Annotated in this window: 91 protein-coding genes, 1 rRNA gene and 2 pseudogenes; 29 read left to right on the plus strand and 65 right to left on the minus strand. The window is 71.0% G+C overall.

Features of this window, described 5'->3' with window-relative positions; translation table 11 throughout:
- Positions 1-83: 83 nt before the first annotated feature.
- Positions 84-1,493: pseudogene (locus ACFY1L_RS19240) on the minus strand (xylan 1,4-beta-xylosidase); the annotation flags it as partial.
- 211 nt (positions 1,494-1,704) lie between these two features.
- Here ACFY1L_RS19240 and ACFY1L_RS19245 point away from each other — a divergent pair.
- Positions 1,705-2,799, plus strand: coding sequence for a DUF5925 domain-containing protein (locus tag ACFY1L_RS19245; protein WP_388825122.1), 1,095 nt, complete (start codon positions 1,705-1,707; stop codon positions 2,797-2,799).
- 15 nt (positions 2,800-2,814) lie between these two features.
- Complete coding sequence (locus tag ACFY1L_RS19250; protein ID WP_388825125.1) at positions 2,815-3,591, plus strand: DUF72 domain-containing protein; 777 nt, start codon at positions 2,815-2,817, stop codon at positions 3,589-3,591.
- Here the strand turns inward: ACFY1L_RS19250 and ACFY1L_RS19255 are convergent.
- Positions 3,576-3,947, minus strand: coding sequence for a GntR family transcriptional regulator (locus tag ACFY1L_RS19255; RefSeq protein ID WP_388825128.1), 372 nt, complete (start codon positions 3,945-3,947; stop codon positions 3,576-3,578). The genes ACFY1L_RS19250 and ACFY1L_RS19255 overlap by 16 nt on opposite strands.
- Positions 3,948-4,019: 72 nt before the next feature.
- Between ACFY1L_RS19255 and ACFY1L_RS19260 the strand changes: the two genes are divergently transcribed.
- Together ACFY1L_RS19260 and ACFY1L_RS19265 are read left to right on the plus strand one after the other, a co-directional pair.
- Positions 4,020-4,952 carry a GNAT family N-acetyltransferase gene (locus ACFY1L_RS19260; protein WP_388825130.1) on the plus strand — a complete coding sequence of 311 codons (933 nt, stop codon included), beginning with the start codon at positions 4,020-4,022 and terminating at the stop codon, positions 4,950-4,952.
- Positions 4,933-5,439, plus strand: coding sequence for a DUF402 domain-containing protein (locus ACFY1L_RS19265; RefSeq protein WP_388825133.1), 507 nt, complete (start codon positions 4,933-4,935; stop codon positions 5,437-5,439). Before ACFY1L_RS19260 ends, ACFY1L_RS19265 begins: the two co-directional genes overlap by 20 nt.
- A gap of 17 nt (positions 5,440-5,456) precedes the next feature.
- On the opposite strand, the gene ACFY1L_RS19270 is transcribed toward ACFY1L_RS19265, so the two are convergent.
- Positions 5,457-6,083 carry a class I SAM-dependent methyltransferase gene (locus ACFY1L_RS19270; protein WP_388825135.1) on the minus strand — a complete coding sequence of 209 codons (627 nt, stop codon included), beginning with the start codon at positions 6,081-6,083 and terminating at the stop codon, positions 5,457-5,459.
- Positions 6,084-6,221: 138 nt separating this feature from the next.
- Between ACFY1L_RS19270 and ACFY1L_RS19275 the strand changes: the two genes are divergently transcribed.
- Positions 6,222-6,356: a hypothetical protein gene (locus tag ACFY1L_RS19275; protein WP_361277042.1), complete on the plus strand. Its 135-nt coding sequence runs from the start codon at positions 6,222-6,224 to the stop codon at positions 6,354-6,356.
- Between the two features lie 10 nt (positions 6,357-6,366).
- Here ACFY1L_RS19275 and ACFY1L_RS19280 read toward each other — a convergent pair whose 3' ends face one another.
- Positions 6,367-6,816, minus strand: coding sequence for a GNAT family N-acetyltransferase (locus tag ACFY1L_RS19280; protein ID WP_388825138.1), 450 nt, complete (start codon positions 6,814-6,816; stop codon positions 6,367-6,369).
- A gap of 188 nt (positions 6,817-7,004) precedes the next feature.
- On the opposite strand from ACFY1L_RS19280, the gene ACFY1L_RS19285 reads away from it, so the two are divergent.
- Positions 7,005-7,988: a lytic polysaccharide monooxygenase gene (locus ACFY1L_RS19285; protein ID WP_388825140.1), complete on the plus strand. Its 984-nt coding sequence runs from the start codon at positions 7,005-7,007 to the stop codon at positions 7,986-7,988.
- Positions 7,989-8,059: 71 nt separating this feature from the next.
- Here ACFY1L_RS19285 and ACFY1L_RS19290 read toward each other — a convergent pair whose 3' ends face one another.
- Complete coding sequence (locus tag ACFY1L_RS19290; protein ID WP_388825143.1) at positions 8,060-8,920, minus strand: esterase/lipase family protein; 861 nt, start codon at positions 8,918-8,920, stop codon at positions 8,060-8,062.
- 172 nt (positions 8,921-9,092) lie between these two features.
- The gene (locus tag ACFY1L_RS19295) at positions 9,093-9,539 is read right to left on the minus strand and encodes a MarR family winged helix-turn-helix transcriptional regulator (protein ID WP_388825146.1); all 447 of its coding nucleotides are present in this window, start codon (positions 9,537-9,539) and stop codon (positions 9,093-9,095) included.
- A 105-nt stretch (positions 9,540-9,644) separates the two neighbouring features.
- Here ACFY1L_RS19295 and ACFY1L_RS19300 point away from each other — a divergent pair, with 105 nt between their 5' ends.
- On the plus strand, positions 9,645-10,019 hold the full coding sequence (locus ACFY1L_RS19300; protein WP_388825149.1) for a cupin domain-containing protein: 375 nt from the start codon (positions 9,645-9,647) through the stop codon (positions 10,017-10,019).
- A gap of 195 nt (positions 10,020-10,214) precedes the next feature.
- On the opposite strand, the gene ACFY1L_RS19305 is transcribed toward ACFY1L_RS19300, so the two are convergent.
- Both ACFY1L_RS19305 and ACFY1L_RS19310 read right to left on the minus strand, forming a co-directional pair.
- A complete protein-coding gene (locus ACFY1L_RS19305; protein WP_388825152.1) occupies positions 10,215-11,189 on the minus strand; it encodes a hypothetical protein in 975 nt (324 codons plus the stop codon).
- The gene (locus ACFY1L_RS19310) at positions 11,186-14,614 is read right to left on the minus strand and encodes a DNA polymerase III subunit alpha (protein WP_388825155.1); all 3,429 of its coding nucleotides are present in this window, start codon (positions 14,612-14,614) and stop codon (positions 11,186-11,188) included. Before ACFY1L_RS19310 ends, ACFY1L_RS19305 begins: the two co-directional genes overlap by 4 nt.
- A 134-nt stretch (positions 14,615-14,748) precedes the next feature.
- On the opposite strand from ACFY1L_RS19310, the gene ACFY1L_RS19315 reads away from it, so the two are divergent.
- Positions 14,749-15,783 carry a DUF3533 domain-containing protein gene (locus ACFY1L_RS19315; protein ID WP_388825158.1) on the plus strand — a complete coding sequence of 345 codons (1,035 nt, stop codon included), beginning with the start codon at positions 14,749-14,751 and terminating at the stop codon, positions 15,781-15,783.
- Positions 15,784-16,112: 329 nt separating this feature from the next.
- On the opposite strand, the gene ACFY1L_RS19320 is transcribed toward ACFY1L_RS19315, so the two are convergent.
- From ACFY1L_RS19320 to ACFY1L_RS19360, 9 genes are all read right to left on the minus strand, one after another.
- Positions 16,113-17,192 carry a S1 family peptidase gene (locus tag ACFY1L_RS19320; protein ID WP_388825161.1) on the minus strand — a complete coding sequence of 360 codons (1,080 nt, stop codon included), beginning with the start codon at positions 17,190-17,192 and terminating at the stop codon, positions 16,113-16,115.
- Between the two features lie 232 nt (positions 17,193-17,424).
- Positions 17,425-18,330 (minus strand): slipin family protein, encoded by a 906-nt coding sequence (locus ACFY1L_RS19325; RefSeq protein ID WP_388825164.1) that lies wholly within the window; start codon positions 18,328-18,330, stop codon positions 17,425-17,427.
- A 174-nt stretch (positions 18,331-18,504) separates the two neighbouring features.
- Positions 18,505-19,404 (minus strand): S1 family peptidase, encoded by a 900-nt coding sequence (locus ACFY1L_RS19330; RefSeq protein ID WP_388825167.1) that lies wholly within the window; start codon positions 19,402-19,404, stop codon positions 18,505-18,507.
- Between the two features lie 211 nt (positions 19,405-19,615).
- Positions 19,616-20,395, minus strand: coding sequence for a DUF1684 domain-containing protein (locus ACFY1L_RS19335; protein ID WP_388825170.1), 780 nt, complete (start codon positions 20,393-20,395; stop codon positions 19,616-19,618).
- A gap of 4 nt (positions 20,396-20,399) precedes the next feature.
- The gene (locus ACFY1L_RS19340; RefSeq protein WP_388825173.1) at positions 20,400-21,731 is read right to left on the minus strand and encodes an NtaA/DmoA family FMN-dependent monooxygenase; all 1,332 of its coding nucleotides are present in this window, start codon (positions 21,729-21,731) and stop codon (positions 20,400-20,402) included.
- Entirely contained in the window at positions 21,728-22,783 is a 1,056-nt protein-coding gene (locus tag ACFY1L_RS19345) for an LLM class flavin-dependent oxidoreductase (RefSeq protein WP_388825176.1), read from the minus strand. The genes ACFY1L_RS19340 and ACFY1L_RS19345 overlap by 4 nt, the downstream gene beginning before the upstream one ends.
- Entirely contained in the window at positions 22,783-23,544 is a 762-nt protein-coding gene (locus ACFY1L_RS19350) for an amino acid ABC transporter ATP-binding protein (protein ID WP_388825179.1), read from the minus strand. The genes ACFY1L_RS19345 and ACFY1L_RS19350 overlap by 1 nt, the downstream gene beginning before the upstream one ends.
- 26 nt (positions 23,545-23,570) lie before the next feature.
- On the minus strand, positions 23,571-25,349 hold the full coding sequence (locus tag ACFY1L_RS19355) for an FAD/NAD(P)-binding protein (RefSeq protein ID WP_388825182.1): 1,779 nt from the start codon (positions 25,347-25,349) through the stop codon (positions 23,571-23,573).
- On the minus strand, positions 25,346-26,203 hold the full coding sequence (locus ACFY1L_RS19360; RefSeq protein ID WP_388825184.1) for an amino acid ABC transporter permease: 858 nt from the start codon (positions 26,201-26,203) through the stop codon (positions 25,346-25,348). The genes ACFY1L_RS19355 and ACFY1L_RS19360 overlap by 4 nt, the downstream gene beginning before the upstream one ends.
- Positions 26,204-26,594: 391 nt before the next feature.
- On the opposite strand from ACFY1L_RS19360, the gene ACFY1L_RS19365 reads away from it, so the two are divergent.
- Positions 26,595-27,545: an ABC transporter substrate-binding protein gene (locus ACFY1L_RS19365; protein WP_388825187.1), complete on the plus strand. Its 951-nt coding sequence runs from the start codon at positions 26,595-26,597 to the stop codon at positions 27,543-27,545.
- Between the two features lie 98 nt (positions 27,546-27,643).
- On the opposite strand, the gene ACFY1L_RS19370 is transcribed toward ACFY1L_RS19365, so the two are convergent.
- The 5 genes from ACFY1L_RS19370 to ACFY1L_RS19390 all read right to left on the minus strand — a co-directional run bounded on the left by ACFY1L_RS19370 (position 27,644) and on the right by ACFY1L_RS19390 (position 32,673).
- Positions 27,644-28,240, minus strand: coding sequence for an ATP/GTP-binding protein (locus ACFY1L_RS19370; RefSeq protein ID WP_388825190.1), 597 nt, complete (start codon positions 28,238-28,240; stop codon positions 27,644-27,646).
- Positions 28,224-28,580: a DUF742 domain-containing protein gene (locus ACFY1L_RS19375; RefSeq protein ID WP_388825192.1), complete on the minus strand. Its 357-nt coding sequence runs from the start codon at positions 28,578-28,580 to the stop codon at positions 28,224-28,226. The genes ACFY1L_RS19370 and ACFY1L_RS19375 overlap by 17 nt, the downstream gene beginning before the upstream one ends.
- On the minus strand, positions 28,577-29,005 hold the full coding sequence (locus ACFY1L_RS19380) for a roadblock/LC7 domain-containing protein (RefSeq protein WP_388825195.1): 429 nt from the start codon (positions 29,003-29,005) through the stop codon (positions 28,577-28,579). Before ACFY1L_RS19380 ends, ACFY1L_RS19375 begins: the two co-directional genes overlap by 4 nt.
- Positions 29,002-31,323, minus strand: a complete 2,322-nt coding sequence (locus ACFY1L_RS19385) for a nitrate- and nitrite sensing domain-containing protein (RefSeq protein WP_388825197.1) — start codon at positions 31,321-31,323, stop codon at positions 29,002-29,004. Before ACFY1L_RS19385 ends, ACFY1L_RS19380 begins: the two co-directional genes overlap by 4 nt.
- A gap of 189 nt (positions 31,324-31,512) precedes the next feature.
- Positions 31,513-32,673 carry a DUF5685 family protein gene (locus ACFY1L_RS19390; protein WP_388825200.1) on the minus strand — a complete coding sequence of 387 codons (1,161 nt, stop codon included), beginning with the start codon at positions 32,671-32,673 and terminating at the stop codon, positions 31,513-31,515.
- A gap of 311 nt (positions 32,674-32,984) precedes the next feature.
- Here ACFY1L_RS19390 and ACFY1L_RS19395 point away from each other — a divergent pair, with 311 nt between their 5' ends.
- The gene (locus ACFY1L_RS19395) at positions 32,985-33,425 is read left to right on the plus strand and encodes a cell division protein SepF (protein ID WP_388825203.1); all 441 of its coding nucleotides are present in this window, start codon (positions 32,985-32,987) and stop codon (positions 33,423-33,425) included.
- 36 nt (positions 33,426-33,461) lie between these two features.
- Here the strand turns inward: ACFY1L_RS19395 and ACFY1L_RS19400 are convergent, their stop codons facing one another.
- Together ACFY1L_RS19400 and ACFY1L_RS19405 are read right to left on the minus strand one after the other, a co-directional pair.
- Entirely contained in the window at positions 33,462-34,652 is a 1,191-nt protein-coding gene (locus ACFY1L_RS19400; RefSeq protein WP_388825206.1) for an acyl-CoA dehydrogenase family protein, read from the minus strand.
- Between the two features lie 118 nt (positions 34,653-34,770).
- A complete protein-coding gene (locus ACFY1L_RS19405; protein ID WP_388825208.1) occupies positions 34,771-36,372 on the minus strand; it encodes an MFS transporter in 1,602 nt (533 codons plus the stop codon).
- A gap of 261 nt (positions 36,373-36,633) precedes the next feature.
- Here ACFY1L_RS19405 and ACFY1L_RS19410 point away from each other — a divergent pair, with 261 nt between their 5' ends.
- Both ACFY1L_RS19410 and ACFY1L_RS19415 read left to right on the plus strand, forming a co-directional pair.
- Positions 36,634-37,779 (plus strand): hypothetical protein, encoded by a 1,146-nt coding sequence (locus ACFY1L_RS19410; RefSeq protein ID WP_388825211.1) that lies wholly within the window; start codon positions 36,634-36,636, stop codon positions 37,777-37,779.
- A gap of 237 nt (positions 37,780-38,016) precedes the next feature.
- The gene (locus tag ACFY1L_RS19415) at positions 38,017-39,039 is read left to right on the plus strand and encodes a phosphatase PAP2 family protein (protein ID WP_388825214.1); all 1,023 of its coding nucleotides are present in this window, start codon (positions 38,017-38,019) and stop codon (positions 39,037-39,039) included.
- Between the two features lie 92 nt (positions 39,040-39,131).
- Here the strand turns inward: ACFY1L_RS19415 and ACFY1L_RS19420 are convergent, their stop codons facing one another.
- A complete protein-coding gene (locus ACFY1L_RS19420) occupies positions 39,132-39,347 on the minus strand; it encodes an I78 family peptidase inhibitor (RefSeq protein ID WP_388825218.1) in 216 nt (71 codons plus the stop codon).
- Positions 39,348-39,808: 461 nt separating this feature from the next.
- On the opposite strand from ACFY1L_RS19420, the pseudogene ctaD reads away from it, so the two are divergent.
- Positions 39,809-41,494: pseudogene (gene ctaD / locus ACFY1L_RS19425) on the plus strand (cytochrome c oxidase subunit I); the annotation flags it as partial.
- Here the strand turns inward: ctaD and ACFY1L_RS19430 are convergent.
- A complete protein-coding gene (locus ACFY1L_RS19430; protein ID WP_388825221.1) occupies positions 41,379-42,422 on the minus strand; it encodes a helix-turn-helix transcriptional regulator in 1,044 nt (347 codons plus the stop codon). The pseudogene ctaD and the gene ACFY1L_RS19430 overlap by 116 nt on opposite strands.
- 62 nt (positions 42,423-42,484) lie before the next feature.
- On the opposite strand from ACFY1L_RS19430, the gene ACFY1L_RS19435 reads away from it, so the two are divergent.
- A complete protein-coding gene (locus ACFY1L_RS19435) occupies positions 42,485-43,618 on the plus strand; it encodes an epoxide hydrolase family protein (RefSeq protein ID WP_388825224.1) in 1,134 nt (377 codons plus the stop codon).
- Here ACFY1L_RS19435 and ACFY1L_RS19440 read toward each other — a convergent pair.
- The 3 genes from ACFY1L_RS19440 to ACFY1L_RS19450 all read right to left on the minus strand — a co-directional run bounded on the left by ACFY1L_RS19440 (position 43,590) and on the right by ACFY1L_RS19450 (position 46,327).
- Positions 43,590-44,402 carry a hypothetical protein gene (locus tag ACFY1L_RS19440; protein WP_388825227.1) on the minus strand — a complete coding sequence of 271 codons (813 nt, stop codon included), beginning with the start codon at positions 44,400-44,402 and terminating at the stop codon, positions 43,590-43,592. The genes ACFY1L_RS19435 and ACFY1L_RS19440 overlap by 29 nt on opposite strands.
- A gap of 82 nt (positions 44,403-44,484) precedes the next feature.
- A complete protein-coding gene (locus ACFY1L_RS19445; protein ID WP_388825230.1) occupies positions 44,485-45,780 on the minus strand; it encodes an ABC transporter substrate-binding protein in 1,296 nt (431 codons plus the stop codon).
- Positions 45,749-46,327 carry a hypothetical protein gene (locus tag ACFY1L_RS19450; RefSeq protein ID WP_388825233.1) on the minus strand — a complete coding sequence of 193 codons (579 nt, stop codon included), beginning with the start codon at positions 46,325-46,327 and terminating at the stop codon, positions 45,749-45,751. Before ACFY1L_RS19450 ends, ACFY1L_RS19445 begins: the two co-directional genes overlap by 32 nt.
- 134 nt (positions 46,328-46,461) lie before the next feature.
- On the opposite strand from ACFY1L_RS19450, the gene ACFY1L_RS19455 reads away from it, so the two are divergent.
- From ACFY1L_RS19455 to ACFY1L_RS19465, 3 genes are read left to right on the plus strand one after another with little or no spacing between them, the layout of a single operon-like run.
- On the plus strand, positions 46,462-46,938 hold the full coding sequence (locus ACFY1L_RS19455) for a hypothetical protein (RefSeq protein ID WP_388825235.1): 477 nt from the start codon (positions 46,462-46,464) through the stop codon (positions 46,936-46,938).
- Positions 46,938-49,661 (plus strand): ATP-binding cassette domain-containing protein, encoded by a 2,724-nt coding sequence (locus ACFY1L_RS19460; protein ID WP_388825238.1) that lies wholly within the window; start codon positions 46,938-46,940, stop codon positions 49,659-49,661. Before ACFY1L_RS19455 ends, ACFY1L_RS19460 begins: the two co-directional genes overlap by 1 nt.
- Positions 49,658-50,371 (plus strand): ATP-binding cassette domain-containing protein, encoded by a 714-nt coding sequence (locus ACFY1L_RS19465; RefSeq protein WP_388825241.1) that lies wholly within the window; start codon positions 49,658-49,660, stop codon positions 50,369-50,371. Before ACFY1L_RS19460 ends, ACFY1L_RS19465 begins: the two co-directional genes overlap by 4 nt.
- Here the strand turns inward: ACFY1L_RS19465 and ACFY1L_RS19470 are convergent.
- Together ACFY1L_RS19470 and ACFY1L_RS19475 are read right to left on the minus strand one after the other, a co-directional pair.
- A complete protein-coding gene (locus ACFY1L_RS19470) occupies positions 50,271-50,915 on the minus strand; it encodes a transglycosylase family protein (RefSeq protein ID WP_388825244.1) in 645 nt (214 codons plus the stop codon). The genes ACFY1L_RS19465 and ACFY1L_RS19470 overlap by 101 nt on opposite strands.
- 117 nt (positions 50,916-51,032) lie before the next feature.
- Complete coding sequence (locus tag ACFY1L_RS19475) at positions 51,033-51,686, minus strand: transglycosylase family protein (protein ID WP_388825247.1); 654 nt, start codon at positions 51,684-51,686, stop codon at positions 51,033-51,035.
- Positions 51,687-52,223: 537 nt separating this feature from the next.
- Here ACFY1L_RS19475 and ACFY1L_RS19480 point away from each other — a divergent pair.
- Together ACFY1L_RS19480 and ACFY1L_RS19485 are read left to right on the plus strand one after the other, a co-directional pair.
- The gene (locus ACFY1L_RS19480) at positions 52,224-53,006 is read left to right on the plus strand and encodes a hypothetical protein (RefSeq protein WP_388825250.1); all 783 of its coding nucleotides are present in this window, start codon (positions 52,224-52,226) and stop codon (positions 53,004-53,006) included.
- A gap of 61 nt (positions 53,007-53,067) precedes the next feature.
- Positions 53,068-53,463, plus strand: coding sequence for a hypothetical protein (locus ACFY1L_RS19485; protein WP_388825252.1), 396 nt, complete (start codon positions 53,068-53,070; stop codon positions 53,461-53,463).
- A 59-nt stretch (positions 53,464-53,522) separates the two neighbouring features.
- Here ACFY1L_RS19485 and der read toward each other — a convergent pair whose 3' ends face one another.
- The 5 genes from der to aroH form a co-directional block, all read right to left on the minus strand.
- Positions 53,523-55,004: a ribosome biogenesis GTPase Der gene (der, locus tag ACFY1L_RS19490; protein ID WP_388825254.1), complete on the minus strand. Its 1,482-nt coding sequence runs from the start codon at positions 55,002-55,004 to the stop codon at positions 53,523-53,525.
- Between the two features lie 79 nt (positions 55,005-55,083).
- Positions 55,084-55,785 carry a lysophospholipid acyltransferase family protein gene (locus ACFY1L_RS19495; protein WP_388825257.1) on the minus strand — a complete coding sequence of 234 codons (702 nt, stop codon included), beginning with the start codon at positions 55,783-55,785 and terminating at the stop codon, positions 55,084-55,086.
- On the minus strand, positions 55,743-56,429 hold the full coding sequence (cmk, locus tag ACFY1L_RS19500) for a (d)CMP kinase (RefSeq protein ID WP_388825260.1): 687 nt from the start codon (positions 56,427-56,429) through the stop codon (positions 55,743-55,745). Before cmk ends, ACFY1L_RS19495 begins: the two co-directional genes overlap by 43 nt.
- A 109-nt stretch (positions 56,430-56,538) precedes the next feature.
- Entirely contained in the window at positions 56,539-57,624 is a 1,086-nt protein-coding gene (locus ACFY1L_RS19505) for a prephenate dehydrogenase (protein ID WP_388825263.1), read from the minus strand.
- On the minus strand, positions 57,621-57,983 hold the full coding sequence (aroH, locus tag ACFY1L_RS19510) for a chorismate mutase (protein WP_388825266.1): 363 nt from the start codon (positions 57,981-57,983) through the stop codon (positions 57,621-57,623). The genes ACFY1L_RS19505 and aroH overlap by 4 nt, the downstream gene beginning before the upstream one ends.
- Positions 57,984-58,210: 227 nt before the next feature.
- Between aroH and ACFY1L_RS19515 the strand changes: the two genes are divergently transcribed.
- From ACFY1L_RS19515 to ACFY1L_RS19530, 4 genes are read left to right on the plus strand one after another with little or no spacing between them, the layout of a single operon-like run.
- The gene (locus ACFY1L_RS19515) at positions 58,211-58,870 is read left to right on the plus strand and encodes a hypothetical protein (protein ID WP_388825269.1); all 660 of its coding nucleotides are present in this window, start codon (positions 58,211-58,213) and stop codon (positions 58,868-58,870) included.
- A 28-nt stretch (positions 58,871-58,898) separates the two neighbouring features.
- Entirely contained in the window at positions 58,899-59,483 is a 585-nt protein-coding gene (locus ACFY1L_RS19520) for a DUF6529 family protein (protein WP_388825272.1), read from the plus strand.
- Entirely contained in the window at positions 59,480-59,893 is a 414-nt protein-coding gene (locus ACFY1L_RS19525; RefSeq protein WP_388825275.1) for a Rieske (2Fe-2S) protein, read from the plus strand. The genes ACFY1L_RS19520 and ACFY1L_RS19525 overlap by 4 nt, the downstream gene beginning before the upstream one ends.
- A 23-nt stretch (positions 59,894-59,916) precedes the next feature.
- Positions 59,917-60,654, plus strand: coding sequence for a DNA polymerase beta superfamily protein (locus ACFY1L_RS19530; protein WP_388825278.1), 738 nt, complete (start codon positions 59,917-59,919; stop codon positions 60,652-60,654).
- On the opposite strand, the gene ACFY1L_RS19535 is transcribed toward ACFY1L_RS19530, so the two are convergent.
- From ACFY1L_RS19535 to ACFY1L_RS19545, 3 genes are read right to left on the minus strand one after another with little or no spacing between them, the layout of a single operon-like run.
- Complete coding sequence (locus ACFY1L_RS19535) at positions 60,586-61,335, minus strand: DNA polymerase beta superfamily protein (protein WP_388825281.1); 750 nt, start codon at positions 61,333-61,335, stop codon at positions 60,586-60,588. The genes ACFY1L_RS19530 and ACFY1L_RS19535 overlap by 69 nt on opposite strands.
- 3 nt (positions 61,336-61,338) lie before the next feature.
- Positions 61,339-62,361, minus strand: a complete 1,023-nt coding sequence (locus ACFY1L_RS19540; RefSeq protein WP_388825284.1) for an ADP-ribosylglycohydrolase family protein — start codon at positions 62,359-62,361, stop codon at positions 61,339-61,341.
- Positions 62,358-63,074, minus strand: coding sequence for an NUDIX domain-containing protein (locus tag ACFY1L_RS19545; protein ID WP_388825287.1), 717 nt, complete (start codon positions 63,072-63,074; stop codon positions 62,358-62,360). The genes ACFY1L_RS19540 and ACFY1L_RS19545 overlap by 4 nt, the downstream gene beginning before the upstream one ends.
- A 79-nt stretch (positions 63,075-63,153) precedes the next feature.
- Here ACFY1L_RS19545 and ACFY1L_RS19550 point away from each other — a divergent pair, with 79 nt between their 5' ends.
- Positions 63,154-64,125: a DUF72 domain-containing protein gene (locus ACFY1L_RS19550; RefSeq protein WP_388825290.1), complete on the plus strand. Its 972-nt coding sequence runs from the start codon at positions 63,154-63,156 to the stop codon at positions 64,123-64,125.
- Here ACFY1L_RS19550 and ACFY1L_RS19555 read toward each other — a convergent pair.
- The 12 genes from ACFY1L_RS19555 to ACFY1L_RS19610 form a co-directional block, all read right to left on the minus strand.
- Entirely contained in the window at positions 64,008-65,426 is a 1,419-nt protein-coding gene (locus tag ACFY1L_RS19555) for a DHA2 family efflux MFS transporter permease subunit (RefSeq protein ID WP_388825293.1), read from the minus strand. The genes ACFY1L_RS19550 and ACFY1L_RS19555 overlap by 118 nt on opposite strands.
- A 54-nt stretch (positions 65,427-65,480) precedes the next feature.
- Entirely contained in the window at positions 65,481-66,038 is a 558-nt protein-coding gene (locus ACFY1L_RS19560; RefSeq protein ID WP_388825296.1) for a TIGR03086 family metal-binding protein, read from the minus strand.
- On the minus strand, positions 66,035-66,994 hold the full coding sequence (locus ACFY1L_RS19565; RefSeq protein WP_388825299.1) for a sigma-70 family RNA polymerase sigma factor: 960 nt from the start codon (positions 66,992-66,994) through the stop codon (positions 66,035-66,037). The genes ACFY1L_RS19560 and ACFY1L_RS19565 overlap by 4 nt, the downstream gene beginning before the upstream one ends.
- 95 nt (positions 66,995-67,089) lie before the next feature.
- Positions 67,090-68,163: a pseudouridine synthase gene (locus ACFY1L_RS19570; protein ID WP_388825302.1), complete on the minus strand. Its 1,074-nt coding sequence runs from the start codon at positions 68,161-68,163 to the stop codon at positions 67,090-67,092.
- Complete coding sequence (gene scpB, locus ACFY1L_RS19575) at positions 68,163-68,837, minus strand: SMC-Scp complex subunit ScpB (protein ID WP_388825305.1); 675 nt, start codon at positions 68,835-68,837, stop codon at positions 68,163-68,165. The genes ACFY1L_RS19570 and scpB overlap by 1 nt, the downstream gene beginning before the upstream one ends.
- A complete protein-coding gene (locus ACFY1L_RS19580; protein WP_388825308.1) occupies positions 68,834-69,913 on the minus strand; it encodes a segregation and condensation protein A in 1,080 nt (359 codons plus the stop codon). The genes scpB and ACFY1L_RS19580 overlap by 4 nt, the downstream gene beginning before the upstream one ends.
- Positions 69,914-69,932: 19 nt before the next feature.
- On the minus strand, positions 69,933-70,523 hold the full coding sequence (locus ACFY1L_RS19585; protein ID WP_388825311.1) for a hypothetical protein: 591 nt from the start codon (positions 70,521-70,523) through the stop codon (positions 69,933-69,935).
- Positions 70,508-71,683, minus strand: coding sequence for a ParA family protein (locus ACFY1L_RS19590; protein ID WP_388825314.1), 1,176 nt, complete (start codon positions 71,681-71,683; stop codon positions 70,508-70,510). Before ACFY1L_RS19590 ends, ACFY1L_RS19585 begins: the two co-directional genes overlap by 16 nt.
- A 369-nt stretch (positions 71,684-72,052) precedes the next feature.
- Positions 72,053-73,168, minus strand: a complete 1,116-nt coding sequence (ald, locus tag ACFY1L_RS19595) for an alanine dehydrogenase (protein WP_388825396.1) — start codon at positions 73,166-73,168, stop codon at positions 72,053-72,055.
- Between the two features lie 144 nt (positions 73,169-73,312).
- Positions 73,313-75,400: a tetratricopeptide repeat protein gene (locus ACFY1L_RS19600; RefSeq protein ID WP_388825317.1), complete on the minus strand. Its 2,088-nt coding sequence runs from the start codon at positions 75,398-75,400 to the stop codon at positions 73,313-73,315.
- A 159-nt stretch (positions 75,401-75,559) separates the two neighbouring features.
- On the minus strand, positions 75,560-76,186 hold the full coding sequence (locus ACFY1L_RS19605) for an NUDIX domain-containing protein (protein WP_388825320.1): 627 nt from the start codon (positions 76,184-76,186) through the stop codon (positions 75,560-75,562).
- 97 nt (positions 76,187-76,283) lie between these two features.
- A complete protein-coding gene (locus tag ACFY1L_RS19610; RefSeq protein ID WP_388825323.1) occupies positions 76,284-77,933 on the minus strand; it encodes a CTP synthase in 1,650 nt (549 codons plus the stop codon).
- Between the two features lie 507 nt (positions 77,934-78,440).
- Here ACFY1L_RS19610 and ACFY1L_RS19615 point away from each other — a divergent pair.
- Positions 78,441-80,243 (plus strand): glycoside hydrolase family 15 protein, encoded by a 1,803-nt coding sequence (locus ACFY1L_RS19615; protein WP_388825399.1) that lies wholly within the window; start codon positions 78,441-78,443, stop codon positions 80,241-80,243.
- Between the two features lie 100 nt (positions 80,244-80,343).
- Positions 80,344-81,726, plus strand: coding sequence for an FAD-binding protein (locus ACFY1L_RS19620; protein WP_388825326.1), 1,383 nt, complete (start codon positions 80,344-80,346; stop codon positions 81,724-81,726).
- Here ACFY1L_RS19620 and ACFY1L_RS19625 read toward each other — a convergent pair.
- A complete protein-coding gene (locus tag ACFY1L_RS19625) occupies positions 81,713-82,669 on the minus strand; it encodes an LLM class F420-dependent oxidoreductase (protein WP_388825329.1) in 957 nt (318 codons plus the stop codon). The genes ACFY1L_RS19620 and ACFY1L_RS19625 overlap by 14 nt on opposite strands.
- 82 nt (positions 82,670-82,751) lie before the next feature.
- Here ACFY1L_RS19625 and ACFY1L_RS19630 point away from each other — a divergent pair, with 82 nt between their 5' ends.
- The gene (locus tag ACFY1L_RS19630; protein ID WP_388825332.1) at positions 82,752-84,407 is read left to right on the plus strand and encodes a PucR family transcriptional regulator; all 1,656 of its coding nucleotides are present in this window, start codon (positions 82,752-82,754) and stop codon (positions 84,405-84,407) included.
- Between the two features lie 14 nt (positions 84,408-84,421).
- Here ACFY1L_RS19630 and ACFY1L_RS19635 read toward each other — a convergent pair whose 3' ends face one another.
- The 6 genes from ACFY1L_RS19635 to ACFY1L_RS19660 form a co-directional block, all read right to left on the minus strand.
- The gene (locus tag ACFY1L_RS19635; RefSeq protein ID WP_388825335.1) at positions 84,422-85,558 is read right to left on the minus strand and encodes a glycosyltransferase family 4 protein; all 1,137 of its coding nucleotides are present in this window, start codon (positions 85,556-85,558) and stop codon (positions 84,422-84,424) included.
- 401 nt (positions 85,559-85,959) lie between these two features.
- On the minus strand, positions 85,960-86,739 hold the full coding sequence (locus tag ACFY1L_RS19640; RefSeq protein WP_388825338.1) for a hypothetical protein: 780 nt from the start codon (positions 86,737-86,739) through the stop codon (positions 85,960-85,962).
- 29 nt (positions 86,740-86,768) lie between these two features.
- The gene (recN, locus tag ACFY1L_RS19645; RefSeq protein WP_388825402.1) at positions 86,769-88,487 is read right to left on the minus strand and encodes a DNA repair protein RecN; all 1,719 of its coding nucleotides are present in this window, start codon (positions 88,485-88,487) and stop codon (positions 86,769-86,771) included.
- A 210-nt stretch (positions 88,488-88,697) separates the two neighbouring features.
- The gene (locus tag ACFY1L_RS19650) at positions 88,698-89,603 is read right to left on the minus strand and encodes an NAD kinase (protein WP_388825341.1); all 906 of its coding nucleotides are present in this window, start codon (positions 89,601-89,603) and stop codon (positions 88,698-88,700) included.
- A complete protein-coding gene (locus ACFY1L_RS19655) occupies positions 89,600-90,415 on the minus strand; it encodes a hemolysin (RefSeq protein WP_388825344.1) in 816 nt (271 codons plus the stop codon). Before ACFY1L_RS19655 ends, ACFY1L_RS19650 begins: the two co-directional genes overlap by 4 nt.
- 7 nt (positions 90,416-90,422) lie before the next feature.
- Positions 90,423-90,752: a hypothetical protein gene (locus tag ACFY1L_RS19660; RefSeq protein WP_388825347.1), complete on the minus strand. Its 330-nt coding sequence runs from the start codon at positions 90,750-90,752 to the stop codon at positions 90,423-90,425.
- A 42-nt stretch (positions 90,753-90,794) separates the two neighbouring features.
- Here ACFY1L_RS19660 and ACFY1L_RS19665 point away from each other — a divergent pair, with 42 nt between their 5' ends.
- The gene (locus tag ACFY1L_RS19665) at positions 90,795-91,142 is read left to right on the plus strand and encodes a sterol-binding protein (protein WP_388825350.1); all 348 of its coding nucleotides are present in this window, start codon (positions 90,795-90,797) and stop codon (positions 91,140-91,142) included.
- On the opposite strand, the gene ACFY1L_RS19670 is transcribed toward ACFY1L_RS19665, so the two are convergent.
- The 4 genes from ACFY1L_RS19670 to ACFY1L_RS19685 are packed head-to-tail and all read right to left on the minus strand — an operon-like array spanning position 91,126 to position 95,159.
- Positions 91,126-92,010, minus strand: coding sequence for an ABC transporter ATP-binding protein (locus ACFY1L_RS19670; protein WP_388825353.1), 885 nt, complete (start codon positions 92,008-92,010; stop codon positions 91,126-91,128). The two genes, ACFY1L_RS19665 and ACFY1L_RS19670, sit on opposite strands and share 17 nt — an antisense overlap.
- Positions 92,007-93,044 carry a FecCD family ABC transporter permease gene (locus ACFY1L_RS19675; RefSeq protein WP_388825356.1) on the minus strand — a complete coding sequence of 346 codons (1,038 nt, stop codon included), beginning with the start codon at positions 93,042-93,044 and terminating at the stop codon, positions 92,007-92,009. Before ACFY1L_RS19675 ends, ACFY1L_RS19670 begins: the two co-directional genes overlap by 4 nt.
- Complete coding sequence (locus ACFY1L_RS19680; protein WP_388825359.1) at positions 93,041-94,084, minus strand: FecCD family ABC transporter permease; 1,044 nt, start codon at positions 94,082-94,084, stop codon at positions 93,041-93,043. The genes ACFY1L_RS19675 and ACFY1L_RS19680 overlap by 4 nt, the downstream gene beginning before the upstream one ends.
- A 46-nt stretch (positions 94,085-94,130) precedes the next feature.
- The gene (locus ACFY1L_RS19685) at positions 94,131-95,159 is read right to left on the minus strand and encodes an HAD hydrolase-like protein (RefSeq protein ID WP_388825362.1); all 1,029 of its coding nucleotides are present in this window, start codon (positions 95,157-95,159) and stop codon (positions 94,131-94,133) included.
- A gap of 72 nt (positions 95,160-95,231) precedes the next feature.
- Between ACFY1L_RS19685 and ACFY1L_RS19690 the strand changes: the two genes are divergently transcribed.
- Positions 95,232-96,524 (plus strand): DUF1015 domain-containing protein, encoded by a 1,293-nt coding sequence (locus tag ACFY1L_RS19690; RefSeq protein ID WP_388825365.1) that lies wholly within the window; start codon positions 95,232-95,234, stop codon positions 96,522-96,524.
- Between the two features lie 52 nt (positions 96,525-96,576).
- Here the strand turns inward: ACFY1L_RS19690 and ACFY1L_RS19695 are convergent, their stop codons facing one another.
- The 3 genes from ACFY1L_RS19695 to rrf all read right to left on the minus strand — a co-directional run.
- Complete coding sequence (locus ACFY1L_RS19695) at positions 96,577-97,329, minus strand: hypothetical protein (RefSeq protein ID WP_388825405.1); 753 nt, start codon at positions 97,327-97,329, stop codon at positions 96,577-96,579.
- On the minus strand, positions 97,221-98,384 hold the full coding sequence (locus ACFY1L_RS19700; protein WP_388825408.1) for a hypothetical protein: 1,164 nt from the start codon (positions 98,382-98,384) through the stop codon (positions 97,221-97,223). The genes ACFY1L_RS19695 and ACFY1L_RS19700 overlap by 109 nt, the downstream gene beginning before the upstream one ends.
- Positions 98,385-98,554: 170 nt before the next feature.
- Positions 98,555-98,646: ribosomal RNA gene (gene rrf, locus ACFY1L_RS19705) — 5S ribosomal RNA — on the minus strand; the annotation flags it as partial.

Genomic DNA, 98,646 nt, shown 5'->3' on the forward strand with positions numbered 1-98,646 from the left:
GGGGGGGGGGGGGGGGGGGGGGGGCGGGGGGGGGGGGGGTGGGGGGGGGGGGGGCGGGGGCGGGGCCCCCCCCCCCCCCCCCCCCACTTCACTTCGTACGCCTGCATCGTGAACCGCTTGCCGTCGATCTTCGCGTCGATGGACCGGTCGAGGATGTTGACCACCAGGACGGTCCTGTCGGTGGCGAGGACGCGGACGTTGGGCACGTCGTCCGCGGCGACCGGGACCGTCCTGTACGTCGTCCCGGGCGGGAACTCCTTGTGGAAGCGGGAGACCAGGTCGAACATGGGCAGCTTCTTGCCGCCGGACGAGCTGTTCGTCGGCGTCCACAGACAGCCGGAGCAGTCGCCCCCCTTCTCGTCCTCCGGGTTCCAGTAGAAGCCGGAGGAGGCGCCGCCCTTGACCATGGCGATCATCCCGGCGGCCTGGACGGCGACCCGGCGGGTCTCGGACCAGCCCTTGCGCTCGTCGTTGCCGTCGGCGGGCTCGACGTAGTACTCGGCCCACCACAGCGGCAGATCGTCCGTCTGCTTCCGCACCCACTTGCCGACGGCGGTGAACTTGTCGGTGGCCGCGAACTCGTTGGGCAGCATCTCGTCGTCGTTGGTGTAGCTGGAGCCGTCCACGACGACGAAGTCGGCACCGGCCTTGTTCTTGTTCCAGTAGTCGAAGGCATCGAGGATGCGCTGGTCCATGGCGCCCCACGGGCCCTTGAAGGTCTTCGAGGCCTCGTCCGCGCGTGGGTCGACACTGTCCATGACCAGGTACGGTCCGCCGACCATGATGTCCTTGTCGACCTTCTTCAGGGCCTTGTACACGAGGTTGTAGAGCTTGGTGTAACCCTCGTAGTCCCAGCGGCCCTTGGCGTCGTTCCAGAAGCCCTTGAACTCGTTCCAGACGATGAAGTGGCGTACGTCCGGATAGCGCTTGGCGACGGTCGCGGCGAGCGCGGCGAAGTCCGCGTAGTGCTCGGGCTGCGGGGCGGTCTCCAGCGCGGACTGGCTCCAGTTGGTGTTGTCGACGCCGGCCTTGCCGCCCTTCATCCAGTCCGGGGAGCAGCAGAGGGTGACGACCGGGGTGCCGCCGGACTTGCGGATGAAGTCGATCCGGCGGTCCATTGCGTCGAAGTCGTAACGCCCCTTCACCGGCTCGGGGTTGTCCGCGCCCCAGCCCATGATCGCCTGGTCCTGCGGCATCCCCCCGGCGTCCGAGATCAGCCCCTCGACCCGCTCGGTGGCGGCGGAGCTGCCCTCGTCGGCGCTGTACTGGGTGTGCGTGAAGCCCCAGCCGACCTCGGGCCTGTCCTGGTCGGGCGGGGTCACCGGAGTGCCGTGCACCGTGTCGCCGTTGCGCGAGGTGCCCTTGGTGCTGTTGCCGCTGTCCGGAAGGGTGTTGATCAGCGTCACGATCAGTGCCAGTGCGGCCATGCCCACGCCGAGCAGCGCGGTGAGCCGCCACCGCCGTGCCCCCGAAGTCCACTCATGACGTCCCATCGAGGGCAACAGTAACCGCGGGAATGCCAGGTATGGCAGATGTTGTGAATGCACAGCTCTGTAACAGGACGGAGGGGATACAGGGAGCATGGAACAGGTGCACAGAGGCTGACATACCGGAAGCGAAGAAACCGGACGGGCACGGCCGACACAACCGGCGCACGGCGGAAACCGGGTGCACACCGCGCCCTCGTGCCGGATCATGGACGCCATGTCTGCGAACCCACACGACGCTCTGCCGATCCGGCTCAACGTCGACGACAGCGACTCGCCGTCCGACGTCGTCGACGCGCTGTTCCTCGGCCGCTTCGCGACGGGCGAGCAGCCGTACTCGCACGCTCAGAACATCGACCGCGTACGGTCCGGTGCGACGTTGCTGCCGTCGGGTGCCCGGGTGCTGCGCGTGGCCCGCGACGACGACCGCAGCGCGACGCTGGCGGAGGGCGACGGCTGGACCCTGCTGATCTCCCGCTGGAACAGGGGCGCGGACGTCACGGTCACGGCGACCACCGCCGAGCTGGCGAAGAAGGTCCTGGACCAGGCCACGGACGGCGCGGCGGACGAGCCCGAACCCCAGCCGGAGAATGTGACGATGGGCTTCTGGTACGTCTCTCCCAGGCGCGGCCCGCACCGCACGACCCGGCAGATCTCGGCCGGCACGTGGGACGACGTACGGGAGAACTACACCGCACCGGTGGCGGACGCGATGGACCGCCTGATGAAGACGACCCCGGAGGACATCGCGGGCCGTCTCCTGCTGCTGCACGGCCCGCCGGGCACGGGCAAGACCTCGGCCCTGCGCACCCTCGCCCGCTCCTGGCGGGACTGGTGCCAGGTGGACTGCGTGCTCGACCCGGAGCGTCTCTTCTCCGACGTCGGTTATCTGATGGACATCGCGATCGGCGAGGAGGACGGCGCGGGCAAGGGCCGCTGGCGGCTGCTGCTCCTGGAGGACTGCGACGAGCTGATCCGCGGCGAGGCCAAGCACACGGCGGGCCAGGCGCTGTCGCGGCTGCTCAACCTGACGGACGGACTGCTGGGCCAGGGCCGCAACGTACTGGTGGGCGTGACGACGAACGAGGACCTGGAGCGCCTGCACCCGGCCGTGGTCCGCCCGGGCCGCTGCCTCGCCCGCATCGAGGTGGGCGCGCTGACCCGCCGTGAAGCGGTGAACTGGCTCGGCACCGAGGAGGGCGTGGGCCGCGAGGGGGCGACGCTGGCGGAGCTGTACGCACTGCGCCGGGGCACATCGCCGACGACGCTGCCGGAGCCGCGGGACGGGGCTGACGCGGGGCTGTATCTGTAGTGCTTTGATTGACGTATGACCCTGTTCGTCGGGACGTCGGGGTGGCAGTACAAGGACTGGCGGGGTGTGCTCTACCCCGCCGGATGTCCTACGCGGCTGTGGCTGGAGGAGTACGCGGAGCGCTTCGCCACGGTGGAGATCAACAACGCGTTCTACCGCCTCCCGACGCGGGAGAACTTCGAGAGCTGGCGGGAGCGGGTGCCGCGGGATTTCGTGGTCACGGTCAAGGCCAGCCGCTATCTGACGCACATCAAGCGTCTGAAGGATCCCGAGGAGCCGGTGAACCGCCTGATGACGCACGCGGCCGGCCTGGGCGACCGGCTGGGCCCGGTGCTGCTGCAGCTGCCGCCGACGCTGAAGGCCGACGCGGAACTGCTGGACGCGTGCCTCGCGTGCTTCCCGTCCGGCACGCGGCTGGCGGTCGAGCCGCGGCACGACTCCTGGTGGACGCCGGAGGTCCGCAGGGTCCTTCAGGCCCGCGGCGCGGCCCTGTGCTGGGCCGACGTCCAGGCCCACCCGACGACCCCGCTGTGGCGCACCACCGACTGGGGCTACGTCCGCTTCCACGAGGGCCGTGCGAAGGCGTGGCCGCACTACGGGCGACGGGCGCTGGAGACTTGGGTGGGCCGGATCGCGGACACCTGGGCGCAGGACGAGGACGTGTACGCGTACTTCAACAACGACCCGACGGGGGCGGCTGTGGAGGACGCGATGACGTTCGCGGGGGTGGCAAGGGCGGCGGGCCTGGACGTGACCCGCACACCGGAGCGTTTGGCTCAGTCCTCCCCGTAAGCCGCCCGCAGGGCATCCCGCACGGCGGCCAGCGCCGCGTCCTCGTCCAGCCCGAGCCGCCGGGCCCGCTCCACGTAGGCCTGCGCAGCCGCCGCCAACTCCCGTTCCGCCGCCGAGCCCGCCGCAGCGACGAAGGTGCCGTTGCGCCCCCGCGTCTCGATCACCCCGTCGCTCTCGAGCGCCCGGTACGCCTTGGCCACCGTGTTCGCCGCCAGCCCCAGCGACTCGGCGAGCCCGCGCACGGTCGGCAGCCGGTATCCCACCGGCAGTACACCGGCCCGAGCCTGCTCGGAGATCTGCACCCGCACCTGCTCGTAGGGCGGCGCACTGTCATCGATGTGGATCTTCAAGGTCACAGAGCCGATTCTTCCGCACCCACCGGAAAATGAGGGGCGCCCGTGCGTGTCCCCCACGTAGCGTGCGCGCTCATGACTGTGAACGTGCGCGACCTCCGTCCCGACGACCGGGCCGACGTCGAGGCCTTCGCCCGGGTACGGCACCTCGCCCTCCCGTACATCCTGTGGACCCCGGACGCCATCACCCACCGCCTCGCCCACACCCACCCCGACGCACGCTTCGTGTCCCTCGTCGCGGAGGAGGACGGCGAGGTCATCGGCACGGCACAGGTGCAACTGGCGCACGACAGCCCGGAGCCGGGCCAGGGGATGCTCAACATCTACGTACGCCCCGACCGGACCCGCCGCGGCGCCGGCGACCTCCTGGTCCGTGCCGCCGAGAAGCACCTGACCGAGCACGACGCGACGAAGCTGTACGCCTGGGTCCTGGACGAGCCGGCCAACCGCGCCTTCGCCGAACGGCGCGGCTACGGCGCGAGCCGCTCCGCCCACTTCCTCCGCCTGGATCTGACCGCCGGCACACTCCCGCCGCTCCAACCCCTGCCGCCCGGAGTCGAGTTGCGCACCGCGGCCGACCTCGCGGACGATCCGCGCCCGATGTTCGAGCTGGACGCGGCGACGACCCAGGACGAACCGAGCGACGTGGACACCGAGTTCGCGGACTACGAGAACTGGATCGAGGAGTACTGGAAGCACCCGCTGCTCAACCGGGAGCTGACCACGGTCGCGTTCGTCGAGGGCCGCCCCGCCGCCTTCAGCGTGGCCTGGACGGATGCCGCCACCGGCCGCTACGCCACCGCCATGACCGGCACCGCCCGCGCCTTCCGCGGCCGCGGCCTGGCGAAGCTCGCCAAGAACGACTCCCTGCACCGGGCCCGCGCTGCCGGATACGCCCAGGCCTTCACGGGCAACGACACCGGTAACGGGCCGATGCTGGCGATCAACAAGTGGTTCGGGTACGAGATCTGCGCGTCGGAGGTGCGCTATGTCCGCGAACTCGGCTGAGCAGGCACGGCTGTTGAACGTCGTCCTCGTCAAGGCGGGCCGCACGAAGATCAGTTACGAGGCCGAGCTGCTCGACGACGACGGCACCCGCATCGCCGTACGCGCCCCCTGGGCGGGCGACGGGGTCCGCGACTTCGGCTTCGTCCGCTTCGAGGAGGGCGACGTCTTCACCGAGTACTACTGGCGCAACCGCTGGTATGCGGTGAAGGAGGTCCGCGACGCCGAGGGCGGGCTGAAGGGCTGGTACTGCGACATCACCCGCCCGGCCACGCTCTCCGGCTCCGGCTCGGAACTGATCGTCGAGGACCTCGACCTGGACCTGTGGCGCTCCGCCGACGGCACGGACGTACGCCGACTGGACGAGGACGAGTTCGAGGACAGCGGTCTGCCGGAGGCGGATCCGCAGGCCGCGGCGGCCGCCGTGGCCGCCCTGGACGAACTGGAGACGCTGGCCCGCGAGGGCGGCTTCGACGCGCTACTGGCCTGACGCGGCCCCCGGGGCCCTCATACCACCGCCACCACCGCGTACCGCTCGTCCGCGACCTCCTTCCCCCACAGCACCGCGTCCCCCGACAACCGCTCGACCCGCACCTCCGCGGCGAGCGGTGCCAGCAGGCCGGTGAGCACGTCGGCCGGGATACCCGCCGGGGTCACCGTCCCCCACACCCCCTCGACCAGCACGAGCCGCCCTCCCGGCCGCAGCAGTCCCCGCCAGTGCCGCAGGGCGCGGCCGGGGTCGGGCAGGGCCCACAGCACATGCCGTACGAGAACGACGTCGAAGCGCTGCTCCCCCACCGGCGGCGCCGCCGCGTCGCCGACGAGGAACGCCGCGTCACGGCCGGCCAGCTTGGCTCTCGCGAGGTCGATCATGGGCGCTGAGCTGTCCACGCCGGTGACGCGGTGTCCCTGTTCGGCCGCGAGGAGCGACAGACTGCCCGTGCCGCAGCCGAGGTCGAGGACGTCGGCTGCTCGCTCCGGGAGCCAGGAGGCGAGCCGGGCGGCCCACGCCCGCCGGATCTCCGGGTCGCGCAGCCCGTGGTCCGGCTCGTCGTCGAAGGAGGCGGCCTGTGCGTCCCAGTCCACGTCCGCGCCGGTCAGCGCCTCGCTGCGATCATCGATGTCATCCGTCATGAGCCCAAGAGTGACACCCGCCACTGACAGTCGATTCGTGACAGCCACCACAGACAGACCCGCACCGATGAGTCACTCTCCCGAAAAGGGTCTACCTCCGTGAGAACGCGGAACCCGGTACCCCTGAAGGAGGCAGCCATGCGCCGGACCACTGTGCACAAGCCCCTGAAGAAGTCGGACTCGCGCAGGGTCCGCGAGGAGGCCGACGCGCGTCCTGCCGGACGCCCCGAGGTGCGCAAGGACATCGCACGAACGTGGTGGCCCGACGGCTGACCGGCCCCGGTCAGTCCAGCCGCTTCCGGTAGTGCATGCGGTCGTAGGGACCGTCCACACGCCGTTCCACGAGCTCGTACCCGTACTTCGGATAGATCTTCTGGTTCTCCCACATCATCGCGTTGGTGTAGAGCCTGACCTCGGGCAGCCCGAGCGCACGCGCGCGTGCGTCCACGAACTGCAGCAGCCGTCGCCCCACGCCCCGGCCGTGTGCGTCGGGGTGGACGGCGATGCTGTCGAGGAACAGATGGTCGTCGTGCTCCTCGAGCACCACGAGCCCGATGACGGGGTCCCCCGTCACGAACACCTTCCCCGCGGCCACGTTCGCCGCGTGGTCCGCCTCCATGGGCACCGGCACCACCCCGATCCGCTCGATGTACGGGTGGTACGCGGCGTCGGTCACGGCCTTCACGGCCGCCACGTCGCCGACGACGGCCGGCCGGATCTCGTGCTCTCCCATGCCGGGAACGGTACCTACCTGATCCCAGTCTCAGCACTCCCTTAAGACCACCATAAGGATCTCCATCACCCGCCCTCAGCAGGCGATTTCACGGTTTCTTGGGGCTAGCTTCTGATCGCACCCCACGGGATCCGTCCCTCCCGGGATTCACCCCACGCATCAGACGAGCCGTTCCGAGGAGATTCCGCATGCCCGCACGCCGCCGCAAGGTCGCCACCTTCGCCGCCCTCGGCGCGGCCCCGCTCGCCCTGACCGCCCTCGCCGCCGCCCCGGCGTCGGCGCACGGCACGATGGGCGACCCGGTCAGCAGGGTCGCGCAGTGCTACGCGGAGGGTCCGGAGAGCCCGAAGTCGGACGCGTGCAGGGCGGCGGTCGCGGCCGGCGGCACGCAGGCGCTCTACGACTGGAACGGCATCCGCATCGGCGACGCAAACGGGCAGCACCAGGCACTGATCCCGGACGGCAAGCTGTGCAGCGCGAACAGCGAGGAGTTCAAGGGGCTCGACCTGCCGCGCGCCGACTGGCCCGCGACGAGCGTGAGCAGCGGCTCGTACACCTTCAAGTACCGCGTGACCGCCCCGCACAAGGGCACCTTCAAGGTCTACGTCACCAAGGCCGGCTACGACCCGACGCAGCCGCTGGCCTGGTCCGACCTGGATCTGGAGCACCCGGTGGCGACGGCCACCGACCCGGTCGCCTCGGGCGGCTTCTACACCTTCTCCGGCACCCTCCCCGAGCGCTCCGGCAAGCAGCTCCTGTACGCGATCTGGCAGCGCTCGGACAGCCCGGAGGCGTTCTACTCCTGCTCGGACGTCACTTTCGGCGGCAACAGCAACAGCGAGGGTTCTGGTACGACGAGCAGCGCGTCCCCGGCCCCGACGGCCTCCGCCCCCTCCGACGAGCAGATCGAGGAAGGTGCCGACAAGTCGACGGTCGAGCACCACGGTCACGGTGACGCCGACGCGAGCACGTCGGCGGACCCGACGCCCGTCGCCGCGGCCAACGAGCCCGAGGCGGCTGGGAGTTCGGAGAACCTCGCCGAGACGGGCGCCGACGGCACCACCCCGTACCTCGCCATGGGCGGCGCGGCCGCCCTGGCCCTGGGCGCGGCGACGCTGTTCGCCTCGGTCCGCCGCCGCTCGACCGGCAGCGGCGGACGACACGGCCGCTAGTACGGCCACGGGGGGCGGGGCCTGTCCGGCGGCTCAGGTCGGACAGGCCCCGAGGTGTGCGTCGGCGTGTGTCAGCTCAGCACCGACGCGCAGCTGGTCGTGGTGGCGTGCGCCGGGTCGAGCGCGTTGGCCACCTCGTGGAAGGCGATACGGTCGGTCAGCCCGAGCAGGGCGTGCTCGGAGAGGTCGAGCGAGCACAGGTTCTGGATCAGGACGTTGTGCACGTCGGAACCGCTCAGGAACTGACTGCGGTACGGCGTGACCACCTCGTCGTACTTGGTGGCGATCACCGTGTAGTGGACGCCGGGGACGGTGTCGCCGCCGGCGTTGAGCTTGGTCAGGAAGGCGGATCCGACGACCTGGTCGGCCAGCGCGGGTGTCGAGGTGGAGAGCAGGTCCCCGATGCCCGGGAAGTACGGCAGCAGGCTGGTGAACCCGTCCAGGTCGGTGCCGTGGTTGCTGGGCGCGATGCCCACCAGGGCGTTCACCTTGGCGGCCCCGCCGAGGAACTTGAGGTAGTAGCGGGGCATCATGCCGCCCTGCGAGTGGCCGACGAGGTCGGCCTTGGCGGCGCCGGTCGCGGCGAGCACCTTGTCGACGTAGACGGACAGTTGCTGCGCCGACTTGTCGATGGGACCGAGGCCGTAGACGAGGGGCACGCCGGACAGCTGGCCGTAGTCCAGGGAGAAGACGCAGTAGCCACGGTCCTCGAGGTAGGGCGCGAGGGCCAGCCAGTTGTCGACGGAGTTGGCGAAGGTCCCGTGAACCAGGACTACGGGACGGGGATGGGCGGCGGACGGCTTGCAGGAGTAGTCGTTCCAACCACGGCTGGAAGCGTCGGCCGCATGGGCGGCGGTGGCGGGGACGATGGCGACCGCGGCGGTCAGCAGCAGGGCAGCCAGGGGTCTGAGCAGTCGTTTCCAGGGCAGCATCGTGTGATCTCCTTGCGGCTCAAGGGAGTTGCGATGGCCTTACGCCCTGTGATCCGGATCACGAAGGATGCTGTTCACTCGTCAAGTTACGAGCGAGTAGTGCAAGTGTGAAGTTACGCGTCAGTAAAAACTTCCAGTGATAACTGACTCGCCAGTAGATCCTGATGAACCATCACCAGGCGGGCTTGATGGGCCCATTGGGCGCAACGCGCCACAACTGCCCATGCAGCGCCTGCACTTGACGCTCCCCCAGCACATCGACCCACCCCTGCACGACCTCGGCGGCAGCCTCCTCCGCGGCCCGCGTACAGGCCCACCCCCGCTCGGTCAGCACGACCAACCGAGCCCGCGCATCGACCGGATGCGGCCGCCGCTCGGCATACCCCTTCCGCACGATCTCGTCGACGAGCTGACTCGCGGCCTGCTTGGTCACCCCGAGGTGGACGGCGAGCTCGGTGACCGTCGCACCGTCCGGAGCGAGCCGGGCGAAGGCGAACCCGTGCGCGGGCCTCATCCCCTCGAATCCGCGGGCGACGACACCCTCATTGATGCGTTGTGTGAGCTCACCCGCGACGGCGAGCAGGGCGGCGGACAGGGCCATGGCCTCGGAGTTCTGCACGAAGGCATTGAAACACCCTTGACGAATTGGTCAAGCAGCTTGACCATGGACTCATATAGTCAAGCAACTTGACCATCCCAAACGGTCCATCACCGGAGGCAGCCCATGCCCGTCATCCGCACGTCCGAGGCCGTCACCCACGAGATCCACGGCGCCCGCTTCGTCTCGTACGCCACCCCGCTCACCGGCAGCAAGGAGCTCTGCGCCTGGCGAGGCGAGATCCCGCCCGGTACCAGGGCCCCCGTCCACACCGTCACCCGCGAGGAGATCTTCCACCTCCTCATCGGCGAACTGCTCATCACCCTCGACGGCCGCACCGACCGCATCACCGCGGGCGACACGGTGATCGTCAACCCCGGCGCGACCCTGGGCGTCGAGAACCCGACCGATCAGACGGCGATCTCCTGGGTCACCACGTCGATCGGCCTGGAGGCGGAGCTGGAGGACGGGTCGAGGATCACTCCGCCGTGGGCCAACTGACGCTTTCGGCGAGGAGTCACGCGCGGACCGGCTCCAACAGGCGGCCGCTCCAGTTGCGGCCGCCGGTGTACCTGATCCTCGCGTCACTGGTGCCAGGAAGTCGTTGCGCAGGACGGACAGGCCGGCGGCCGCCGGGCGGCCGTCCTGCCGTCGTCGGGTCCTCGGCGTGCAGGAGTTCGGGCACCCTGTGCCACCTCACGCCGCAAGCGCCCCCGGCATCACGACCCCCGCCCCGAACCGCGCCCGTAGCCGGTCCGCGGCCTCCTCGATGCGGCGGAGTTTCTCGTCGGTCGGGTCGAAGGTGAGCTGGTGGGAGGAGTGTTCGGCGGGGGTGAGGGACTCGGCGCGGAGGGCGAGGGCGCGGACTCGGGCGCGTTGGAGGCCGAGCGCCTCGTACATGTCGTACGCCGTCCGGGTCAGGGCGGCCGAGTGGGCCGTGGGTTCCTTGAGGGTGCGGGTGCGGGTCGTGGAGGTGCGGTCGGCGTAGCGCGCGGTGAGGGTGAGCGTGCCGCAGACCTTGTCCAGGGCGCGCAGCCGGGCGCCCAGCTCCTCGGCCGCCGAGAGCAGGGCGCGACGGTGGCGGTCATCGTCCAACTCGTCGCGCTCGAAGGGGCGTTCCGTGGCCAGAGAGCGGGAGACCGCGTTCGGGACGACCCGGCCGCGGTCGACACCGTTCGCCTTCTCGTGCAGTTCGCGGGCCGCCTTCGCACCGATCAGGCGCTGGAGTGTGGAGAGGGGTGCGGCGGCGACCCGGCCCAGGGTGTCCAGGCCGTACTCGCACAGGGTGCGGGCCGTTGCCGTACCGACGCCGGGGAGCGCGGAGACCGGACGGTCCGCCAGGAACTCCGCGATGCCGTCCGGATCACCGGGGACCTCGCACGTCAGCCCCGGCCGGGCATCCCGCAGCGCCACCCGGGCCAGCATCGGCCCAGGCCCCGCGCCGATCACGCAGTCGACGCCGTGCAGGGCGAGGGCGCGCACCCGGATCACCGACGCCAGCTCGACGGCACCGCGCCCGAAGTACCGTTCGGCGCCACGCAGATCGGCCAGCGCCCCGTCCGGCGGCAGCGCCTCCACGACCGGGGTGAAGTCCTCCAGCAGCCCGAGCAGCCCCGGCAGGGCGGCCTCGCACTCCGGAGGCAGCTGGAAACGTACGCACACGATGGTCATCCCGCACTCCCCGGACTGTGGTGCCACAACTTCCGTACCTGCGAAGGCTCCTGACCTGCCGGACGCAGATCGGCCCACGGGTTCATTTCGTATCCGGTGGGCATTTGGATTCGCCGTCCGCGGGACGGATCGCCGCCGCTCTCCGGCAACGGCTCCGCCAGCCGCTTCGCCACCTCGTCCAGCCCGCCCTCGGCACGCAGTTCGACCAGCTCGGCGAGGTTCCAGGCGGCGGCGCCCACCACGCTGAGGCTGCGCGGACCGCGCCGCTGCACCACCCCGCGCACCAGCAGCAGCCAGGAGTGGAAGACGGTGTGCGCGCAGGCGTCGTGGGAGTCGTCGAAGAAGGCGAGGTCGACCAGGCCCGTGCCGTCGTCCAGGGTGGAGAAGATGACCCGCTTGCCGGACCGGATCGGCGGCGTCTGGGTGGCCGCCTTGGCCCCCGCCACCAGCACCGTCTCGCCGTGCCGCGTCTCGCGCAGCCGACGCGCCGACACCACGCCCAGCTCCTTCAGGAACTCCCGGTGGTCGTCCATCAGATTGCGCGAGGCATCCATCGACAGCACTCCCAGCTCGGCACTGAGCTTCTCGGTCTCCGACAGATCCGGCAGCCCGGCCGACGCAGTCTTCCGCCCACCCGCCAGCGGCAGTTGACCACCGCCCGCACCGCGCGCTCCCCGGTGCAGCTCGGTCAAGTGCAGTTGCAGATCACGCCGGTTGGCACCGAAGGCATCCAACGCACCTACCTGGGCGAGCCGTTGAGCCAGTGGCCTGCTCGGCCGCGCCCGCTCCCAGAAGTCCAGCAGCGAGGCGTACGGCTGCCCCTCCGCGATCCGCGCCGCCTCGGCCTCATTGATGCCGTGCACGTCGGAGAGCGCCAACCGCAGCCCCCACACCCCAGAATCAGACACCAGTTCGATATGGTGTGCGACTCCCGACTCGTTCACATCCAACGGCAGCACCGGCACCCCGCGCCGCCGCGCGTCCGCCAGCAGCAGCCGCTTCGGATACATCCCGGGATCGTGTGTGAGCAGCCCCGCATAGAAGGCGGCCGGGTGATGGGCCTTCAGCCACGCGGACTGATACGTCGGCACGGCGAAAGCAACGGCATGCGCCTTGCAGAAGCCGTACGAACCGAAGGCCTCGACGATCTCCCAGGTCCGCTGAATTGTTTCCGCGCTGTACCCGTTCGCCGCCGCGTGCTGCGCGAACCAGAACCGGATCCGCCCCTGCGACTCCGGATCGGACAGCCCGCGCCGCACCTGGTCCGCCACCCCGCGCCCGCAGCCGGTCATGATGTCGACGATGTCGATGATCTGCTCATGGAAGACGACGACCCCGTACGTCTCCTTCAGCGGCCCCTCGAGATCCGGGTGCGGGTACTTGACGGGCGCCCGCCCGTGCCGCGCCTCGATGAACGGCCGCACCATGTCGGCGGCGACCGGCCCGGGCCGGAAGAGCGAGATGTCGACGACGAGATCGTGAAAGGTGGCCGGCTGCAACCGCCCCACCAGATCCCGCTGCCCGGGCGACTCGATCTGGAAGCACCCCAACGTCTCGGTGGACCGGATGAGTTGATAGGTCGCCGGGTCGCCGCTCCGCAGTGCGTCCAGGTCGATCCGCTCCCCCGTGACCCGCTCCACCTCGGCGACCGCATGCGCCATGGCCGACTGCATCCGCACGCCGAGCACATCGAGCTTGAGCAGCCCGAGATCCTCCACGTCGTCCTTGTCGAACTGCGACATGGGAAACCCTTCGCCACTGGTCGGCATCACCGGCGTACGGGCAAGGAGGGAGTTGTCCGAGAGCAGGACCCCGCAGGGGTGCATGGCGACCCCACGCGGGAGGGCGTCGAGAGCCTCGACCAGTTCCCAGAGTCGCCCGTACCGCTCCTTCTCCCCTGCCAGAGCCTTGAGTTCGGGCAGTTCCTCCAGTGCCGCGCGGGCGTCGCGAGCACGGATGTGCGGGAAGGACTTGGCGATGCGGTCGATCTCGGCGGGGTCCATGGACAGGGCCGCCCCCACATCCCGGATCGCATGCCGCACCCGGTACGTCTCCGGCATCGCGACCGTCGCAACCCGCTCCTCGCCGAACCGGCCGATGATCGCGCGGTAGACCTCCAGCCGACGCGCGGACTCCACATCAATGTCAATGTCGGGCAGCGCGACCCGCTCCTTGGACAGGAAGCGCTCCATCAGCAGCCCGTGCTCGATCGGATCGGCATGGGCGATACCGAGCAGATGGTTCACCAACGACCCCGCACCGGAACCACGCGCGGCAACCCTGACACCCATCTCCCTTACGTCATCCACTACTTGAGCGACCGTCAGAAAGTACGAGGCGAAGCCGTGGTGGGCGATGATGTCCAGCTCCCGGTGCATCCGCTCCCAGTAGACGCGCTTGCCGGAGTGGCCGTGCAGCACCATCCCGGCCGCCGCCCGGGAGGCCAGCGCCCGCTGGGCGGTACGGCGGCCCGCGCCGACGAGGTGCGGCTCGGGGAAGTGGACGGTGCCGATGCCGAGGTCGTCCTCGGGGTCGACCAGGCACTCGGCGGCCGTCGCCTCCGTCTGCTCCAGCAGACGGTGGGCGGCGTCGCGCCGGTAACCCGCGGCCTCGACGATCCGCTCGGCGGCGTGCACCATGGCGCCCGCGTCCTTGAGCCAGGCCTCCCCGGAGTCCAGTTCCTTCCTCGGGTCGACGGGGACCAGACGGCGGGCCGCGTCCAGGACGTCGGCAACCGGGCCGAGGCCGGGGTCGGCGTAACGGACGGCATTACTGAGCACCGGGCGAATCCGCTGCTCGGCGGCGAAGCCGACGGTGCGGGCGGCCAGCCGCAAGGAGCCGGGGCCGGTACCCGTGCGGTCGTGCCAGACGGCCTCGAGACGCAGGGCGTCGCCGTAGATCTCACGCCAAGGGACGAGCAGCTTGGCCGCACGGTCCGGACGCCCGGCGGCCAGCGCGCGGCCGACGTCGGAGGCGGGACCGAGCAGGACGGTCAGACCGTCGGCATGGTTGTCGGACCAGGGCAGCAGAGGCGGACCCTCGCCGGCATGCCCCGCCGTGACCAGACGACACAGCCCGGCCCAGCCGCGGGCACCGTCCCGGGCGAGGAAGGTGACGCGGGGTGTCGACTCGTCGATGAAGGCACCACCGCGCACGGGAGTGCGGCGCCTGTCCCGTCGTACGGGATCGCCCTCCTGCACCCGGGCGGGCAGCTCCACCCCCAGCTCCACGCCGAACAGCGGCCGCACCCCCGCCTTGGCACAGGCCTTGGCGAAACGGACCGCGCCCGCGAGGGTGTCGCGATCGGTGAGGGCGAGGGCGTCCATGCCCCGCTCGGAGGCACGCTCGGCCAGCCGCTCCGGGTGCGAGGCCCCGTATCGAAGCGAGAACCCGGAGGCGGTGTGCAGATGAGTGAAGCCAGGCATCCGCACCTCCCGATATCGAACATCAGTTCCCGACTGCCCCACCCCCACCATAGACCAAAAATCAAACGTCTGTGCGACAACCGTTCGGCCCTTCCCTACCTGCGGAAACATCCACCGCCTCGGACTGTGAGGACATGACACAGAGGACCCTTCTCGCCGAGGTGAAGGACGCCGTCACCCCGCGGGCCACGCTGCTGGTGATCGGTGTGGTCGCCCTCGCTCTGCTCTTCATCGCCTCCTACGTGGGGGCGCTGCACGACCCGAAGCCCAAGGACGTGCCGTTCGGGGTCGTCGCACCCCCCGCCGCCGCCCAGCAGGCGGTGGCCCGCCTGGAGAAGCTGCCCGGCGACCCCCTCGACCCGCGTGCGGTGACCGACGCGGCGACGGCCCGTAACCAGATCCTGAACCGGGACATCGACGGGGCACTGATCATCGACCCGTCCGGCACCACCGACACACTGCTGGTCGCCACCGGCGGCGGCAGAGTCCTGGCCACCACCCTCACGACCCTGATCACCACCCTGGACAAGTCCGAGCGACGCACGCTGCGCACCCTCGACGTGGCCCCGGCCGACACCCAGGACGCCAACGGCCTCTCCTCCTTCTACGTGACCGTCGGCTGGTGCGTGGGCGGCTACCTCTGCGCGTCGATCATGACGATCAGCGCGGGCTCCGGCCACAACAACCCACGCCGGGCGGTGATCCGCCTGACCGCCATGGCCGCGGTCGGCATCGCCGGCGGCCTCGGCGGTGCGCTGATCGTGGGGCCGATCCTGGGCGCCCTGCCCGGCAGTTTCATGTCCTTCTGGGGACTCGGTGCCCTGATCATCTTCGCGGTCGGCGCCGCCACGCTCGCGTTCCAGGGCGTCTTCGGCCTGGCCGGCATCGGCCTGGTCATCCTGCTCGTCGTAATCCTCGGCAACCCGAGCGCGGGCGGCGCCCTGCCTCCACCACTGCTCCCCCCGTTCTGGAGAGCCATCGGCCCCGCACTGCCACCGGGCGCAGGCACCTGGGTGGCCCGCTCGATCGCGTACTTCAAGGGCAACGCCACAACAGGACCACTGCTGGTGCTGTCGGCATGGGCAGCCGCAGGCATCGCGGTGACGCTGGCGGCGGCAGTACTGCGGGAACGGCACACAGAAGCGAGGCAGCCGGCCGAGGCGTCGTAGGACATACGCATGTGGAGTCCCGCACTCGCCCACGGCGGAAAGGTGAACGGACACCCGCACCCGCCCACGACGGAAAGGGGACGTGCCGGGGGGTGTCCGCCCGCAGCGGCGGGCGTCCACTACCGGGCACAGCCGCACAAGACGGCATCCGCCCGACCGAGGACGGACACCCCCCGGCGCGGCCCCGACCCCAGACGCATGGGCAGGCGCTACACGCACCCCCACCGAACCCGCAGATGCGCCGCAGGCCTACACAACGCACCCGCACCCGCACACGAAAGTCCCGCCCCTCGCGCGCGGGGCGGGACTTCACGCAGTAACTGCAACCGTCAGCCGATCTCGGCACCCTCGGCCGACAGCGCCTCGGTGACCGGCTGGAAGAAGGTCTCCCCGCCGGAGGTGCAGTCACCGCTGCCACCGGAGGTGAGACCGATCGCCGACTCGCCGTCGAAGAGCGAGCCACCGCTGTCGCCGGGCTCGGCGCAGACGTCGGTCTGGATGAGACCGCTGACCGTGCCCTCCGAGTAGTTCACGGTGGCGTTCAGACCGGTGACCGTACCGTCGTGCACCTGGGTGGTCGAACCGCTGCGGGTCACCTTCTCGCCGACCGTGGCCTCGGCAGCCTTGGTGATCTTCTGGGTGGAGCCGTTGTAGAGGTCGACCTCGCTCGGGTGGTCCACATCGGCGGTGTACTTGACCAGGCCGAAGTCATTGCCCGGGAACTGGGAGTCGGCGTTCTCGCCGATCTGGTTGCCGCTGGAGTCCGACCAGGTCTTGATCGCGTCGGTGCAGTGACCGGCGGTGAGGAAGTACGGCTCGCCGCCCTTGGTCACGTTGAAGCCGAGCGAGCAGCGCCCGCCCGAGCCGGAGATGGCGTCGCCGCCCGCGATGAAGGGCTTGAACTCCCCCTTCGAGCGCTTGAGTTCGGCCTTGGCACCGAGCCCGTCGACGACCTCGGACAGCTTGGCCAACTCGGTCTTGGAGACGGTCTTGTCGGCGGTGACGACGACCTTGTTGCTCACCGGGTCCGTCGACCACGACGTACCGGGGATGGTGGCGTCCTTCGTCAGCGTCGTACGGGCGCCGTCCAGTTCGGCCAGCGAGTTCTCGACGATTCTGGCCTTGGCGCCGGCCGCCTCGACCGTCTCGGCGGCGGCCTTGTCGAGCACGTTCACGACAAGGCTCTTGGCCTTCGCGTCGTAGTACGTTCCCGCCGCGTCGGCGCCCAGGTCCTTGCCGAGCGTCGAGGCAAGCTTTCCGGCCGCCAGGGCCGACAGGGTCTGGGGCGCGGAGTCCTTCGCGGGCTCACTGGCGTTCGCAGTCTGGAAGGTAACTCCCGCGGCCACGAGTGCGGCGATGCCCGCACCGGCCAGGGCTGCCCGCCGCTTGGGTATGCGTCGGTGTTTCAACTCAGGTCCTCCTGTGGGGGGTTCGGCCCGGGAGGTTGTGGGGACCCCGCCGGACCGGAAGGCGTTGAACAGCGCCTACTATCCCGAGGCCAACAGGGAGCACACAAGGGCGTCTTCAGGACGCGCGTAGAACGCGCTTCGCACGCCCCCACACTTTTGACAGTCCACGGTCACCCCACGTCTTCGCTCTGCAAACACTACGAGCGAGTAGCCTGTGCGCACTCTGTGAGGTCTAGTCCTGTCTTGAATTCGACCCATCGGGATCCGAATCCAAGCGAGGCGCCAGAGGCGGAAGTTGCTCCTGCACCGGTTGCTGAGGAATCTGCGACGCAACCTGCCGAGGCGCTTGCTGAGGAGCCTGCTGGGGCACAGGACCCCCCTGCTGGGCCTTCTCCAGGAACCGCAGCAGCTCCACCGGGAACGGCAGGACGAGCGTGGAGTTCTTCTCGGCGGCGACCGCCACCACCGTCTGCAGCAGCCGCAGTTGCAGCGCGGCGGGCTGCTCGGACATCTCCCTGGCGGCCTCGGCGAGCTTCTTCGACGCCTGCAGTTCGGCGTCGGCGTTGATGACCCGCGCCCGCCGCTCGCGGTCCGCCTCGGCCTGCCGGGCCATGGAGCGCTTCATGGTCTCGGGCAGGGAGACGTCCTTGATCTCCACACGGTCGATGGTGACGCCCCACTCCACGGCCGGGCTGTCGATCATCAACTCCAGCCCCTGGTTGAGCTTTTCGCGGTTGGAGAGCAGATCGTCCAGCTCGCTCTTGCCGATGATGGACCTCAGCGAGGTCTGCGCCATCTGCGCGACCGCGAACCGGTAGTCCTCGACCCGGACGACCGCCTCGGCCGGCGAGGTCACCTTGAAGTAGACGACGGCGTCCACCCGCACCGTGACGTTGTCCCGGGTGATGCCCTCCTGCCCGGGCACGGGCATCGTCACGATCTGCATGTTCACTTTGCGGAGCTTGTCCACGAACGGGACGATCATCGTGAACCCCGGCTCGCGCACCTCGGAGCGGAGCTTCCCGAGCCGGAACACGACACCGCGTTCGTACTGTTTGACGACCCGCGCCGCCGCCATCACGTACACCGCACCAGCGGACGCGAGGGTCACTCCCGCCACCACCAGCTCCTCGACCATGCCGGCCCCCCAGGGTCCGAAGTGGGCGTATGGGCGTATTACAGAGGAGTTATTACAGAGACGTACTTCCTGTACCTCGAAGGTAACTCCGGGGCACGGACAAGGGCGAGCCCCCGCACGCCAGTTGCGTACGGGGGCTCGCCTACTGCTGGCTGCGCGTGTCGAACCGGCTCGTCAGCCGACGCTCACGCCGTAGTAGCTCAGGGCCTCGGTGACCGGCTGGAAGAAGGTCGTGCCGCCGGAGGTGCAGTTGCCGCTGCCGCCGGAGGTCAGACCGTAGGCCACGGTGCCGCCGTAGAGCGGACCGCCGCTGTCGCCGCCCTCGGCGCAGACCGTGGTCTGGATCATGCCGTAGACGACGTCGCCGCCGCCGTAGTTGACGGTGGCGTTCAGCGCGGTGACCCGGCCGCTGTGGGTGCCGGTGGTGGAGCCACGGCGGTAGACCGTGGTGCCGACACTCGGAGTGGCCGCGCTGGTGATGGTCTGGCTGCCGACCGAGCTCGGGTGCGCGATCGAGGAGTTGGTGTAGCGCACCAGCGCGAAGTCGTTGGTCGGGAAGCTGTAGCTCACGTTGGTACCCAGCGTCGTGGTGTGGCCGGAGTTGGAGTACCAGGTGGAGGCGACCTCACCGCAGTGGCCGGCGGTCAGGAAGTAGTAGGTGCTGCCGCTGTGCACGTTGAAGCCGAGCGAACAGCGGTACGAGCCGCCGTAGATGGCGTCGCCGCCGGTGATCAGCGGCTTGAACTGCCCCGCGGTGCGCTTGATGGTCAGGGCACCGGAGTTGCTGCCGGCCTGCCGCTTGATCTTCGCGATCTCGGCCTTGGAGACCGTGCTGTCGACGGTGACGACAACGCGGTTGGTCTTGCTGTCGACGGCCCAGGCGGTGCCCGGGACGTCCGCCTTGAGCACAGAGGCGTTGGCGCTCTTCAGCTGGGCCGTGCTGAAGGGGGTGGCCGTGGACGCGTTCGCGCTGGGGACCGCGATCGCTGCGGCGGCCACGAGTCCGGTGGTGACGGCGATCAGCCGGGTCCGTCTCGTAATGCCGCTGCGGGGGGTTGTGCGCTTGATCCTCACGTTCGTTCCTCCCAAGGGGAAGTCGGTGGGCCCGCGTGGGGTCGGGGCCCGTGAGGCGCAGCCAGGGGCCCGATCGTCCGGATTCCGGACACGCCGTGCCCCTGACAAGCGCTTGCGGGGAGTATTCGGCCGAACGACCGGTAGACGCAAGAGTGCCTTTCGGCCGTCAACCTTTGAACGGACTATGCTTTTTGGCCACCCGTGCCCTGGTTCAGACCAGGTTGTGCTCACCCGCCTCCACCGCGACCCCCAGCGTGTTCCCGGGCGGCGGAAAAGGGCAGATGAAGTGGTCCGCGAAGGCACACGGCGGCAGCACGGCGCGGTTGAGGTCGACCGTCGTACGGCCCTCGGCGTCGGGGGCCGCCGGGTGGAGGAAACGGAAGCGGTAACTTCCGTCCCCGCTGGTCGTGTCGGCGAAGACCGCCCACAGCACGTCGCCCTGGACCGCGACCTGGAGGGTGAGGTCCTGTCCGTCGAGCGTGAAGGCCAGTTCGCCGGCGAGTCCGAGCCCGCGTTCGCGCCCGTCCGCGTTCGCCACGCGCACGGTGCGGTCCTCGCCGTACGGAGTGAAGCGCCCCGGCACCGACCAGCGCGGATCGTAGGGCGTGGCGTCGATACCGCGGAACGTGCGCCGCGCCTGCGACGCCGGGTCGAAGTCCCGCACGCCCCACACGCCTTCACGCACCAGCACGACCAGCCGCCGCTCGCCGTACGCCACCCGGGCCGCGTCCGCCGGTCCCGGGTCGGCCGCGAGCCGGACCGCACCGTCGAGGGGCTGCCCGTCCACCGTCAGACCGTCGGCCGCGACGGCGGTCAGCTCCACGCCCTCGCCGTCGGCCGCCCAGACCCCCGGGATGTCCGGAAGTCGCCCGTCCGGATGGTCCTCGAGCCAGTACGTGCCGGTCAGCGCGAGCGGCCCGTAGCGCGCCGACACCGTCTCGACGCGGTGCTCGTGCCACTGCTTCCACTCGTCAGCAGCATCTGTCGTCATGTGATCAGCCTTTCCATACCGGGTCGGGCAACCCGAGGTGTGAGCGCAGCGTGGTCCCCCGGTATTCCGTGCGGAACGCGCCCCGCTCCTGGAGCAGCGGCACCACACGGTCCACGAACTCGTCGAGCCCGCGCGGGGTGATCAGCGGCTGGACGATGAACCCGTCGGCGGCGTCCTTCTGCACGAACTCGTCGAGCTCGGCGGCCACGGCCTCCGGGGTGCCGATGAAGGACTGCCGTCCGCCCGCCTCGATCACGGTCTGCCGGATGGACAGTCCCTTCTCCTTCGACAGCGCCCGCCACTTCTCGGCGATCGCGACGGTGTCGCCGCGCCGGGTCCGCCCCTGGGTGATCCCGGACTCCGCCACCGGGTCGATCTCGGGAAGCGGCCCGTCGGGGTCGTACGACGACAGATCGACGCCCCAGACCTGTTCCAGGGCGAGGATCGCGTTCTGCGGGGAGACCTGCTGCCGCCGGATCTCGGTGGCCCTCTCCTGCGCCTCGGCGGCGGTGTCGCCGAGGACGACGGTGACGCCGGGCATGATCTTCAAGTCCCCCGGTTCACGGCCGTACTTGGCCAGCCGCCGTTTCACATCGGCGTAGAAGGAGCGTCCCGCCTCCAGCGTGCCGTGCCGGGTGAAGATGATGTCGGCCGTGGAGGCGGCGAACTCCCGCCCCTCGTCCGAGTCACCGGCCTGGATGACGACCGGGTGCCCCTGCGGCGAGCGCGGCACGGTGAACTCGCCCGCGATGTCGAAGTGTTCGCCGCGGTGCGCGAAGGGCCGAGGGACGCCGTCGGGGGTCCACGAGTCCCACAACTGCCTTGCCGTGGCGACGAATTCGGCGGCCCGCGTGTACCGGTCGGCCCGGTCCAGGAAGCCGCCCCGCCGGAAGTTCTCGCCGGTGAAGGCATCGGAGGACGTCACCACGTTCCAGGCCGCCCGGCCACCGCTGAGGTGGTCCAACGTGGCCAGCCTGCGGGCGAGTTCGTACGGCTCGTTGAAGGTCGCGTTGACGGTGGCGGCGAGCCCGAGGTGTTCGGTGACGCCGGCGAGCGCGTTCAGGACGGTGAGCGACTCGGGCCGCCCCACCACGTCCAAGTCGTGGATGCGGCCCTTGTGTTCACGCAGCCGCAGCCCCTCGGCGAGGAAGAAGAAGTCGAACAGCCCGCGCTCGGCGGTACGGGCGAGATGCTCGAACGACGAGAAGTCGATCTGCGACTTGGACCGCGGATCGGCCCATACGGTGGTGTTGTTGACGCCGGGGAAGTGCGCCGCCAGGTGGCAGTGCTTCTTGGGCGGCCTCCGGCCGCGGGGCCCACGAGGTCGTACGGTCATGACGTTCCCCCTGTCACGGCGTACTGGTTGGCGGGCCTGGCGAGGCCCAGGTGCTCCCTGAGCGTGCTGCCCGGGTAGAAGGTCCGGAACAGACCGCGGTGCTGCAGCAGCGCCACCGTGCCGTTGACGAGCCGCTCCAGGTCACGGCGCGGCTCGGTGGGCGTGAGGTGGAAGCCGTCGACGATGCCGTCGGTGTGCCAGGTGGCGATCAGCTCGGCGAGGTCCACCGGGCCGCCCCGGTACAGCGGGCCCTGCGCGGTCTGCCGGGGCCCGCCACCGCCGTGTCCCGGCTCGGCCGCATGCTCGCCGTCGCCGAGGTCGACGAGGAGGCTCGCGAGGACGCGCAGGGCGCGGGGGTCGCGCCCGAACTCCGCTGCGGCCGACCGCAGTTCGTCGCGTACGGCGGCCGCCTGGGCGGGACTCGCGGCCCGTACGAGCGCCACGTCGGCGTACCGGGCGGCGGTGCGCCGGGCGTGCCCCTCGGTGGCGTCGACCACGCGGACGGGGTGGCCCTGCGGCGGGCGCGGCACGATCGAGGGGCCCTTCACCGAGAAGCCGGCGCCGGTGAAGTCGACGTAGTGCAGCTTGTCCCGGTCGATGAAGCGGCCGGTGGCCACGTCCCGTATCTCGGCGTCGTCCTCCCAGCTGTCCCACAACCTGGCGGCGACGTCGGCGACTTCGCCGGCCTCCCGCCACAGTTCGTCGGCGGGTGCCGCGTGCCGGCGCCCGAAGAGACGGGCCTCGCCCTCGGTGGTCGACACGTCGATGCGCCAGCCGGCCCGCCCGCGGCTGACCCAGTCGAGGGTGGCGACGGCGGCCTGGACGTGGAAGGGCTCGGTGTGCGTGGTCGTGACGGTGGGCACCAGGCCGATACGGCCGGTGGCGGGCGCAACCCGGGAAAGGACGGCGAGCGCGTCGGGCCCTGGGCGGCCGAAGGTGTCTCCGAGCGTCACGAAGTCCAGCCCGCCGCGCTCGGCGAGCCGCGCCAGCTCGACGTGGGAGCCGGCGTCGTAGGCGGAGGGTTGGTCGACAGCAGCAGAGAGATGCAGCATCACAGCACCTTCGAGAGAAACGTCCGCGTGCGCTCCTGCCGCGGGTTGTCCAGTACGTCCGCCGGTGTGCCCTGCTCGACGATCCGTCCGCCGTCCATGAAGACAACGGTGTCGGCGACCTCGCGGGCGAAGCCGATCTCGTGCGTGACGACGATCATCGTGGTGCCCTGGTGGGCCAAATCCTTGATGACGTCGAGGACTTCACCGACCAGTTCGGGGTCGAGCGCGGAGGTCGGTTCGTCGAAGAGCAGCAGCTTCGGCTCCAGCGCGAGCGCCCGCGCGATGGCGACGCGCTGCTGCTGTCCGCCGGACAGCTGCCGGGGGTAGGCGTCGGTCTTGTCGGCGAGGCCCACCCGGTCGAGCAGCCGGCGCGCCGTCTCGACGGCCTCCTTGCGCGGCCGCTTCAGCGCGGACACGGGCGCCTCGATGACGTTCTCCACCACGGTGAGGTGCGGGAACAGGTTGAAGTTCTGGAAGACGAAGCCGATCCGTGTGCGCTGCTTGAGCACCTCGCGCTCGGGCAGTTCGTGCAGCTTGTCGCCGGAGCGCCGGTAGCCGACCAGCTCGCCGTCCACGCTGATCGCCCCGTGGTCCACCTTCTCCAGGTGGTTGATGGTGCGCAGCAGCGTCGACTTGCCGGAGCCGGAGGGGCCGAGGACGACGGTGACCTGGCCGGTGCGCACCTGCAGATCGATGCCCTTGAGGACCTCGAGCGAGCCGAAGCTCTTGTGGACGGACCTGATGTCGACCATGACGCTCATCGTGGGATTCCTTGCAGTAGGGGGTGTCATGCGGCCGTTCGGGAGGAGAGCTCGGCCAGGAACCGCAGCGCGGCCCGCGCGGTGGCGTCGTTCTGCCGGAACGCCGGCCCGCCGGTGCGCGGCCGGGTGAAGGCGCCGGGCGTACGTCCGTCGGTGTAGGGCCCGAGCGCGAACCGCCGGGGATGCGGCCGGCCGGCCCGGTCGAGGATCCGCCCGTCGCCGGGGTCCACGCGGAGCAGTCCGTCGGGCGTCTCGGCGGCCCCGTCGGCGTGCAGCTCGCGCAGCAGCGTGTCGCGGGCCCGCCCGACCGTCGGCTCGGGCAGCCGGGCCTCGACCAGCGCCCGCGCCTCGACGAAGGAGCCCGGCACGGTGGCAGTGGCCGCCCGGAACACCCCGTCCTCGGCGGTGACGGTCATGTCGGCGCCCAGGAACTTCAGGACCCCGGCACGCGACAGCGCGAGCATCTGCCGCAGTCGCGGTCCGGGCGGCCCGGAGGCCAGATAGCTGAAGAAGCCGTGCCACCACGGCCCGATGCCGCCGAGCCGCACCAGCTGACCGTAGACGGACAGCAGCCCGAGGAAGACCGCCAGGTCCGGGCTGTACTCGGGGTCATGACGCCTGCTCAGATCCCGTTCGACATACGTGCGCAGCCCGTCCTGGAACTCCTCGAACGACCCGTACCGCACCCCGTCCAGCGGACGGTCGAGCGCGGCCAGGTCCAGCCGGTCCGCGGGGTCGGGCACGGCGGCCGTCACCAGGGCCTGGATGTCCGCGCCGCTCCCGGCCGCGTACTTCTCCTCGAAGTCGGCCCAGGACATGAGGGTCCGCTCCGGATGCACGGTGAACAGCCGGTGGTAGTGCGCGAACCCCAACTCCTTCTCCACCAGCGGCCACACGTCCCGCCGGCTGTATCCGACAGCGGCTCCGCCGCGGGCGAAGCCGTCCGGCCGGGCGAGCAGTGCGTCCACCTCGGCCGGCCCGAAGAACCGCGGCAGCGGCGGCCGTTCACCGCTCCAGTCGTAGCCGATCTTCGAGTGGTACGGCACTCCGCGCCGCGAGCCGACGTACAGCACCGGCTCCTGCCCGGACGGCACATAGGTCTCGCCCTCGTACCGTCCGCCGCGCCCCTCGGTCAGCAGCACCATCAGATCCACGAAGGCGAGCCCGAACCCGCGCACAAGGACGGGTTCCCCGGCCTTCAGCGAGCTCAGGTCGCTGTCGGCCGTGAAGTCGGGAGGGAGGTGGACAAGACCGTGGGCGCGTGCGTACGAGGCCAACTCGCGCTGCTGGTCGTCGAGTTCGGCGTCGAGATGGCCGAGAGTCAGCACGACGAGGTCGGCGAGAAGCGGTCTGGGCCGTCCCTCCAGCCACACCTGCTGGCGGCCCTCGCGAGGGCCGTCGACCCGCAGGGCGCGCCGCGGATGGTGGTGGACGGCGACGGAAGGGGGGAGCGCCGCCACCGCCTGCTCGTGCACCCAGCGCAGATACGCCCCCTGCAACTGTCGGTCCGCGAAGACGCGGCCGTCGACGCCGGCCCACTCGTGCAGCGTCGGGCCCTGGCGCACCGGGCCCTCCATGGCCACCGTCTCGTCGGTGAACATGGTGACGTCCTCGGCGTGCGAGTTCATCCACAGCAGCGGGGACTGCGCGGCGCGCCAGATGCGTCCGGCGCCCGGCGGATGCGGGTCGACGAGATGGATGTCGAGGCCCGAACCGCCGTACAGCTCGGGCGCGTTGGCGGCGATCCGCTCGATCAGACCGGTCCCCCGCGGACCGGCCCCCACGATCACCAGGGAGTGCCTCATCGCGCGCGCTCCGAACCGCGCGCGTAGTGCTTCTCCACGTAGTACTGGCCGACGCCGAGCACCGAGGTGACGACGGTGTACCAGACGGTGGCCACCATCAGCAGCGGGATGACCTGGTAGGTGCGGTGGTAGACGAGCTGCACCGAGAAGAGCAGGTCGCTCACCGCGATGACGCTGACGATGGAGGTGCCCTTCAGGGTGCCGATCAGCATGTTCCCGGCGGGCGGCACGATGGAGCGCATGGCCTGCGGCAGTACGATCCGCCGCCAGCGCCGCCATCGGCTCAGCCCGAGCGCCTGCGCGGCCTCGATCTGCCCGCGGTCGACGGAGAGGATCCCGCCGCGCACGACCTCGGCGGCGTAGGCGGCCTCGTGCAGCGTCAGCCCGACGATGGCGACCTCGACCGGCCCGAGCAGATTGACGGTCTTCACCCCGAACAGCTCGGGATACAGGGCCCCGATGTTGAACCAGAGCAGCAGCTGCACCAGGATCGGAATCGACCGGAAGAGCCAGACGTACCCCCAACTCACCGCCCGCAGCACGGGGTTGGCGGACAGCCGGAACGCGGCGAGCAAGGTGCCCAGCGCGAACCCGAGCACCATCACCACGGCGGTCAGCCACAGCGTGAGCCACAGCCCGCGCAGCACCGAGTCCGAGGTGAAGTAGTCGGCGACGACGTCCCACTGGAACGCCTTGTTGCGCAGTACGGAGTTGACGGCGAGACCGAGCAGGGCGAGCACGAGGACGGCTGCGATCCACTGACCGAACCGCCGCTGCGGAACGATCCGCAGGGCATCGGCCTGCTCGGGTATGTCCGGTGCCGCCGGGACTTTGGCGAGAGTGTCGGAAGACATGCGAAGGCTCCGTGACGCGTAGGTCGAACACGGTGATGCCTTCACACAGGCGCGTTGTGGGGCGCGCTACGGCCGAGCCCCTCAGCAGGGCCGTCCATCGACTGTACGGGGCCGTTTCCCCTCACTGTCAAGGCTGTCCAGGATGTGAGCGGCACGTCTCAGGTCAGTTGACGCAGAACCGGATGCCTGTTCCACTTGGCCCATGCATCCACAGCAGTGGCTGGTCACGCGCTCCCACATCGACTTCGGTCGAGTGTGGTCCTGTTCCTGTTGAGCCGACCCACTGCGCGCCCGACCGGGCGCCTTTAGCGTTCTCTCCTTTCGCCTTCACACGCGCACCCCTCCCCTCGCGTTCTTTCACTCCTTTTCTGCTTCCAGGAGACCGCACACGATGCGCACGCCCACGCGTACCCGAAATGGCCTTCTCGCGTCTTTTGCCCTGATTTCTTCGGCCGCACTGTTCCTCACCGCATGCGGCTCGGGTTCGGACGGCTCGACCGACGCCGTGGGCGCGGCGGCCAAGTCCGACAAGGTCCCCACCACGGACGTCGTCTCCGCCGTCCACAAGGACGCGGCATCCGCCAAGTTGCTGCCGTCGGGCGTCAAGAGCCTGACGGTCGCCGTCGCCGTCGGCGGCACTCCGCCCGGCACGACCTACCTGGACGACGGCAAGACCCTGACCGGCCAGGACGTCGACTTCGCGAACGCCGTGGCCAAGGTGCTCGGTATCAGGCTCAAGACGGAACAGGCCGGCTTCGAGGCGATCCTGCCGGCCCTCGACAGCGGCAAGTACGACTTCGGCGCAAGCAACTTCGGCGTCACCGACGAACGCCGCAAGACGATCGACTTCGTCACCTACATCAACGACGGCCAGGGCTTCGCCACCCGCAAGGACAGCAAGCTGTCCAAGGTCACCGACCTCAAGCAGCTGTGCGGCCTGAACGTCGCCACGGGCGCGGGCACGACCTTCGAGGCCACGCTGGAGGAGAACAAGAAGGTCTGCACGGCGGCCGGCAAGAAGGCCTACAAGGTGCAGACGTACAACGAGTCGGGCGCCATCTGGTCCTCGCTCCAGCAGGGCCGCAGCGACGTCGTGATGTCCACGATCAACGGCCTGCGTTACGCGGTGGCCCACCAGGAGGGCGTGAAGTTCCTCAACGAGTTCCACCGCCTGGACGTCGGCTTCGCCTTCAAGAAGGGCACGAACCTGGCCCCCGCCTTCCAGTCGGCGGTGAACAAGCTGATAGCGGACGGGACTTACCAGAAGATCCTCAAGAAGTGGGGTACGACGGGCTCGGCGATCGAGAAGTCCCAGATCTCACCGCCGGAGCTGAAGAGCTAGGGGGTACGCCCCGCGCCCCTGGTTTTTCAGGGGCGCGGGCTGTGTCGATATGCGGCTCCGCCGCGTGGGCGCGAGCAACCACAAACAAGCCGCACCCGCTAACGCACCATCGCAGCCCGCTTCTTGGGTGCGGCCCGAACACCGATCACCCGGTCCATCAGCGCCCCCAGAACATCCCGCACCGACGACCGCTCCCGCGCGTCACACTCGACGACCGGCACATCGTCACGAAGCCCCAACGCCTCCCGAACTTCCTCGAGTTCGAAACGCTCAGCGCCTTCGAACCGGTTCACCGCGAGGACGAACGGTGCCCCCTGAGACTCGAAATAATCGACCGCCGGAAAACACTCCTCGATCCGCCGAGTGTCCGCGAGGACAACCGTCCCCAGCGCCCCCTCCACCAGGTCGTCCCACAGGAACGAGAACCGGTCCTGCCCGGGTGTCCCGAACAGATACAGCGCGATCGTCGGATCAAGAGTGATCCGCCCGAAATCCAACGCAACGGTGGTCGTGGTCTTCGACTCGACGCCGTCGAGCGAATCGACGCCGACCGAGACCTGCGTGATCGCAGCCTCCGTGTCCAGCGGTTCGATCTCCGAAATCGCCCCGATGAACGTGGTCTTGCCGACCCCGAGTCCCCCGCTCACCACGATCTTCACGGCAAGCGGCACGATCCTGTCAGAGCGCCCGGACATGATCCCTGATCCTTTCGAGCATCTGGAGCGGCAGCTCCTCGGGTTGCCGGCAAGCGAGCCGACCGGCGACGACGAGGTCGGACACGAGCACCTTCGCGACTCCGAGAGGGACACCGACCTGCGATGCCACCTCCGCAACCGTCGTCGGCTGCTCGCACACCGCGACGATGTGCCGCCGTTCGAACGTCAGCGTCTCGTCGGGCGGGCCGACGGCGACAACCAGCGTCTCCAGCCGCAGGTCCGCCTGGAGCGGCTCGGCCCGGCCGCCGGTGATGATGAACGGCCGGACGAACGTCTCGTCCTCAACTGGTTCTACGTCCACGGGGTGTTCGCCGTTCACCGGGGCAACGCCTGCCGCAGATCGGCGATGAGCGCCGGCGTGAGCAGATCACCCGCCCGCTCCGCGAGCACCGCCATCTCGTAACCGACCAGGCCCAGTTCACCGCTGCTGTCGGCGAGCACGCCGAGACAACTGCCGTCCCGGACAGCGGAGACGAGCAGGAAGCCGCGGCCCATCTCGATCATGATGAGTTTGACCCCGTCGAAGCCGTACCGCTTGGACGCACTGCGCGCCAGGCTGCTGAGCCCCGACACGATCGCGGCGAGATGATCGGCCTCGGTCCGCCCGAGCCCGTCGGACACGGCGATCAACAGCCCGTCGGAGGAGACGGCGACCGCGTCCCGTACGCCGTCGGTGTTCTTGACGAAGTTGGCGAGCAGCCAGTTGAAGGTCTGCGAGTCGTTGTGCGAGTCGACGGCGGTCACTGTGCATCACCCTCGCTCTTGTCCTTGCTGTTCCCCTTCCCCTTTCCCCTCTCCTTCTCCTTCTCCGCGCTGATCGCGCCCCGCATATGGGCACTGCGCAGGGTGGAGAGCATCCCGGAGATCTCCTCGGGGGTGCGGTCGGGCGTGGTCTCGGCGGGAGCAGGGCGCCCCGGCCGGTCGGTCTCACTCACGGCATCCGAAATGGCGCTGCGCTGCGGCCGTTTGACCAGCCCGTTGCGGGTACGGGCGGCGGAGGTGCCCTTCCCGCCGGCGCTCTTGCTGTCGCTCACCTTCGCGTCCCCCTTCGCCTCGGCCGCGACCGTGACGAGCTCCACGGCGGGCGCCGCCTTCTCCTCGCGGGGTGCGGGAAGCACCGGCGCCGCCTTGTCCTCGGCCTTGCCCTTCGAGTCCGCCGCCTTGCCCTGGGGAGCCTCCTTCAGCAGCGACACGGGGATCAGCACCCGCGCGACCACACCGGCCGCCGGCGCCTCCCCGAGCCGTACCTCGATGCCGCACTTGCGGGCGAGGGCGCCGACCACGAAGTGGCCGAGGAACCGGGCGGGTTCGGCCATGAAGCTGGCGGTCCCGGACAGCCGTACGTTCGCCTCCGCGATCGCCTGGGCGTCCATGCCTAGCCCGTGGTCGACGATCGCGACCAGGTATCCGGCGCTGGTACGCCGGCCCTCGATCTCCACGTCGGAGTCCGGCGGTGAGAAGCTCAGCGCGTTCTCGATCAACTCGGCGAGCAGATGGGCGACTTCGGCAACGACCGATCCGCTGATGTGCGCGGGATCGATGCGGCGCAGGGTGACCCGGGGGTACTCCTCGACCTCGGAGAGCGCGGCCCGCAGCACGTCGGTCACGGCCAGCGGGGTGGCCCAGGGCCGGGGACTGGACTCCCCGGCGAGCACGAGCAGGCTCTCGGCGTTGCGGCGCATACGGGTGGCCAGGTGGTCCAGCTCGAAGAGGTTGGCCAGGGTGGCCGGCTCGGCGTCCTCGTGCTCCAGCTTGTTGATGAAGCTGATCTGACGGCGTACCAGGTTCTGGTTGCGGCGGCCGAGACTGACCAGCGAGTCGGTGGCGTTGCGGCGCAGTACGGCCTGCTCGGTGGCGAGGTCGAAGGCGGCGCGCTGGACGCGGTCGAACGCCTCGGCGACGTCGCGGACTTCGGCCCCCGCCCGCGGAGGCAGGGCGAGGGCGGCGGGCGCTTCGGGCCTCTCACCGGAGGCGGCGTCCTGTACCGCGGCCACGGCTCGCGGCAGGCGCTCCCCGGCCATCTCCCGTGCCTGCTGGGCGAGTTCGGCGAGTGGCGTGGAGACGGACCGTACGCAGTCCAGTGCGAGTGTGCCGAGCGCGGCGACGGTGCCGAGGGCGAGCAGCAGGAACAGCAGCAGGTCGCGCTGGGCGGCGCTCTCCAGCCCGGCGGCGCGGTTCTCGACGTCGGCGCCGAGCGAGACCTGCACGTCCCGCAGCCCGTTGATGGTCGAGGTCGTCGAGTCCCACCAGGCCATCGGCGGAATGTCGTGCGAGCTCAGCCGGCCCGCTCCGCGCACCGCGACCCTCTCGTACGCCAGCATGCGCTCCGCGTCCGGCGTGGTCATCGCCGCGTCCAGTCGGCGCTCCTGAGCCGCGCCGGCGGTGCGCGGGAAGGCGGCGAGGGCGGCCAGGCGGGCGGCGCGGATCTGCATGAACCGGCTGTAGTCGTCGCCGCGGAACCTGCCTCCGGAGGCGCGCACCGAGCCGAGCACGATGGCGCGCTCCTCTCCGGTGAACTCCTTGGCGTTGCCGAGGACCTGGAGGGCCTGATAGGCGTCGCGCAGGGTGCCGTCGCGCACTTCGTCGAGGCCGAGGTCGAGCCGGTCGAGGACGGTGATCGTGGTGGTGAAGTAGTCGAAGGTGTCCCTCACCACGCCGGTGTGGTCGTCGGCGTGGCCGCGGATGCCGGCGAGTCCGCCGAGCCGCCCGAGCGACTCGCGCACGGAGTCGGCGGCGCCGTCCTCGCGGCCCTGAAGCGCCTTGTCGAGCTCGGCGCGCGCGGTGTCGGTGGCCCTGCGCTGGGCGGGCAGTTTGGCCTTGAACTGCTCGACGCCGCCGACGTATCCGGTGGTGAGCCCGCGCTCCTTCTGCAGCTCGTGGACGAGGCCCTGGAGCGTGACCTCCAGCCGTGCGTTGTCCTCGGTGGCGGATGCGTTGCGATAGGCCGAGATCTGCTCGGCGGCCGCCAGGCCGAGCAGCGCCAGCAGGACCGCGAGGGCGAGGACCAGGATCCTCAGCAGCCTGGTGCGGATGCTGGTGGTCGCTTTCGTTGTGTCGTCCACAGAAGTGCCTTATATGAGGGGCGAGTTGGGACAGAGGCAGAAATGGTTCCGCTCCCCGGCCAACGACCCTCACAGCACCCGGTCACCCGATCATGTTTTTGTTTTACGTCAAAGAAACAGGATCTCCGGGATGCGCCAGGTGGCGGTGGAACCCGGCGCATTCCGTATACGACATCGTCGGTACTGGGATCAGCAGTCGCAGCCGCAGTCGCAGCAGTCACAACCGTCGCAGCAATCACAGCAGTTGAAGCAATCACAGCAGTCACCGCAGTCGGCGTCCTTGCACAGGCCGTCCTTCCGCTCACGGCTCCACGGATCGTCGTACTCGCCGCAGCACAACTGGCACGTACAGGCCAGCCCCGCCCACACCGCACAACCCGCCAGCAGACCGCGGCGGTCGCGCCGAGGCGGCTCAGGAGGCAGCTGCGGCCCACCCGGACCGCCGGGCGGCGCATACGGCCCCGCCAGCGAAGGCGCCGCCCTGTGCGCACAGGACGCCGTACCGAAGGTCCGATCGACGGACGCGGGCAGTTCGTGCACGAGCAACCGGTGCGCCAGCCTGCCTTCCACGAACTCGACCTCGCGCAGAGCGAGCCGTATCCCGTGCAGGGCGTCGTCCGCGAGCCGCCGCGCCTCGGTGAGTGAGGTCCCGGTCGCGGTGAGCGGGTTCCACGCACCCGACGCGGCGTCAGTTTCCCGGTCCTCCACGGCATCCAGCAGATGTGCGAGCCGTCCGAAGAGGCGTCCGGCCTCGGCGAGCGGCTCGGCATTGCCCGGCCGCCCGGCCAGCACCGCGGTGTGCGCGAAGGCCGCGGCGGTGGCGGTCTCGGTCGGCTCGGTGACCGTCAGGACGGGCGTCCCGGGCCCGGCGAGCGCCTCGATGCCGACCTGCCGGTCCACGGCGTCGACGAGTACGGCGGTGTCGAACCCGACGTCGGATCCCGTACGGGCACCGGCGGCACCCCAACTCGCGGCCACCCGGCGCGCGGCGAGCGCCACCGGCCTGCGCGCCAGCAGCCCGTCCCCGTCGGCGACATGGTCGCGCACCTTGGCCGAGGCGAGCACCAGCGAGACGGCGGCCGCGAGCCGCGCCCCCTCGCCCTGCGCGACGGATGCCGTACGCATCCCGCGCAACGGACAAGGCCCCGCCGTACGCCGCCAACCAGTCGCCTTCTCGGCCTGAGCCTCCGTCAGAACCGATATGAGCAGCCCGTCATAGTTGGTCACGACCCGCGCGAACTGCCCGTGATCCTTGCGCAACGCGAGACACAGCCCGCACAAGTGCGCCATCCACTGGGACTTGAGATTTTCACCGAGCCGATGGCTGCAGGGCCTGACGATTCCGAACACGACGATCCCCCGTGACGCGTGTGACATCCGGTGCTGTTGTTATGGCGTTGAGCTGCCGCATCGTATCGACCACCCCGTTCACCCGTACGCACGGCCCGTCACCCATACGCCACCAACAATCATATTTCACTCCCAGTCAGCAGCTGTGTACGGCAAGACCCTTGGGAAACGCGGGCTCTCGACGGATTCGCTGTGCACCAGTACCGTCACAAACCCCCCGCGCGGCGTCTATCCACTTGGCGCGACGTCCGCATCATGGATGACCATAGGGATGCGGAAAGTAAAAGAGACCGCTGTGAGAGGAGGCGTCCATGGGATCGGTGCGCAAGGCAAGTGCTTGGCTTGGCCTCGTCGACGACAACGATGACGAGCGTTACTACGACGACGACTACTCCGAGGGGACCGAGCAGCCCGGGGATGCCTGGGTCACCGACCCGCGGGTCAAGGTGGCCTCGGACACCGCCGAGGAGAAGGGCCGCCGCATCGGCACGGTGACCCCGGACAGCTTCCGGGACGCCCGCGCCATCGGCGAGCTGTTCCGTGAGGGCGTGCCGGTCATCGTGAACCTGACGGCCATGGAGCCGGCCGACGCCAAGCGCGTCGTCGACTTCGCGGCGGGCCTGACCTTCGGTCTGCGCGGCACCATCGAGCGCGTCGCGAACCGCGTGTTCCTGCTGACCCCCTCCAACACGGAGATCGTCAGCGGGGACAGGGCGGAGCACCGTTCGGACGGTTTCTTCAACCAGAGCTGAGGCAGGGCCGCTCACCGGCCCTGCCCCATGCAGGGTTTACCGGAAGGCGTCGAGCCCGGTGAGCGCCTTGCCCAGCACCAGCTGGTGCATCTCGACGGTGCCTTCGTACGTCAGCACCGACTCGAGGTTGGTCGCGTGCCGCATGACGGGGTATTCGAGCGAGATCCCGTTGGCGCCGAGGATCGTCCGCGCCGTACGGCAGATCTCGATGGCCTCTCGTACGTTGTTGAGCTTGCCGAAGCTGACCTGCTCGGGACGCAGGCGGCCGGCATCCATCCGCCGCCCCAGGTGATGGGCGAGCAGGATCCCCTTGTGCAGTTCGACCGCCATGTCGGCGAGTTTGGCCTGGGTGAGCTGGAAGCCCCCGATGGGCCGCCCGAACTGCTCGCGCGTCTTGGCGTATTCGACGGCGGCCTCGAAACAGGACCGCGCGGCCCCCATCGCACCCCACACGATCCCGTAACGGGCGTGGGAGAGACAGCTGAGCGGCCCCTTCAGCCCGACGACCTCCGGCAGTACGGCATCGGCGGGCAACCGCACGTCGTCGAGAACGAGCTCGCTCGTCACACTCGCCCGCAGCGACCACTTGTGCTTGATCTCGGGCGCGGAGAACCCGGGACTGTCGGTCGGCACGACGAATCCCCGGATCCCGTCGTCGGTCTGGGCCCACACGACGGCGACGCCGGCCACCGACCCGTTGGTGATCCACATCTTCCGCCCGCCCAGAACCCAGTCGCCGCCGTCGCGCTTGGCGTACGTCCGCATCGAGGCGGGGTCGGACCCGTGATCCGGTTCGGTCAGCCCGAAGCACCCGATGACCTCGCCGGCGGCCATGCGCGGCAGCCACTGCTGCTTCTGCTCCTCGCTCCCGAACCGGTGGATGGCGTACATGGCGAGCGAGCCCTGCACGGACACGAGGGACCGGATCCCGGAGTCGGCGGCCTCGAGCTCCAGACAGGCGAGCCCGTACTGCACGGCACTCGCCCCCGCACACCCGTATCCGCTGAGCGACATACCCAGCGCCCCGATCCCACCGAGCTCACGGGCGAGCTCCCGGATGCCGGGCAGCTCCCCCTTCTCGTACCAGTCGGCGACGTGGGGCAGAACCCGGTCGGCCGCCCAGGCCCGCACGGTGTCCCGGATCGCGAGATCCTCCGGTTCCAGCAGGTCGTCGATGCCGAGGGGGTCGGCGGGGTCGAACGGGGGCAGCTTCGAGGACGCGGACATGGAACACCCTCCGGCACACATCAAAACTAGCAGTGCTAGTTACGACTTCGGGTCCGACGTTACGTGGCAGTGTCCCGCACGTCCAGTGCGCCACCCACCCGTGCGGGGAGGGTGAAGGTCAGGCCGAGACGCGGGAGTCCGCGACTTCCCGGGGTGCCGGCAGCTCCACCGGCGCCGCGGCCTCCCCGCAGTGCATGATCCGCGGCAACCGCAGCGCCATCACCGCCCCCAGCAGCAACAGCCCCGCGCTCACCAGCAGCGTCACATGCAGTCCGTGCACGAAGGAGTCCCGGGCCGCCCGACGCAGGGCCACACCGACGGGCCCGCCCAGCTGCGCGGCGACGTCATACGCCTCGCCCAGCGAGTGCGCCGCCGAGTCCGACGCCGATGCCGGAACCCCGGGCACCGACGCCAGCCCGGGCGCATACGCCGCGTTCATCACGGTGCCCAGCAGCGCGATCCCGATGCCCGCCCCCAGCTGGTACGAGGTCTCCCCGATCGCGGCCGCCCCGCCCGCCTGCTCCGGCGGCGCCTCGCTCAGCATCGACTCGTACGCCCCGAAGAGCGTCGTCTCCAGACCGAAGCCCAGCAGCATGAACCCGGACACCATCAGCCCGGCGTTGTCCGAGCCGCCCATCACGGTCAGCAGCACCACGGCCCCGGCCGTCAGACAGAACCCGAAGCACACCATCCGCCGCGGCCCGAAGCGCCGCAGCATCCGCGCCCCCGCCAGCCCCGCCGCCATCGCCGCGAACGTCAGCGGCAGCAGCCGTAGGCCCGTCTCCAGCGGCGACAGCTCCAGCACCAGCTGCAGATACTGCGCCGCGATCAGCTCCAGCCCCACCAGCGCGAGCATCGCCAGCACGATGCAGCCCACGGCCGTACTGAACGCCGGACGGGCGAACATCCCCAGGTCCACCAGCGGATGCGTACGGCGCCGCTGCCGTCGTACGAAAAGAAACAGCAGCAGCGCGCCCACGACCAGCGGCGCCACGGTGAACACACCGAGCTCGCCACCGCCCAGCTGCTTCACGCCCAGGACGACACCGAACAGCCCGGCGGCCGCCGTCAGGGCACCGACCACGTCCCAGGGGCCGTCGCCCGCGCCCCGCGACTCGGGCAGCAGCAGCCGGCCCACCGGCAGGCTGACCAGCATCAGCGGGATGTTGACGAGGAAGACCGAACCCCACCAGAAGTGCTCGAGCAGGAACCCGCCGAGCAGCGGCCCGACCGCCGCGCCGACCGCGGCCACCGCGCTCCAGACGCCGATCGCGAGCGCCCGCTCACGCCGGTCGGGAAAGACCTGGCGGAGGATCGAGAGCGTCGCGGGCATGATCATCGCGCCGCCGACGCCGAGCAGCGCCCGCGCGAGGATCAGGACCTGCGGGTCGTGGGCGAGGGCCGCGAGACCGGAGGCGACGCCGAAGAGGCCGTAGCCCAGAAGGAGGACGCGTCTGCGGCCGACCCGGTCGCCGAGCGTGCCGAAGAGGATCAGCAGCGAGGCGCAGACGAGGGGGTAGACGTCGACGATCCAGAGCAGCTCTATCGCGCCGGGTTTGAGGTCCTCGGTGACGGCGGGGACGGCCACATGCAGGACGGTCGCGTCGACCGCGACCAGCAGCAGGCTGACGCACAGGACGACGAGGACGACCCAGCGGTTGGCACCGGCCCCGGCCGCCCGACGGCGCAGCGCAGCGGCAGCCGTGGTCGTCCCGGACATGTACGTACCTCCCAGATGTTCCCTCGCGGTCGGCGGGCACACGGGGTGGGGACTCCCCGTGATCTCGGCCGGAGAGGAGCGGTGGTCTCCGGCCCGCGCAACGAAGGCGAGTGACACGTCAGCGTACGCGAGTTCGCGCCACGGTCACGTGGCGGACCTCTCAGACTTCGCACGGACTCGTGTGGCGTACGCCACTCCCCCTCCCCTTCTGCCACGCCCCGCCCGGCCGCCCGGTTCCGCCGACCGTCGATAATCGGGCCCGTGACCGATCTTGCGACCCGCCTCGAGCCGACCCGCGGCACGGCCCTGCGCCGCGCGGCCCCGGCCCTCCTCGGGTACGCGGCCGTGCGCGCCCTGGGCCTGCTCGTGCTGGCCCTGTGGAGCGCGGGCCGCGGCAAGAGCGCGTACACGCTGCTGACGGCCCGCTGGGACGCCCTGTGGTACACGAGGGTCGCCGAGCTGGGGTACGGCTACCAGGTGCGCCTGCCGAACGGCGACGTGCACTCGAATCTGGCCTTCTTCCCGCTGCTGCCCTGGCTGGAGCGGGGTCTCGCGGCGGTGACCCCGCTGTCGTACGCCGACGCGGGCTTCGTCGTCAGCCTGCTCGCCTCGCTCGCGGCGGCCTGGGGGATCTTCGCGGTCGCGGACCATGTGTACGGCCGTCGGGCCGGGGTGTGTGCCGTCCTGCTGTGGGCCGTGCTGCCCGTCGGGATCGTGCAGTCGATGGCGTACAGCGAGTCGCTGTTCACCGCGCTCGCGGCCTGGTCGCTGTACGCGGTCCTGACCGGCCGCTGGCTGACGGCGGGCACGCTGGCCGCACTGGCGGGTCTGACCCGTCCGGTCGGGCTCGCGGTCGTCGCGGCCGTGTGGACCGCCGGGATCGCCTCCCTCGTACGGGAGGGCGCATCACCCGTACGGCGCGTCCTGGCCATGGCCCTCGCCCCGCTCGGCGCCGCCGGCTACGTCCTGTGGGTCGGCCACCGCACCGGCAAGGGCCCGCTCGGCTATCTCGACGTCCAGGCGGGCTGGCGCAACGGCTTCGACGGCGGCGCCGCCTTCGCCCGCTTCGTCGCCGACAAATTCACGTCGGTCCCGGGCGCCCTCGCCGGCATCGGACTGATCGTCGGCGTCGGACTCGTGGTCTGGCTGTACGTCGTCTGCGTACGGCAGCGCCAGCCGCTCCCGCTGCTGGTGTACGCGGGTGTGGTCACCGCGCTCGCCCTGTGCGCGTCGAGCTACTTCGGCTCGAAACCGCGCCTGCTGCTGCCCGCCTTCCCGCTGCTGCTGCCCCTCGCCCTGGCCCTGGCCCGGCTGCGCACCTCCAGGTCGGCGCTGGTGCTGGGCGGCGTCGCGGTGGCGTCGGCCGTGTACGGAGCGTTCTGGCTGAACGGCTCCGGACCGCCGTGATCGACCCGCGGGACCGATGAGCACACGGAGAAATCCACCCCAGCATTCGGTGAACGAATTCAAAAGTCCCAAAAAACTGATTCGCGGAATGATCAAAGGAATTGAAGGGAGCGGCAGCCCGACATTGCGGATTCCTTGGAAATAAACCTCCTCCTGAGAGGAATCCCACATCACATCGTCATCACAAAGCAGCTGATTCGACGGAGAACTGAGCTCACTCGCTGTAACGTCGATTGGGTGCGTACCGAACGAAACCTCACCCGTCTGGACCGGGTGTTCGCCAGGCTGGACAGGGAGCCGGAACGACCGGCCCACATTGATGTGCCGAGGATGAGCAGGCACAGGGTCGCGTTGCTGACGGGGACCCTGGCCTTCTACCTGGCCATCGTGTGGGCCGTGGTGACCACCTCGTGGCTGGTCCGCTTCGACTGGCAGGTCATGTTCTTCCGGCCCTACCAGCAGTGGCAGGGCATCCACTGGTTCGTCGACTACTACGTGGTGCTCGGCCAGCGCGGCCCCACCGCGGTGATGGTCGCTGCCTGGCTCGGCTGGCGTTCCTGGCGGCAGCACACGCTGCGCCCGCTGCTGACGCTGGGCGTCTCACTGCTGCTGCTGAACATCACCGTCGGCGCCGCCAAGATCGGCATGGGCCGCCTCGGCCCGCACTACGCGACCACCATCGGCTCGAACGAGATGGGCCTGGGCGGCGATATATTCCCCAGCGGCCACACCGCCAACGCGGTCGTGACCTGGGGAATCCTGGCCTATCTGGCCTCCACTCCGCGGGCCCGCCGCTGGCTGTCCGCCCTCTCCGCGGTGACCGCGCTCGGCGTCGGCCTCGCCACCGTCTACCTCGGTACGCACTGGCTGAGCGACGTGCTCCTCGGCTGGGCCGCGGGCCTGCTGATCCTGCTCGCCCTCCCGTGGTGCGAGCCGTTCATCGCGAGCGCCGAGGTCTGGCTCTTCGACCTGCGCGACCGCTGGCGTGCCCGCAAGGGCGCCACGGCACCGGCGACGCCCGTCGGCTCCCCCGTCCTGCTCAAGCCGCGGGCCACGGCGCAGGACGAGGCCGCCGCGCGCGAGACGGTCGGCTCCGCGGCCCGCTCCGCCCGGGCGCCGGTCTACCTCGCCCCGGGCCCGCACACGGCCCGCTCGGAGCGCACACCGGTGACCCCGGTCGGCAGCCGCAGACCGCCGCACTCGGACCGTGTCCCGCGCGGCGCGGGGGCCTCGACGGCCCGCCCCCTCACGGGCGGCTGACGGCCACAGAGACAGCGGGGTCGGTACGCACAACCACTCCCGCACGACGAAGGCCCCGGTTCCAGGACAGGAACCGGGGCCTTCGTCCCGTGTCAGCCCTTCCAGGCCCGCACCACCCGGCCGTCCTTCACCTCGAAGTTCAGCCGGCCCGTGCGGTACTCCATCGTGATGATCGCCCCCGGTGGCAGCGAGCGCACCGTGGACCATCCGCGCTCACGCGCGCGCCGCTCGGCGCCGGCCGCATCGAGGCCGACATACGTGTCCGGACTGTCCTGGGGCTCCGCCTGCGGAGTGGGAATCGGTGGCATGCCGCCACGCTAGGCCCTGCCCGGCGGCCAGGGAAGCCGGGCTTGCCCCAAGGGCCTCGTATCCCTCTCCGGTCACGCTTCTGTCACAGGATCACGACACACGTTTCCGCTGCGGGGACATCAACTGCTGCGCAGTGGGGCGTCACACGTACGAGCGGTTCCGTACGCCTTCCGCAGGCAATCGAACGTAATTCCCGCGTGTCGCGAGGGCTCTTGGAAAAGCCCGTCGGAAAGTGCCGTGAGAACTGCCCGCGGGCACCCCCCGGAGTTCTTTCCCGGTCGATTCGGGGCGGACCCTCGGGAGCTGACACAGCGTAGGAAATGCACGGTTCCAGCACAGAACCCCCGCACGCCCCCTGTCGGAGCGCGCGGCAGCGCGAGCATCATGGCGTGAGCTCGCGGGCACGCGTGGCGCGGGCTTCGGCGGGCCCGGGCGCGACGAGCGAAGGGGCGAGCGAGCGATGGGGACCCAGACCGCGCAGGCGGCGGCGCAACCCGTGCGGACCAAGGAGCACGGCCGACTGATCGTCGACTGGCTGACCACCACCGACCACAAGAAGATCGGGCATCTGTACCTGATCACCTCGTTCGCCTTCTTCCTGGTCGGCGGGGTGATGGCGCTGCTGATGCGCGCCGAACTCGCCCGGCCGGGGCTGCAGATCATGGACAACAACCAGTTCAACCAGCTGTTCACGATGCACGGCACGATCATGCTGCTGCTGTTCGCGACCCCCATGTTCGCGGGCTTCGCCAACGAGCTGATGCCCCTGCAGATCGGCTCCCCCGACGTCGCGTTCCCGCGTCTGAACATGCTGTCGTACTGGTTCTTCCTGTTCGGCGGGCTGATCGTGCTCGGCTCGCTGATCGTGCCCGGCGGTCCCGCCGCCTTCGGCTGGTTCGCCTACGCGCCGCTCAACAGCGCGGTGCGCTCGCCCGGTGTCGGACCCGACCTGTGGATCATGGGGCTGGCGCTGGCCGGCTTCGGCACGATCCTCGGCGCGGTCAACTTCATCACCACCATCATCGGGATGCGCTGCCCCGGCATGACGATGTTCCGGATGCCGATCTTCGTGTGGAACACGCTCTTCACGTCGATCCTGATCCTGATGGCGTTCCCGGTGCTCGCGGCGGCGCTGCTGTGTCTGGAGGCGGACCGGCGCTTCGGCGCGCAGGTCTTCGACGCGGCCAACGGCGGGGCGCTGCTGTGGCAGCACCTGTTCTGGTTCTTCGGCCATCCCGAGGTGTACATCATCGCGCTGCCGTTCTTCGGCATCATCACGGAGATCCTCCCGGTCTTCAGCCGCAAGCCGCTCTTCGGCTGTCTGACGCTGATCGGCGCGACGATGGCGATCACCGGCCTGTCGGTGGTGGTGTGGGCGCACCACATGTTCGTCACCGGCGCGGTGCTGCTGCCGTTCTTCTCCTTCATGACCTTCCTCATCGCCGTGCCCACCGGCGTGAAGTTCTTCAACTGGATCGGCACCATGATCAAGGGCTCGCTGTCCTTCGAGACGCCGATGCTGTGGGCGTGCGGCTTCCTGGTGACGTTCCTGTTCGGCGGTCTGACCGGGGTGATCCTCGCGTCGCCGCCAATGGACTTCCACGTCTCGGACACCTATTTCGTGGTGGCGCACTTCCACTACGTCGTGTTCGGCACGGTCGTGTTCGCGATCTTCGGCGGCTTCTACTTCTGGTGGCCGAAGTTCACCGGGAAGATGCTCGACGAGCGGCTGGGGAAGATCCAGTTCTGGACGCTGTTCGTCGGCTTCCACACCACGTTCCTGGTGCAGCACTGGCTGGGCGCGGAGGGCATGCCGCGCCGGTACGCCGACTACCTGGCCGCGGACGGCTTCACCGCGCTCAACACGGTGTCGACGATCGGCGCGTTCCTGCTCGGCATGTCGACGCTGCCGTTCCTCTACAACGTCTGGAAGACCGCGAAGTACGGCGAGAAGGTCGAGGTCGACGACCCCTGGGGCTACGGCCGCTCCCTGGAGTGGGCGACCTCCTGTCCGCCGCCGCGGCACAACTTCAGGACGCTGCCGAAGATCCGCTCCGAGTCCCCGGCGTTCGATCTGCACCATCCCGAGTTCGCGGCGATTCCTGAGGAGCCGCACGGAGCAGCGCCCGAGACAGCCGGTCCCGAGCGGTCCTGATCGCCTCCGTGAGCTCGGCGGGCTCCAGCACCTCGAACTCGAAGCCCATCAGCATCACGTGAATCACCATCACATCCAGGCTCGCGGCTCCCGTGCGCAGGATGCAGCTGCCCGGGCCCTCCGCCTCCAGCTGCCCTGCAGAGGGCGAGATGCGCTCGGCGGCCTCCTCCAGGGGCACGAGCAGGCGGACGACGGCGTGCGAGGCGTACGCGCGCGTGGAGACGCCCTTCGAGACGTACGCGGCGAGGTCCTCGGCGGGCGGGGTGCGCGGCGCGAAGCGCGGGCCGTGCGGCGGCTTGGGGGTGATGCGGTCGACGCGGAACGTCCGCCAGTCGTCGCGGTCGAGGTCCCAGGCGACCAGGTACCAGCGGCGCTCGGTGCACACCAGGCGGTGCGGTTCGACGGTACGGCGGGTGGGGGCGCCGTCATGGCTGCGGTACTCGAAGCGCAGGCGCTCGGCGTCCCGGCAGAGGTTGGCCAGCTCGGTCAGGACGGCCGGGTCGACCGCGGAGGGCCGGGGGCCGCGCAGCATCGGCACGGTGAAGGCGCTCAGGGCGCCCACCCGGCGGCGCAGCCGGTTCGGCAGCACCTGCTCCAGCTTGGCCAGGGCCCGCACGGAGGTCTCGCCGATGCCCTCGATGCCCTGCCCGGCGGCCGTGCGCAGGCCGACGGCCACGGCGACCGCCTCGTCGTCGTCCAGCAGCAGCGGCGGCAGCTCGGCGCCCGCGCCCAGCTGGTAGCCGCCGCCGGTGCCGGGACTGGCGTTGACGGGGTAGCCCAGCTCGCGCAGCCGGTCGACGTCCCGGCGGACGGTGCGCGGAGTGACGCCGAGGCGTTCGGCGAGGTCGGCGCCGGACCATTCGCGGTGCGCCTGGAGGAGCGAGAGCAGACGCAGGAGTCGTGCCGAGGTCTCCAACATGGATCCGAGTCTGCCAGTCATTGCGGACAGTGGCTGTCCGCAAGGCTTCCTACCTTGGTCTCATGGCAGACAACAGCGTGCACAGCTTCCGGATCGACATCCCGCAGGCGCAGCTCGACGACCTGCACACCCGCCTCGACCTGACCCGCTGGCCGGACGAACTCCCGGGCGCGGGCTGGGAGTACGGCGCCTCGCTGCCGTACCTCCGCGATCTCGCGGCGTACTGGCGCGGCGCCTACGACTGGCGCAAGCACGAGGCCGCCCTCAACGAGATCCCCCAGTACGTCACGGAGATCGACGGCGCCCGAGTGCACTTCCTGCACGTCGGCTCCTCGAAGCCGGACGCGTTGCCGTTGATCCTGACGCACGGCTGGCCGGGCTCGGTCGTGGAGTTCCTCGGCCTGATCGGCCCGCTGAGCGAGGACTTCCACCTCGTGATCCCGTCCATCCCGGGCTTCGGCTTCTCCGGGCCGACGCGCGAGAAGGGCTGGAACGTCTCGCGCACGGCACGTGCGTGGGCCGAGCTGATGCGCAGGCTCGGTTATGAGCGCTACGGCGCCCAGGGCGGCGACATGGGCGCGCTGATCTCCCCCGCGCTCGCCCGGATCGCCCCCGAGTGCGTGGTCGGCGTCCATGTGAACGCCGCGTCGGTGGGCTTCATCCCGCTGGGCCCGGTCGACGAGAAGGCCCGGGAGGGGCTCGACGACCGCGAGCGGCAGAGCCTCGCCAAGATCGCCGAGTTCACCACCGACGGCTTCGGCTACAACGTCCTGCAGTCGACCCGCCCGCAGACCCTCTCCTACGCCCTGACCGACTCGCCCGTCGGCCAGCTCGCCTGGATCATGGAGAAGTTCCAGGCGTGGACGCACGGTTCGGCCGAGCTGCCCGAGGACGCGATCGACCGCGACACACTCCTGACGAACGTGATGCTGTACTGGCTGACCGGCACGGCGGGCTCGGCGGCCCGGATGTACTACGAGAACAGCCATGTCACGGACTGGTTCCCGACGGCGCCCTCCGGTGTGCCGACCGCGGTGGCGAACTTCGCCGAGGACGTCGCGATCCGCCGCTGGGCCGAGCAGACCAACACCGTCGTCCGCTGGACGGAGTTCGACCGCGGCGGCCACTTCGCCGCCCTGGAGGTCCCCGACCTGCTGACGGCCGACGTCAGGGAATTCTTCCGGTCACCGCGGTGACCGACACGGACAGGTCGTTGTCCCGCGTGTAGTACGGCCCGGCCTCCACCGGGCCGAACGATGCGTCCACGCGCACCCGTGGATAGGTGAACACCGGCTTCTTGTCGGCCACGTCGTCGAGCAGCCGCGCGATCCGCACCGCCGGCCCGGCCTCCCCCGCGGGCCGCAGCCACAGGTCCCACACGCCCGGCTCCAGGGCTCCGTAGACCACCTTGAAGCGGAACTCGGTGCGGTCGGCGAGGACTTCGGTGCGGCGCTCGGGGACGGGCGCATGCCGGCCGCGGAGCTCGGCGTACGCCTGCGGGCCGAGCCCGGTTCCGTACACGCGGCCCTGGACGGTCAACACGCCCTGCTTGATGCGCAGTTCGCCCGCCTCGGCGTGCGGGGCGCGCAGCCAGCTGCGGACGGTGAGGTTGCCCTGCCGGGTCGCGTACGGGATGCGGACGGCGACGTGGCCGCGGGAGCCGCTGGGCGTGCGGGCGGCGAGCGAGCGCAGGTCGGTGACGCCGGGCACGAGGCGGCGCGGCTCACCGGCGTCCACGCGCGCGTAGGCGTCCCAACGGCCCTCGGGGAGGGCGACGATGCTGGGCAGCGCGGCGCGCAGCCGGCCGTCGGCGGCCGGGGTGAGCGGCAGATACACCTCCTCGTGGCCGTCGCGGCGGCGCAGCACGAGCAGGGCCGTGGCCGTCTCCCCGACCGCGAGGACGTCGAACGTCAGGCCGCCCGCGGAGTCGGCGATGCAGTCGGCGCGCAGCGGTGTGGACTGCGGAGCCAACGTCGTCATGCGGTACGGATCCCCCCTCGGGTCTGTGCTGTTCGGTTAGACCGGCGACCTGGCCCTATGGTTGCGTTCCGTGCCCGAGGATCTACGGCTCGTAGGCCAGCTGCGGTACGTCGAAGCAGGTGCTGTTCATGTCGCCCTGGGAGACCCAGCCCTTGCCGTCCTGCCAACGGGCCACCGACAGACAGGTCTTGCGGGTCTTCGGCGGCTCGGCCAGCCGCTCGAACACGACGGGGACGAGGAGGCCGTCGGCGGTGTAGTTCTCACTGCGGTTCATGAAGGCGTCGACGCACGCGCGCGTGATGCCCGTGTTCGCACAGGACTTGGCGGCGTCCGTGAACCACATCGCCGCCGCCCAGCCCTCCAACTGCCACTGGGAATGCGTCTTCAGGCCCTTGGTGGCGTCCCGGAACTCCCGGACGGCCGCGTTGCCCGTGTCCTCGTAGTTGCGGCTGGAGCCGGTCGCCCAGAGGGCGTTGCGGCAGCGCGGGGAGTCCTTGTAGTCGTCGGCGACGGTGGACGTCCAGTTCTGGACGTTCGTCACCTTGGCGATGACCTTCGCGCCGACCTCGTCCATCGCCTTGCACAGCTGGGCGTTGCCGTGCGTGTCGATCGCGTCGAAGACCAGGTCGACGCCCTGCTCCTTCAAGTCGGCCGCCGCGGCACGGAAGTTGGGCAGCGCGAAGTCGACCTGCTCGGTGACCACCTTGTAGCCCTCGGCCTCCAGACCCCGCTGGACCAGCCGCGCGTAGGCGGCTGAGGACGACTGGTTGTAGGACACCACGGCTGCCGTACGGGCGCCCTTCTCGCGCTTGAAGTAGCGGTAGACCTCCGTGCCGCCGTACAGCTTGCCGTCCCAGCCGGGGGTGCCGTTCCTGGGCGCGAGGCTGCCGTACATGCCGTACAGGTGCGGCCAGGTGTCGTAGGCGGCGCCGATGGGCTGGCCGCCGATGTCGGGCACGCGCGCGTGGGAGACGCGGGAGGCGCCCGCGTAGTCCAGGGCGGTCGTCGCGACCAGGGCGACCACCTTGTCCTCTTCGAGCAGCCGGTGCACGCACGTGTTGTTGCCGACGCCGCTGCCGCCGTCGTCGCACTCGCGCACCTCGACCCGGTGGCCGTCGATGCCCCCGCGCGCGTTGAGGCGGTCGAAGTACGCCTTGGCGCCGTCGCGCGGGCCGGTGAAGGTGTCGCCGCCGACCGGGCTGGTGGCGCTGGTGACGATGCCGACGCGCAGGGGTGTGCTGTCTTTCTGCGTGGGCGCGCGCGTGTCGTGCTCGAAGTCGCTCTCCGGCAGGCGGCTGCCGCAGGCCGTGCCCACCAGGAGCAGCAGAGCCGCGGCAGCCGCGTGCTCAGCAGCCCGGGGCCGGCGAACCGGACGCATCGCCGCTCAGCTGGACCAGCGCGCACAGGGTGTTGACGGACACCTTCCAGGTGCCGTCCTGCTCGACCGAGGTCCCGGAGGCCTTCGGCAGGGCGGTGGCGCCGTTCAGGGTCAGCGCGTACGTCACGGTCGCCTCGTTCGCCTTGGTGAACTCGATCGTCTGGACCTTCGCCTGCACCTGCCCGCCGCGCTTGTCACCGCTGAAGGCCTTCAGGACCGGCGCCATCTGCTCGCCGTTCTCGAGGACCTTCTGCTTCTCCGCCAGGGAGGTCTTGGGGTCGAAGAACTTCTGCCAGTTCTTCGAGATCTCCTGCTTGGCCGCCGCCGGGTCCGCGGGCGCGGTGGCCGGCGGCGCGCTCGTCGTCTTCTCCACGGACGGAGTGGGCGGTGTGCTCTCGCTCCCACCACCGCTGTCGTCACTGCAGGCCGCAAGGACCGGGGCGAAGATGAGAACAAGGGCGGCCGCCAGCGCCGTGCCCCGTCCCGCCGCCCTTGGGCCGCGCCCCCTCGTTGCTTTCCCCCGCCTGAGGTCGCTCCCGAGAACCATCTGGCTCACCACCGGGTGTCGGTCCGGGCAAGGTGCGCCCGGTGCTTTCAGGGTCAGCTTCCAGAAGGCATAGTGCAAGCCATTGGCTGACATGGACAGACACACGACGTGTGTGAACGGACGAGGAGCAGGCGATGCGGACAGCCCGACTGCGGACCGTGCACCCCGTCCTGTGGGCCGGCTGGGCCGCGCTCGCCGCGGGCGCGGTGCTGTGCGTCATCGGCTGGTACGGCATCTCCGGCGAGCGCTACGCCGAGCGTCAGCTGCCCTACCTCGCCTCCTGCACGGTCCCCGGCGCCGCCCTGATCGTCGCCGGTTCGGTCCTGCTCACCCACGGCCGGGGCGTGGTCGCCGCCGCGCGCGTGGAGGAGCTCTACGGCCTGCTCGTCGCCGCCGAGACCGCGGACGGCGTGGACTCGGCGCAGGCGGCCGCCCTGCCCCTCGCGGTCAGCGGGGACCTGCTGATGGTGCCGGGCGGCACGCTGTGGCACCGCGCGGACTGCCCGCTGGTCGCGGGCAAGGTGGAGGCGGTCCCGGTGGACGCCAAGCTCCTGACCAGCGGCGAGCTGGGCCCCTGCCCCATCTGCGAGCCGTCCGAAGAATCCGACTGATGTCCTCCCTGACGTACGACCTCACGCTCGCCGGCCTCTCCGTGGGCAGCGCGGCCGCGCTCACCGGAATCGGCCTGGTCGTGACGTACCGCGCGACCGGCGTGCTCAACTTCGCGCACGGCGCGATCGCGATGGTGTGCGCGTATGTGCTGCGGCAGTGCGTGGTCGAGTGGGGCTGGCCGCTGTGGCTGGCTGCGACGGTGACGCTCGTCTTTCTCGCGCCGGCGCTCGGGGTGGCGCTGGAACGGTTCGTCTTCCGGCCGCTCGCCGTCCTGGGCGGCGATCCGGCGCAGACGCTCGTCGCGTCCATCGGGGTCTTCGTACTGCTGGTCGGCGGGGCGGCGCTGGTGTGGGGCCAGGGAGCCCGGGACGACGCGCCGGAGCTGGTGTCGGAGGACCCCTGGGGGCAGCTGGCGGTCGTCCTGGTGCTGGCCGTCGGAGTCGGCTCGGTGATCCGCTGGACGCGCTTCGGGCGGGAGCTGCGGGCCGTGGTCGACGACCGGCGGCTCGCGGTGCTCGGCGGGATCGACGCGGACCGGGTGGCCGCGGCCGGCTGGGCCTTCGGGGCGTTCACGGCGGGTCTGACGGGCGCGCTGCTGGCGCCGTACGTGCGCCTGGACCCGTACGGCCTGCCGCTGCTGGTCATGGAGGTCGTGGCGGTCGCGGTGGCGGCACGGATGCGGAACCTGCCGGTTGCGGTGCTGGTCGCGCTGGGCATCGGGGTCGCGCAGAGCCAGCTGACGCGGCTGCATCCGTCGGGCTGGGGCGAACCCCTGCTGCAGGCGGTGGGCGCGAACCTGTTCGTGGTGGCGCTGCTGGTGGCGGCCCTGGTGCTCCCCCGCATCGGCACGCGCGACGGCCTGCCCCGCACGGCCACCGCGCGCGTGCCGACACCGCCGGGCGCATGGATCGTGGCGGTGGTCCTGTTCCTGCTGCCCCTCGGCTTCGCGGGCTCGGACCTGCACACGTCGGTCCAGGTGCCGGCGCTGGGCGTGGTCCTGCTCTCCCTGGTGGTGGTCACCGGCCGCGGCGGCCAGATCTCCCTCGGCCAGGCGGCGTACGCGGGCCTGGGCGCCCTGTTCACGGCTCTGCTCGCGGCCGGCCGCTTCCCGGGCCTGCCCCGCCTCCCGGAACTGGCCGCGCTGGCGCTGGCGGTGGTCCTGGTGGCCCCCCTGGGCCTCCTGACCGGCTGGCCGGCGATCAGCCGCCAGGGCCTCGCGCTCGCCCTGGCGACCTTCGCGGTGGGCGTCGGGGTGAGCCGCTTCGTCTTCGCCCAGCCGTACGCGACATCCGGCCTCGCCCTGGACCGCCCGGCGGGCTTCGACGGCGACCGCGCGTACTACGTCCTCGAACTCGCCCTGCTGGCAGGCGCCTTGGTCGCCACGCGTGCCCTGCGCAGAGGCCGTACGGGCCGCGCCCTCGCGGCCATGCGGGACCACGAGTCGGGCGCCTCGGCGGCAGGCGTCCAGGTCCCCTCCCTGAAACTCCTGGCCTTCGTCTCGGGCGCCGCCCTGGCCGCACTCGGCGGCGGCATGCTCGGCATGGGCCTGCGCGCCTTCGACCCCGGCGCCTACGACCCCGTACGCGGCCTGCTCTGGTTCGCCGCGGTGGTGGTACTGGGCGCCGACAGCACCCTGGGCGCCCTGCTCGCGGCCGCGCTCCTGGTGGGCCTCGACTCGGGCGCGCGGGGCGGGGTGGCGGCGGCACTGATCGGGGTGTTGGCGGTGCTGGTGGGGCGCTTCCCCGGGGGCCCGTACGAGGCGCTGCGGACGGCGGCGGGACGCCTGCGGCTGCGACGGAGGGCGAGCCTGACGACGGTGGGCGAACGGGCGCGGGCGCACCTACGGCCGACGGAGCAACGGGCCGCGCTGCGGCCGGCGTTGGCGGGGGTGACGGCGACGGCCGGCCGCGAGCCGAACGCGAGGACGGCATCCCAAGAGCCACGACCCGCACTCGCCGCCGCCGAGCCACGACCCGCACCCGGCCACGAAGGTGACGCGGGGGGTGCGGGTGGGAACACAGACCCGGCCGAAGGCCCGGTGCCCACCCTCAAGGCCCACGCCCTACAGGCCCGTTATGGCAACTTCACCGCCCTGGACGACGTCGACCTCACCATCCGCCCCGGCCAGGTCACCGCCATCGTCGGCCCCAACGGCGCCGGAAAGAGCACCCTGTTCCACTGCCTGGCAGGCACGCTCAGCCCCAGCCACGGACAGGTCCGCTTCGGCAACCGCGACATCACGCGCCGGCCCGCACACGCCCGCACCCGCCTCGGCATCGCCCGCACCTTCCAACAACTCGCCGTCTTCCCGTCATTGACCGTTGCCGAAAACGTCCGCGTGGGCGCCGAACAGGGCCGCGTACACGACCCGGCAGCCGTGGAACGCACTCTCCGCCTCCTCGCCCTCGACGGCCCGGTACGCACACTTCCCGCCGCCGGTCTCCCCACCGGCACACTGCGCCGCGTAGAACTGGCCAGAGCCCTCGCAGGCAACCCCCGCGTGCTGCTCCTCGACGAACCCGCGGCCGGCCTGGACAGCGCCGAGGTCGCGGCCATGGCCCGCATCCTGAAGGCACTGGCCGCCGACGGCACCGCCCTGCTCGTCGTGGAACACGATCTCGACCTGGTCGCCGACCTCGCCGACGTCGTGCATGTCATGACCGCGGGCCGCATCATCGCTTCCGGCCCACCGGACCACGTACTGGACGAGGTCGGCACATGAGCGGCGTCTCCCTGCGCCACGCGCGCGTGCGCTACGGCCCCCTGGAGGCCCTGCACGGCGTCACCCTCGCCGCCCCCGGCCCCGGCCTCACCGTCCTGCTGGGCCGCAACGGCTCCGGTCGTACGACCGCCCTGCGCGCGCTGGCCGGAACCGTACCGCTGTCCGGGGGCGCCGTGGTGTGGGACGGCACCGACGTGAGCCGGATGCCGGCGCACGAGCGGGCCCGTCGCGGACTGTGCCTGGTCCCCGAGCGGCAGGCCGTCTTCGGCTCCCTGACCGTGCACGAGAACCTCGAACTGGCCGCAAGGGACTACGACTTCGCCCTCGACGCCTACTCGCAGCTGCGGCCTCTGCTGCAGCGACGTGCCGGCACCCTCTCCGGCGGCGAGCAGCGCATGCTCGCCCTGTCCCGCGCCCTGCTGGCACGCGCGCGCGTGGTGCTCGTCGACGAACCCGCGCAGGGCATGTCGCCCACGGTGGCGGCCCGCACGTACGAGCTGCTGGCCGCGTCGGACGCGTGCGTGGTCGTCGCAGAGCAGCGGCTGCCGCCCGGGCTGCAGGGCCGGGCGACGGTCCTGGTGTACGAACTGCGGCGCGGCGCCGTCGAGTTCAGCGGAGAGGCGGGCGAGTGGGAGCGACGTGCAGGGGCGGGCCGAACAGCGCGGGGGCCCGGTGGGGCTCATCGGCGCGGGTCGAGCCCTTCGGGATGACCAGCAGTGTGCCGACGTTCAGCCGGTCCGGACGTCGGCCGACCATGTCCTTGTTGGCCTTGTAGAGCGCTCGCCAGCCGCCCTTGACGCCGTACCTGGCGGCGATCGCCACGAGCGAGTCGCCGGGCCGCACCGTGTGCATGCGCCCTCGGAGGTGGTACCGCTCGGCGCACACCGGCCAGGCCTGCCAGCCCTGCGCGGCCAGCACCTCCTTGGCGACGGCGATCTGCTCCTCGCGGGTGGCGAGATCCGGGCGCGTGGCGTACTTCAGCCCGCCGTATGCCTTCCAGGTGGGCAGACCGAACTGCAGGCCTCCGTAGAAGCCGTTCCCGGTGTTGGCGTCCCAGCGCCCGCCGCTCTCGCACTCCGCCATGCAGCCCCAGGGCCAGTCGTCCTTGGCGCAGTCGTAGGAGATGCTCACGGGAAGCGCTCCCGGCATCGGCGGTGGCGGTGCCGCGTGGGCGGCGACGGGGGCCAGGGCGCCGAGCAGGGCGGCGGCGACGGTGAGGGCCAGGGCGAGGGAAGTGCGGTGCGTGCGGATCATCGGCCCACGCTAAGCAGTGCGTGGCGTGCGGCCGCCCCGGCGCGTCCGGTGCGCCGAGGGGCCCCACCCGGTCGGACGACCGGACGGGGCCCCGTGCCCGGGTCAGGGGGGAGCGACTCAGAGTTCGAGCTGCTGCCCGGGCACGATCAGGTCGGGATCACCGCCGATGACGGCCTTGTTGACGGCATAGATGTGCTGCCAGGTGGTCCCGTGCCGGGCGGCGATCCTGCTCAGGGTGTCGCCCTCGCGGACGGTGTAGTCGCCGCGGGACGCGCCGCGAGTCGTGTGGCCCGCGTCGCGTGCCGGCGCCTTCGACGGCTTCGACGGGGCTGCCTTGGTGGACTCCGAGGACTTGGTCGTCGTGGAACCGGAGGAGGCGGCGGGTGCGCTGCCGTACGCTCCGGCCCGTGCCGAACAGACCGGCCAGGCGCCCCATCCCTGGGCGCGCTGGACCTTGGTGGCGACAGCGATCTGCTGCCCCTTGGAGGCCTTGTCGGCGGTCGACGCGTAGGCCGTGCCGCCGTACGCGCGCCAGGTGCCGGCGGAGAACTGCAGTCCGCCGTAGTAGCCGTTGCCGGTGTTGATGTGCCAGTTGCCGCCGCTCTCGCACTGGGCGATGCGGTCCCACACGCCGCCGTCCGCCGCCGCTGCGTTGCCGGTCGCGGCCAGCAGTCCGAGGGGCGCGAGCAGTGCCGCCCCGGCGAGGACCGCCGTCGTACGAGCCTGCGTCTTACGAACGTTGTCGCGGTTGGTATCGGCACACTCGGACATGAAATTCCCTCTCGAAGCACTCGGGGTCCCCCAAGGCGGGGCGCACTCACTGCACATGGGCAGTTCGTCGCGCTCCGCCCCGTCCGCCGGAGGGTGGTGCGGTGAGCTGGCTTGGTGCGGCCGGCGGACGTTCCCGAGCGGTGCTCGTTGCACACGGCCGAGGAATGTAGGGAGCCGGTGAGGCCGACAGCAACCAACTGCTTGTCATTACAGGCCAGTTCGCCGTTACCTCGGGTATCGGCTATTTCCGGCCACCCACTTCATTCGCTCATTTCCCGATTTATCGACCAGGGCCTTCGATGATCTGTGACCCACTTCACGCAACCAACTTCCTTGGATTTCCAAGGAATTGACGGTGAGTGCCCGATTCCGCACCTGCGGTGACCCTGTGCGGTGGATGGTTCGATTCCGTTCGCCGTGGAGCGTGACTCCCGCCACAGATCACCCGTTGTCTTCTTCATGAGCCCGGGACCCGCCCGGTTCACGGGCCGGGAGCCACCCGGCACCGCCACGCATCACATCCCGAGGGAGCCACCCGTGCCGCGCATGCTCGACGTCAGCGACGAGGTACGTGCCGAGATCGGCGACGAAGAGGCCGACCGGCTGCTCGCCGGAGAGAACGCCCCGGGCAGTTACGACTGCACCTCCTGCCGCACCCCGGGCGACTCCGAACAGGAGCGCACCAGCACCGTCCTGTTCATCGGCGAGGAGACCGCCGTCCTCGCCTTCGCCCACGCCACCTGCCTGCCCTCGCAGGTCGTCCAGGTCACCGAGGAGCAGCTGCGGGGGGCCGTGAAGTCCATCTCCGGGAACAGCGTGGACCTCGACCCCTCGCAGGTCGTCCCCGAGCAGGCCGTGCTGGGCGTGACCAGCGGACTCGTCCTGATCGCCGGGGAGTTGCACCCGGCGCTGGTCGTGGAGCCGACGGCGCCGATCGTGCGGCCGGGCGCGACGGCGGCCGGCGACGACTTCCTGCCGCTGCTGATCGAGCAGGGGTTCATGCCGCTGACGGAGCTGGCGGAGGTGCCGCCGGTGCTGCACGGGTGGTCGGTGCTGCTGGCCATGGGCCAGCTGCACGCCGTGCTGCAGCCCGGGGCGAACGGCGGGCAGCCGGTGGCCTGGTGGCAGGCGCACCAGCCGCTGCAGGTGACCGAGCCCTGGAGGGCTGCCGCGAACAAGCACCAGCAGGTACTGATGTTCGCGGCGCCGGTGGGGTCCATCGGGCGTCAGCCCCGCGAGGACCTGCTGCGCGACGCGCTCGACAAGGCCGCCGCGAACGGGAAGCTGGTCGGCGCGGCAATGCCTCTCGCGGGCACGTGAGTGCGCCCAAAGGGGCACGTCCGGACCGCATCCCTTGAAGTTCGGGGTCGTTTGGACATACGTGCACGCATACGACGTTCCCCGCCGCCAGCCCCTCCCGCCGATCCCGTCCGCACGCTCGGCCCAGGACGCTTCGGGCGGCCCCTCGGCCACGCCCATCTACGACGCGCTCTACACCGAGTACGTCAAGTCCCTCCGTACGCTGCCGGGTGACCGCAGCGGCGAGGAGGAGCTGGGGTTCACCGCCTTCGGGAACATCCAGACCGGTGCGCGGTCGCACGAAGGACACCGGCCGGGGACGTTCAGCAGCTCGTACAGCGCCTACAGCGCGGGGGCCTTCAGCGCCCGGCAGCAGTCCCAGTGGCAGCGCGTCGGGCACACCGGGCAGCAGGCCATGGGAAGCACGGGGATGCACCATGTGCCGGCCGCGCTGCCACCGGGACGCAGAGGCATCTGAAAGGCCCGAACAGACGGAAGGGCGGCCCCGACCGGGGCCGCCCTTCCGTCGTCCGCCTGCTACTTCTTCTTGTTGCCGCGCTTCTCGCGCACCCGCACCGAGATGTGGATCGGCGTCCCCTCGAAGCCGAACTCCTCGCGCAGCCGGCGCTCGATGAAGCGCCGGTAGCCCGCCTCGATGAAGCCGGAGGCGAAGAACACGAACCGCGGGGGCTTGGTGCCGGCCTGGGTGCCGAACAGGATGCGCGGCTGCTTGCCGCCGCGGATCGGGTGCGGGTGGGCGGCGACCAGCTCGCCGAGGAAGGCGTTGAGACGACCCGTCGGAACGCGGGTCTCCCAGCCGGCGAGCGCCGCCTCGATCGCGGGGACGAGCTTCTCCATGTGACGGCCGGTGCGCGCCGAGACGTTGACCCGCGGCGCCCACGCCACCTGGCCGAACTCGGTCTCGATCTCCCGCTCCAGGTAGTAGCGGCGCTCCTCGTCGAGGGTGTCCCACTTGTTGTACGCGATGACCATCGCGCGCCCGGCCTCGACGGCCATCGTCACGATCCGCTGGTCCTGCACCGAGATGGACTCGGCGGCGTCGATCAGGATGACCGCCACCTCGGCCTTCTCGACGGCGGCCGCGGTGCGCAGCGAGGCGTAGTAGTCGGCGCCCTGCTGGAGGTGGACGCGCTTGCGGATGCCGGCCGTGTCGACGAACTTCCAGGTGACACCGCCGAGTTCGATGAGCTCGTCGACCGGGTCGCGGGTGGTGCCCGCGATTTCGTTGACGACGACGCGCTCCTCGCCCGCCACCTTGTTCAGCAGGGAGGACTTGCCGACGTTCGGGCGGCCGATCAGGGCGATACGGCGCGGGCCGCCGATCCCGGCGCCGCCGAAGGTCAGCTGGGGTGCGGTCGGCAGGACCTCGAGGACGGCGTCCAGCATGTCGCCGGTGCCGCGGCCGTGCAGGGCGGAGACGGGGTACGGCTCGCCGAGACCGAGGGACCACAGGTAGGCGGCATCCGCCTCGCCGCTGGGCCCGTCGACCTTGTTGGCGGCCAGCACCACGGGCTTGCCGGCCTTGCGCAGCAGTCGTACGACCGCCTCGTCGGTGTCGGTCGCGCCGACCTTCGCGTCGACGACGAACACGACGGCGTCGGCGGCCTCGATCGCGTACTCGGCCTGCGCGGCCACGGAGGCGTCGATGCCCAGGACGTCCTGCTCCCAGCCGCCGGTGTCGACGACCTTGAAGCGGCGGCCCGCCCACTCGGCCTCGTAGGTCACGCGGTCGCGGGTGACGCCGGGCTTGTCCTCGACGACGGCCTCGCGGCGGCCGATGATGCGGTTGACGAGAGTCGACTTGCCGACGTTCGGGCGGCCGACGACGGCGAGAACGGGCAGCGGCCCGTGCCCGGCCGCCTCGATGGCGCCCTCGACGTCCTCGAGGTCGAAGCCCTCTTCCGCGGCGAGCTCCATGAACTCCGCGTACTCGGCATCGCCAAGCGCTCCGTGGTCGTGCTCCTCGCCCGAGCCGTCGGAGTGGATGTGGTCGTTCATGAAGTCCGTACCTCGTCGTTCATCGTGGTGATCGGTGGAACACCCGGTTTCTCCGGGTTGATCCACTACTTAGTGTCGCCTAGCGGCCGGTCAGCCGCCTGGCGTTTTCCAGGTGCGCGGTGAGCTGCTTCTGGATGCGTTCGGTCGCCTCGTCGAGCGCCTTGCGCGTACGTCGTCCGCTTCCGTCGCCCGCCTCGAAGGGGTCGCCGAAGACGACGTCGATACGGCTGCGCAGCGGAGGCAGCCCCTTTATCAACCGCCCGCGCCGCTCGGAACTTCCCAGTACGGCGACCGGGACGACCGGGGCGCCGCTGCGGACGGCGAAGTAGGCGAGCCCGGCGCGCAGGGAGGCGAAGTCGCCCTCGCCGCGGGTGCCCTCGGGGAATATGCCGAGGACTCCCCCGGCCGACAGCACGTCGAGGGCCTGCATGATCGCCCCGCGGTCGGCGACCGAGCGGTCCACCTTCAACTGGCCGATGCCCAGCAGGAAGGGGTCGAGCGGACCGACGAACGCCTCCTTCTTGATCAGGAAGTGCGTCGGCCGGGGCGCCACGCCCATGACCATCGGGCCGTCGATGTTGTGGGAGTGGTTGACGGCGAAGATCACCGGACCGGTCGCGGGCACCTTCCAGGAACCCAGCACACGCGGCTTCCACAGCCCGTACATCAGGCCGACGCCGATGCGCCGCCCGACCTCGGCGCCCCGCTCCGAAGCAGCCTTGGCTGAAGTGGCTTCGGTCACTTCCCCGCCCGCTTCTCCTCGACGAGGGTGACGACGCACTCGATGACCTGCGCGAGGGTGAGCTCGGTGGTGTCCACCTCGACCGCGTCGTCCGCCTTGGCGAGCGGCGAGGTCTTGCGGCTGGAGTCGGCCGCGTCGCGCTTGATCAGCGCCTCGCGGGTGGCGTGCACGTCGGCGCCCTTCAGCTCACCGCTGCGGCGGGCGGCACGCGCCTCCGGCGACGCGGTGAGGAAGATCTTCAGGTCTGCGTCGGGCAGCACGGTCGTACCGATGTCGCGGCCCTCGACGACGATGCCCTGCTCCGCGCCGGTGGCGATCGAGCGCTGCAGCTCGGTGATCCGCGCCCGCACCTCCGGTACGGCGCTCACCGCGCTGACCTTGGAGGTGACCTCCTGGGTGCGGATCGGGGCGGCGACGTCGGTGCCGTCGACGGTGATCGTCGGGTCGGCCGGGTCGGTGCCGGAGACGATCTCGGGCTTTCCGGCCACGGCGGCGATCGCGGACGGGTCGTCGATGTCGATCCCGTTGTTCACCATCCACCACGTGATCGCCCGGTACTGGGCGCCGGTGTCCAGGTAGCTCAGGCCGAGCTGCGCGGCGACGGCCTTCGACGTGCTCGACTTGCCGGTGCCGGAGGGACCGTCGATGGCGACGATCACGGGCTGGGCGGCGCCGTTTTCCACGGGGGGACACCTTCCTGGTGCGGTGCGGTGGGTGTGTGGGGCGCGATCGTGCCCTGCACAAGGTTACCGGCCTCCCGGGGCCCCTCTTACAGGCGGATCATCGGGAAGATCACTGCCGGAGCGCCCAGCCCCGCTCCCGCAGCGCCGCCGTCAGCACCGGCACCGCCTTCGGCTCCACCATCAGCTGCACCAGGCCCGCCTGCTGCCCGGTCGCGTGCTCGATGCGTACGTCCTCGATGTTGACCCCGGCCATCCCCGCGTCCGCGAAGATACGGGCCAGCTGGCCGGGCTGGTCGTCGATCAGCACCGCCACGACCTCGTAGGTGCGCGGAGCGGAGCCGTGCTTGCCCGGGACTCGGACCTGCCCGGCGTTGCCGCGCCGCAGGACGTCCTCGATACCGGCGACGCCCTCACCGCGCTTGGCCTCGTCGGAGGACTGCAGGGACCGCAGCGCCTCGACCGTCTCCTCCAGGTCGGCGGCGACGTCGGAGAGCAGGTCGGCGACCGGACCGGGGTTCGCGGACAGGATGTCGATCCACATCCGGGGGTCGGAGGCGGCGATCCGGGTCACGTCCCGGATGCCCTGCCCGCACAGTCGTACGGCGGCCTCCTCGGCGTTCTCCAGACGCGCGGCGACCATGCTGGAGACCAGGTGGGGCATGTGGGAGACGAGGGCGACCGCGCGGTCGTGGGCGTCGGCGTCCATGACCACCGGGACCGCCCGGCAGTGCGAGACCAGCTCAAGGGCGAGGTTCAGCACCTCGGTGTCGGTGTCGCGGGTCGGCGTCAGCACCCAGGGGCGGCCCTCGAAGAGGTCGGCGGTGGCGGCCAGCGGTCCGGACTTCTCGCGGCCGGACATGGGGTGCGTGCCGATGTACGCGGACAGGTCGAGGCCGAGCGCCTCGAGCTCGCGGCGCGGGCCGCCCTTGACGCTGGCGACGTCGAGGTAGCCGCGGGCCACGCCCTGGCGCATGGCGTCGGCGAGCACTCCGGCGACGTGGGCGGGAGGCGCGGCGATGATCGCGAGGTCGACCGGCCCGTCGGGCGTCTCGTCCGTGCCGGCGCCGAGCGCGGCCGCCGTACGGGCCTGCTCGGGGTCGTGGTCGGCGAGGTGGACGACGACGCCCCGCTGGGACAGGGCGAGCGCGGCGGACGTACCGATGAGGCCGGTGCCGATGACGAGGGCGGTTCTCACTGGGCGATGTCCTTGCGCAGGGCGGCCGCGGCACCGAGGTAGACGTGCGCGATGTCGGCGCGGGGCCGGTCGGACTCGATGTGCGCGAGGACCCGGACGACTCGGGGCATGGCGCCCTCGATGTCCAGCTCCTGGGCGCAGATCAGCGGCACGTCGACGATGCCGAGCTTGCGCGCGGCGGCCGCCGGGAAGTCGCTGTGCAGGTCGGGCGTGGCCGTGAACCAGATGCTGATCAGGTCGTCGCCCGTCAGCTCGTTCCGCTCGAGGATGGCGGTGAGCAGGGCTCCGACCTGCTCGTCCATGTGCCCGGCCTCGTCCCGTTCGAGCTGGACGGCTCCACGCACCGCTCGTACCGCCACGGCTTTGCTCCTTGTTGTACGTATCGGCTCTTCGACCGTCCAGCCTAGTCAGCCCGCGTCGGACGGGCCCACGGCGCCCGCCCGCTGAGACGGCCCGACGATCTACGACAATGTCACCCGAATGTCTCTATTCCGCTACTTGGGGCGAGTCCACCCCGTGCGCCTCTTTACGCCGGGCCCGCCGGTCCGCTCTCATGGCAGGAAACTCGCCTCGGGGGAGGCCCTGAATGAAGCGTCCTGGACCGCTGCTGACCTTGCTCGCGGGACTGCTGGTCGGCCTGTTCATGCTGTCGCTCAACGCGACGACGGGGACGAAGACCGCGTCGTCCACATACAAGGAGGAGTCACCGGCCGTCACGGCATCACCGACTCCCTCCGCTACGACCACGTCGCCCAGCCCCTCTCCGTCACGGACGGCCGCGCCCAAGGGCGTCTACACCGGCCGCACCGACGACGACTCCTCCGCCGTGGCGATCTCGCTGCGCGACGGCAAGGCGATCGCGTACTTCTGCGACGGCCACAACATCGAGTCCTGGCTGAAGGGCGACGTGCAGGACGACGGCAGCATGCGGCTCACCGGCAAGGGCGGCGCGAAGCTGAACGCCACGGTGAAGGGGAGCACGCTGATCCGCGGCACGGCCGACGTCGGCGGCGGGCACTACCCCTTCACCATCGACAAGGCCAAGAAGCCGTCCGGGCTGTACCGGGCGAACAGCCAGGTGGCCGGCGCCAGGATCGTCGGCGGCTGGATCGTCCTGCCGGGCGGGAAGCAGGTCGGCATCGTGACCCGCGACGACGAACCCTCGGCCGCGCCGCCCATCGACCCGGAGTCGGGCGCGGTGACGGTCGACGGACAGCAGCTCACGGCACGTCCCGTAACGCCCTGATCCTCTCCTTCTGCCTCAGGGAGCCGACATGACCGTCGACCCGAACGCCGCCACGCAGAGCTTCCCGCCCCAGCCACCGGCCCATCGCGCCCCGAGCGCCGCCCGCTACCTGATCCCGGCCCTGGTCGCCGGGGCGGTGGCGGTCGCCCTCGGCGCCTACGGCAAGATCCACGACCCGGCGGGGACCGCCTTCAACATCGCGGGGTTCAGCAGCACGGGCGCGGTGAAGTCGTGGCTGGCCACGACCGCGTTCTTCTTCGCGCTCGTCCAGCTGGTCAGCGCCTTCATGATGTACGGCAAGCTGCCGGGCCCGCGCTGGGCCTCGAAACTGCACCGCTGGTCGGGCCGTATCGCGTTCCTGGTGGCGGTGCCGGTCGCGGTGCACTGCCTGTACGCGCTCGGCTTTCAGACATATGAAACGCGTGTTTTGTGGCACTCTGTCCTGGGTTGTTTCTTCTTCGGTGTCTTCAGTGCCAAGATGCTGCTGCTCCGCTCGGAGCGACTTCCCGGCTGGCTGCTGCCGCTCGTCGGCGGGCTGGTCTTCACCGTTCTCACGCTTCTCTGGCTGACCTCCGCCCTCTGGTTCTTCCGCACCTTCGGAGTGACGACATGACCCACCGCTCGACGCGGCGCACGGTTCTCCTTGCGACGGGCGCGGTGACGCTCGCCGCGGGCTGCAGCAAGTACGGCGACAGCGGCGGGGACTCGGGATCGTCCTCCGCGAACGCCTCCGCCGGGCAGGAGCTGGCGAAGACGTCGGAGATCCCGGTCGGCGGCGGCAAGATCTTCAAGGAGGAGAAGGTCGTGGTCACGCAGCCGAAGAAGGACGACTTCAAGGCCTTCTCGGCGGTCTGCACGCACCAGGGCTGCACGGTGGGCACGATCTCGGACGGCATCATCCACTGCCCGTGCCACAAGAGCGAGTTCCACATCGCGGACGGCTCGGTGGCCAAGGGTCCCGCGGCGAAGCCGCTGCCCGCGGAGCAGATCAAGGTGGACGGAAATTCGATCCGCCTGGCGTGACCGGTCCGCGTACTGTCCCGTGCATGCAACCCGAGACCCTGGTACGTGACCACACGATCTACGCCTGTGTGATGGGCTCGCGCGCCTTCGGTCTGGCGACGGACGGCAGCGACACCGACCGCCGGGGCGTGTTCCTCGCCCCCACGCCCCTGTTCTGGCGTTTCGAGAAGCCGCCGACGCATGTCGAGGGGCCGGCCGAGGAGCAGTTCGGCTGGGAGCTGGAGCGCTTCTGCGAGCTGGCCCTGCGGGCGAACCCGAACATCCTGGAGTGCCTGCACTCCCCGCTCGTGGAGTACATCGACGACACGGGCCGTGAACTCCTCGCCCTGCGCGGTGCGTTCCTCTCCCGCCGGGCCCACGAGACGTTCACGCGCTACGCGCTCGGCCAGCGCAAGAAGCTGGAGGCCGACGTCCGCACGCACGGCGCCCCGCGCTGGAAGCACGCCATGCACCTGCTGCGCCTGCTGATGAGCTCCCGCGACCTGTTGCGCACGGGCGCCCTCACGATCGACGTCGGCGACCAGCGCGAGCCGCTGCTCGCGGTGAAACGCGGTGAACTCCCGTGGCCCGAGGTCGAGTCGTGGATGAACCGCCTGGCGGCCGAGGCGGACGAGGAGTCCCGCCGCAGCCCGCTCCCCAAGGACCCGGACCGGCGCCGCGTGGAGGACTTCCTCGTCCGCGTCCGCCGCGCCTCAGCGCTCCAGCCGGATCCGTACGACGAAGTCGTGCAGGGCGTCGTACGCGGCCGGGGCGTCGGGTAGGGCCGAGGCCTCCTGCGCCTCGTCCAGCATGCCGTGCAGCCGCTCGACGTCGTCACGCACGCGCGCGTGGTCGACGTCGGCGTCCCCGTGCTCCTGCTCCGCCTTCGCCGTGATCAGCTCCGGCAGATAGGCGGGGGCGTCCAACTCGCCCAGCAGCGTGGGCAGATGGGCCTGCAGCTCGCCGCTGCGCATGAGATGGATGCCGGTGAGCAGGACCCGGAACGTGTAGAGCAGCGGCTTGAGTTCGCCGGTCTTCTCGAAGAGCCGCCACTGGGTGTTCGCGAATCCGCGGTAGTGATGGGCGTGGTGGCTGGTGAGCACGCCCGGCGCGAGCGCGGCCAACTCGCGGTGCGCGTCCGTCGTATGCACGACCAGGGGTGAGAGCAGCTGCTCCAGCACATAGCCGTTGCGCCGCAGCATCAGCCGTACGAACTTGCGCAGGTCGTGTGTGACGAGGTCCATCTCGACGCCGTCGCGGTCCCACATCCGGGAGCGGGTCTCGTCCGGCTCCCGCAGGCCCACCAGGTCGGCCGTGGGCAGCAGGTGCACGCCTCGCAGGTCCACGTCCGAGTCGCGCGACGGGAAGCCGTAGAGGTGTGCGCCGGAGACGGTCGCGAACAGCACCGGGTCGGGCTGTTCGGCGACCACCGGTGTCAGGTCGAGGTCCAGGGCGTCGATCATCGCTCAAGCGTCCCAGAGGGCGCCGAGGGTCATCAGGTCACCCCGGTACTCGATGCGGTCGGCCCACTCGGTGGGCCAGGCCTCGGCGCCCAGGTACGCGCCCGCGAAGGCCCCGGTCAGGCAGGCGATGGAGTCCGAGTCGCCGGAGGTGCAGGCGGCCCTGCGGATGGCCGTCACGGGTTCGTCGACGAACAGCAGGAAGCACAACAGGCCGGTCGCCAGGGCCTCTTCGGCGATCCAGCCCTCGCCGGTGGCCAGGCACGGGTCGGTCTCCGGCGAGACGGTGCGCACGGCGTCCTGCAGCCGTCCGAGGATCTCCAGGCACTCGTCCCAGCCCCGCGCGATGAACTCCTCGGGGGTCGCGTCGTCGGCACGGGTCCACAGGTCGCCGAGCCACGTGTGGTGGTAGCGGGACCGGTTCTCGAGGGCGTACGACCGCAGCAGGCCCACCAGTCCGGTCGGCTCGGCACCCTGCGCGAGCAGACGTACGGCGCGCGCGGTGAGGTCGGACGCGGCGAGCGCCGTCGGGTGTCCGTGCGTCAGCGCGGACTGCAACTGGGCGGCGCCAGCGCGCTGTTCGTCGCTCAGGCCGGGGACGATCCCGATGGGCGCGACCCGCATGTTGGCGCCGCAGCCCTTGGAGCCGATCTGGCTGGCGTCCTGCCAGGGGCGGCTCTCGTCCTTCAGCAGGCTGCAGGCCCGCAGGCAGGTGTTGCCCGGCGCCCGGTTGTTCTCCGGCGACTGGTACCAGTCCACGAACTCCTCGCGCAGCGGCCGCTCCAGCCGCTTCGGCGCGAGCACCCCGCGGTCCATGGCCGTCCGAAGACCTCGTCCCAGCGCCAGCGTCATCTGCGTGTCGTCGGAGACGAACGCGTGCTTCGGCAGCGGCAGTTTCCGCCAGGGCCCGTGCTTGGCGAGGATCGTCGGCACGTCGTTGAACTCGGTGGGATAGCCGAGCGCGTCCCCGAGGGCAAGCCCGATCAGCGCCCCGGTGGCGGCGCGTTTCCTGACGGTCGTGGCGGTCATGCGGGACGTCCTTCCCGGGGCGGTCGGAGGAGGGGCGGGTGGAGGGCGGTGGCCGGTCCCGCGCGGTAGAGGGCGGCCGGTTTGCCGCGACCGCCGGTCAGCCGGGCGGCACCCGCCACCGGCTCGACGAAACCCGGCGTGGCGAGCACCTTGCGGCGGAAGTTGGGCCGGTCGAGGTCGGTGCCCCAGACCGTCTCGTACACCTGCTGCAGCTCGCCGAGCGTGAACTCGGGCGGACAGAAGGCGGTGGCGAGGCAGGTGTACTCGAGCTTGGCGCCGACGCGTTCGTGGGCGTCGGCCAGGATCCGGTCGTGGTCGAAGGCGAGCGGACCTGCCGAGTCGTACGGCAGCCAGCTCGCCCGCGCCGCGTCGCTGCCGGCCTGCGGCTCGGGCGCGTCGGGCAGCAGCGCGGTGAACGCGACGGACACGACCCGCATCCGGGGGTCGCGATCGGGCTCGCTGTACGTGCGCAGCTGCTCCAGGTGCAGGCCCGTGACGTCCGACAGGCCGGTCTCCTCGGCGAGTTCACGCCGGGCGGCCGTCTCCGCGGACTCGTCCGGCTCCACGAAGCCGCCGGGCAGCGCCCAGTGGCCGGCGTAGGGATCGTGTCCGCGCTCGACGAGCAGCACGTCCAGGGCGCCGTCGCGGATCGTCAGGACGGCGAGGTCGACGGTGACGGCGAAGGGTTCGTAGGCGTACTTGTCGTACTCCATGAGCCCCACCCCCTTAATAGTCACTGCGACTATAAACAGAGTGGGCGTGCTTCCACAAGCCCCGGGTAACCGCCACCCCATGGGCGAGATCCTCGTGGGCACTTGTTCGTGGACGGACCGGGCGCTGGTCGGCAGCGGCTGGTATCCGGCGGGGCGCAGGGACGCGGAGGGACGGCTCAGGCACTATGCCGAGCGGTTTCCGGTCGTCGAGGTCGACTCGGCGTACTACGCGCTGCCGAGCGCCCGCGACAGCCGACTGTGGGCGGAACGGACGCCGGACGGCTTCGTCTTCGACGTGAAGGCGTTCTCGCTGCTCACCGGGCACCCGACGCGCGGGTCCACGATGCCGGACGGGCTGCCCGCCGATGCCGGGGACCCGAAGGTGCTCGACGAGGTGTGGGCGCGGTTCGCCGAGGGGATCGAGCCGCTGCGGGCGGCCGGGCGGCTCGGCGGTGTGCTGTTCCGGATGCCGCCGTGGTTCCGGCCCGGGAAGCGGTCCGGGGAGTTTCTCCGGGAGTGCGCCGAGCGGACCCGGGGGTGGCCGGTCTCCGTGGAGTTCCGGCATCCGGGGTGGTGGCGGCCCGAGTGGGCGGAGGCGACGCGCGCGCTGCTGACCCGGTACGACATGGCCGCCGTGGCCGTCGACATGACGCAGACGCTCTCCTTCTCCGTCCCGCCCGTCACGCCGGTCGCCTCGCCGCGGCTGTCGGTCGTGCGGTTCCACGGGCGGAGCGCGGCCTGGGGGTCGGGGAGCAAGGAGGACCGGTTCCGGTACGAGTACGGCGACGACGAACTCGCCGAGTGGCTGCCCCGGTTGCGGGTACTGGCCGGGCAGGTGGAGCAGCTCCACGTCCTGTTCAACAACTGCTGCGGTGCCGCCGCGGTCCGTGCCGCCGAGCACATGAGGCATCTGCTCGACGGCACGGAGCGGGATCACGCGCGCGTGCGGGACGGTGCGAACGCCGCCACCAACGCCCCGGCTCCCGCGGCCCCCGCCGAGACCCACAGCGCGGGCGCGCATCCGTCCAGGAAGGCGGCGGGCGAGCCGTAGCCGCCGTACTGCGTGAAGACCAGGGCGGCGACGGCGACTCCGAAGACGCCGCCCAGTTCGCGCATTGCGTTGTTGACGCCGGCCGCGACGCCCGCCTCGCTGAGCGGGACGGACGACGTCACGGCGTTCGCGACGCTCGGGAACACCATCGAGATGCCGATGCCGGCGATGATCAACGGGACGACCAACTGCCCGTATCCGACGCCCGGTTCGACCTGCCAGGCCAGCAGTGCGAGCCCGGTGGCCTGCAGCAGCAGACCGACGAACATGAACGGCCGGGTGCCGAACCGGTCCGCGAGCGCGCCCGCGACCGGCGCGACCAGCAGCGGCATGGCGTTCCAGACGAGGATGCGCACGCCCGCCTCCAGCGGGGAGTAGCCGAGCCCGGTCTGGAAGAGCTGCGTGATCATGAACAGGGCGCCCAGCAGGGAGCCGAAGAGCAGGAACGCCACCGCGTTGGCCGTGGAGAAGCCGCGCTGCCGGAAGTGCGCGAGCGGCAGCATCGGGTAGCGGGCGCCCCTGCGCTCCCAGGCGAGGAAGGCCGCCACGAACAGGATCCCGGCGGCCAGCGCACCCAGCACCTCGGCGCTCCCCCAGCCGGCCTGCGGCGCCCGCACCGGCGCCCAGGCCAGTCCCGTCACTCCTACGGCCGCCAACACCAGCCCCACGAGATCCAGTTGGGGCCGGGTGCCGTAGCTCTCGCGGAGTTTGGTGGCGGCCAGCGGCAGCATCGCGAGCCCGATCGGCACGTTCAGCCAGAAGATCCACTGCCAGGACAGGCCCTCGGTGACGGCCCCGCCGAGCACGGGACCGGCGGCGACACCGAGTCCGGTCACGCCGCCCCAGACGCCGATCGCGACGCCCCGCTTCTCGGCCGGGAACGCCTCGCTGATCAGGGTCAGGGTGAGCGGCAGCAGTACGGCCGCTCCGGCGCCCTGCACCACGCGCGCGCCGATGAGCTGGCCCGGGCCGCCCGCCAGCGCGGAGGCGACGGAGCCCAGCGTGAAGACGGCGAGCCCGACGACGTACATCCGCCGCCGCCCGAACCGGTCGCCGAGCGCGGCGCCGGTCAGGGTCAGACAGGCGAAGACCAGGTTGTAGGCGTTGATCGTCCACTCCAGGTCCGACAGGCTCGCCCCGAAATCGGCCCGCAGCGCGGGCAGCGCGGTGGCGACGACCACGACGTCGAGGGAGCAGAGCAGCGCGCCGAGCCCGGCGAGGACGACGGTCCAGACGCGTCGGGGTGGGACGGTCTGTTCGATGGGTGGCTTTCGTACGGAGACACCGAGTGTGTCGGTCATGACGGGGGTTCCTTCCGTGAGCTCTTGAGGTCGCTCACGGAAGGCAGACCACCCTCACCCCGGAAAGGAATCGCACCGCCCCAGAAACGCCAGCAGCCGGGCGTCGGGCCGCGCGCACGCCGGCACGGCGACCTGCGCGGCGAACCGCACACCCCGGTCCTCCTCCGCCACCACGCACTGCGCCACCGGCAGCAGCTCGGCCGCGAGGGAGACCGGTATGGGCCGCGGCCGCCCGCAGGCCTGCGCGACGTCCCACCCGTGCACGGTGATCTCCACGGCCCCCACCGCGGCCATCACCCGCACATCCAGCGGCAGTTCGCCCACGAAGACCCGCTCCCCGGGCCCGGCCGCCCAGGCGCCGAGCACGACACACGCGCGCGTACGGAACGCGCACGCGAGGTCGACGCTCCCCGGCTCCCAGGGGACGAGCCCGATCCGCCCGCCGGTCAGCCCTTCGTGCAGGGCGTCCAGCGAGTCGTCGAGATGCCCGAGCAGCTCCGCCAGGTCCCAGTCTGCGCAAGGCGTGCCGCGCTCCAGACTCCCGGACCCCACCTCGACGACGCTTCCCAGCGCGTACGCGAGCGAACGCTCCAGCAGCTCCCCGCAGTTCATGACAGCACCCGGGGAAAACCGAAGCGCACGACCTGGTCCGTGTCGATGAAGGCCGTGATCCGCGCCAGCCTTCCGCCCTCCACCGTGAGCACCTGCACTGAGTGCGCCCGCAGCACGCCGTCCACCCCGCGCACGTACATGACGACGGCTGGCTGCCCGTTCGCGCGCGTGGGCAGCATCCGGTAGCGGCCCTCCCCGTGCCCGCGCGCCTGCAGGAACAGCAGCACGTCCTTCTTGCCGTGAAACCACTCCAGGTTGGGCGGCATCTCCAGCTCGACACCGTCCTGGAGCAGTTCGAGCAGCGCGTCCATGTCGGCGTGCTCGAAGGCGGCCATGTACCGGTCGAGCACCTCCCGGTCGGCCGCGCCCCCGGGTTCCACGACGAGGTCCTCCTCCGGGGCCACCTCGTCGAGCCGGGCACGCGCGCGTTGGAGGCTGCTCTTGACGGCCGCCGTCGACGTCCCCAGCAGGGACGCGACCTCGGGCGCCCGCCAGGCCAGCACGTCCCGCAGGATGAGCACAGCCCGCTGCCGCGCGGGCAGCTGCTGCAGCGCGGCGACCAGCGCGAGCCGCAGGCTGCCGCGGGCGGCCACCACGGTCGCCGGGTCGACGAGCGAGTCGGGCAGCGGCTGGAGCCACGGAACGTCCGTCGCAGGGGCCCTCAGCGGCTCCTCAGGCGCCTGTGAGGGCCCGCCGAGCCCCGCGGGCAGCGGACGCCTCGCGCGGCTCTCCAGCGCCGTCAGACACGTGTTGGTGGCGATCCGGTGCAGCCAGGTCCGCAGCGAGGCGCGGCCCTCGTAGCCGTCGTAGGACCGCCAGGCCCGCAGATACGTCTCCTGCACCAGGTCCTCGGCCTCGTCGACCGAGCCCAGCATCCGGTAGCAGTGCGCGAGCAGCTCGCGCCGGTACGGGTCCGTCAGGCGTACGAACTCGTCGCGGTCCGTCGTTGTGGTCATGGCGCTCCCTCCGTCACGGATACAGACCGGCGGGGACCCGAAAACGAATCGGCCGGCCCGGAGGAATCCAGGACCGGCCGACACGGACGTGAGGCTTAGAGGTCGACTTCCTTCATCAGCATCCCGACCTCCGTGTTCGACAGCCGGCGCAGCCAGCCCGACTTCTGGTCGCCCAGGGTGATCGGCCCGAAGGACGTGCGCACCAGCTTCTCGACCGGGAAGCCCGCCTCCGCCAGCATGCGGCGGACGATGTGCTTGCGGCCCTCGTGCAGGGTCACCTCGACCAGGTAGTTCTTGCCGGTCTGCTCGACGACGCGGAAGTGGTCCGCGCGCGCGTACCCGTCGTCCAGCTGGATGCCGTCCTTGAGCTTCTTGCCCAGATCGCGCGGGATCGGGCCCACGATGGCGGCGAGGTAGGTCTTCTTCACGCCGTACTTGGGGTGGGTCAGCCGGTGCGCCAGCTCGCCGTGGTTGGTGAGCAGGATCACGCCCTCGGTCTCGGTGTCGAGCCGCCCGACGTGGAAGAGCCGGGTCTCGCGGTTGGTGACGTAGTCACCGAGGCACTGCCGCCCCTCGGGGTCCTCCATCGTCGAGACGACACCGGCGGGCTTGTTCAGCGAGAAGAACTGGTACGACTGCGTCGCCACGGTCAGGCCGTCGACCTTGACCTCGTCCTTCTCCGGGTCGACGCGCTTGCCCTGCTCGAGGACGATCTCGCCGTTGACCTCGACCCGGGCCTGCTCGATCAGCTCCTCGCAGGCGCGCCGGGAGCCGTAGCCCGCGCGCGCGAGCACCTTCTGCAGCCGCTCGCCCTCCTGCTCGGCGCCCGGGAAGGTCTTGGGCAGCTTGACGTCCTTCTTGCCCGCGTACCGGTCCCGGTTGCGCTCCTCGGCCCGCGCGTCGTACTCGCGCGAGGTGCCGGGCGCCGTACGACCGCGCCCGCCCTGCTGGGACTGCTTCGGCCCGCCCTTGGCACCCCCGCGCGCGGAGCCGCCGCGACCCGACTTCGGACCGTCCGGGGTGGCGCCGGGGCCCACGTCGTAGCGGCGCTCCTCGGGGCGGGGCTTGCGAGGACGGCCGCCCTGGCCGCCCTGCTTCTGGTCCCTGTTGTTGCCGGCACCGCGGTGGTTACCGCGCCCACCGCTCTTGCCGCTACCGCTGCTTCGCATCAAAGTTCCGTCGTCGTCGTGTCAGTCATGGCCGACGTGGGACCGTCGTCCAGATCCGGGGCGTCCGGATCGAACGACGGTACGGCTTCCTGGGTCTCGGCCTCGATCGCCTCCGCCTCCGGGAGGAAGGGCGCGAGCTCCGGGAGCTCGTCCAGACCGCGCAGGCCCATCCGCTCCAGAAAGTAGTTCGTCGTCGTGTACAGGATCGCACCTGTTTCGGGTTCCGTGCCCGCCTCCTGGACCAGACCCCGCTGCAGAAGGGTCCGCATCACGCCGTCGCAGTTGACTCCTCGTACGGCCGAGACGCGGCTGCGGCTCACCGGCTGACGGTAGGCGACGACCGCCAGCGTCTCCAGCGCGGCCTGGGTGAGCCGGGCCTGCTGGCCGTCCAGGACGAAGCCCTCGACGGCCGCCGCGTACTCGGGCCGGCTGTAGAAACGCCAGCCGCCGGCGATCAGCCGCAGCTCGAAACCGCGCCCCTGCACGGTGTACTCGTCGGCCAGCGCCCGCAGCGCGTCCCCGATCTGCCGCCTGGGCCGCTGGAGGATCTTCGCGAGGTGCTCCTCGGTCGCGGGCTCGTCCACCACCATGAGGACGGCCTCCAGGGCGGGCTTGAGATCGAGGTCGGCGACGGTGCGCAGCCCCGCCGACAGTTCGGTGGTCTCCTCGCTCACGCCTTCTTCTCCTTGGCTTCGTCCTTGGGCACCTCGGGCGGCCGGTCGAACTCGTCGGTCACGGTGGGCGTCTCGTCGCCCTCCCCGCCGGTCCAGCGCACGATCAGCTCACCGAGCGCCGTCTCCTGATCGAGCGCCACGGCCTTCTCGCGGTACAGCTCCAGCAGCGCCAGGAATCTTGCTACGACGGTGAGGGTGTCGTCGGTGTCCTCGACGAGGGCCCGGAAGCTGGCCTCGCCGAGCTCTCGCAGCCGCGCGACCACGATCCCGGCCTGCTCCTGGACACTGACCAGCGGTGCGTGGATGTGGTCGACGTACACCTGCGGCTTGGGCTTGGGCTGCATCGCCTTGACGGCGAGCTTCGCGAACCCCTCCGGTCCGATGCTGATGACCACCTCGGGCAGCAGCTCGGCGTGCTGGGGCTCGAGTCCGACGGTACGGGGGTAACGCCGGGCTTCCTCGTCCAGTCGCTGGTTGAAGATGTCGGCGATCTGCTTGTACGCGCGGTACTGCAGCAGCCGCGCGAACAGCAGGTCCCGGGCTTCGAGGAGCGCGAGGTCGGCCTCGTCCTCCACCTCGGCGGAGGGCAGCAGCCGGGCCGCCTTCAGGTCGAGCAGTGTGGCCGCGACGACCAGGAACTCGGTCGTCTCGTCGAGGTCCCAGTCCGGCCCCATGGCCCGGATGTGCGCCATGAACTCGTCGGTCACCTTGGACAGGGCGACCTCGGTGACGTCCATCTTGTGCTTGGAGATCAGCTGGAGGAGAAGGTCGAAGGGCCCCTCGAAGTTGGAGAGGCGGACCTTGAAGACGCCGTCGGAGGGTTCCTCGGGCCCCTCGGGCTCCGGGACAACAACCGGAGGCTCTTCGGCAGCGGGCTCCTCGACAACCGGAGGCACCTCGGCAGGCGGCTCCTCGACGACCGGAGGCGCCTCCGCCGGGAGCTCCTGCACGGACACCGGAAGCTCCTCCACGGGAGCCTCCGGTTCAGCCTGCGGAGCAGTCGTCCCCGGTCCCCGGCCAAGCGCACGCCGACGGCCGGCGGCACCGCCGGGGACGGGAGCGTCGTTCGAGGTCATGGCCCCCGCAGGCTACCGCCTACCGCCCACGCAGCCGACGTACGAGAATGCTCGCGTCCCCGCGGGACTCCAGGTCGGCCAGCACCACGGCGACCGCCTCGCGGACGATCCGCCCGCGGTCGACCGCAAGGCCGTGCTCCCCGCGGAGCACCAGGCGGGCGTGCTCCAGGTCCATCAGCTCCTCGGCGGACACGTACACGGTGATCTTCTCGTCGTGCCGCTCCCGCCCGCTGGGCCGGCGCGAGGCAGACGACCGGCCGCGCTTGCGGGGCTGGGCGTTGGCGGACGCGGCGGCGGCAGAACCTTCCTGCGCCCCCTGACGTCGCCCGGAGCGCTCCTGTGCCGCGGCGCGGCTGCGGGACTCCCCGGCGTCGGCCGGCTCCGGCTCCGCGGCCACATGCTCCGCGCCCTCGCCGTCGCCGCCCTGCGCGGGCACCGACTGCGGTGCGTCCTCGGGCGACCCGGCCGCGGCCGGGTCGCTCTCCCCCGCGGGCGCGGGCACACGGGCTTCGCCGTTGGCCCCCCGCCGCGGTGTGGACGGCTGGAGCGCCGTTCCCCCTGTCGTACGGAAGAGTTCGTCGGCCCCCGGCAGACTCACTCGGCGTGACACCGGGCGAGCACCTCCCTGGCGAGCTGACGGTAGGCGGCGGCGCCGACGGAGTTGGAGGCGTACGTGGTGATCGGCTCGCCGGCGACCGTGGTCTCCGGGAAGCGGACCGTGCGCCCGATGACCGTGTGGTAGACGTGGTCGTCGAACGCCTCGACGACACGCGCGAGCACCTCACGGCTGTGCACGGTGCGGGAGTCGTACATCGTGGCGAGAATCCCGTCGAGCTCCAGCTCCGGGTTGAGCCGCTCCTGGACCTTCTCGATGGTCTCCGTCAGCAGCGCCACACCACGCAGCGCGAAGAACTCGCACTCGAGAGGCACTATCACCTTGTGCGCGGCCGTCAGCGCGTTGACGGTGAGCAGGCCGAGCGAGGGCTGACAGTCGATCACGATGTAGTCGTAGTCGGACATCAGCGGCTTCAGGGCGCGCTGCAGCGTCGACTCGCGCGCGACCTCGGAGACCAGCTGGACCTCGGCGGCGGACAGGTCGATGTTGCTGGGCAGCAGGTCCATGTTCGGGACCGCCGTCTTCAGGAGCACCTCGTCGGCCGCCATGCCCCGCTCCATGAGCAGGTTGTAGACGGTGAGGTCGAGCTCCATCGGGTTGACACCGAGGCCCACCGACAGCGCGCCCTGCGGGTCGAAGTCCACGAGCAGCACGCGCCGTCCGTACTCCGCGAGCGCGGCACCCAGGTTGATGGTCGACGTCGTCTTGCCCACGCCGCCCTTCTGGTTGCACATCGCGATGATCTTCGCGGGGCCGTGATCGGTCAGCGGGCCCGGGATCGGGAAGTACGGCAGCGGGCGCCCGGTCGGACCGACGCGCTCACGGCGCTGGCGGGCAGCGTCGGGCGCGAGCGTGGCCGCGTACTCGGGGTCGGGCTCGTACTCCGCGTCGGGGTCGTAGAAGTGCCCTTCGGGCAGTTCGTCGTAGTCGGCGAAGTGGTTGTGGGGCGCGCCACTTCCGTCGCCGGCCATGGCGTTCACGTGATGGCCATCCATGCTCTGGTGTGCAGTCCGGATCACTCGCGGACCCGGGCTCTGATGGGCTGCGAAGGTGCGCACAGCAACGGAGCCGACAGCCTCGAACCCCTCGGGGTCCTGGCCCCTTACCGGCGTTCCTGGGCGACCACCCCCGGGAGAAAATGTCGACTCATTCACAAGTCGTCTTACCTCCTTGGTGACCAGGAAACTTCTAGACAGGTCAGCGTGGCACCATGCCGACGGTTGGCGACTCTATGGCGTGTCGGGCGTCCGCAGCAACACAATCCGCCGGACCCGGCAGGATGTGTCGGCAATGAAACATCCCTCTGTCAAGGGCGTACGGCCGTCGCACGGCAGGTTTGACCGGTGTGCGAATCGACCAAAGGGTTACGTTCGAGGCGAGTTGGCCGAGAGCCGCAAAGTGACCATACACACATCCGGCCGGACCTTGTCGGGCAAGGTCCGGCCGGGCGCACGGGGTTGACGACCTGTGTTGACGTATCGCCTTTTACCGAATGGTGACTTAGCGGCTCGACGACTGACGGGTCAGCCGAGCAGGGTCTCGAGCTCCACGTGCTCCAGGCCGTGCGCCTGGGCGACCTCGCCGTAAACGACCTTTCCGTCATGGGTGTTGAGGCCCTTCGCCAGCGCGGGGTCGCGGCGCAGCGCCTCCACCCAGCCACGGTTGGCGAGTTCGACGATGTAGGGCAGCGTCGCGTTGGTGAGCGCGTAGGTGGAGGTGTTGGGCACCGCACCCGGCATGTTGGCGACGCAGTAGAAGACCGAGTCGTGCACCTGGAAGGTCGGCTCGGCGTGCGTGGTCGGACGGGAGTCCTCGAAGCAGCCGCCCTGGTCGATCGCGATGTCGACAAGGACACTTCCCGGCTTCATGCGCGACACGAGCTCGTTGGTGACCAGCTTCGGCGCCTTGGCGCCCGGGATGAGCACGGCGCCGATGACGAGGTCGGCGTCCAGGACGGCCTTCTCGAGCTCGAAGGCGTTGGACATGATCGCCCGGACCTTGGTGCCGAAGACCTTGTCGGCCTCGCGCAGCTTGTTGATGTCGCGGTCGAGCAGCGTGACGTGGAAGCCCATGCCGACGGCGATCTGCGTGGCGTTCCAGCCGGAGACGCCGCCGCCGATGACGACGGCACGCGCGGGCTGGGTGCCGGGGACGCCGCCGGGCAGCACACCGCGGCCGCCGACCGAGCGCATCAGGTGGTAGGCGCCGACCTGCGGGGCGAGCCGGCCCGCGACCTCGGACATCGGGGCGAGCAGCGGCAGGGCGCGGCTGGGGAGCTCGACGGTCTCGTAGGCGATCGCGGTGGTGCCGGACTCGATGAGCGCGTCGGTGCACTCCTTGGAGGCGGCCAGGTGCAGGTAGGTGAAGAGCGTCTGGTCCTTGCGGAGGCGGTGGTACTCCTCGGCGATCGGCTCCTTGACCTTGAGCAGCAGGTCGGCGGTGGCCCACACCTCGTCGGCGGTCGCCAGGATCTGCGCACCGGCGGAGACGTACTCCGCGTCCGGGATCGACGAGCCGAGACCGGCGCCCTGCTCGATGACGACCTGGTGGCCGTGGCGCACGAGTTCGTGCACACCGGCGGGGGTGATGGCCACCCGGAACTCGTTGTTCTTGACCTCGCGGGGGATGCCGACCTTCACGTGGATCACGGTCCTTGGCTCAGTGGATGTGGGGCAATACAACACATACCCAGGCATGCATGAGCACACCGGGAGACACCGCAGGAGAAGGTGCGGCAGAGCCAGTCTAATGAAGGTGTTCCCGCTGTCTAGCCTTTCATTGCATCAATCTTCTGCGGATGTACTACGGATTTCGCAGGCGTTAGCGGCTTGTTCCGGCTGATCGGGCTGATCGGGCCCCGTCTCGCCCTCCTCCTCGGCCTCCTCCGGCTCCTGCGCGAGCAGCCGCTCGGCAGTGCCCCGGTGCAGCTGGGCGGAGGCGGGATCGCCGAGGTGCTCGAGCGTGTCGGCGAGCCGCAGCTGCAGTGCCGCCTGCAGCCGAACGTCCTCCGCGCGGCGCGCCCACTCCACGGCCTCGTGGCAGGTGCGCAGCGACTCCTCGGGACGTCCGGCGTACTCCTGGACGCGCGCGAGTTCGCTCAACGCCCGTGCGTAGGCGGCCACATCACCGTTCTTGCGGTATCCGGTGGCCGCGGCCCGCCAGCCGCGCAGCGCCTCGCCGTAGCGGCCCGCGTAGGTGTGGGTCGTGGCGATACGGCCGTACAGCCGGGCGGCGTCCGCACGCTCCGCCCGGGCCAGGCGCTGGGTGAGCGCCCGGCCGAACCAGTCGGCGGCCCGGTCGTAGTCCCCGAGCTCGAGATGCGCACCACCTACGGATTCCATTGCGCGCCCGGTCGCATACGGGTCATTTGCTTCGCGTCCGGCGTCCAGCGCGGCCCGGTACCGCACCAGGGCGTCGGCCGTACGGCCGGTCTGGGCGTCCAGGTCGCCGAGGTTGAGCAGGGCCGCGGCCCTCTCGCGGTGCAGCTCGCGACGCTCGGCCACGTCGAGGACGAGCCGGTGGATGCCGTACAGGTCGGACGCGGCGGCCCGCATGCCGAAGTGCGCGACCATGGCCCTGACCAGCTGCGACATCAGCCGCCGGGCGAGGGTGTCCAGCTCCCCGTCGGCCACCGCGGCCCGGGCCGCGGCCAGCAGGGCGGGCCTGCGGATGCGCAGCCAGTCCTCGGCCGCCCGCGGGCTGGGGAAGCGCACGGAGCGCGGCATGCCCTGGAGCTTCTCGCGCGCGTCGGCGCTGTCCGTCTCGGTGATCGTCCGGCACGACTGCAGCAGCCGTACGGTCCGCTCCAGCATGCGGGCGCGGGCCAGCTGCAGCTCGCCCGGGCGGTCCTTGCTCTCCGTGAGCGCCTTGAGCATGGGGTGCAGACAGCCCGGGACCTCGTACTGCGGCAGCGGCGAGTCCACCGCCCGCAGCAGGCCCAGGGCGACGAAGTCGTCCAGGGTGGTGCGGGCGCTGCTGACCGAGCAGCCGGCGAGCGCGGACGCGGTGTGCGGGTCGACCAGGCCGGCCGGTGCGAGGGCGAGCAGTCGCAGTATCCGGGCGGCCGGCACCGGCAGCGAGCTGTAGGCGAGCCGGAAGACGCGGCTGAGCGGTGTGCCCTCGTCACCCTCCGTGTGCAGGTGCTTGGCGAGGTCGGCGACGGCCGCCTTGGGGCGGGCGGCGAGCCAGCCGCCGGCCATCTCCAGCGCGGCGGGCTGGGCCTGGCACTCCTCGACGAGGCCCTCGGCGGCACGCGGGTCGACGGTGATGCGGACGGAGCCGATGTGCCGGGTCAGCAGCTCCAGGGCGGACTTGGTGTCGAGGCCGCCGAGGGTGCAGGGGCGGACGTCGGAGATGCCGGTGAGCGGGCCTTCGGAGACGGCCACGACCAGGCACTCCGAGCTGTCCGGCAGCAGGGCGTCGACCTGCTCGGCGCCCGCCGCGTCGTCGAGCAGCACCAGCGCCCGGCGGTCGGCGAGGCCGGTGCGCAGCGCCTCGGTCAGGTCGTCCGCGGCGGCTCCGGCGGGAGCAGGCAGGTCCAGGGCGGCGAGCAGTTCGCGGGCGGCGCGCTCGACGGGGACGGGGGTGCCGTCGGGCTCGCTCAGCCGCGCCCTGAGCACCCCGTCGTCGTAACGGTCCGCGACCTGCCGTACGAGCTCCTCGGCGAGGGCCGTGCGGCCGGAGCCGGGACGGCCCGCGATGAGCAGTACGCGCGCGCGTGGGGGCTTCTTTCCGGACAGGGTGTCCAGGCCCGCGCGCTCGATGTCGGCGCGCAGCTCCTTCAACTCCCTTGTACGGCCCAGGAACTGGCTCTCCGCAGCAACGCGCCCCGACAGCCGTACGCCGCCTGTGTCCACCGCCTGATCCGTCACGGGCACACTCCCGTCCCACCGCACGCGCAAGCCCGCCGGGACTCCGGTCCGGGCATGCCCAGAGCCTAGTTCACGCTCTGCAACGTTCCCGGTGGAGCGCGACGGCCAGGTCCCCCGATCGGATCAGCCGATGGTCACACCGCAAGGGGCCGAATGGGTTCAGGCCTCGAACGGACGGGCCGGCCACGGCGCCTCGGCCGGGCGCAGCGCGTCGAGTCCGTCGCCGTGCTGCGCGGCGACCAGCGAAAGGACGCCCACGACAAGGCAGTTGTTGTGCAGCTCGCCGGCGAGGACGCCCCGTACGAGCTCGTCGAGCGGCACCCGCTCCAACTCCATGTCGGCCTCTTCGTGCTCGACCTCGAAGCGCTCGCCGTCGGCCTCGGACAGGTCGCGGGCGAGGAAGATGCGCACGGCCTCGTCGCAGCCGCCGGGGGTGGTGTACACGTCGGTCAGCACACGCCAGTCCTCGGCCTTGACGTGCGCCTCCTCGTAGAGCTCGCGCTGGGCTGCGTGCAGCGGGTTCTCGCCGGGCACGTCGAGCAGACCGGCCGGGATCTCCCACAGCTTCTGGCGCACGGGGTGGCGGTACTGGCGGATCACCAGGACGCGGCCGGATTCGTCAAGAGCGAGGACGGCCACGGAACCGGGGTGGACCTGGTAGTCGCGGCGGACGACCGTTCCGTCGGGCATGAGCACGTCGTCGGTGCGGACGGAGGTCTTGTTGCCCACGAACGGGGTGTCCGTCGCCCGGATCTCCCACTCCTCCGGGGTGTCCTTGATCGTCATTCCTGTCCTTCCGCACGCTTTACAAAGGCACGCCAAAACGAAGCCGGGGCGCTCACCCTTTGAATGCGTGCGCCCCGGCCACCGTACAACTGTTGTGCTAGTTGGAATTCTTCCGCTCGACCGCGGCCTTCACGAGGCCGGCGAACAGCGGGTGCGGCCGGGTCGGGCGCGAGCGCAGCTCGGGGTGCGCCTGCGTGGCGACCAGGTAAGGGTGCACGTCGCGCGGGTACTCGACGTACTCCACGAGCTTGCCGTCGGGCGAAGTGCCGGAGAACAGGATGCCCGCCCTCTTCTCCAGCTCCGCGCGGTAGGCGTTGTTGACCTCGTACCGGTGACGGTGCCGCTCCTCGACGTACTCCTTGCCGTCGTACACCTCACGCACGATGGAGCCCTCGGCCAGCTTGGCCGGGTACATGCCCAGGCGCATCGTGCCGCCCATGTCGCCCTCGCCGGCGACGATGTCGAGCTGCTCGGCCATGGTGGAGATGACCGGGTGGCCGGTGGCCGAGTCGAACTCGGTGGAGTTGGCGTCGGTGATGTCGGCGAGGTTGCGGGCCGCCTCGATCACGATGCACTGCAGGCCGAGGCAGAGGCCGAGCAGCGGGATCTTGTTCTCGCGGGCGTACTTGATCGCCCCGACCTTGCCGAGCACACCGCGGTCGCCGAAGCCGCCGGGGATGCACACACCGTCGACGTCCTCCAGCTGCGCCTTGGCGCCCGCCGGGGTCTTGCAGTCGTCGGAGGTGACCCACTTGATCTTCACGCGGGCCTTGTTGGCGAAGCCGCCGGCGCGCAGCGCCTCGGTGACCGAGAGGTAGGCGTCGGGCAGGTCGATGTACTTGCCGACGAGGGCGAGGGTGATCTCGTGGTCGGGGTTGTGGACGCGGTCGAGCAGGTCGTCCCAGGTCGTCCAGTCCACGTCGCGGAACGGCAGGTCAAGCTTGCGGACGACATAGGCGTCCAGGCCCTCGCCGTGCACGGTCTTCGGGATGTCGTAGATCGAGCGGGCGTCGGGGCAGGCGACCACGGCGGCCTCGTCGACGTCGCACATCAGGGAGATCTTGCGCTTGATCGCGGTGGGGACCTCGCGGTCGCAGCGCAGCACGATGGCGTCCGGCTGGATACCGATGTTGCGCAGGGCCGCAACCGAGTGCTGGGTCGGCTTCGTCTTCAGCTCCCCCGACGGGCCGATGTACGGCAGGAGGGAAATGTGGACGACGAAGACGTTGTCACGGCCGACCTCGTGGCGGACCTGGCGGACCGTCTCGAGGAACGGCAGCGACTCGATGTCGCCGACGGTGCCGCCGACCTCCGTGATGACGACGTCGACCTCGTCGGTCGCCATGCGGCGGATGCGGTGCTTGATCTCGTTGGTGATGTGCGGGATGACCTGCACGGTGTCGCCGAGGTACTCGCCGCGCCGCTCCTTGGCGATCACCGTCGAGTAGACCTGGCCTGTAGTGACATTGGCGGAGCCGTCCAAGTCACGGTCGAGGAAGCGCTCGTAGTGTCCGATGTCCAGATCGGTCTCGGCGCCGTCGTTGGTGACGAAGACCTCACCGTGCTGGAAGGGGTTCATCGTGCCCGGGTCCACGTTCAGGTACGGGTCGAGCTTCTGCATGACCACCCGCAGCCCGCGGGCCTTGAGCAGCATGCCCAGGCTGGAGGCCGTCAGGCCCTTGCCGAGCGAGGAGGCGACACCCCCGGTGACGAAGATGTGCTTGGTCGTCGTAGATTTCGGCGGCATGGCCAAGAGGGGGCTCCCGTGGTCGCGGTCTGGGGTGCGGTGCGGCTGCCCGGCCGGAAATCGGGGGGTCGCCGTCGCTGCGGTTCGGGGGTTTCGTGCCCACCGGTCCACGGGCTACCAGGGTATCAGCGCCCGGACGAGATGGCTTCCGGCCACGCTCCGCACACGAGTCACCACGGACCCGCACAGGCACACGTGTTTCTCACCCGTTGCTCACCCGTTCGGCCGATCCGGGTTGCCCGGAGCGGCACACAGATCATCTACGTGCGTCGTATCCTGCTCGGACACTCGCTGCCGAGCCCGGCCGGCGACAGGCACCACCCCCGCCCGTACGCACCGGAACAACGAGAGCTCGTCAGTTCGTTGAGCAGTAATTGTCGTTTTGCCACACGGCCAGGACGACTGCTTTGCTTCACCGCTCAACGACGCATTACAACGACCCCTTGACCGCACTAGCGACAGCCCCCTTTTGTCGGGGGTGACGTGGCCGTTCGACTGGAGTTGCACGTGGCCGGGCGCATCGAAGACTACGCACTCATCGGAGACATGCAGACCGCAGCCTTGGTCTGCCGGGACGGCACGGTGGACTGGCTGTGCCTGCCCCGCTTCGACTCGCATGCCATCTTCGCCGGCCTGCTGGGCACCGAGGAGCACGGCTTCTGGCGGCTCGGCCCCGCCCACGCCTCCGACGCGAAGCCCCCGGCGGCCGCCCGGCGCAACTACCGCGGCGACTCGCTGATCCTGGAATCCGAGTGGGACACCCCGCGCGGCACGGTCCGAGTGACCGATTTCATGCCCCCGCGTGACGGCGCCCCTCAGCTGATCCGCATCGTGGAGGGCGTTTCCGGCCGCGTCCCGATGCGCTCGGCCCTCCGGATGCGTTTCTCCTACGGCCGGGTCGTGCCGTGGGTGCACAAGCACGACGGGCGTACGGTCGCCGTCGCGGGTCCCGACTCCGTGTGGTTCGACACGGACTGCGAGACCTACGGCAAGTCGCTGACGACGTACTCGGACTTCACGGTCGCCCCGGGTGACCGGATCGCGTTCACGATCTCCTGGGAGCCCTCGCACAAGCAGCCGCCCGCGCTGCCGGAGCCGGAGACCTCGCTGCAGGCGACGGAGGACTTCTGGCGCGAGTGGGTCGAGCACTGTACGTACCACGGCCCGTACCGCGAGGCGGTGATCCGCTCGCTGATCACGCTCAAGGCCCTGACGTACGCGCCGACGGGCGGCATCGTCGCGGCACCCACGACCTCCCTCCCGGAGGACATCGGCGGCGTCCGCAACTGGGACTACCGCTACACCTGGCTGCGTGACGCGGCCATCACCCTCTCCTCGCTGCTGCGCACCGGCTACCGCGAGGAGGCCCGCGCCTGGCGCGAGTGGCTGCTCAGGGCGGTCGCCGGCGACCCCGAGAACCTGCAGATCATGTACGGCATCGCGGGCGAGCGCGAGCTGGGCGAGGCCGAACTGGACTGGCTGCCCGGTTACGAGAACTCGGCGCCGGTGCGGGTCGGCAACGGCGCGGCCCACCAGCTCCAGCTCGACGTGTACGGCGAGGTCACCGAGGCCCTGCACCTGGGCCACATGACGGGCCTGGCCCGCAGCGACTACGCCTCCCTGCTGCAGCTCAAGCTGATCCGCTACCTGGAGCAGCACTGGGACGAGCCGGACGAGGGCATCTGGGAGGTGCGGGGCCCGCGCCGCCACTTCGTGCACTCCAAGGTCATGGCCTGGGTCGCCGTCGACCGCACGATCAAGCTCATCGAGTCCGGCGACGCGGACGGCCCGCTGGAGCGCTGGCGCGAGCTGCGCGACGACATCCACCGGGACGTGTGCGAGAAGGGCTACGACAAGGAGCGCAACACCTTCACACAGTCGTACGGCTCGAAGGAGCTGGACGCCTCGCTGCTGCTGATCCCGCAGATGGGCTTCCTGCCGCCCGACGACAAGCGCGTCATCGGCACCATCGAGGCGATCCAGCGCGAGCTGTCCACGACGGACGGCTTCATCCTGCGCTACCCGACCGAGGGTGACAGCGAGGGCGTCGACGGCCTCCCCGGTGACGAAGGGGCCTTCCTGGCCTGCTCGTTCTGGATGGCGGACGACCTCGCGATGATCGGCCGCGTGGACGAGGCCCGCAAGCTGTTCGAGAAGCTGCTGGCCCTGCGCAACGACCTCGGTCTGCTCGCCGAGGAGTGGGACCCGCGTCTCAAGCGCCAGGTCGGCAACTTCCCGCAGGCCTTCAGCCACGTTCCGCTCATCGACACGGCCCTGCGCCTGACGGCGTCCGGAGCCTACGGCGGCTGACCCTTACCGATCGGTGACGTGCGGCGGCCGAACAGGACCGCCGTATCGCGCCCACCTAGGCTGGAAGCAGACATTCACCCCTTTTCGGAAGGGGATGGCCATGGCTTCCCACTCGAAGGCGGGCGCGGCCCTCGACGCGCTGCGCGAGGATCTGGTCGGCGACGTGTTCGCCCCGGAGGACGCGGGCTACGACGAGGCCCGGATCGTCTTCAACGCCATGATCGACCGGCGGCCGGCGGTGATCGCGCAATGCGTGGACGAGGCCGACGTGGTGCGGTCGGTCCGCTTCGCCCGTGACCTGGACCTGCCGATCGCGGTGCGCGGCGGTGGGCACAGCGTGGCGGGCATGGCGCTGGGCGACGGGGCCGTGGTGGTCGACCTGCGCCATATGCGCGCGGTCACCGTCCATCCCGGGGCCGAGGCGGTACGGGTGGCGGGCGGCGCCACGATGAGCGATCTGGACCGCGCCACCCAGCCGTTCGGCCTGGCGACCACCGGCGGCCGGGCCTCGACCACCGGCGTCGGCGGCTTCGTCCTCGGCGGCGGCAGCGGCTGGCTGGAACGCTCCTGCGGCCTGGCCGTCGACAACCTCCTCGGCGTCGAGCTGGTCACCGCCGACGGCGAGCGGGTCCACGCGAACGCCGACGAGAACCCGGAACTGTTCTGGGGCCTGCACGGCGGCGGAGGCAACTTCGGCATCGCCACCGCACTCACGCTGAAGCTGCACGAACTGCCCGCGTTCTCCATCGCCCTGATGATGTTCCTCCCCGAGTACGGCCGGGAGGTGATCCGCACCTACCGCGACGTCATCCAGGCGAGCCCGGTGGAGGCGGGCGGCGGCGTCCTGTTCGTCTGCGGCCCGCCCCAGGACTTCGTACCGCCGCACCTGGTCGGGACTTTGCTGTGCGGTGCGCTGCTGGCGTACGCCGGGCCCGAGCAGGACGTGCGCAAGCTGGCCGAGCCGCTGCTGGCGCTGCCGCACGAGGTGGAGGTCGTCACCGCGGTGCCGTACGCGGACTTCCAGTGCATGCTCGACGATCCGCCCGGAATGCGGAACTACTGGTCGGTGGAGTACCTCACGAGCCTCCCCGACGACCTCGTGGACGCCTTCTGCACCCGCGCGGACTCCATGCCTGTGCCCACCGGGAATCAGCAGGTGCTGTTGCCGCAGGGCGGCGCCGTCGCCGACGGCCCGGCCGAGTGGCCCGTGCCCTACCGGGACGCGGAGTGGCTCGTGCACCCCTTCGGCATCTGGGAGGACCCCGCCGACGACGAGCGCTGCATCCAGTGGGTCCGCGACGTCCGCGCCGACCTGCAGCCGTGGAGCACCGGCGCGGTCTACCTCAACTTCATCGGCGACGAGGGTCCGGAGCGTGTGGTGGCCGGCCTGGGGGTCGAGAACGCGCGTCGGATGGGCGATTTGAAGCGGCGCTACGACCCCGACAACGTGTTCCGCTTCAACCACAACATCAAGCCGGCCTGAGCGCTTTCAGGGTGCGTTCTCCGGCCGGGTCACCCGCCGTCGCCGGAACGAGAGCGATCTCGTCCAGCCCGGCCTCGGCATACGCCTCGACACGCGCGCGTACGGCGTCCAGATCGCCGACCAGACCGACCATGCCCGCGGCCGCCGCCGGGAGCGCCCGGACGAGCGCGTCGGGGTCGGCGCCGCCCGCGGCGAGCTGCACGGCCGTACCGAAGCCCGCCGCTTCGAACATGTCGCTGTAACCCGGCACCGTCAGATACCCGGCGATGCTCCGCAGCACCTGGGCCAGGGACTCCGGCTCCGGATCGACGGCGGCGGGCAGCCAGGCCGCGAGGCGGGGCGGGGTACGGCCCGCACGCTCGGCGGCGGCTTCGAGTTTCGCCCGCAGCGTGCGGACCTGCTCCGGGGAGACGATGTCGAGCAGCATGCGGTCGGCGTGCGCGGCGGCCGTGGCGATCGCCCGGTCCCCGAAGGCGGCCACCGTGAGCGCGCCGCCGGGCGGCTGGTGGCGGCGCCGGAAGGTGCTGCCGACCACGACCGGCTCGCCCGGCTCGGCGTGCAGGAAGCGGCGTACGGCCGCCGCCGACTCCTCGAGGGCGGCTGCGGGCCGCGTCCGGGGCACCCCGTGCACGCCCTCGACGACCCGCTTGCTGGACGTCCCGAGCGCCACCCCCACCGGCCGCCCGACCACGGCCGCCGTGGACGCGGCACCCCGGGCGATCGTGTACGGATCGCGCACCGACACCGGCACGGGACCGGCCGTCAGCGCGACCCGCTCGGTGGCCCGCCCGATCGCCGTGGCGAGGACGAAGGAGTCCCAGGTCGGCCCCTCCCCCGCCCACACCTCCCGGTACCCGAGCCGGTCGGCGACCACCGCCACCCGCAACGGCTCGTCCACCGGACTGTCGTCCTCCCGCCCCACGGAGACCACGCTGAAGTCCATGTCCCGGCCGCTACCCGGCCTGCGGAGGCCCAATCCCGCCCGGAGATGTCCCACGGGCACACCCCCGGGTAGCGTCCGGCTCATGAACAGCGGCACGGACAGCGGCACGAACAGCAGATTCGGCACCCAGGGCGCCGGGATCACCGTTCAGCGGGCGCTCGAGCTGCCCGGCCTGCGCAGCGGGCTGCCGGAGGTCCTCGCGGGCGCCGACCGGCTGCAGCGCACCGTGCGCTGGGTGCACGCCGGCGAGGTGCCGAACATCGCCTCCCTGTTGAAGGGCGGCGAGCTGCTGCTGACCACGGGCTACGGCCTGGGCACCCGTCCGGCCGAACAGCGGGCGTTCGTGCGCACCCTCGCCGAGCGCGGCATCGCCGCCCTGGTCATGGAGCTCGGCCCGCGTTTCACCCGCCTGCCCGCCGCGCTCGTCGACACGGCACGCGCGGCCGGGCTGCCGCTCGTCCAGCTGCACCGCGAGGTGCCGTTCGTGGCGGTCACGGAGGAGATCCACACCGAGATCGTCAACGGCCACTACGCCCTGCTGCAGCAGGCGGAGGAGGTGCACCGCCGCTGTACCGAGGCCCTGCTGGGCGGCGGCGGAGTGCCCCAGGTGCTGGGCATCCTGGCCGACTTCAGCGGCAACCCGGTCTTCCTCGAGACGACGGACGGACAGCTGCTGTACGCCGCCGGGTCGGGCCCCGAGGGCGCGGATCCGCTCCAGGTGTGGGAGGGGCTGCGCGGCCAGCACAAGGACGCCCCGCCGCCGTCCGGTTCGGTGCTCGTGGACGTGCCCGGCGGCGGCCACGGCTCGGGTTCGGTGCGCGCCCGTCTGGTCCTCCTTCCGGTACGGGCGCCGCTGGCGCCGGTGCACCGGATCGCGGCCGAGCGGACCGCCGGCATCCTCGCCGTCGTACTGATGCAGGCGCGGCAGGAGGAGGAGCTGGCGGCCCGGGGCCGCGGGGACTTCCTGACGGATCTCGCCGAGGGCCGTATCGCCGCGGAGGACGCGCCCGCGCAGGCGCGCGTCCTGGGCTTCAAGCCGGGCACGAGCCCGCTGCTGCCGGTTGTGATGCGGCTGGGCGACGCGCTGTCGCCGGGCGGCGGCTGGGCGGTGCTGGCGCGCGCGGTCTCCGAGGAGCTGGCCTCGGTGGGTGTGCCGGTCCTGCTCGGCGTACGACCTGTCGAGGGCCGTGTCCTCGTGCTGCTCGGCCTGCGTTCGGAGTCGGAGCGGTCGGCGGTGGCGGACCGCGTCGCGGCGGCGCTGCGGGCCGGGGTGGAGCGGGCCGGGATGCAGCGGCCGGGGGCGCAGCCGCCGGTGGTGGTCGTCGGGGTGGCGGGCGGCTGGGCGGCGGCGTCGGCGGGCCTCAGGCACGCGGCGGAGACGGCGACGGCGGCGCAGGGCCTGTCCGACCGCCCCTGGTACGACGCGCGCCGCCTGGACATCGACCTCCTGCTGTGGCGGCTGCGTGACCACCCGGACCTGGCGGCCTTCGTGGACCGCGCGATCGGCCCGGTCCGCGACCACGACAACCGCTCCCGGCCGCCCCTGCTGCCCACCCTGGAGACGTACTTGGCGCACGCGGGCCGCAAGGCGGAGACCGCCCGCGAACTCCACCTCAACCGGCAGACGCTCTACAACCGCCTGGCCCGCATCGGCGAGTTGCTCGGCACGGACCTCGACGACCCGCAGACGGTACTGGCGTTGAGCCTGGCGCTGCGAGCGCGCAGGCATGTGCCCTAGATGACCTGGGCGTTCTAGATGAGCGGGCGGTGCTGAGTCAACTCGTCGTAGATGCTGAGCACTTGGGCGACGGTCTCGTCCTCGGTCGGCCAAGTGGCCGCCTGGCGTGCGCCCTTCTCCTTCAGCGCAGCATGCCGCTCGGGGTCGCCCAGGAGCCCCGCGACGGCGTCGGCGAGGGCCTCCGCGTCTCCGTACGGGACGAGTTCGGCGGCGTCGCCCACCAGTTCGGGGATGCCGCCGACGCGGGTCGCGACGAGCGGTACGCGCGCGTGCAGGGCCTCCTGGGCCAGCACGGAGCGCGACTCCCAACTGCTGGGCAGGAGCGCGAGGTCGGCGGCCGCGAGCAGCTCGGTGACGTCCTCGCGCCGTCCGATGAGCCGGACCGGCAGCCCTTCGTCCTCGATACGGCGCTGCAGCACGGCCCGCAGCGGGCCCTCTCCCGCGATCACCACGAGCGGTACGGGGTCGAGGCGGCGCCACGCGCGCGTGGCGTCCAGGAGCGTGTCGTAGCCGCGGTGCCGGTCGAGGGCGCCGACGGCCATCAGCAACGGGCGGCCGGTGGAGCCGAGTTCGGCCCGGACCTTGGAGCTCAGCCGCTCGTGGTCCTCCTGCTCGACGGTACGGCGCGGTCCCGGCAGGGCGACGGCGGCGAGCCGCGCGTCCCGCGCCCCGGTCCGGCGGGCCCGGTCCACGAGGTCCGACGTCGTACCGAGCACGACGGTGGCGGCTTTCACGACCCGTCGCTCCAGCATGCGCAGCAGATGAGCACGGGCTCCCTCGACGTGCGCGCGGTTGTGCCACGTGACGACGAGGGGGGTGCGGCGCCCGCTGAGCGCGAGGGCGGCGCGGAAGGAGGCGTGCAACCCGTGCGCATGCACCAGATCGGCGTTCTTGCACGCCTCCCGCAGGGCGGCCACGGATCCCGGGTCGCTGCTGCGCGGCACATGCACGTGCTCGGCGCCGGCGCCCGTGAAGTCGTAGGTGCGATCGGCCTCGACGGGGGCGCACACGGTGACCCGCACGCCCCGCTCGACCAGCCCGGAGGCCAGCGAGCGCACATGTGCGCTGCTGCCGGCGTTGCCGCCGCCCAGCACCTGCACGGTGCGCAGCGACGACTGGCCGTGCGGTGAGTGGCTGCTCACGGGGCTCACGTGGCCGGGGCTCCTGGTTCGGCGTCGGGCGGTCACGAAGAAGGTACAGAAGGACCGGACGGTGGGGGTGTACCGCGCGGTTTCCTCCACGTACTACGCCAAGGATGCCAGGACGTACGGGTGTTCCGACAACGCGGACGGGGCGGGAACCCGCGAGGAGCGCGCCTGGGCGGGCGCGGCGGTCACTCACACGGGTGAGGAACAGGCGGTTCCGGGGTGGTTTCGCGGTGGTTCCGCGTGGTTCTGAGGTGATTTGGAGGCGGTTCTGGGGAGTTTCGGGCCGGTTCCGGTGATTCCGGAGCAGGGAGGGCGCCATGGCCGGCGACTCATGAGAAGCACACGGCAACACGCCACCTTCGACCGCCGACACCGACCAGGCGCACACGGCGCCGAAGGTGCACTCAACCGGCGCGCACACCCCGCCCCGACGACCGCCGCGCCACCGCACTCACCTTGTCGCCGTAGGCGGCGGCAGCCACCAGCGCGCCGGCATGGGCGAGCAGCCCCACACGCCCGTTGCCCGCGACGACGGCGGCACCGAGGGCTGCACCCAGTGCATGCGCACCGGTGTCGCCGATCATCGCGCGCTCACCGAGGTCGTCGGGCAGCACGGCCGCGGCGGCACCCATCGCGGCGGCGGCGAGCTCCGCGCCCGACCCCGACCGCACCAGTCCCGGCGCCCCGAGGGCGATGACCGCTGCGGCGGCCCTCCCCGGAGCCACGTCCACGAGGTTGACGAAGTGCGCGGCCCCGGCGATCACGACACCCGCGAGCAACCTGTCGAGCGGCCGCTCCTCGATCACCGCCCCGGCGACCAGCCCGGCCGCCGAGATCCCGAACAACTTGACGGCCCCACTGGTGACTTCACCGTCCCGAAGCGCGGAGAGGTGGGCCCTGAACCCACGCCGGGGATCACCGACACCGGCAACGTCGTCATAGGCCCCACAGACCCCGGCGGCCAACACGGCGAATCCGGCAACGGGTCGAACCCGCCCGACCGCGAGCGCAACGCCCGCGGCAGCAGCGGGGCCCGCGTACAACTCGACGGTCCGACCGGCGTAGTTCTTCCGCTGCCAGCGCTCGGCTCCACCGGGCGCCGCCTTCCGCAGACCGACGACCGCCGCCCGCGTGGCGCCGAGCGCCGAGGCGAAGGCGGTCATCCTGCTCGCACGACTGATCATGCGCCCACCCTGCCGCTCGCGCTGCGCGTCTACACGTCCGCCCTGGCCGTGGCCAGCAACTCCTCCGCATGGGCCCGGGCCGTCTCGGAGTCCTCCTGGCCGGCGAGCATCCGGGACAGCTCCCGGACCCGCTCCTCGCCCTCGAGGACCTTCACACCGGACCGCGTCACGGACCCGTCGTTGGTCTTCTCGACGAGCAACTGCCGGTCGGCGAAGGCAGCCACCTGCGGAAGGTGGGTCACGACCACGACCTGCGCGGACTTGGCGAGCCGTGCCAGCCGCCGTCCGATCTCGACGGCCGCCTTGCCGCCGACACCGGCGTCGACCTCGTCGAAGAGATACGTCGGCACGGGATCCGTCCCCGCGAACACGACCTCGACGGCGAGCATCACGCGCGACAGCTCACCGCCGGACGCCCCCTTGGCGATGGGCCGCGGCGGAGCCCCCGGGTGCGGGGCGAGCAGCAGCTCGACCTCGTCGACGCCGGACGGGCCGTAGGCGACCGGACGCCCGCCGACCTCCACGCCCTCCGGATCCTCGGTCTGCCGGATCTCGAACGACACGCGCGCGTGCGGCATGGCGAGCGAGGCCAGCTCGGCCGTCACGGCGGCGGCGAACCGCTCGGCCGCGTCCGCCCGCGCATCGGTCAACGCCTGTGCCAGGCCGCCGAGTTCGGCCCGCAGCGCATCCCGCTCGGCCGTCAGCTCGTCGATCCGCTCGTCGTCACTGTCCAGCTCGGTCAGCCGCGCAGCGCTCCGCTCGGCCCACACCAGCACCGAGGCGACGTCCTCGCCGTACTTCCGGGTCAACGCGGTGAGCGCGGCCCGCCGTTCCTCGACTGCCGCCAGCCGCAAGGGATCCGCGTCCAGATCGTCGGCGTACCCCGCCAACTCCCCGGCGACATCGCCCAGCAGGATCCCGATCTCCCCGATCCGGTCGGCAAGGGCGGCCAACGCGGGATCGTGCGACCGAACGGCGTCCAGCGCCCGCTGAGCCCCCGCCACGAGCGTCGCGGCGTCGATGCCCTCGGGATCCTCCGGATTACCGGCAAGGGCGGCATGAGCGGCCGTAGCAGCCGATGACAGCGCCTCGGCGTGCCCGAGCCGCTCGGCCTCCTCCGCGAGCTCGACATCCTCCCCGGCGCGCGGCTCGACTCCCGCGATCTCGTCGAGCCCGTACCGCAGCATGTCGGCTTCCTGGGCCCGCTCACGCGCGCGCGTGGTGATCTCTTCCAGCTCGACGGACACGGCCCGCAGCCGCCGGTACGCCTCGCCGTACTTGGCGAGCGGCCCGGCGACGGAGTCCCCGGCGTACCGGTCGAGCGCCTGCCGCTGCCGGGCCAGCTTCAGCAGCCCCTGCTGGTCGGTCTGCCCGTGCACGGCCACGAGGTCGTCGGCGAGGTCGGCGAGCAGCCCCACCGGGACACTGCGCCCGCCCACATGCGCCCGCGACCGCCCTTCGGCGGAAACGGTACGGCTGATCAGCAGCGCCCCGTCGTCGAGCTCGGCCCCGGCCTCCTCGGCCCGCAGAACGGCCGAGGCACCGGCAGGAACGGTGATCCGCCCCTCCACGACCGCCTTCTCGGCCCCGATCCGCACGAGCGCCGGGTCGGCCCGACCGCCCAGCAACAGCCCGAGGCTGGTGACCACCATGGTCTTGCCCGCACCCGTCTCACCGGTGACGGCGGTGAACCCGGGCGACAGCTCGACAACCGCATCGTCGATGACTCCGAGCGACCGTATCCGCATCTCCTCCAACACGAACACGACCTTACGAGGTCGGAGGCGCCGAGTGCGACGCCCCCCGTCTCGGTTGTGTGAAGGTGCAGGTGACGAATGCGCATCGACGGCACATTGTCACTCGGCCGAGTGGAAGGCCTTCAGGGGCGCGGGGAACGGCGCGACAAGCCACGAACCACTCGCAGCCGCCAATGCTCCCCAGACACCCCCCACAGACGGCTAATGAGGCGCCCCTCGCCACCCGGAAACCGGCAACGCAAACTTCGCCACAAGCCGATCCGTGAACGAAGCGTGATGCAGCCGAGCCAACCGCACCGGCACAGCCCCACGCCGCACCTCAACCCTGGCCCCCGGCGGCAACTCCACAGTCCGCCGCCCGTCGCACCACAACACACCTGGCGGAATATGCGGCAGCACCTCGACCGCCAGCACAGAATCCGGCGACGTCACCAACGGCTTCGCAAACAGCGCGTGCGCCGAAATCGGCACCATCAACAGCGCCTCCACCTCGGGCCACACCACAGGCCCACCCGCGGAAAACGCATAAGCCGTGGAGCCCGTCGGCGTGGACAGCACAATCCCGTCACACCCGAACCCGGTCACCGGCCGCCCGTCGATCTCCAGCACAACCTCGAGCAGCTTCTCGGCCCCGGCCTTCTGCACCGCCGCCTCGTTCAGCGCCCAGTCCGTGTGCACGATGTCCCCGTTCTGATGAACGACGACATCGACGGTCATCCGCTCCTCGACCTCGTACGACTTCGTGACCACCCGGTCGACGACCTTGTCGAGATCGTCCCGCTCGGCCTCCGCGAGGAACCCGACCCGCCCGAGGTTGACCCCGAGCATCGGCACCCCGGACGCCCGGGCGAACTCGGCGCCGCGCAGCAGGGTTCCGTCACCGCCGAGCACGATCAGCAGCTCGCAACCGTCGAGGCACTGCGCAGTCGCCTCCTTGACCAGCTCCACTTCGTCCGGCAGCGGCAGATCGGCGGCCTCGTACTCCAGGACGCGCACGCCGATGCCCTCGCGCAGCAGGCCCTTCACCACCAGTTCGGCGCTGCGGATGGCCGCGGGCCGACCCGTGTGGGCGAGCAGGAAAACAGTACGAGCTCGGTTCTGTGTCAACGCGGCCCCTCCGCCACTGCACGGTCAACATCGGCCGGGTCCAGTTCGGGTGCCCCGGCCCGCAGCCACAGAAAGTACTCGACATTCCCGGATGGTCCGGGCAACGGACTGGCGGTGACACCCTTCACCCCGAGCCCGAGTTCCCACGCCTTCTGGGCCACTCCCCGCACGGCCTCCGCCCGCAGCTGCGTGCTCCGTACGACTCCCCCGCTGCCCAGCCGTTCCTTCCCCACCTCGAACTGCGGCTTGACCATCATCACCAGGTCGGCGTCCGGTTTCACGCACCGCACCAAGGCAGGCAGTACCAGGCCGAGCGGGATGAAGGACAGATCCCCCACGACAAGATCCACAGGCTCCCCATCGATCGCTTCGAGCGTCAACTCGCGTACGTTCGTACGGTCCTTGACGGTGACGCGTTCATCGCTCTGCAGAGTCCACGCGAGTTGTCCGTATCCGACGTCGACGGCGACGACATGCGCGGCCCCGGATCGCAGCAGGACGTCCGTGAACCCGCCGGTGGACGCGCCTGCGTCCAGCGCCCGCCGCCCTTCCACGACCAGCCCCTGCGGCACGAACGCCTGCAGCGCACCCGCAAGCTTGTGCCCGCCCCGGGAGACGTAGTCGGGATCGTTGTCGTCGGCCGAGACGACGATGGCCGCCGCGGTCTCCACCTGAGTGGCGGGCTTGGTCGCGACGGTCTTGCCGACGGTGACCCGCCCGGCCGCGATCAGCTGGCCGGCATGCTCGCGCGAGCGCGCAAGCTTCCGGCGGACCAGCTCCGCGTCCAGACGGCGACGTGCGACTCCTGCCACGTTCGGTTCAGCTCCTATTGCCATACGAGGGTGAGGGCGTCCCATTGCCGTACGGCGGTGTGGGCGCCGGAGGTCCCGGGCGTGCGTCGAGCGCGGTGAGCGCGTCGCGCAACCCCCGGTGTACATCCTCGTACACCTCGAGGTGTCCGTCCGTGTCGAGGTGGTCGGCGTCGCCGAGCCGCTCCAACTGGGCGTCGACCTCGGCGTTGCCGGTCGGGGTGCGGGGCACGTTCAGCGGGGCGGGGGCGGCGGGGTCGTACTCCGGTTCGACCGGACCGTCCGGCTCCGGAAGCACCGCTTCCACTTCCACCGTGGCCTCGGGCACAGAGTCGCTCATGCCCAGACGCTACCCCGAAGCACTGGGGTACCGTCGATCGCGATGGCAACGATCGAGGAGTGCCGCGCCGCACTCGAGAAGCTCTCGGACAACATGCAGCACGCCGAGGGGGACGTCCGCACGGCCGCGGAACTGGACCGTTCGGTCAGCTGCTGGATCACCGACCTCGACACCACGTTCGTGGGCCGCATGACGGGCGGCCGGATCGTGGTGCACGACACGCTGCAGGGCCCGCCACCGGAGAAGGCCCAGATCAGACTGGCCATGACCGGAGACGACCTGGTGGCCCTGGTCGACGGCGAACTGCACTTCGCGAAGGCCTGGGGCTCGGGCCGCGTGAAACTGCAGGCGAGCCTGCGCGACCTGCTGGTCCTCAGGAAGCTTCTGTAGCGGCGACCTTCGCCTCCGTACGGGCCTTGCGCGCGGCCGGCACCACCAGCGGCGTCCCCGTCTCCGGGTCGCCGATGACCTGGCAGCGCAGCCCGAAGACCTCCTCGACCAGCTCGGCCGTGACGATGTCGTTCGGCGCGCCCTCGGCGATGACCGTGCCGTTCTTCAGGGCGATCAGGTGGGTGGCGTACCGGGCCGCGTGGTTGAGGTCGTGCAGTACGGCGACCAGCGTCCGCCCCTGCTCCTCGTGCAGCTCGGCGCACAGGTCGAGCACGTCGATCTGGTGCTGGATGTCGAGGTAGGTGGTCGGCTCGTCGAGGAGCAGCAGCGGCGTCTGCTGGGCGAGCGCCATGGCGATCCACACCCGCTGCCGCTGACCGCCGGACAATTCGTCGACATAGCGATCGGCGAGTTCGGTGACGCCCGTCTGCGCCATCGACTCCTGTACGACCCTCTCGTCCTCCGTCGACCACTGGCGCAGGATGCCCTGGTGCGGGTACCGGCCGCGGCCGACGAGGTCGGCGACCGTGATCCCGTCGGGCGCGATCGACGACTGCGGCAGCAGGCCCAGCGTCCGCGCGACCTTCTTCGCGGGCATCGACTGGATGACCTGCCCGTCGAGCAGCACCCGGCCCTGGCTGGGCTTGAGCATCCGCGAGAGCGCCCGCAGCAGCGTGGACTTGCCGCACGCGTTCGGGCCCACGATCACCGTGAAGGAGTTGTCGGGGATCTCCACCGAGAGCTGCTCGGCGATGACCCGCTGGTCGTAGGCGAGGGTGACGTTCTCGGCGGACAGGCGGTTCACAGTGCTCCTTCGGGTGTACGTGTTCTCCGAGCCGCTCAGGTCCTGCTTCCCGGAGCCGCTCATATCCGGCCCGCCTTGCGCTCGGTGACCAGCAGCCACAGCAGATAGACGCCGCCGAGAACGCCGGTGACGACACCGACGGGCAGCTGGTCGGCGCCGAAGGCCCGCTGCGAGGCCCAGTCCGCGGTGACCAGCAGGGTGGCGCCCATGCACAGGGACGGCAGCAGGTTCGGGCCGGGCGAACGGGTCAGCCGGCGAGCGAGCTGCGGCGCGGTGAGCGCCACGAAGCTGACGGGGCCTGCGGCCGCGGTGGCGGTCGCGGTGAGCAGGACGGCGGCCACCATCAACAGCGCCCGTACGCGCTCCACGCGCACCCCGAGGGCGTTCGACACGTCGTCGCCCATCTCCATCATCCGCAGCCCCCGCGCATTGGCGAGGACGAGCGGCACGAGCACGGCGCACAGCCCCAGCAGCGGCCAGACCTGGTCCCAGTCACGGCCGTTGAGGGACCCGGTCATCCACACGACCGCACGGGCCGCGTCGACGATGTCGGAGACGGTGAGCAGATAGCCGTTTATCGCCGTGACGATCGCGGAGACACCGATACCGACCAGGACCAGTCGATAACCGTGGACGCCCCGCTTCCAGGCGAGCAGATAGATGGCGAGACCGGTCGCCAGTCCGCCCACGAGCGCGCCCATGGTGACCTGGGCCGCGCTCCCGGAGAACAGCACGATCATCACGAGCGCACCGGCGGTCGCGCCCTGCCCCAGGCCGAGCACGTCCGGGCTGCCCAGCGGATTGCGGGTGACGGCCTGGAACAGCGCACCGCCTAGCCCGAGCGAGGCACCGACCAGCAGCCCGACCAGGACCCGCGGCAGCCGCAGCTCGTTGACGATGAACTCCTGCCCGGCGTTGCCGTTACCGGCCAGCGTCTTGACTACGTCGCCCGCCGAGATCGGGAAGTCGCCGGTTCCGATCAGCACGACGCTCGCGGCGAACGCGGCGAGCAGCAGCACCACGACGACGGTGACGGCACGGACCTCCAGGCGCAGGGAGATCCCGCCCGGGGCCCTCAGCACACGGTTGGTCTTCACAGCTGCGCCGTCCTCCGCCGTCGTACCAGAAAGATGAAGACCGGCCCGCCGATGAGCGCGGTGATGATGCCGACCTGCAGCTCCGAGGGCCGGGCGACGACCCGTCCGATCACATCGGCACCCAGCAGCAGCACGGGCGACAGGATCGCGGCGTACGGCAGGATCCAGCGCAGGTCGGGGCCGGTGAAGGACCGCACTGCATGCGGAACCATCAGCCCGACGAACGCGATCGGCCCGCACGCGGCGGTCGCCGCTCCGCACAGCACGGTGGCGGCGAGCATCGACAGCGCCCGGGTGCGGTTGAGGTTGGCGCCGAGGGCCTTGGCGGTGTCGTCGCCCATGGCCACGGCGTTGAGCGGCCGGGCGAGCCCGAGGGCCAGGAGCGTGCCGACCGCGAGGAACGGGAGCACCTGCAGGATCGTCGAGTTGGTCGCCGAGGACAGCGAACCGACCGTCCAGAAGCGCATCTTGCCCAGCGCCGCGTCGTCCGTGATCATCACGGCCTGCAGATAGCCGTAGAGCGCGGCACTGATCGCGGTACCGGCGAGCGCGAGCCGCACGGGAGTGGCCCCCCGGCTGCCCCCGAGGAACCAGACCAGCGCGCCGACGGCGGCCGCGCCGACGAAGGCGAACCAGACGTATCCGCTCAGCGAGGTGACGCCGAAGTACGTCATGGCCGTGACGACCGCGGCGGACGCGCCCGCGTTGATGCCGAGCAGCCCGGGGTCGGCCAGCGGATTGCGGGTGAGCGCCTGGAGCACCGCCCCGGAGAGGCCGAGCGCCGCACCGGCCAGCAGCCCGAGGACGGTCCGCGACAACCGCTCGTCGACCACTACGTCGCCGTAGGTCCCCGTGTCCTGGAACAGTCCGTGCCAGACCTGCTCCAGGGACAGCTCTTTCGCCCCGATCGCGATGCTCGCCAGCGCGACGAGCACCAGGATCACGACGGACGCGAGCAGCCCAAGGCCACGTATCGCCCGGCGGGTTGGGGGCGCGGGGGCGGTCTCCGCGCGCTGTTCGGGAGGACTGTCGACCAACACCCAGTTAGGTTAGCCTACCCTCGCATTCGCCCTCGATCCCTGGTGGCTACAACTCCAGCCGCGCCAGCGCCTTCCCCGAATCCAGCTCGCACACACCCTCCCCGGCCACCGTCCAGGCCGCGGCGCACAGCGCCCGCAGCCCGTCCAAGGCCTCTCCGTCACCGTCCAGTTCAAGCCGGTCCGCACCCGCCGTGGCCGTCCAGCCACCGCACCGGAAGCCGCCGTCCGCCTCAATGACCTCCGGCTGCCCCGTGAGCAGTCCGCGCAGATCGGCGTCGACGTACCTCGGCCGGTGCTGCGGCGGCGCGGCGAGCAGCTGGGCGCCGTCGGTGACGCCGGTGAGGACGAGCAGCGAGTCGACCTCCCCGTTGAACGCCCCCTCGATGTCCGTGTCCAGCCGGTCCCCGACCACCAACGGCCGCTCGGCGCCGGTCCGCAGGATCGTCTCCCGGTGCATGGGCGGCAACGGCTTGCCCGCGACCTGCGGTTCGGCACCGGTCGCTATCCGTACGACCTCCACCGCCGCGCCGTTCCCCGGCGCGATCCCACGCGCACTCGGGATCGTCAGGTCGGTGTTGGACGCGTACCACGGCACCCCGCGCGCGATCGCGTAACAGGCCTCGGCGAACCGCCCCCACGGCAACTCGGGCCCGCCGTAGCCCTGCACGACCGCCGCCGGCTCGTCCTCCGCCGACTCGACGGGCACGAGCCCCCGCTCCCGCAACGCGACCCGCAGCCCTTCCCCGCCGATCACCAGCACCCGCGCCCCGGCCGGCACCTGCTCACTGATCAGCCGAGCGACGGCCTGAGCGGAGGTGATGACATCATCGGCGCCCGTCGGTATCCCCAGCTCGGTCAGGTGATCCGCCACCGTGTCCGGCGTCCGCAGCGCGTTGTTGGTGACGTACGCGAGATGCATCCCGCCGGCGCGAGCGGTGGCCAGCGACTCGACGGCGTGCACGATGGCATTGCCACCGGCGTACACCACCCCGTCCAGGTCGAGCAGCGCCGTGTCGTACGCCTCGCTCAGGGCCTGCCCACTGCCCTCGGGCCTCGTCCTGACGCTCTGGCTCATTCCACATCGCTCCTCGTTCGACGGCTTTCCCCCGATCATCCCTCACGCCACTGACACACGTACGATGCCGGGATGAACACTGCAGGTCACTCGGAAGCAACGGCGCGCCGAGGCCTCGAACTCACCCCGTTCCGAGGCCTTCGATACGACCCCGACCGGGTCGGCAGCCTGGCCGCAGTGACGTCTCCGCCGTACGACGTCGTCGTACGCCCCGACGGCCTGCACCACCTCCAGGACGCCGACCCGCACAACATCGTCCGCCTGATCCTCCCGCAGGCCCCCACGCCCGATGCCCGCAACGAACAGGCGTCGGACACCCTCCGCCGCTGGCTCTCCGAGGGCGTCCTCACCACCGACGCCGAACCGGGCCTGTACGTCTACGAGCAGCGCGACGGCGGCGGCATGCTGCAGCGCGGCATCATCGGCGCCCTGCGCGTCTCGGACCCCTCGGAGGGTGTGGTCCTCCCCCACGAGGACGTCATGCCGCATGTGGTCGCCGACCGTGCGGCCCTGATGCGCGCCACCTCCGCGAACCTCGAGCCCCTCCTGCTGACCTATCGCGGCAACGGCTCGACGGCGAGCGCGACCGAGGTCGTGGAACGCATGGCCGACGGTCCCCCGCTCCTCGCCACGACCACGGAGGACGGCTTCAGCCACCGCCTCTGGTCGATCACCGACCCGGCCGACCTGGCCCGCGTCCAGTCCGACCTGGCCGACCACCAGGCCCTGATCGCCGACGGCCACCACCGCTGGGCGACGTACCGCCGTCTGCGCACGGAGCACCCCTCCCCCAGCCCCTGGGACTACGGCCTCGTCCTCCTCGTCGACACGGCCCGCTACCCCCTGCGCGTACGCGCCATCCACCGCCTGCTGCACGGCCTCCCGGTCGCCGACGCGCTCGCGGCCGTGGAGGGCCTGTTCCGCATACGACACCTGGACACACCCCTCCCGGAAGCCCTGGAGACCCTGGCCGACGCCGCCTGCGCAGGCAACGCCTTCCTCCTGGCCGGCGACGGCGCCTTCCACCTGCTCGACCTCCCGGACCCGGACCTCCTGGCCCGTACGATCCCCGCGGACCGCCCCGCGGCCTGGCGCACCTTGGACGCAACGGTCCTGCACGCCACGCTCCTCGACCATGTCTGGCACATCCCCGAGGACTCCCCGGCCCACATCGCGTACATCCACGACACGGCCGCCACGGTCGAGAAGGCGGAACGCGACGGCGGTACGGCCGTCCTGATGCATCCGGTCCGCGAGGAGGTCGTCCGCGACCTGGCCCGCCAGGGCGTCACGATGCCCCGCAAGTCGACTTCGTTCGGCCCGAAACCGGCATCCGGACTGGTCCTGCGCGCGCTGGAGCCGTGACACGCAAAAGGGGCGGGACCCAATGGCCCCGCCCCTTCATCCACAGGCCGGATCAGTCCTTGTCGTCCTCATCCTCGATCTCGGCCTCGGGCTCGGAGTCCTCACGGTCGCCCTCGCCCTCGCCCTCGTCGAAGGCGTCGACGAACTCGACCCCGTCCAGCTCCGCGAGCCGGTCCGAGGCGTCGGTGCTGCCGTCCCGGTCGGCCTCAACAGCCTTCGCGAACCACTCCCGCGCCTCGCCCTCACGCCCGGCGGCGAGCAGCGCGTCGGCGTAGGCGTACCGCAGCCGAGCGGTCCACGGCTGCACGGAGTTGGAAGCCAGCTCGGAGCTCTGCAGCGTCACGATCGCCGCGTCGAGCTGCCCCATGTCACGCCGGGCGCCGGCCGCGACGAGCCGCATCTCGACCTGCCCGGCCTTGTCCAGCTTCTGCACCTCGGGCGCCCCGGCCATGTCCAGCGCCTTCTCCGGCCGCCCGAGCCCACGCTCACAGTCGGCCATCACGGGCCACAGCTCCGCACTGCCGGTCATCCGCCGCGCGGCCCGGAACTCGCCGAGCGCCTCTGCGTACTTCTGATTCGCGTACGCCGCGAACCCGGCCGCCTCTCGTACGGCGGCAACGCGCGAGGCCAGTCGCAGGGCCACCTTGGAGTAGCCGTACGCACCCTCGGGGTCCTCGTCGATGAGCCGCGCGACCATCACCAGGTTCTTGGCGACGTCGTCCGCGAGCGTCTTCGGCAGACTCTGCAGCTCCTGCCGTACGTCCTTGTCGATCTCCTCGCCGGTGACGTCCTCGGGGATGGGCAGCCGCTTGATCGGCTCCCGGTCGCGGTCACGATCCCGCTCGTCCCGGAAACGGCCGCCGCCGCGCCGGTCGTCACGCCGGTCATCGCGGCCCCGGAAGCCTCCGGGGCGGCCACCGCGGTCGTCCCGGCGGTCGTCACGCCGGGGACCACGTGCGCCACGGTCGTCACGGCCACGGAAGCCACCGCGATCGCCCCGGTTGTCGTCCCGCCGGTCGTCGCGTCGGAACCCACCGCGGTCGCCTTCCCGGCGCTCCCCACGGTCGTCACGACGGAAGGCCGGACGGTCACCGCGGTCCCCACGGTCGTCCCGCCGGAACCCACGGTCACGGTCGTCGCCGCGGAAGCCGCGGTCCCGGTCGTCGCGCTGGAATGCCGGACGGGGGCCACGGTCGCCCTCGCGCCGGTCGTCCCGTCGGCCGTAGCCGCCACGGTCCGAACCACCGCGGTCGGAACCACCACGGTTGTCATCACGCCGGAAGCCACCACGGTCGTCACTTCGGCGGTCGTCGCGCCGGCCGTAGCCACCGCCCCGGTTGTCGTCCCGCCGGTCGTCGCGTCGGAACCCACCGCGGTCGCCTTCCCGGCGCTCCCCACGATCGTCACGACGGAAGGCCGGACGGTCGCCGCGGTCCCCACGGTCGTCCCGCCGGAACCCACGGTCACGGTCCCGGTCGTCACGACGCGGTCCGCGGTCGCGGTCGTCGCGCTGGAATGCCGGACGGGGGCCACGGTCGCCCTCGCGCCGGTCGTCCCGCCGGCCGTAACCGCCACGGTCCGAACCACCGCGGTCGGAACCACCACGGTTGTCATCACGCCGATCGTCACGCCGGAAGCCACCACGGCCGCCGCGGTCATCGCCTCGACGGTCGTCACGTCGGCCGTAGCCGCCACGGTCCGAACCACCGCGCTCGGAACCACTGCGCTCCGAACCACCGCGGTTGTCGTCGCGCCGGTCATCCCGGCGGAACCCGCCGCGGTCGGAACCCCGGCGGTCGCCGCCCCGGTTGTCGTCCCGCCGGAAGCCACCGCGATCGCCGCGGTCTCCGCGGTAACCACCACGGTCTCCGCGGTCCCCACCGTCCCGTCGCCGCTGGTCGCGCTCCGGTCGGTCGTCGGGAGAGTTGGTGGACATCGGTGACTCCTGTCTTCGGTACCGCAAGCATTGTAAAAACAAAAGGACCCCTGGTCCCAGCTGAACGCTGGGACCAGGGGTCCTTCCAAAGATTGTTCGGCGGCGTCCTACTCTCCCACAGGGTCCCCCCTGCAGTACCATCGGCGCTGTAAGGCTTAGCTTCCGGGTTCGGAATGTAACCGGGCG

It is taken from the genome of Streptomyces sp. NPDC001663, assembly GCF_042893105.1.
Taxonomy (GTDB): domain Bacteria; phylum Actinomycetota; class Actinomycetes; order Streptomycetales; family Streptomycetaceae; genus Streptomyces.

What these genes read in the sequence shown, in the direction of transcription:
- ACFY1L_RS19245 (WP_388825122.1), top strand. Translation starts at nt 1,705, where the DNA reads ATGTCTGCGAACCCACACGACGCTCTGCCGATCCGGCTCAACGTCGAC.
- ACFY1L_RS19250 (WP_388825125.1), top strand. Translation starts at nt 2,815, where the DNA reads ATGACCCTGTTCGTCGGGACGTCGGGGTGGCAGTACAAGGACTGGCGG.
- ACFY1L_RS19260 (WP_388825130.1), top strand. Translation starts at nt 4,020, where the DNA reads ATGACTGTGAACGTGCGCGACCTCCGTCCCGACGACCGGGCCGACGTC.
- ACFY1L_RS19265 (WP_388825133.1), top strand. Translation starts at nt 4,933, where the DNA reads ATGTCCGCGAACTCGGCTGAGCAGGCACGGCTGTTGAACGTCGTCCTC.
- ACFY1L_RS19270 (WP_388825135.1), bottom strand. Translation starts at nt 6,083, where the DNA reads ATGACGGATGACATCGATGATCGCAGCGAGGCGCTGACCGGCGCGGAC.
- ACFY1L_RS19275 (WP_361277042.1), top strand. Translation starts at nt 6,222, where the DNA reads ATGCGCCGGACCACTGTGCACAAGCCCCTGAAGAAGTCGGACTCGCGC.
- ACFY1L_RS19280 (WP_388825138.1), bottom strand. Translation starts at nt 6,816, where the DNA reads ATGGGAGAGCACGAGATCCGGCCGGCCGTCGTCGGCGACGTGGCGGCC.
- ACFY1L_RS19285 (WP_388825140.1), top strand. Translation starts at nt 7,005, where the DNA reads ATGCCCGCACGCCGCCGCAAGGTCGCCACCTTCGCCGCCCTCGGCGCG.
- ACFY1L_RS19290 (WP_388825143.1), bottom strand. Translation starts at nt 8,920, where the DNA reads ATGCTGCCCTGGAAACGACTGCTCAGACCCCTGGCTGCCCTGCTGCTG.
- ACFY1L_RS19300 (WP_388825149.1), top strand. Translation starts at nt 9,645, where the DNA reads ATGCCCGTCATCCGCACGTCCGAGGCCGTCACCCACGAGATCCACGGC.
- ACFY1L_RS19305 (WP_388825152.1), bottom strand. Translation starts at nt 11,189, where the DNA reads ATGACCATCGTGTGCGTACGTTTCCAGCTGCCTCCGGAGTGCGAGGCC.
- ACFY1L_RS19310 (WP_388825155.1), bottom strand. Translation starts at nt 14,614, where the DNA reads ATGCCTGGCTTCACTCATCTGCACACCGCCTCCGGGTTCTCGCTTCGA.
- ACFY1L_RS19315 (WP_388825158.1), top strand. Translation starts at nt 14,749, where the DNA reads ATGACACAGAGGACCCTTCTCGCCGAGGTGAAGGACGCCGTCACCCCG.
- ACFY1L_RS19325 (WP_388825164.1), bottom strand. Translation starts at nt 18,330, where the DNA reads ATGGTCGAGGAGCTGGTGGTGGCGGGAGTGACCCTCGCGTCCGCTGGT.
- ACFY1L_RS19335 (WP_388825170.1), bottom strand. Translation starts at nt 20,395, where the DNA reads ATGACGACAGATGCTGCTGACGAGTGGAAGCAGTGGCACGAGCACCGC.
- ACFY1L_RS19340 (WP_388825173.1), bottom strand. Translation starts at nt 21,731, where the DNA reads ATGACCGTACGACCTCGTGGGCCCCGCGGCCGGAGGCCGCCCAAGAAG.
- ACFY1L_RS19345 (WP_388825176.1), bottom strand. Translation starts at nt 22,783, where the DNA reads ATGCTGCATCTCTCTGCTGCTGTCGACCAACCCTCCGCCTACGACGCC.
- ACFY1L_RS19350 (WP_388825179.1), bottom strand. Translation starts at nt 23,544, where the DNA reads ATGAGCGTCATGGTCGACATCAGGTCCGTCCACAAGAGCTTCGGCTCG.
- ACFY1L_RS19355 (WP_388825182.1), bottom strand. Translation starts at nt 25,349, where the DNA reads ATGAGGCACTCCCTGGTGATCGTGGGGGCCGGTCCGCGGGGGACCGGT.
- ACFY1L_RS19360 (WP_388825184.1), bottom strand. Translation starts at nt 26,203, where the DNA reads ATGTCTTCCGACACTCTCGCCAAAGTCCCGGCGGCACCGGACATACCC.
- ACFY1L_RS19365 (WP_388825187.1), top strand. Translation starts at nt 26,595, where the DNA reads ATGCGCACGCCCACGCGTACCCGAAATGGCCTTCTCGCGTCTTTTGCC.
- ACFY1L_RS19370 (WP_388825190.1), bottom strand. Translation starts at nt 28,240, where the DNA reads ATGTCCGGGCGCTCTGACAGGATCGTGCCGCTTGCCGTGAAGATCGTG.
- ACFY1L_RS19395 (WP_388825203.1), top strand. Translation starts at nt 32,985, where the DNA reads ATGGGATCGGTGCGCAAGGCAAGTGCTTGGCTTGGCCTCGTCGACGAC.
- ACFY1L_RS19400 (WP_388825206.1), bottom strand. Translation starts at nt 34,652, where the DNA reads ATGTCCGCGTCCTCGAAGCTGCCCCCGTTCGACCCCGCCGACCCCCTC.
- ACFY1L_RS19405 (WP_388825208.1), bottom strand. Translation starts at nt 36,372, where the DNA reads ATGTCCGGGACGACCACGGCTGCCGCTGCGCTGCGCCGTCGGGCGGCC.
- ACFY1L_RS19420 (WP_388825218.1), bottom strand. Translation starts at nt 39,347, where the DNA reads ATGCCACCGATTCCCACTCCGCAGGCGGAGCCCCAGGACAGTCCGGAC.
- ACFY1L_RS19430 (WP_388825221.1), bottom strand. Translation starts at nt 42,422, where the DNA reads ATGTTGGAGACCTCGGCACGACTCCTGCGTCTGCTCTCGCTCCTCCAG.
- ACFY1L_RS19435 (WP_388825224.1), top strand. Translation starts at nt 42,485, where the DNA reads ATGGCAGACAACAGCGTGCACAGCTTCCGGATCGACATCCCGCAGGCG.
- ACFY1L_RS19440 (WP_388825227.1), bottom strand. Translation starts at nt 44,402, where the DNA reads ATGACGACGTTGGCTCCGCAGTCCACACCGCTGCGCGCCGACTGCATC.
- ACFY1L_RS19445 (WP_388825230.1), bottom strand. Translation starts at nt 45,780, where the DNA reads ATGCGTCCGGTTCGCCGGCCCCGGGCTGCTGAGCACGCGGCTGCCGCG.
- ACFY1L_RS19450 (WP_388825233.1), bottom strand. Translation starts at nt 46,327, where the DNA reads ATGGTTCTCGGGAGCGACCTCAGGCGGGGGAAAGCAACGAGGGGGCGC.
- ACFY1L_RS19455 (WP_388825235.1), top strand. Translation starts at nt 46,462, where the DNA reads ATGCGGACAGCCCGACTGCGGACCGTGCACCCCGTCCTGTGGGCCGGC.
- ACFY1L_RS19460 (WP_388825238.1), top strand. Translation starts at nt 46,938, where the DNA reads ATGTCCTCCCTGACGTACGACCTCACGCTCGCCGGCCTCTCCGTGGGC.
- ACFY1L_RS19465 (WP_388825241.1), top strand. Translation starts at nt 49,658, where the DNA reads ATGAGCGGCGTCTCCCTGCGCCACGCGCGCGTGCGCTACGGCCCCCTG.
- ACFY1L_RS19470 (WP_388825244.1), bottom strand. Translation starts at nt 50,915, where the DNA reads ATGATCCGCACGCACCGCACTTCCCTCGCCCTGGCCCTCACCGTCGCC.
- ACFY1L_RS19475 (WP_388825247.1), bottom strand. Translation starts at nt 51,686, where the DNA reads ATGTCCGAGTGTGCCGATACCAACCGCGACAACGTTCGTAAGACGCAG.
- der (WP_388825254.1), bottom strand. Translation starts at nt 55,004, where the DNA reads ATGAACGACCACATCCACTCCGACGGCTCGGGCGAGGAGCACGACCAC.
- ACFY1L_RS19515 (WP_388825269.1), top strand. Translation starts at nt 58,211, where the DNA reads ATGAAGCGTCCTGGACCGCTGCTGACCTTGCTCGCGGGACTGCTGGTC.
- ACFY1L_RS19520 (WP_388825272.1), top strand. Translation starts at nt 58,899, where the DNA reads ATGACCGTCGACCCGAACGCCGCCACGCAGAGCTTCCCGCCCCAGCCA.
- ACFY1L_RS19525 (WP_388825275.1), top strand. Translation starts at nt 59,480, where the DNA reads ATGACCCACCGCTCGACGCGGCGCACGGTTCTCCTTGCGACGGGCGCG.
- ACFY1L_RS19530 (WP_388825278.1), top strand. Translation starts at nt 59,917, where the DNA reads ATGCAACCCGAGACCCTGGTACGTGACCACACGATCTACGCCTGTGTG.
- ACFY1L_RS19535 (WP_388825281.1), bottom strand. Translation starts at nt 61,335, where the DNA reads ATGATCGACGCCCTGGACCTCGACCTGACACCGGTGGTCGCCGAACAG.
- ACFY1L_RS19540 (WP_388825284.1), bottom strand. Translation starts at nt 62,361, where the DNA reads ATGACCGCCACGACCGTCAGGAAACGCGCCGCCACCGGGGCGCTGATC.
- ACFY1L_RS19545 (WP_388825287.1), bottom strand. Translation starts at nt 63,074, where the DNA reads ATGGAGTACGACAAGTACGCCTACGAACCCTTCGCCGTCACCGTCGAC.
- ACFY1L_RS19550 (WP_388825290.1), top strand. Translation starts at nt 63,154, where the DNA reads ATGGGCGAGATCCTCGTGGGCACTTGTTCGTGGACGGACCGGGCGCTG.
- ACFY1L_RS19555 (WP_388825293.1), bottom strand. Translation starts at nt 65,426, where the DNA reads ATGACCGACACACTCGGTGTCTCCGTACGAAAGCCACCCATCGAACAG.
- ACFY1L_RS19560 (WP_388825296.1), bottom strand. Translation starts at nt 66,038, where the DNA reads ATGAACTGCGGGGAGCTGCTGGAGCGTTCGCTCGCGTACGCGCTGGGA.
- ACFY1L_RS19565 (WP_388825299.1), bottom strand. Translation starts at nt 66,994, where the DNA reads ATGACCACAACGACGGACCGCGACGAGTTCGTACGCCTGACGGACCCG.
- ACFY1L_RS19570 (WP_388825302.1), bottom strand. Translation starts at nt 68,163, where the DNA reads ATGCGAAGCAGCGGTAGCGGCAAGAGCGGTGGGCGCGGTAACCACCGC.
- ACFY1L_RS19580 (WP_388825308.1), bottom strand. Translation starts at nt 69,913, where the DNA reads ATGACCTCGAACGACGCTCCCGTCCCCGGCGGTGCCGCCGGCCGTCGG.
- ACFY1L_RS19605 (WP_388825320.1), bottom strand. Translation starts at nt 76,186, where the DNA reads ATGACGATCAAGGACACCCCGGAGGAGTGGGAGATCCGGGCGACGGAC.
- ACFY1L_RS19610 (WP_388825323.1), bottom strand. Translation starts at nt 77,933, where the DNA reads ATGCCGCCGAAATCTACGACGACCAAGCACATCTTCGTCACCGGGGGT.
- ACFY1L_RS19620 (WP_388825326.1), top strand. Translation starts at nt 80,344, where the DNA reads ATGGCTTCCCACTCGAAGGCGGGCGCGGCCCTCGACGCGCTGCGCGAG.
- ACFY1L_RS19625 (WP_388825329.1), bottom strand. Translation starts at nt 82,669, where the DNA reads ATGGACTTCAGCGTGGTCTCCGTGGGGCGGGAGGACGACAGTCCGGTG.
- ACFY1L_RS19630 (WP_388825332.1), top strand. Translation starts at nt 82,752, where the DNA reads ATGAACAGCGGCACGGACAGCGGCACGAACAGCAGATTCGGCACCCAG.
- ACFY1L_RS19640 (WP_388825338.1), bottom strand. Translation starts at nt 86,739, where the DNA reads ATGATCAGTCGTGCGAGCAGGATGACCGCCTTCGCCTCGGCGCTCGGC.
- recN (WP_388825402.1), bottom strand. Translation starts at nt 88,487, where the DNA reads ATGCGGATACGGTCGCTCGGAGTCATCGACGATGCGGTTGTCGAGCTG.
- ACFY1L_RS19660 (WP_388825347.1), bottom strand. Translation starts at nt 90,752, where the DNA reads ATGAGCGACTCTGTGCCCGAGGCCACGGTGGAAGTGGAAGCGGTGCTT.
- ACFY1L_RS19665 (WP_388825350.1), top strand. Translation starts at nt 90,795, where the DNA reads ATGGCAACGATCGAGGAGTGCCGCGCCGCACTCGAGAAGCTCTCGGAC.
- ACFY1L_RS19670 (WP_388825353.1), bottom strand. Translation starts at nt 92,010, where the DNA reads ATGAGCGGCTCCGGGAAGCAGGACCTGAGCGGCTCGGAGAACACGTAC.
- ACFY1L_RS19685 (WP_388825362.1), bottom strand. Translation starts at nt 95,159, where the DNA reads ATGAGCCAGAGCGTCAGGACGAGGCCCGAGGGCAGTGGGCAGGCCCTG.
- ACFY1L_RS19690 (WP_388825365.1), top strand. Translation starts at nt 95,232, where the DNA reads ATGAACACTGCAGGTCACTCGGAAGCAACGGCGCGCCGAGGCCTCGAA.